The organism is Microlunatus sp. GCM10028923, from assembly GCF_042666975.1.
Classification (GTDB): Bacteria; Actinomycetota; Actinomycetes; order Propionibacteriales; family Propionibacteriaceae; genus Microlunatus.
In genome coordinates this window covers 113,030-226,097 of the sequence record NZ_JBHTFF010000003.1, presented here as the reverse complement: position 1 = coordinate 226,097, position 113,068 = coordinate 113,030, and the positions used below count along the sequence as shown (strand labels likewise).

Here is a 113,068-nt window from a genome sequence, read left to right as displayed (position 1 = left end):
CTTCACCGAGGCGACTGCGGCGACCATCACATCGAAGCCGGTTCCGACTGAGCGAAAGGAAGTCGATCATGCCCCTCATGACGAAGTCGACCATGCGTTCTGAACGGCCGCTCCCGTTGCGGCAGCGCACCTTCGTCCCGCACTGGTCGAACGTCTTCGGCATCCTCGCCTTCGCCTGCGTGGTGGTGCTACTGGTGACCGGAGTGATCTTGATGGTCTTCTACGACCCGTCCAGCGATTCGACGGTCTACCACGGCAGCTACGGTCCGCTGAACGGCGCCGAGGTGTCGAAGGCGTACGCCTCGACGCTGCGGATCTCGGTCGACCTGCCCGGCGGCCTGCTGGTCCGGCAGGCGCACCACTGGGCGGCGCTGCTGCTGCCGGCCGCGATCATGATGCAGCTGCTGGTGACGTTCTTCACCGGGGCGTTCCGGAAGCCGCACCGGTTCCGCTGGCTGCTGCTGTTCGGCCTGTTCGTCACCGCGCTGCTGGGCGGCTGGAGCGGGTACGCACTCCCGGACGACTCGCTGTCCGGCACCGGGTTGCGGATCTTCGAGGGGATCATGCTCGGCCTGCCGGTGATCGGCACCTGGGCCTCCGCGCTGGTCTTCGGCGACGCGTTCCCGGGCCGGGTGCTCGAGTTCCTGTACCCGGTCCACGTCTGGGTGACCGGTGCGCTGCTGGTCGGCCTGATCGCCCTGTGGCTGCGGTCCGCGATCAAGGAACGGCCGCTGCGCCGGCGCGGCAAGCCGGTCGGCGAAGTGGCTCTGCTGCCCACCGCGGCAGTACGGGCGGCCGGCCTGTTCGCGCTGTCGGTCGGCGTGATCATGGTGATGGCCGGCACGATGACGATCAGCCCGATCTGGCTCTACGGCCCGGCCTCCACCGGTGACGCCTCGGCCGGCAGCCAGCCGGACTGGTACACCGGGTTCCTGGACGGCGCGCTCCGGCTGGTGCCGCCCGGCTGGGAGATCACCTGGCTCGGCCGCACCTGGACCCTGGCCGTGATCGCGCCGCTGGCCGTGATCAGCACGTTCATGCTGATCGTCGCGCTGTACCCGTTCCTGGAGCAGCGGTTCACGAAGGACCGGCTCGATCATGATCTGCTCGACCGGCCGCGCGACGTGCCGGTCCGGACCGGCATCGGCGTCGCCGGAATGATCTTCTACGGAGTGCTCTGGGCCGCGGCCAGCGCCGACATCATGGCCACCGAGTTCGGTCTCGGACTGAACCAGATCCTCACCGTCCTCCAGGTGATCTTGATCACCGGCCCGGTGCTCGGCTTCGGCGTAACCTGGAGTCTGTGCCGCTGGCTGCAACGCCAGGACGCCGAGCTGGCCGAACACGGCCGGCCCACCGGCGTGATCGTCCGGCTGCCCAGCGGCGGCTACGTCGAAGATCATTTCCCGCCACCGCCGGCGATCGAGTCAGCCCGGCCGAAGCTGGCGCTCGGCCACCATCCGAAGGGAGTTTGATGAACAACTCGGAGCGAAGGATCTCCACCACGGTGCTGGTGATCGGCAGCGGCGGGTCGGGACTGCGGGCGGCGATCGAGCTCGCCGAGCAGCGGGTCGACGTGATCGTGCTCGGCAAGCGGGCCCGGCTCGATGCGCACACCGCGCTCGCCGCCGGCGGGATCAACGCCCCGCTGGCCACCATGGATCCCGAGGACTCGTGGCAGCAGCACGCGGCCGACACGATCAAGGAGAGCTACTACCTGGCCGACCCGCGGACCGTCGAGATCGTCACCCGCGGCGCCGAGCAGGGCATTCGTGATCTTGAACGCTACGGGATGGCGTTCGCCCGGGAGAACGACGGCCGGATCTCGCAGCGGTTCTTCGGCGCGCACACCTTCCGGCGGACCGCCTTCGCCGGCGACTACACCGGACTGGAGATCCAGCGCAGCCTGCTCGCCCGCGCCGAACAGCTGGAAATCCCGATCCTGGACAGCCTGTACGTGACCCGCATCCTGGTCGACGACAACACCGTCTTCGGCGCGTACGGCTTCGACCTGGCCGACGGCAGCCCGGCCCTGATCCACGCCGACGCGGTGATCCTGGCCGCCGGCGGGCACACCCGGATCTGGCGGCGCACCTCGTCCCGCCGGGACGAGAACACCGGCGATGCGTTCCGGCTGGCCGTCGAGGCCGGCGCCCGGCTGCGCGACGCGGAGCTGGTGCAGTTCCACCCGTCCGGGATCCTGGAGCCGGAGAGCGCGGCCGGAACGCTCGTCTCCGAGGCGGCGCGCGGCGAGGGTGGCATCCTGCGCAACGGTCTCGGGGAACGGTTCATGGAGCGCTACGACCCGGAGCGGATGGAGCTGTCGACGCGGGACCGGGTCGCCCTGGCCGCGTACACGGAGATCAAGGCGGGCCGCGGCACCGAGAAGGGCGGCGTCTGGCTGGACGTGTCGCACCTGCCGCGCGAAACGATCATGAACCGGCTGCCCCGGGTCTACCAGACTCTGCTCGACCTGCAGCTGCTCGACATCACCCAGCATCCGATCGAGGTCGCGCCGACCGCGCACTACTCGATGGGCGGCGTCCGGACCCGGCCCGATGATCATGGAACCGACGTGGCCGGCCTGTACGCGATCGGCGAGGCGGCCAGCGGCCTGCACGGCGCCAACCGGCTGGGCGGCAACTCCTTGATCGAACTCCTGGTCTACGGCAGGATCACCGGCCGCGCCGCCGCCGACTTCGCCGCCGCCCGTTCCGTGCAACGCCGCTCCCCCGGTGCGGTCGCAGCGGCCCGGAGCGAGCTCGAGGGGCTGCTCGGCGCCGACGGTCCGGAGAACGTCCGGGCCCTACAGCGGGCCTTGCGCACGACGATGACCGAGTACGCCGGGGTGGTCCGCGACGAGGACGGCCTGACCACCGGTCTCGCCGAGCTGGCCGAGATCGAGGAGCGCGCCACCAAGATCGGCGTCCATCCCGACCTCGCCGGCTACGCCGACCTGGCCCACGCCTACGACCTGAAGGCCTCGATCCTCGCCGCCCGGGCCACCCTCGAGTCCGCCCTGGAACGGCGGGAGACCCGCGGCTGCCACAACCGCGCCGACTTCCCCGACCTCGACCCGTCCCTCCAGGTCAACCTGGTCTGGTCCCCGGCGACCGGAGTGACCCGGGAACCGATCGCCGACGTACCCGAGGAGATCGGGAACTTGATCAAGGACGTCTCGGCCGCCGGCAAGCTGGTCGAGTAGCCCGGCTCTCCGCCCGCCAGTCGCGACGCCACCGGATCCGCACGGCCCGGCTGCCCGACCGCCCGACCGCCCGACCGCCCGACCGACCGCTGCGCACCAACCCATCGACCGGTCACCTCCGCAGCGACACGCCGGCAGAACGGCTGCTTTTGTGCCCGGTCGGCGGATTTTGGTGGGGGCGGGTCAGGCGAGGAGTTCCCATTGGTGGAGGTCGGCGGGGCCGTGGGCTTCGGAGATCCGGAGCCGGAATTGCCGGTACGCCGCGGGGTGGGCCGGCAGGAACGGGCGGGTCTGGCGGCGCCAGCGGAAGTCCTCCGCGGTGCGCTCGTCGATCGGCTGCCAGTCGGTGCCGTCGTCGGAACCCTCCAGCACCCAGGAGGTCAGGCCGCCGGGTGAGGCGGTGATCGTGTAGAGCTCGAAGGCCTGTGGCTCGTCGAACTCGTACCCGATCCAGCCGCCGGCCGGCAGCACCAGGGCGGTGGCGGAGGTGTCGTCGACGGCGGCCCGGCCGTCGCCGAAGCTGGCGCTGTACCGGCCGTCCGGGCGGGTCAGGTCGGCCAGCGGGCGCGGGCGTTCGCCGGCCGGTGTCAGCGACGCCGGCGCAGTGTCGGCGCCCCAGCCGGACGGCTCCGGACCGAGGAAGAACTCGATCGTCGCGCCGTCGGCCACCTTCCGGTACGGGACCGCGACCGAGGTCCACGGCTCGCCGTCGATCAGCACCGACTGGATGTAGTGGTGGTCGGGATGTTGATCATGGGCGATGATCAACAGTTCCCGATCATCGTCGAGCGCGATCCGGACCTCGGCGAAGGTCGGCGCGGTCAGCACCAGCTCGCCGCTGGCCAGGGACAGCGGATAGAGGCCGAAGGCGGAGAAGAGGTACCAGGCCGACATCTCGCCGTTGTCCTCGTCGCCCGGGTAGCCCTGACCGATCTCGGAGCCGAGGAACAGTCGCCGGACGCACTCCCGGACCAGCTGCTGGGTCCGCTCCGGGGCGCCCGCGTGCAGATAGAAGTACGGGATGTGGTGGGCCGGCTGGTTGGACAGGCCGAGCATGCCGAGCCGGATGTTGCGGGCCTCGGTCATCTCGTGGATCACGTGCCGGTAGTCGCCCTTGACGTCCTCGGCGGCGGTCTCGTCGGTGCCGAAGAACGCGTCCAGCTTCGCCCGGAGTTGATCTTGGCCGCCGTGCAGCGCGGCCAGCCCGGCGCCGTCCTGCGGCACCGTGAACGCCATCCCCCAGCCGTTGGTCTCGGTGTAGTCGCCGCCCCACTGCCGCGGGTCGTAGGCGTCCGGCTCGACGCGGAACGCGCCATGATCATCGCGGCCGATGAAGAAGCCGGTCCGCTCGTCGAACAGGTTCACGTACCAGGCGGCGCGGGAGGCGAAGTAGCGCGCGTTGGCCCGGTACTCCTCCCGTCGCGGGTCGTCGTCCGTGACGCGCTCGGCCAGGGCCGCCGACCAGACCGCGAGCCCGTAGTCGTTGATCGCGCCCTCCAGGGTCCAGGACAGCCCCTCGTCGACCGCAGTCGAGGTGTAGCCGACGAAGATCGACTTCTCCAGCCCGTACCGCCCGACTACCGGCTCGTCGGCCGGCACGGTCGCGTTGCGCAGCGCGGAATCGTAGCCGTCGGTGACGTCGAACCCGGGCACGCCGTTGACGTACGCGTCGGCCAGCACGATGTCCGAGCTGGTGCCGACCATGCAGTCGGCGTAGCCCGGCGCCGACCAGCGGGCGGTCCAGCCGCCGTCGCGGTAGTGCTGGACGAATCCGTCCAGCAGCCGGCCGCAGCGCTCCGGCTCGAACAGCCCGAGCGCCGTCCAGCAGGTCCGGTACGTGTCCCAGAAGCCGTTGTTCGCCGAGCCTTCGCCGTCCACCACGGCACGGCCGGTGTGCTCCTCGGTGTCCGGCTGGTCGACCTGGAACGGGCTGGCGTACGCGCGCTTCGGCGGATCGGTCGCCAGGTCCTCGCTCATCGTGTTCGGGTAGAGGAACAGCCGGTAGAGGTTCGAGTAGACGGTGATCAACTGGTCCTCGGTCGCACCGTCGACGGTGATCTTGCCGAGCAGCGCGTTCCAGGCCTGCTCGGCCCGCTCCGCCACCGACTCCACCGTCTGATCCGGGCCGAGCTCGGCCGCGAGATTCTGCTTGGCCTGGTCCAGCCCGATGAAGGAGCTGGCCAGCCGCAGCACCACGGTGCCGTCAGCGCCCGGCCGGATCTTGAGGTAGCCGCCGACGCCGGTGTGCTCCGGTTGGTCCAGCGGACCATGATCGACGACGGGTGCGTCCAGCTCGCCGTAGACGAACATCCGCGGCGTCGCCCCGGCCCGCTGCGAACCGCCGTCGGCGTGGCCGGTGACGATGCCCCGGCCGGTCTCCGGATCGGCCGAGAGGCGCAGCCCGCCGTGATCGTCGGACTGGTCGAAGATCAGCGCCGCATCCGGCCCGGGGAAGGTGAACCGCATGATCACGGCGTGGTCGGTCGGCGCGGCCTCGGCCCGGATCCCGGACCGGGTGGTCACGGCGTAGTAGTGCGCCCGGTCGGTCTCGTCGTCATGATCGAATTCCAGGCCGCGGGCAGCCGGGTCGAGCTCCGGCTTGCCGGCACTCCCCCAGGGACAGACCTGGAACGTGGTCCGGTCACCGATCCACGGGCTGGGGATGTGCGACAGGGCGAGCCCCTGCAGCACCGGCCGGTTGTCGGCGTTGTTGTGCTGGTGCCAGGAGTAGATCCAGCGGAACGTCCGGGCGTCGGTGATCGGGGTGACGAAGTGGAAGCCGTGCGGCACCGCAGCCAGCGGCGCGTTGTTGCCACGGGAGTAGCCGCCACTCGCGTGGCTGCCCCGGGTGGTCCGGACGAAGTCGGTCGGCCGCCGGTCGCCGGCGGTCGGCGCCGCGGGCCCGATCCCGATCAGTTCGAACCAGCCCCGGACGGTCCGGGTGCCAGCGGTCGGCAGCCCGGAAACGTCGACCAGCAAGGCGATCCCGGTCACCCGGCGGCCGGCCAGCGCGGTCAGATCGACGCTTTTGTGGTTCCACTGGTCCGGCAGCGAGGTGCGGGCCGCGTACTGCGCCAGCGGCTCGATCGGCACGCCGTGATCATCGGCCAGCTGTTCGCCGCCGATCACCGTACCGTCGTCCATGATCAACTCCAGGCCGACCGCGGTCGCCGCGCAGCCGTCCTCGACGGTGCCGGCGTCCGGATCGTACGGACTGAAGATCGCGTAGCGGAGCCGGTCGCCCGCCGCGATCACACGGTCCGGTTCGGCGACGACCGCACGGGCCCGCCCGTCGGTGCTGGCCTCGAACCCGGTGGCCGACGGGGCAAGGAGCCCGGCGCCCGGCTTCGAGCTGGGCGGTGCGGTCGGTCCGGTGCCCGGAGTGAGCGTCAGGAGAGCGGTGGTCGGTGACGTTGCCGGCATGAGCGTCACACTACGTCGGGGCCCTTCCGCAGCCGGAACTGGGCGACGATGTCCCGGCCGAACGAATACACCACGGCCGCGGTGCCGGCGACGACCACGCCGATACCGAACGCCGGCGGGCCGAACCCGGTCGTCGCGATGATCAACGTGACGGTGCCGAGCAGGCCGATGACCTTGCGGGACAGGCGGGTCGGCAGCGGCAGGTTGAGCCAGGGCCAGATCCGGGCACCGGCCAGATAGAGGTAGCGGGCCAACCCGAGCACCAGGGCCAGCGGGGTCAGCTCGCGAGCCAGTCCGATCGCGAGTGCCAGGGCCAGCACGGAGTCGATCTCGATGTCGAACCTGGCGCCGAAGGCCGAACTGGTCCGGGTCCGCCGGGCCACCCGGCCGTCGACGCCGTCCAAGATCACCGCAACGACCGAGAGGCCGACCGCCAGGGCCCGCTGACCGTCCGGCCAGCCGCCGGAGAAGCCGCTGACGATCAGGGCGATCACGGCGCCGACCAGCAGCGACCGGGCCAGCGTGATCAGGTTCGCCGGTCCGATCGACGGGTCCGCCGTACGGGCCGGCACCCGGCGCCATGGTCCGGCCGCGACGGCCAGGCTGAGCGCGACCAGGTAGCCGACCGCGGCCACCCAACCGGCCACGGTCAGCCCGACCAACTGCTGCACCGCCAGGAGTACGGACAGCTGGAGCCCGACCGCCCCGTACACCTCGAGCCGCCAGCCGCCACCCCGCGCGGCCGGTTCGGGCACCGCGAGTTCAGGCACCGGTGAGGTCATGACTCAAGTGTCGCGCGCGGACCCGGCCCCGGTGAGCCAGGACAACAGCTGGTCGATCGCGCGCCGCAGCTCGTCGGCTCGGGTGGTCAGCAGCGTCGGTATGCAGCAGCCCTTGAGCATGGCGACGCAGGTGGCCGCGAAGGCGTCCGGATCGACCTCGATCGCCCAGCTGCCCTGTTCGGTGCCGGTCGCGACGAGGTCCCGGAGGCTGGTCAGCCAGGCGTCTTCGGCCGCCGCGATGTCGCCGGCCAGCCGCGGGTCGCGGTTCGCCCGCAGCGCGAGTTCGGCCAGCACCCGGCGCAGCTCGGCGTCGTCGATCAGCAGCTCGAGGACACCGGTGAGGTGGTGAGTCAGCCGCTCGGCCGGAGTCCCGGTCTCCGGCAGATAGGCGCCGAATCGCTGCTGGAGCCGTTGGTACGCGGCCGCGATCAGGTCTTCCTTGGTGGCGAAGTAGTAGTGCACCGTCGCGATGTTGACGCCGGCCCGGGCAGCGACGTCCCTGGTCCGCAGCCCTTCCAGGCCGCGCTCGGCGATGCCGGCGAACACGGCCGCGGAGATCTGTTCACGGCGGTCGATCCTCGGCATGACGCACCTCTCACCCACGATTCCAATCAACTGCTTGATCCTAGCCAGGGCCTTCCCTACGCTGGTTTCAATCAAATGATTGAATCAGAATCGAGGAGGCAGTCGTGCCCCGAACCCGTACCGTCCAGCCTGCGACCCCGATCCGGGACAACAGCGTCGGCCGGCAGCGCGTGATCAACCGGATGATGCGCGGCATCCTCAACTCGCCGTTGCACGGGCTGATGAGCCGCCGGCTCACGCTGCTCTACGTGACCGGACGCAAGAGTGGCGCCCGCTACGCCGTGCCGTTGGCCTACACCGATCACGAAGGTCAGATCCTGCTCGTCTCGCCCGGCAGTTGGGTACGCAATCTGCGCGGCGGTGCCACGCTCGAGGTGCAGCACCACGGTCGCCGGTTCACCGCGACGGCGGAGGTCGCCGAGGATCCGGACCGGGCCTGGGAGATCGCGGTCGCCCTGCTGCCGCCCAACCCGGTACTGCGCAGGTTCCAGCAGATCGAGCTCGACGAGACCGGGCTGCCGCGACGTGATCAGGTCGAGGCCGCGCAGGAACGCGGGGCGAGGTTCATCGCCCTCCAACCCGCCGACTGACGGCCCCTCCGTGGTCTCGGTCCTGGCGGTCCAGCCAGGCCGGCCAGAGCCGCCGCGCGACGGCCCGCGGCAGCCGGCCGCCCAGGTGCATCGACCGCCAGGCGCCGCGGTAGCCCGGCAGCACGCCGGACGCGATCAGCACGTGCCCGATGATCATGGCGGTGACCGGGAAGGTGATCAGCAGATGCACCCAGTGCAGTACGACGAACACCGGACCGCCGCGCACCATGATCAAACCGAGTCCGGTCAGCACCAAGATCAAAAGGCCGCCGACCAGGACCAGGTTGGCCAGCCGCTGGCCCGGATCGAAATCCCCTTCGTGGCGACGGAACCGGCCGGTGAGCACCGCCACCGGCCAGCGCGCCCGCCAGTGCAGGTCGCCGCGGTCCCAGCGGAAGGTCTCGCGGACGAAGGCTCCGATCCGGCGTAGCCAGTAGCCGGTGCCGACCAGGCCGATCGCGGTCAGCACCAGCCCGATGATCTTGTGCAGCTCGATGTCGGGCAGCCCGGTGATCACGGCCAGGAGGGTCGGATCGCCTTCCCGGCCGAGCCAGAGCCAGCCTCCCGTCGCCAGCAGGAGCAGCGTTCCGACGTAGATCCCGCCGTGCAGCCACCGGGTGCCGCGCCGGTTCCGTTCGACCGTCGGGACCCGGATCCGGCGGACCCGGTGATCAGTAGTCATAGCCGTCCGTGCCGGAGCTCTGATCCTGCTCCGTCGTCGGCGCGGCCCCGTCGGCCACGGTGACGGTGATCTCGTCCTCGGCGCCGGCCGAGGAGTGGTCGGCGTGCTGCAGGGTGACCTTGATCGTGTGCCGGCCGGGACTCAGCCGGTCGATGATCATCTCGCCGTCCGGCTCGACGGTGTAGTCGTCGGCGTTCCCGTCGAAGGACAGGTGGACGTGGTGCCGGCCCGAGTCGGTCGGGCCCAGTTCCGCGCTCGACTCCACCTTGAGCGTGAACGGCTGGGTCACCGTGGCATTGTCGCCCGGTTCGGTGATCGACAGCGTGGCGCCCGAGTCCGTACCGGCTCCGGGCGGGGCGTACAGCGGGCCGCAGCCGGCCAGCGCGACGCCGGCCAGGAGCGCACCGACGCGGAGGACCAACTGGCGGGTGAGGGAGGTTTCGGTGGACATCGTCACTCCTCTGCCGGCGGCGGCCCAGTGCCACCGCCCGTCCTTCCCTGTCACGGATCCCGGGCCGGAACGGTTCACCGCCGCAGCCGCAGCAACGGTTCCCGATCAAGCTCGTTGATCAACAGCGACTCCAGCTCGGACAGCGAATAGCTGGTGGCGACGGTGACGTCGGCCGTCCCGGAGTAGTCGGCCCGCCAGGCGCCGAGGGCCTGGCGGCGGCCGTCGACGGTGATCGCGACCAGACCGCACTCGGTGCCCGCCGGCAGCCCGGCGACCGCCACCGTGATCGACGTACCCCAGGGTCTGGCGGTGAGCCTCGCCTCGCCGTACACCTGCGAGCCGGGGTCGGCGCCGGTCAGGACGACCACCTGGTCCGGCGGCGCCGGCCGGGTCAGGGTCAAGATCATCGAGCCGCCGCCGAGCACGGTCACCAGCAGCACGGCGGCGACGGCGACCGAGAGCATCACCCGGCGCCACCGGTGCCGCCGGACCGCCGAGGCGAGCAGCCGGTCCAGCAGTTCCGGCGCGGGCCGCAGGTCCGTCACGGTCGGTGCGGGCGCGTCCTCGTCCGCGAACCCGTGCTCCAGCCGAGCGATGTCGGCCGGTGTCAGCCGGTCGAGCAGCGGCGGGAGCTCGGCCAGGTCGTCCAGCTCCGCCCGGCAGGACGGGCAGTCCCGGACGTGCTGCTCGACCTCGGCACCCTCCGCCGGATCGATCGCACCGAACAGGTGGGCGGCGAGGCTCAGCCTGGCCTGATCGCAGTTCACGGCAGCAGCCCTCGTTCCTCACAGAGGAGCCGGAAGGCCCGCAGCGCGTAGTAGGTGCGGGACTTGACCGTGCCCGGCGGGATCTTCAGGATCGCAGCCGCCTCGGCCACCGTGTGCGCCCGGAAGTAGGTTTCGACCAGCACCTGCCGGTGCTCCGGGCGGAGGGCGGCGAGTACGTCGGCGATGGCCCAGCCCAGCACCGTCCGGTCCAGGTCCGCGGTCGGGTCCGGCATCGTCGCCAGGGCCGCGTCGGAGACCTCGTGCGGCCGCGACGCGCGGGCCCGGTGGGCGTCGACGGCGAGGTTCCGCGCCACCGTGTAGAGCCAGGGCCGGATCGGGCCGTGCCGGGCCAGCACCTCGGGATGCCGCCAGGCGCGCAGCAGGGTCTCCTGGACCAGGTCCTCGGCGCGGCCCCGGTCACCGTCGGTGAGCGGCAGCAGATACCGCAGCAGGGCCGCCGCGTGCCGATCGAACAGATCACGCAGCAGTGCCTCGTCCGCGCGTGGAAGGTCCACCCTTCCCAACACGGAACCGACGGCGGCCAGGTTCAACGGCCGCCCTCATGGGATCAGGCGCTGTAGCCCTTCGGCGGGATCAGGGTGGCCAGCTGGTTGAAGCTCAGCCAGTACGTCGCGGTCGGGGCGAAGCCGGCCGAGTCGGCGATCAGCACGTCCTGGTTGTCCGGGTTGTAGCCGATCACCGTGAAGTAGTGCCAGATCGTGTAGTTCGGGTAGCCCGGCGGGTGGTTGCTGGCCGGCGCGACGATGTTCGTCACCAGCGCGTAGCCCTTGTCCAGGTCGAGCTTGACGTCGTTCCAGAGCAGGTCCCGCTGGGCCTGGGTGGGCGGATCGTTCGGCATCTCCTTGGTCTCGTACCAGCCGACGTAGTTCGTCAGCACCTTGGTGACCTGGCCGATCCAGTCGGTGCCGTTGGTGCTGGTCGGCAGCTCGTTGGCCATCTGCTGCTGGGACACGTTCACGCCGCGTGCCGAGAGGGCGTGCCGGGTCGCGGCCGGTCCGCACCAGTAGCCGGTCTCCTGGTACTGGAAGTCGATCTCGACGGTCACGTTGCCGGCGGCGGCCGCCGTCTCCAGCTGGGCCGCGACGGCCCGCTTCAGTTGAGCCGGATCATGGCGAGCCGGGGCCGGAATCACCTGCCGGGCCTCGGCCACCTCCCGGGCCGTGGCCGGACGATAGCTGCCGCGCTCGGCCGGGGTCGATCTGAGCGGCTCGGTGCGTGGCGACGCGATGGCGATGGCCGGCGCTCCGAACACGGCGACCGGGGCGAGACCGGCAGCCAGGCCGAGCAACTGCCGGCGACGCAGGGGGTGGGTTTTCCGCAGTGACATGGGTCCTCCTCGACGAGCGGTATCGGACGTGTTCGAGATTAACCCGATCCGAGGAAGTCGCGGAAGATGTTCACGGACTCAAAAGCGTCAGCGGTCGCGCAGCTCGAAGTGCGGTCGCGGGGTGAGCACGGGGACGATCTGGATCCGTTGCCGCCGGGCCAGGATCAGCGCCGAGGCCAGCACCCCGAGCACGGTCAGCCCGCCGCCGGCGAGCAGGGTCCAGCGCGGCCCGAACAGTTCACCAAGCCAGCCCAGGATCGGCGCACCGATCGGCGTACCGCCCATCATCACCATCGCATAGAGGGCCATCACCCGGCCGCGTAGCTGCGGCGCGACGTTGAGCTGGATCGCCGCGTTCGAGGCCGTCATGGTCAGCAGCGCGACGAAGCCGGTGATCGGCAGGATCATCGCGTACGTGAGGTAGCTCGGCATCAGCCCGGTGATGATCAGGATGAACCCGTACAGGACGGCCATCTTGATGATGAACCGGCCGCGCGGCGCCTCCCGCCGACGGGCCGCGAGCAGGGCCCCGGTCAGCGAGCCGACCGCCATGATCGTGCCGAGGATGCCGTACTCCTGCGCTCCCTTGTGGAACTCCTGCTGAGCCATCAGGGCCGAGGTCATCTGGAAGTTCATCCCGAACGTGCCGACGAAGAACGCGACGCACATGACCAGCAGGATCTCGGGATTGCCGAAGACGTAGCTGACCCCTTCGCGGATCTGCCGCTTCGCCCGCGGCGGCCGCTGGCTGACCTGCAGCAGCTTCCCGTCGATCAGCGCCAGGGCGGCAATGAAGGCGCCGTAGGTGACCGCGTTGGACAGGATCGCCCAGCCGCTGCCGAACGCGGCGATCACCAGGCCGGCCAGCGCCGGGCCGATGATCCGGCTGGCGTGGAAGGTGGCCGAGTTGAGCCCGATCGCGTTGGCCAGGTGCTTCGAACCGACCACCTCGTTGACGAACGACTGCCGGGACGGGTTGTCGATCGCGGTGCCGAGGCCGAACAGGAAGGCGATCAGGTAGACGTGCCAGGTGACGGCGGCGCCGGTGATCGCCAGCAGGCCGAGGGCGCCGGCGGCGAGGGCCATCCAGGCCTGGGTGATCCGCAGAATGGTCCGCTTGTCGAAGCGGTCGGCGAGCAGTCCGCCGTACGGGGAGAGCAGCAGCATCGGCAGGAACTGCAGGGCGGTGGTGATGCCGACCGCGAGCCCGGAGCCGCCGGAAAGCTCGAGCACCAGCCAGTCCTGGGCGACCCGCTGCATCCAGGTGCCGATGTTGGAGATGAAGGAACCGCCGAGGAAGATCCGGTAGTTCGGCAGCTGCAGCGCGGCGAACATGCCCGTGCGATCGGGCTTCGCCTTCCCGGTTGCGGCTTGTTCGGCGGATTCGGTGGATACGGGTACGGGAGCGGTGGCCTCGAGATCGGTGTCGGCCGAGAGGCCCGTTCGCTTCGGTTCCGTATCCAGACTCAAACCCCAGCCACCCTGTCCATGATCAACTTCGCAGATCCCCCGCGCCTTCTCAAGAATATTCGTTAGCAACACTAATTACAACTGCGAACTATCGTCATTGAGATCGCCGATAAGTCCGATGGGTCTGATCATCCGACAGAAGTTGATCTTGAAGGCCTGGGCTGAGCGAGCGTGGCGCACGTTGGCCGTCAGCGTTCGTGCGCGTCCACCCGCTCCGATTCCCCGGCGAAGCGGCGCGCTACCGAAGATGTCGTGCTCGCCTTCGGGCCAGAGCTGAGGGAACCGCCGTCGGACCCGGGTGGCACCGGGTCGCGGCCGTGTCCGGGTGGGATCGCGCCGGCTGAGGGTCGCGCCGGTGAGGGTCGGCGCCGAGTAGGTCGCGCCGGGCGGGGCGGGTGCCAGGCGGTCGGGCGCCAGCGGGGTCGGCCGCGGGTCGCCGCCAGGAAGTCGGCGCCAGGGGGTCGCCTCCGACGCGCCGCAGAGGCGGGTCCGTTTCGTGCGGGAAAGTCGCGCCGTGTGAGGCCTTGTGAGGGTCGCGCCGAGTGAGGTCGACGCCAGGCGTTCGGGCGCCAGCGGAGTCGCCGCCAGCCGGGTGGGAAAGTCGACAACCCCACGACCCTCACCGCATCCGAGGTGGGAAAGTCGACAACCCCACGACCCTCACCGGAACCGAGGTGGGAAAGTCGACAACCCCACGACCCCTGTTCGGTGGTGCGTTGAGTGGTGGCTTGGAGGCGGGTCGATCCTCCTCCGCTCTCCAGGATCGCCCTCCATCGCCCTGAGGGTGTCCAAGCACCAAGCGGGATCGCGGCGACCGGTCCGTACCGCGGCGGCCGGATCCCACCCGATCCAGGCCCCCACCCCGTGAGTCGGGCCGGCGTCGAGTGTGACGTTGCGACCGCCGGAGATCGATTTCATGGGTACGGAACGTCACACTCGACGCGCTGAGAGTGGACTGGGTGGGCGCGGCGCCGGATCGGCGGTCGCATTGTGCGGGGAGGAGGCGCGCCGGGCACGGATGGTGGCTGGGCGGAGTTGCGTCTGCGGGTCGCGTCCGCGCGAAGCCACCCGGGCGAAATCACGTCCGGGCGCAGCCACCCCCGGACGAAGCCACCCCCGGACGAAATCACGTCCGGGCGCAGCCTTCTCCGGGCGCAGCCAGCACGGCGAGCCAAGGCCAGCAGCATGGCGATGCGCCGACGGACCGCGTACCGACCGAGCCGGTACAGCAAGGACGACATAGCCACGTCCGGGCGAAGTCAGTTCTGGGCGCGGGCACGCGGGTCGCCGGGTCCCGGTTGTCGTGGCTCCGTCGCGTCAACCGCAGGTCAGGCCGACCCAGACCGTGGGGCGCGCCGGGGAGTGGCAGCCGTGGCGCGATAGTGCACCTGGCAGGGACGGCGCCATCACCAAGGGGACCCGCGGGATGTCGGTATTCCTCCACGCGCGGCGGTTCAGCGGCTGATGCCACGCGGCAATGCTCGAACTTGTGGAGGAATCCCGACAGCGCTCGACCTTGCCGGCCGCGGCCACGTCCGGACCGGCGGACTGACTAGAGCGATCAGTGCACTCCTGCCTCGGAAGGGCGCGCCGGCGCCCGGATCAGCCGACGGCCTGGACCAGCAGGCCCTGAATGAAGTAGACGACGAAGGCGCCCGCGACCACGTACATCACCGGATGGACCTTGCGCCACTTGCCGCGGACCACCTTCAGCACGGTGTACATGATGAAGCCGGCGCCGATCCCGATGGTGATCGAGAACGTGAACGGCATCAGCACCATGGTCAGGAACGCGGGCAGGCCCTCCTCGATGTCGGTCCAGTCGACCTTGACCACCTGGCTGATCATGAGGAAGCCGACGAAGACCAGGGCCGGCGTGGCCGCCTCCGACGGGACCAGGTTGATCAACGGGGCGAAGAACATCGCGAGCAGGAAGCCGGCGCCGGTGATCACCGAGGCCAGGCCGGTCCGGGCGCCCTCGCCGACGCCGGCCGCGGACTCGATGTAGGAGGTGTTGGAGGACACCGAGCCGACGCCGCCGGCCGCGGCGGCGACCGAGTCGACGAACAGGATCCGGGACAGGAACGGCGGGTTGCCCCGGTGGTCCAGCAGGTTGCCCTCGGCGCCGACCGCGACGACGGTGCCCATGGTGTCGAAGAAGTCCGCTAGCAGCAGGGCGAACACCAGCAGCAACAGCGGTACGAAGATGTTGATCTTGAAGCCCTCGGCGAAGGCGGCCCCGAACGCGCCGAACGGGTCGACCTGCCCGATCAACCCGAGATTGGGTACGGACAGCGCACCGGTGAACTCCGGCTTGTTGAGCACCCAGCCGACCGGGTTGTCGTCGGTCTTGCCGCCGATCTTGCCGATCAGCTCGATCACCAGCGCGATCACGGTGGCGCCCAGGATGGAGATCAGCATGGCGCCCTTGACCCGCTTCGCGTACAGGATCGCGACGCCGAACAGGCCGATCACGAAGACCAGCATCGGCCAGCCGATCAGCGAACCGCCGATGCCCAGCTCGACGGGCGGGCCGCCCTCCGGCTTGCGGACGATGCCGCCGTCGACCAGGCCGACGAAGCAGACGAACAGGCCGATGCCGACCGAGATGCCGGTCCGCAGCGATCGCGGCACCGCCCGGAACACCGCCGTCCGGAAGCCGGTCAGGACGAAGATCGCGATCAGGATGCCCTCGATCAGGATCAGCCCCATCGCCTGCGGCCAGGTCATCTGCGGCGCGATCACCACGGCCAGCAGGGCGTTCAGCCCGAGGCCGGTCGCGATGCCGATCGGGAACCGGCCGAAGATGCCCATCGCGATCGTCATCAGGCCCGCGATCAGCGCGGTCGCGGCGGCCACCATCGTGGTCGCCGTGTTGACGTTCGCGTCGATCACGACGCCCGCCTGATCCAGGTACGGCAGCCCGCCGAGCAGGTTGCCCGAGCCGTCCGGCTTGGTCCCGATGATCAACGGGTTCAGCGCCAGGATGTACGACATCGTGAAGAAGGTGACGATGCCACCGCGGATCTCCCGGCCCACGGTCGAGCCGCGGGCGCTGATCTGGAAGTAGTTGTCCAGCGCGCCGATCGGTCGATCGTCCGGTCCGGTGGGCGGAGCAGCCTTGGGCGACTTCGTAACCATGGAGGGCATTCTTACCGACAACCACGGAGCCCCGCCCGGCGTACGGACGATTTCGAGCCGGCTATTTCAGGCTGTCCAGGTTGGCCAGAAGGCGTTCCAGCAGTCCGGACAGATCCCGAAGCTGGGCCGGGGTGAGCGCGGACAGCACGTCGGACTCGACCACATTGGCCTGTTGGATCGACGTCGTGAACAGGCTCCAGCCGGGGTCGGCCAGCCGGACCAGGACCCGGGTCCGGTTGCCCGGATCGCCTTCCCGCGTGACCAGGCCGCGCTGCACCATGCCGTCCAGCCGGTGGGTCATCGAGGACGGGGCCACGCCCGCGGCCTCGGCCAGCCGGCTCGGGGTGAGCGCCTCGCCGTTCGCCCGGGCCAGCTCGGCCAGCACGGCCCACTCCCCCGTCGACACGTCGAGATCGGCCAGCTGTCGGTCGTAGGACTGGTTCAGCCGCCGGGACAGCCGGTGCACCGCGGTGATCACCTGCTGAACCTGCTCGTCACCGCCGGCCGCGACGTAGGACTGCACCACCTGCTGGTAGTTGTCGGTCTCGGTGAGACCGCGGCGGCGCGACATAGCGGTCCATCCTGCCACCGCGGTTGGACCGTTTCGGTCGGGGGCCTCCCGGGTACCGGACTGGCCAGGGAGTTCATCTTTTCGTCGGCCGCCGTAGGACGGTTGTTCATCGCCGAGGGAGAGGCTCGCGCTGTCCAGACCCCGACCGGCCTCACACCGGTCAGACATACTCGGGAGTCAGCATGAACCTGCCCATGTTGGGCCACACCCATGGCAACCGAAGCGCGGTCACCTGCCACCTGAAGTGTGACAGCGCCTGTGCCTCGCCGCCGCCGAACACCAGCTCCGAGCCGACCTTCGCCGAGATCGCGCGCGGACAGGTGAGTCGCCGGGCCCTGCTGATCGGCGGCGGCGCACTGGCCGCCGGCGCGGCGGCTCCCGCCCTGGCCCCGCAGCTCGCCGCCGCCACCGAGGGCAAGCGGGCGCCGGGCGAATCCGCCATCCGCGGCTCGCTCCCGTTCCAGCCGATCGCTCCGGTCGACGCGGCCGAGGACGCGATGACCGTACCGCCGGGTTACGAGTGGACGCCGATCCTGCGCTGGGGCGACCCGCTGTTCCACAACTCCCCCGCCTTCGACCCGGAGAATCCGAACGCCGAGGCCCAGGAGCTGCAGTTCGGCTACAACAACGACTACCTGGACATCATCGTGACCGATCGGGCGGGCCGGGAGGCGCTGCTGGTCTGCAACCACGAGTACACCAACCGGGCGATCATGTTCCCGCCGTCGGACAACGAGGCGCAGGAGGCCGAGGTGCTGCGGACGCTGATGGCCGCGCACGGCTTCAGCGTCGTCGAGCTGAAGCGCCGCGGCAAGGGCAGGCCGTGGACGTACGTCCGCGGCGGCGAGAAGAACAACCGGATCACCGCCTCCTCGCTGTTCAGCCTGACCGGCCCGGCCGCCGGGTCCGACCTGGTGAAGACCGCGGCCGACCCGTCCGGCAAGCGCGTCTACGGCACCCTCGGCAACTGCGCCGGCGGCACCACCCCGTGGGGCACCGTGCTCTCCGGCGAGGAGAACTTCAACGGCTACTTCGTCGCCGACCCGACCGCACAGGGCAACGCCCGCTACGGCCTGACCAACAAGCCGAGCTCGTACAGCTTCGAGAAGGTCGATCCCCGCTTCGACGCCACCAAGCCGGACTACAAGAACGAGCCCAACCGGTTCGGCTACATCGTCGAGATCGACCCGACCGATCCGACCGCCACCCCGCGCAAGCACACCGCGATGGGCCGGATGAAGCACGAGGGTGCCAACATCCGGGTGGACGAGGACGGCACGGTCGCCGCCTACATGGGTGACGACGAGCGGTTCGACTACCTGTACAAGTTCGTCGCCAAGAAGAAGTACCGCGCGGGCGACTCGGCCGCAGCGCGCCGGCACAACCTGTCCCTGCTCACCGAGGGCGACCTCTACGTCGCCAAGTTCAGCGGCGTGCAGAATCCGGGCAACGACAACCTCGGCCGCGGCACCTGGGTCCCGCTGACCCAGAACGGCGAGTCGGTCGTCCCGGGGATGAGCACCGCGGAGGTGCTGGTGTTCACCCGGCTGGCCGCCGACAAGATGAAGGCGACCCCGATGGACCGGCCCGAGGACGTCGAGCCGAATCCGCGGACCGGCAAGGTGTACGTGGCCTGCACGAACAACAGCCAGCGCGGCGCCGACGGCAAGCCGGCGATCGACCCGGCGAACCCGCGGCCGGCGAACAAGGACGGCCACATCATCGAGCTGACCGAGCACAAGAACAAGGCCGGCGCGACCACCTTCGAGTGGAACCTGTTCCTGGTCTGCGGCAACCCGGAGGACGCCGGCACCTACTTCGGCGGCTGGGACGGCCCGGTGGCCCCGATCTCCTGCCCGGACAACGTCGCGTTCGACTCCACCGGGAACCTGTGGATCTCGACCGACGGCGCACCGAGCGGCATCGGCAAGGCCGACGGCCTGTACCGGGTTCCGGTGCTGGGCAAGGAACGCGGCCACGTGGTCCAGTTCCTCGCCGTACCGAACCAGGCCGAGACCAGCGGCCCGGTGATCCATGATCAGGACGGTTCCGTGTTCGTCGCCGTCCAGCATCCCGGCGAGGACGGGTCCTGGGACGAGCAGCAGTCCTACTTCCCGGACTACGTGCCGGCGGGGTCCCGGCCGGACCGGGGCGACTGGCGGGGCCCGCGCCCCTCGGTCGTCCAGGTCACCCGCGCCTGACCGTTCGGCCCGACCGTAAGCTCGGGCCGTGGCTGACCGTCCGGTACGACGACTCCGGTTCGTCGTACCGGCGGTCCTGCTGGCCCTGATCGTCATCGGAGCGACCGTCGTGGTCGTCCGCTGGCCGTCCGTCGCGGCGCTCGCCTGCCCCGAGTGTTACGGGCTGCAGGCCCTCCAACCCGAGGTGTACGGCGAGCGCGACCTGCCGCCCGAACCACGGGACAAGATCATCCGGGTCACGGCGGAGGCCCGGACCAAGATCACCGACTTCTACGGCACCCCGGTCAGCCGGCCGCGGATCCTGGCCTGCACCTCCGCCGACTGCTACCGCCGGATCGGCGGCGGACCGGAGGCCGGGGTCGCGATCATGAACCGCGGCCTGATGCTGTCGCCGCGCGGCGTCGATGCGGTGATCGCCGCGCACGAGTTGTCGCACGTCGAGTTCCGGCAGCGGGCCGGCGGCGCTGCCGTACCGCAGTGGTTCGACGAGGGCCTGGCGGTGCTGGTCTCCGGCGACGAGCGCTATCTGAAACCGGCCGACGCCGCGGACCGCTGCCGGGTCGCGCCGGACGGCCCGCTGCCGGAGACCCTCGGCGACTGGCTCGCCGCCGCCTCCGCCGACGAACAGACCTATGCCCGGGCGGCCTGTGCGGTCGACCGCTGGGCTCGGTCCCGCGGTGGTCCGGCCGCGATCAACGCACTGGCCGACCGGCTGGCCGCCGGCGCGTCGTTCCGGGACGCGACCCGGTGATCATCGGGAGCTGATCAAGGGCCTTTGATGATCATGCCGGCCGATCGCCCGGGCGGAGCGCGGCGAACGGATCGGTGATCGCCAGAGTGCGTTCGGTGAAGCGGAAGAGTGCGGCCGGGCGTCCCCCACCACCTCGGGACGGCGCGGTCCGCCCGGTCGGCTCGAGCTGCCCGCGCCGGGTCAGGACCCGCTGCAGGTTGGTCGCCGACACCTCGCGCCCCAGCGCCGCGGCGTAGATGTCGCGCAGCTGAGCGATGGTGAACTCGTCCGGCGCCAACCCGAAGCCGAGATTGCTGTAGGAGAGCTTGCGCTGTAGGCGTTCGATCGCCGAGGCCACCACCGAGGCGTGGTCGAACGCCATCACCGGCAGCTTGTCGGCCCGGTGCCAGGCGGCGTTCTGCGGAAGTTGCGGGTCGGCCGTGCTCTGCACCAGGCCCAGGTACGCCGTGGCGATGGTCCGCTGGTACGGGTCGCGACCGGCCGCGCTGCGGGTCTCCAGTTGTTCCAGATGGGCGATCTCGTCCAGGTCGGCCTTCGCCGCCAGATGCCTGGCCACGCAGGCCCCCAACGTCTCGTCCATCTCCAGCGGGCCGCTGGGCAGCGCCCAGGCGCCGTTGTACGGATCACGGGCCCGCTGCCAGAGCAACACCGTCAGCTCGCCGTCCGTGATCTTGAACACAACGGCCACCGCCTCGTGCCGAAACGTGGGCACCGCGCTCGATCTGGCCACGATCGAATGCTACCGTCGAGCTTAGTTTTCGACTCTGAGGCGAAAACCTGACACGGGGAGAAGCTGTGACCTTGATCGATTCGGTCAACACCGACTACGCCGGCTACGGGGAGGTCCCGCCGGGCTTTGCGGACTGGACCAGTTGGCAGCGTGAGGTGCATGAGCTCGCCCGCCGCAAGGACGCCGTCGTGCTGGCGCACAACTACCAGTTGCCGCAGATCCAGGACGTCGCCGATCATGTCGGCGACTCGCTCGCGCTGTCCCGGCTGGCCGCATCGGTCGACGCTTCGATGATCGTCTTCGCCGGTGTGCACTTCATGGCCGAGACCGCAAAGATCCTCTCCCCCGACAAGAAGGTGATCATTCCCGACGCCCGGGCCGGCTGCTCGCTGGCCGACACGATCACCGCCGATCAGCTCCGGGCCTGGAAGGCCGAACACCCGGGCGCAGCGGTCGTCGCCTACGTCAACACGACGGCCGAGGTGAAGGCGGAGTCCGATATCTGCTGCACCTCCTCCAACGCCGTCGAGGTGGTCGAGTCCCTTCCGGCCGACCAGGAGGTGCTGTTCCTGCCCGACATGTTCCTGGCCGCGCACGTGAAGCGGAAGACCGGCCGGACGAACCTGCACAGCTGGATGGGTGAATGCCACGTCCACGCGGGGATCTCGCCGCAGGATCTGGAGGCGGCCGTCCACGCCGACCCCGAGGCGGAGCTCTACGTGCACCCCGAGTGCGGCTGCTCCACGTCGGCCCTGTGGATGACCAGCGTCGGCGACATCCCGGCCGACCGGACCCACATCCTGTCCACCGGCGCGATGCTGGACGAGGCGCGACGCAGCTCGGCCGGCAAGGTGCTGGTGGCGACCGAGATCGGCATGCTGCACCAGCTGCGGCACGCCAACCCGGCGGTCGACTTCCAGCCGGTCAATCCGAAGGCGTCCTGCCGCTTCATGAAGATGATCACGCCGGAGAAGTTGATCAACTCGCTGCGCAACGAGACCGATGAGGTGCACGTGCCGGCCGAGATCGCCGCCGCCGCCCGGCAGGCGGTCGAGCGGATGGTGGCGATCGGTCGTCCCGGAGGCGGAGAATGATCATGGCCGATCTGCGACTACCCACCCGGCTGAGCGTCGGTCCGGTCGCGAACCGTTCGGAGTCCGACGTGATCATCGTCGGTAGCGGGGCGGCCGGGATGGCGGCCGCGATCAGGCTGCTGGACGCCGGCCGGCGGGTGACCATGATCACCAAGGGAACCCTCGGCGACGGTTCGACCGCCTGGGCGCAGGGTGGTCTGGCCGCCGTCACGGACCCGGCCGACAGCCTGACCGATCACCTGGCCGACACGCTGGCCGCCGGTGCCGGGCTCTGCGAACCGGACCAGGTCGCCGCACTCGTCGCCGCCGCGCCGGCCGCGATCGAGCGGATGACCGAGCTGGGCGCCCGCTTCGACCGGGCCGTGGACGGAGCGCTGGCGCTGGGCCTGGAAGGTGGCCATCACCACCGCCGGATCATCCACGCCGGCGGCGACGCCAGCGGAGCCGAGGTGGCCCGAAGCCTGGCGGCATCGCTCACCGGATCCAGGCCGGCCGGCCAGGACCAACCCGGCTCGGGCGGACGGTTCACCCTGCTCGAGCACTGCACCGCCGTCGATGCGATCGGCACCGCCGACGGAGTGGTCCGTGGCCTTCGGGTGATCGACCGCGACGGTGTGGTCGGCGAGTTGTCCGCCGACGCCGTCGTCCTCGCGGCCGGTGGCGTCGGACAGGCCTGGAGCACCACCACCAATCCGGCGACCGCGACCGGCGACGGCCTCGGGATCGCCCTGCGGGCCGGGGCGATCATCCGCGATCCGGAGTTCGTCCAGTTCCATCCGACCGTGCTGGTCGTACCGCCGGCCCATCGCCGGCCGGGCGATCGTGGCGTCCTGATCTCGGAAGCGGTCCGCGGTGAGGGCGCCCGGCTGGTCAACGGCCGCGGTACGTTGATCATGGACGGTCGGCATCCGATGGGTGATCTTGCTCCGCGGGACATCGTCGCGGCGGCGATGCACGCCGACCTGCTGGCCTCCGGTGATGATCACCTGTTCCTGGACGGCACCGCGCTCGGCGCGACGACCTGGCGGCAGCACTTCCCGACGATCTTGCAGTTGTGCCGGGAACGTGGCGTCGATCCGATCACCGAACCGATCCCGGTCCGGCCGGCCGAGCACTACTTCTGTGGTGGCGTTCTGGCCACGCTGGACGGCGTCACGACCGTACCCGGCCTGTATGCGGTCGGCGAGGTCGCGTCGACCGGGGTGCAGGGTGCCAACCGGCTGGCGTCCAACAGCCTCACCGAGGCGTTCGTCGCCGGTGATCGACTCGGCCGGCTGCTCTCGGATCGCGACGTCGAGACCGAAGCCAGGATCGCGGTGATCTCCGCGGCGCTGCGCTACGGCGCCGACCTGGACGAGTCCGATCATCCCTTCCCGCTCGATGATCAAGCACCGGCCGTGGTCAGCTCTGCCCAGCGTCCCCGGTTGGTCGAGGCGATCACCCGCGGTGCCGGCGTGCTGCGCGAGGAGTCCAGGCTGACCGAGCTGCTCGCGGAGCTGGCCGCGGTGCCGCCCTTGACGCAGGAGGGCTCGGTGGCCGACGTGGAGACGACCAACCTGCAGCTGGTGGGCGCCCTGGTCGGCACGGCCGCCCTGCTGCGTACCGAGAGCCGGGGCAGTCATCGGCGTTCCGATCATGATCGTCCGGTGCCCTCCTGGCAGCGGCACTCCTATCTCGCCCTCCGGCCGGACGGCCGGCTGCTTGCCGCGACCGAGGCCGCGGCGGTGGCGGCATGACCACCGGGGTGGCGCCCGGGAGAAGCCAGTTGGGTACGGAGCTGTCCGCGATCGTGGCCACCGCGTTGGCCGAGGACCAGGCCCAGGACGACGTCACGACGCGCTGGAGCGTCCCGAACGATCTGTGGTCACGCGCCGAGATCATCGCGAAACAGCCCGGGACCGTCGCCGGGATCGCGGTCGCGGCCGAGGTGATCACCCAGGTCGATCCTCGGATCCAGTTCGAGCCGCTGATCACCGACGGAGACCAGGCCGGTGCCGGAACGGTGATCCTTCGCCTCGAAGGGCCGACCCGGTCGCTGTTGAGCGCTGAACGTACCGCGCTCAATTTCCTGCAACGGATGTCGGGCATCGCGACGCTGACCCGTTCCTACGTCCGGGCGGTCGGTGACCGACCGGTGCGGATTCTGGACACCCGCAAGACCGCGCCGGGCCTCCGCGCGCTCGACAAGTACGCCGTCACGGCCGGCGGCGGCCACAATCATCGACTCGATCTCGGTGCCATGGTGCTGCTCAAGGAGAACCACCTCGCAGCGGCCGGCGGCGTGACCGCCGCGATCGACGCCGTGCGCCGCGGGATGGCCGCCGAGAACGAGCAACTCGAGATCGAGGTCGAGGTGCAGGACCTGGCTGAGCTGGAGGAGGCGCTGCGGGCAGGCGCCGCGCGGATCATGCTCGACAACTTCTCCCGCGACGACATCCGGGCGGCGGTCCAGCTCCGGCGGCAAGCTGCAGCGGAGGCCGTCCTCGAGGTCTCGGGGAACGTCACGCTGGCCGAGGTCCGGGAGCTCGCCGCCACCGGCGTTGACCTGATCTCCGTCGGCGCCCTGACCCACAGCGCGCCGGCGCTGGATCTGAGCATGGTCCTGATGATCAATTCCGAGCAGAGGAGAAACCGTGGCCAAGGGCTACTGGGTCAGCGTCTACCCCAAGATCACCGACCCTGAAAGTCTTGAGGTCTACAACCAGCGGGCCGGTCTGGCCGTCAAGGCCGCCGGCGGGCGGGTGCTCGCCAGCATCGGCAGCCGGATCGTCGCGCACGAAGCCGGCCTCGCCGAGCGCGTCGTCCTGATCGAGTTCGACAGCTTCGACCAGGCCGTCGCCGCGTACGAGAGCGCGGCCTACCGGGAGGCGCTGGCCGAACTCCCCGACGGCTTCGAGCGCGACTTCCGCATCACCGAAGGCCTCGGCTGACGGTCGAGGTGCGCCGGCGGGACCGGTGGAGGGTTCAGGCCGGGTGGGTGTACCGGTTCCGGCCGGCCAGGTAGCCGGCGGTTGCGTGACCCGCGGCCAGCACCGCGACCAAGATCAGCACGGCCGGCCAGTCGCCGGTCGTCGTGTGCAGCCAGCCGGCGGTGACCGGGCCGCAGGCGGCGAGCAGGTAGCCGACCGACTGGGCCATCCCGGACAGCCGGGTGGTCTGCCCGGCGGTACGGGTGCGCAGCCCGATCAGGGACAGGGCCAGCATGATCGACGTACCGGAAGACATCCCGGCGATGATCACCCAGAGCAACGCCAGCGCCGGGACCAGCAGCAGACCGAGCGAGGCGATGATCATGCCGACACCGAGCAGCACGCCGATCGCCCGCTGGTCCCGCCAGCGGGACAGCGTGCTGCCGATGGTGAAGCTGGCCACCATGCCGGCCACCTGCAAGATCAACAGGTGCAGCCCGGCCGCCGTGGGTGACAGCCCGCGGTCGGCCAGGATCGACGGCAGCCAGGTGGCCAGGATGTAGAAGATCGTGGACTGCAGGCCCATCGCCAGGGTCACCTGCCAGGCCAGCGCGGACCGCCACATGAGCCCGCCCGCCGGGGGCTCGGCCGCGACGGCGACGGCGGTCCCGTCGTTGCGGACCCGGGTCAGCCGGAGCCGGATCAGCCAGGCGATCGCGGCGATCAGGGCCGGCCCCGCCCAGATGAGCAAGGCGGTACGCCAGCCCGCCGGAAGCAGGTCGGCCAGCGGCACGCTGAGTCCGGACGCGATCGCCGCCATCCCGTTCATCACCGCGGAATAGCTCGCCGTCATCCGGGACACGTGGCCCGGGAAGTCCCGCTTCACGACGGCCGGCAGCAGCACGTTGATCACCGCGATCGCCGTACCGATGATCATGGTGCCGCCCCACAGCCAGACCGGACCGGCGACCGAACGCAGCCCGATCCCGGCGGTGAGCAAGATCAACGCCGCCAGCAGCGTCGTGTCGATCCCGCACCGGACGCTGACCCGGTGCACCAGCGGCGACACCGCGGCGAAGCCGAGCAACGGAACGGCGGCGAGCAGGCCGAGGCCGGCGCCGCTCAGCCCGGTGTCCAGGCCGATCCGGTCCAGCACCGGCCCGACCGAGGTGAGCGCCGGCCGCATCCCGGTCGCGACGAGGATGACGCCGAGCACGATGATCACCCGGGCCAGCCGGGACTCGGCCCGGGTGAGGGTCGAGGCCGTCAACGGAACATCAGTCGAACAGGCTGGTCTGCTCGTCCCAGGCGATGGTGTCCCAGACCGGCGGCGGCAGTTCCGCGGCCCGGTCGTCCGAGGCCACATTCGAGTGGGCGCCGCAGCCGTGGTCGATGGCGACCACCTGGCCGTCGTTGGCCGAGTAGGCGTTCCCGCAGACCCCGAAGGACGTCCCGAGCCGGCCGCTGAGCCGGACGAAGAACCCGCAGCCCACGCACTGTCCCGGCGCCAGCCGGGTGGTCTCGTTGTCCGGGCCGCCGGGGCCGGCCAGCCACCGTTCGGCGGCCTCGTCCCGGCCCTGCGGCGTCAGCACCCGTTCCCGGCCCAGGCCGAGTTCGGCGACGATCGCCCGGGTCTGGCTCGCCTCGGCCGGATCGGTGTCCGCGGCCTGCTCGCCGCCGGTGAAGCCCGGCTCCAGCCGCGGATCGTTGTCCGGGGTCGGCAGCACCAGGCCCGCGGTCACGTCGCCCGGCTGGATCCGCTCCGCCCACGGCACCCAGTGGGCCGCGAGCAACGCCTCCTCACCGGGCAGCAGGACGACCTCGTTCACGGTCGCCGTCTTGGCCCGGGACGCCCGGACCACGGTGACCGACCAGCGCCAGCCCTGGTACCCGGGATGCGGGCAGGCGAAGAAGTGGCTGACCAGCCGCTCCGCCTCCGCCTCGTACCCGAGATGCTCTCCGACGCCCAGCTGGCCGGCGCTCTCGAGGGCCGCCTCGCGGGCCAGCTCGACCGCGTCGACGCAGATCTGGTCGGCCTTCACCGTGCGCTTCACCGTGCGGGGCATCGAGGTCACAGCTCCAGTTCGTCGGCGACGGCACGCAGCACGGTGGCCACCTTGCCGCCGGTCTTGCCGTCCGGGCGCTTGCCGCGGCGGTAGGTGTTGCCGATGCCGTCCAGCATCTTGATCAGGTCCTCGACGATGATCGCCATCTGCTCGGGCGACTTGCGATGGGCCTTGGCCAGGCTCGGCGGTGCCTCCATCAGCCGGAGCGACCAGGCCTGCTCGCCGCGGCGGCCCTCGATCACGTCGAACTCGACCTTCTGACCGGGCTTCAGCGAGGTCACACCGGCCGGCAGCGCATTGGACCGTACGTAGACGTCGCCACCGCCGTCCTTGGTCAAGAAGCCGAAACCCTTCTCGGCATCGAAGAACCGAACCTTGCCTACCGGCACGTCTACTTCCCTCCGGGCATGCATGAACCGCCTGGTTTTCAGGCTCGCCAAGACTAACCACCCGGACAACACACGGCCAACCGATATCGCTGTAGGCGGACCCCTCGGGATCGCTTCACTAGCATCGGGCCATGACCACCGATACGGAGCAGGGCAGCGACGGCGGGCCGCTGCGCAGGCTTCTGGACGGCCGCTGGTCCGAGATCCGGGACCGCGCCCGCTCCCTCGAACTGGAGCGATTCGATCCGCCCTCGTACGACCTGAGCACCGAGCAGCACCGGGCCCGGATCCTGCATCGGCTGGAGGAGTTCGCCGCCTCCGGCCTGCCCCGGGTGGGCTTCGACGCCGCGTACGGCGGCTCGGGCGATGTCGGCGGCGGCATGGTGGCGATGGAGATGCTCGGCTTCCGGGACCTGTCGCTGATGGTCAAGGCCGGCGTCCAGTGGGGCCTGTTCGCGGGCGCCATCGCCGCGCTCGGTACCGAACGGCATCACCGGGCCTACCTGGCCGACGCGATCGACGGCCGGCTGCTCGGCTGCTTCGCGATGACCGAGTCCGGGCACGGCTCCGACGTGCAGTCGCTGGAGACCACCGCGACGTACGACCCGGAGACCGAGGAGTTCGTCGTCGACTCGCCGACCCCGACCGCCCGGAAGGACTACATCGGCAACGCGGCCCGGGACGGCCGGCTCGCGGTCGTCTTCGCGCAGTTGATCACCGGCGGCACCGAGCACGGGGTGCACGCGTTGCTGGTGCCGATCCGCGACGAGACCGGCAATCCGCGGCCCGGCGTGACGATCACCGACTGCGGCCGGAAGGCCGGGCTGAACGGGGTCGACAACGGCCGGCTCGTCTTCGACCAGGTCCGGGTGCCGCGGGACGCGCTGCTGGACCGGTACGGCCAGGTCGCCGCCGACGGTACGTACACGAGCTCGATCGAGAGCGCCGGCCGACGCTTCTTCACCATGATCGGGACCCTGGTCCGGGGCCGGATCAGCGTGGCCGGCTCGGCGCAGAACGCGGCCAAGCTGGCTCTCACCATCGCCTGCCGGCACGGCCTGGCCCGGCGCCAGTTCCCGCGGCCCGGCGGTACGGACGAGGTGCTGCTGCTCGACTACCGGGCGCACCAGCGGCGGCTGCTGCCCGCCCTGGCGAGGACGTACGCGCTGTCGCTGGCCCAGAACGACCTGCTGGCCGACCTGCACGAGCACCTCACCGCGCCGGCCGCCGAGGAGCAGGTACGGGAGCGCACCCAGCGCGAGATCGAGTCCCGGGCAGCCGGGCTGAAGGCGCTGTCCACCTGGCACGCGACCCGGACCATCCAGACCTGCCGGGAGGCCTGCGGCGGCGCCGGCTACCTGGCCGAGAACGTACTGCCCCAGCTGCGCGCCGACACCGACGTGTTCACCACCTTCGAGGGCGACAACACGGTGCTGCTGCAGTTGGTCGGCAAGGGCCTGCTGACCGACTACTCGTCGCAGTTCGAGGACCTCGACGTGCTCGGCGTCGCCCGCGCGGTGGCCGACCAGTTCGTCGGCTTCGCGATCGAACGGACCGTGAACCGCGGCGTGCTGGAACGGCTCCGGCGGCGGCGCGGCGTACAGCCCGAGATCCGCGACCGGGACTGGCAGCTGGCCCTGCTGGAGGGCCGGGAGAAGCACCTCGTCGAGACGCTGGCGCTGCGGATGCGCGGCCGGCTGGCCCGGGACAAGGACCCGTTCGCCGCCTTCAACGCCGTCCAGCCGCATCTGCTGGCCGCCGCGAGTGCGCACGCCGAGCGGCAGGTCGCCGAGGCCTTCCTGGCCGCGACCGACGACTGCCCGGAGCGGGCCGACCTGCTCGACCTGCTCTTCGACCTGCACCTGCTGTCCGGGATCGAGGCCGACCGGGCCTGGTACCTGGAGCACAACCGGATCAGCGACGCCCGGTCCAAGGAGATCATCGGAGCGGTGGACGACCTGTGCGAGCAACTGCGGCCGCACGTCCCGGAGCTGATCGAGGCGTTCGGCATCCCGGAGGCCTGGATCGACGCCCCCATCGCCCAACTCCCCGCCAGTCCTGGACGAGAGCCGATCCGAAGTGGTGCAATGCACGGGTAGCGGTGCAGCGAAGCACGCTCGAACTCGGGAGGTCTCCATGAAGACGATCCTCATGAAATCGGTCACCGTCATCGGCCTGGTGCTCGGCCTGATCACGGCGGCGGTTTTGCCCGCATCGGCCATCACTGGCGGCCAGCCCGACGGCGAGGCCCACCCCAACGTCGGCCTGATCCTCTTCTACGCGCCCGACGGCCGGTTCCGTTGCACGGGCGCACTCGTCAGCCCGACCGTGATCTTGACCGCAGCACACTGCACCGCCGACACCGTAGGCAAGACGCTGGTGACGTTCGAGTCCGTCATTGCCGAGGAGCCGCCGGCCCCGTTCCCGATTGCCGCGAATCCGGCCGAGGGCTACACCGCGGACGAGTTGGCGGCGGCCGGCTACCTCTCCGGTACGGCTCACGCACATCCCGACTACTCCGACTTCACCGACCTGGCCAACTGGAACGACGTCGGTGTCGTCGTCCTCGATCGCCCGGCCAAGGGCATCCGGCCGGCCGAGATCGCCCCGCAGGATTACCTGGACCGGTTTGCCCAGCCGAAGCTGAACAGCACGATCTTCCGCTCCGTCGGCTACGGCACGGAGGTCCGCAAGGCCGACTCCGGTCCGCAGCAGCCGACGCCGATGAGTTACCCCTTGATCCGTCGGTACGCCGACGAGCCCGGCCAGAAGCTGACCCCGCAGATCCTGCAGGTCAACGGGAACGAACACGACACCCGCGGCACGGGCGGCACCTGCTTCGGAGACTCCGGCGGCCCGACCTTCCACGGCGGCTACGTGGTGACGGTCACCAGTTACGGCTACACGCAGAACTGCCGCTACCTCGACGGACTCCAGCGGGTCGACATCGAGGTCGTCCAGAATTGGCTGGTCACGTTCGGGGTCAGCGTCGGCTGATCTCCGCAGGTTCCGGAGCCTCAGAACACGAACGAGTTGAACGGCTCCGGATCCGTACGGAACAGCCGGGACAGCCGGCCGACCGCCGCGGCGCCGCCCTTGATCCGGCCCGCGTAGGCGAGGTCGGCGGCGGACCGGCCGCCCAGGTAGAGCGAGCCGAGCGCCGAGAGCTCCAGCACCACGTCCGGCGTTGCCGCGACCCTGGTGCAGCTGGCGCCGTCCGGGTCCGCGCTGAGCTGCCAACGGCCGACGTTGTCCGGGCGCATCGGGTCGGCCTCGATCCCGATCACGATCCGGTCCGGAACGTCGTAGGTACGGGCCTCGAGCGCGGCCGGCACGTCGAGCAACCGGAGCCACAGGCTGTCCGACTGCCGGGTGACCCGCAGCGCCCGCGGGTTCTCCAGCATCCAGCGCAGCGGCTCGTCGCCCGGCCGCGGCGCGGCGACGATCGTCCGGGTCAGGTCGAAGTCGAGCAGCAGCCGCCACAACGCACGGTAGGCGGCCGGAGTCGCGGCCTGGATCCCTTCCACGACAAGGGTTCCGGCGTTCTGGACGGTCGTCGACCAGGGAATCCGGAAGACCGCGACGCCGTCGATGCCGCCGGCCGCGGCGTGGTGGACCAGGTGCCGCTGCGGGCCGCGGGTGTCGCTCGCCGAGTCGCTCAGATCCTCCCAGTGGCCGGGGCGGGCCGACAGCTCGCCGACCCGGGTCCGCCGAACGTGATCATGGACCGTGCGCCAGGCTGCGCGGGCCGTCGCGGCGTCGGTGAGCTCGAGTCGACCGGAATCCGGTTCGGCATCCCGGAAGACAGCCTGGGTGCGGTCGACTTCCCAGCGGGTGCGCAGGGTGGCCGGGCCGTAGCCGTACCGGCCGTAGATCGTCCCCTCGCTGGCGCTCAGCCCGGCGATCGGCTCGCCCCGCTCGACGGCCTCGTCGAACATGGCCTGCATCATCCGCCGGAGCAGCCCGCGCCGGCGGTGCGTCGCGATCACCGCGGTGGAGGTGACGCCGCCCATCGGGACCTGCCGGCCGCCCGGGACCGTGAGCTCGAAGCTGATCATCGCCGAGGCGCCGACGATCCGGTCGCCGTCGAACGCGGCCTGCGGATGGCAGCGCTCGGCCAGCACCTGGCCGGCCCACGCCTCGAGCTGCTCCGGGGTGGCCGGCCGGTTCGGCGTCGGCCACGGCTCGGGTCCGCCGTACCAGGCGGCCGGCACCGGCTCCCAGTGCGGCAGGCCGTTGGCGTACGGCAGCACCTTCAGGTAGTCGACGGCCTCGCCGGGCTCGATCGGACGGACCTCGATCGCCATGATCAACTCTCCCTCGGGCCTTGGGCCGGTAAAGCGGTTGCGACCCCGTTCAGCTGGGCTGAAGGGTGTTCGCCATGGATCAGACCCTGCAGATTCTGCACCGGGCCCGGGCGTGGGTGGCCGAGGACCTGCGGGTTCGCGCCGCCCTCATCCTCGGTTCGGTGGTCAAGGGCACCGTCACGCCGCTGTCCGACCTCGATCTCCTCGTCGTCGCCGAGCCCGGCGAGCGGGACGCACTCTGGGCCGACCGCGAGATGGTGTCCCGGCGGCTGCTCGGAGCGCCGGTCGTGGCCGCGGCGGCACCGTACGGGCTGCCGAACCGATGGCAGGCCCGGACCGCCGACCTCGACCTGCTCGACCTCACGATCGACGAGGGAGCGGTCCGGGTCTGGTACGGCTTCGAGGGACCGGTCGAGTTCCTGATCGACCGGGCCGGGGTGCGGGCGGAGTTCGAGCAGGCGATGGCGGATCAGCAGGCCGTGCCGGCGCCGCCGTACGACGCGGCCGGCGCCTGCGACGCGACCTGGTCCGAGATCGCCAAGCTGGCCGCCCTGCTCCTGCACCACCGGACGCTGACGGTACGGACCGGGCTGAACGCGTTGATCACCTCTCGGCTGCTCCCGCTGCTGGACCGGGCCCCGTACCGGATCGGCACGGTCCATGATCAACACGACCAGGAGTTGATCACCCGGCTCGATCGGCTCTTCCCGTCGAGCGGCCACCGGTCCGAACTGGGCCGGGCCCTGCGCGCCGTGGCCGGCGAGTATGCCCGGCTGCTCTCGGACTGGGCGGACCGGACCGGCCGGCCGCGACCGGCCTCGGGCCTCGAACCCGGTGTCTTCCGCGCCCTGGAGCGACTGATCACCCGGTCGGCCTGAGCGAGCCCCATGATCAGAAGTCCCGCACCGGCGGCGCGTCGAGCGACTTCACCAGGTGGTTCAGGTTGCCCAGGGCCAGGTGGGTGGCGGCGCCGTCCTCGTCGGTGAGCCACTGGATCTCGCCCAGCTGGCCCATCCGGACGAAGGGCAGCAGCAGTTCCTCGTCGCGTGGGTCGAGCGGCCCGCCGGCGTCGAGATAGTCGCGCCAGACCCGGCGCGGATCGACGTCCGCGTCCGTGTACGCCATGCCGGCCACCTCCCAGGCCAACGGCTCGACCCGCAGGTCGTCGGTGTCGATCAGGCCGACCAGCCGGTCGTCGCGGTAGAGCTGGTTGCGCGGATTGAGATCGCCGTGGACCGGAGCCCGGACGTCCAGCCGGCCGCTGCGCAGCCAGGTGTCGAGCTGCCGGTCCTGCTCCTCGACGGCGCGGTCGACGGCCCCGATCGGCGTCAGCACCTCCGGGCCGTGCCCGAACCGGTCCATGATCGCGATCCGTACCTGCTGCCAGCCGAACCAGCGCGGATGATCATCGATCGAGCCGAAGCCCGGCCGCTGCCCGAGACCGAGACCGACGGAGGCTCGGTGCATTGCGGCCAGCACCGGAATGATCTCCCGGCTGCGCACCGGACTGGCCACCGAGACACCGGAAACGCCTTGGACGAAAGGGAACACGGCCAGAGTATGGCCGTCGAGGACCGGGACCTCGTCTTGCTCGGGCGCGACCAGGACCGGGGTGACCTCGGCCCAGGCCCGGGCCACGACGTACTCGTACCTGACCTGTTCGGCGGTCCGTTCCGACCGGCCGACCCGGAGCACGCGATCATGATCGGCACAGTCCAGCTTCCAGGTCTGGTTGAGCATGCCCTCGGCCAGCAGGCTGGCTCGCCGCACCGGCAGTCCCCAGGCGTCACGGCAGAAGTCGACCAGCCGGTCGGACGTCAGCCAGAGCGGCTGCCAGCCCCAGCCGGCACCGTCGTAGTAATGGGTGCCGTCCGGTGACAGCGCGCCACGTTCGGGCTCCGGATCGCTCACGCTGCGAAGGATGCCAGCGGGGACCGGAGTCCGTCGACGGAATTTGGTTCCACCGAAGGAAATGGTTAAGCGATCCCTTGACTTTCAAGGGTCCATCGACAATGGTTAAGCACATGCCTAATCATTCGGCGTCGGATCGGCTGGGACGCATCTTCCACGCGATCGCGGATCCGACCCGGCGCGCGATCGTCGAGCGGCTGGTCCGCGGACCGGCGGCGGTCAAGGCACTGGCCGAGCCGCTGGAGATGTCGCTGCCCGGTGTGATGCAGCACCTGCAGGTGCTGGAGGACGCCGGGGTGATCGTGACGGAGAAGGTCGGCCGCGTCCGCAGCTGCCGGATCGAACCGGCGGCACTGCGCGAGGCCGAGGGCTGGCTCGGCCGCCAGCGCACCGAACGAGAACGGCAGCTTGATCAACTCGACGACTACCTGAAGGAATCTTGATCATGGACGTCACCCATTCGACCTTCACCCTGGAGCGCCGCTACGCGGTCCCGGTCGAACGCGTGTTCGCGGCCTTTGCGACACCGGCAGCCCGGAAGCGCTGGATGGCCCAGGGCGCGGAGCACTCGCAGGACTTCACGGTCGGCGGGTTCGAGATCACAAAGGGTTTCGACGGCGAGGGGCATGCCTTGACGCACGAGGCCCGCTACGTCGAGATCGTGCCCAACGAACGGATTCTCACCACGTCGACCCTGCGCGCCGATGATCAACTCTCGACCGCCTCGGTGACCAGCGTCGAGTTCCAGGCCGACGGACCGGACACGCTGCTGGTGCTGACCGAGCACGGCATGTATCTGCCCGGCCAGGAGCGCCCCGAGTGGCGCGAGCAGGGCACGGCGCAACAACTCGACACCCTGGCCGCGGAGTTCGCCGTGGTCGCCGATGCGAAGGAGAACTGATCATGACCAAGGTTGATCATGTGCTCGCCGTGGTCGCGGTGAAGGACCTCACGGAAGGCCGGGCCTGGTACACGAAGCTGTTCGGGCGCGAACCGGACAACAACCCGATGGAGAGCCTGATCGAGTGGCAGGTCAGGGACGGCGGCTGGGTCCAGGTCACCGAGGATGCCGAGCGGGCCGGCCACGGGATGCTCAACCTGGCCCTGTCCGATCTCGACGAGGGCGTACGGGAGGTCCGCGGGCGGGGCCTCGAGCCGGGCGAGATCATCGAGGCCAACAAGGGCGTCCGGCTGTGTCCGCTCGCCGACCCCGACGACAACCGGATCCAGCTCGTCGGCAGCTTCCGCGTGGAATACTGACCCATCCGCTCCGCCCTCCAATCCGAATGACTGGTGCTGGGGGACAACCCGTCGGAGGGGCCCGAAGGACATGCCGGAGGAGGCGACCGATGTCGCGACCTGTGGGAGCCCGGTTCCGCCCGGTGGCGTGTTGATCATGCCCGCCGTCCCGGAGCAGTACTGATGGGACGGCAACCGGACGATGATCATGAGGCGCCGCGGGTCGTCGCCGTACCGGATCCGGCCGAGACCCTGGAACAGTTGATCGCGCAGGCGGCGCGCGGCCACGAGGACGCGTTCGCGGAACTGTACGACCGCACCGTGGCGCGGGTGTACGGCCTCGTCCTGCGGGTCCTGCGTTCCCCGGACCTCGCCGCCGAGGTGACCCAGGAGGCCTATGTCGAGATCTGGCGCAGCTCGGCCGGATACCGGCCGGAGTCCGGCTCCGCGCTGAGCTGGCTGCTGGCCATCGCCCATCACCGCGCCGTCGACCAGGTCCGGTCGACGGCCCGGCGGACCGACCGCGAAGATCGTTACGGCCGGCCGGACGGGGCCGAGGACGACGTGGTGTGGGACGACATCTCCAGCCGGGTCGACACCGAGCTGGTCCGGCGGGCGCTGCGGTCGCTGACCGAGGTGCAGCGGGAGGCGCTCACGCTGGCGTACTTCGGCGGCTACACCCACCGTCAGGTGGCCCGCATGCTGGAGTTGCCGCTGGGGACGGCGAAGACGCGGATCAGGGACGGCCTGATCGGACTTCGAGACGCGCTGGGGGTGGAATCATGAACGACATCCACAGTCAGGTCGGGGCGTACGTGACGCACGCCCTCGACGAGGAGCTCCGGGTCGCCTTCGCCGAACACCTGCCGGACTGCGAGTCGTGCAGCCGCGAGGTGCGCGAGTTCAACGAGACGCTGAGCCGGTTGAGCGAGCTGTCCGCCGCTCCGCCGCCGGCCAGCCTGCGCGACGACGTCCTCGGCGCGATCAAGCGGGTCCGCGTCGAGCCGCCGGACGAGCCCGCCGTCGAGACTCCCGCGACACCCGCCACCGCGGCTCCCGCGCCGATGCCCGCCGATGATCGCCGGCGCTCCCGGCGACCCCGGCCCTGGCTGTATCTCGCCGTCGCCGCCAGCCTGGTGCTCGCCGTGATGTTCGGCGGCTGGGCGGTGCTCCAGCAACGACGGATCGACGAGATCGAGCGGGCCCAGGCCTCGGAGCAGCCCGTCACCGAACTGCTCCGGGCCGCCGATCTCCGTACCTATCCCCTCACCTGGCGCGACGGCAGCAGGGGCGCCTTGCTGGTCTCCCGGCAGCTGGGCCGCGTGTTGATCACCGGCTCGGTGCCGGCCGCCGATCCCGGCCGCACCTTCCAGCTGTGGTCGATCCGAGGCAAGGAAGCCACCCCCGGCCCGACCTTCCGAGCGGCCGCCGCCGGCGTGTGGACCGTCGACCTGGACGGTGTCCAGGCGATCGCCATCACCGCCGAACCCGAGGGCGGCTCCGAGGCCCCGAGCCGGGATCTGCTCGCCAGCACCCGGATCTGAGCGAGGGCCTGTCGCCGATGTCCCCCGCTGTAAGGATTACGGGCCGAAATCGGCGGTCATGGTCCACAGCGAGGGACATTCGCGACACGGCCCCAGCGCAGTCCCCACCCTCTCCCGCTCACCACTCCCCTGCCACCGACTGGGCACCTCCGCAGCGACACGCCGCCAGAACACCTGCTTTTGTGCCCAGTCGGCGGTCCTTTTTTGGGGGTTAGGGGCGGAGGGGGGTGAGGGGGAGGTTGGTGACGGCTTTGGCCAGGGCTTCGACGGGGCCGCGGGCGGAGCGGGGGTTGGCGACGAGGGCCATCTCGACGTCGGGCAGGGCGGGCAGGTCGAACCGGCCGGACAGGTTGCGCAGGTCGGGCGGGACCCGGCTCTGGGCCAGGATTGAGATGCCGAGGCCGGCCCGGGTGGCGGCGAGGATGCCGTTGATCTCGCGGGTGTTGCAGGTGATCCGCCAGGTCCGGTGCGCACCCTCCAGCGCGGAGATCGCGGCGTCCCGGCTCCAGCTCGGGGCCGGATAGGTGACCAGCGGTACGGGGAGCGCGGGCTCGATCTGGGTCCGGTCCAGGCCGACCCAGACCAGCCGGTCGCGGCGGACCAGCTGGCCCCGGTGCGAGTCCGCCTCCTGGTTGATGAAGACCAGGTCGAGGTGGTTGGAGGCGAGCCGGCGCAGCAGGGTGCCGCTCTGGGTGACGGTGAGCTCCAGGTTGATCCGCGGATAGAGCTGCCGGAACTCGCGCAGGATGGTCGGCAGTTCGCTGACCGCCAGCTCGTCGGCGGCGCCGAACCGCAGCCGGCCGCTCATCGCCGACCCGGTGAAGTACGACACGGCCTCGTCGATCGCGGCCAGGATGGTCCGGGCGAAGCCGGCCATCGCCTCCCCGTTGTCGGTCAGCGCGACCGACCGGGTGTCCCGCTGGACGAGCTGCCGGCCGGCCGCGTCCTCGAGCCGGCGCACGTGCTGGGAAACGGTCGGCTGGCTCAGCCCGAGCTGCTCGGCGGCCCGGGTGAAGGAGAGCCCGTTGGCCACCGCGAGGAACGTACGCAACAGCGTCGGATCGAACGTCTTGTCATCGGCCACGACAACCACCCTCCGCGGGCTTATAAGTACAGCCAATACAATATATTGGCGTTATGGCTTTGCCGAATAGGAAGGCGGGCCTTTAGGGTTGGTGTCGGGCGACCTCAGCGTAGAGCCATCCGCTTGCCGGCAGATCCCGGCGGTCCAGTCCAGCACAACCCATGAATCAGGTGAGTTCGCCTTGTCCACGGCGCCCGCCGAGCGGTCCCGTTCGGCCTCATACGCCCTGTCCGAAAACCTCGATCGACTGAGTCGGCCGATCCGCCGCCGCCAGTGGCCGCGCACGCTGGCCGCCCTCCAGGTCCGCAACTACCGGCTCTTCCTGTCCTCCCAGGTGGTCGCCACGACCGGGCTGTGGATGCAGCGGATCGCCCAGGACTGGCTGGTGCTGGAGCTGACCGGGAGCGTCGCCGCGGTGGGCATCGCGGTCGCCCTGCAGTTCACCCCGGTGCTGCTGTTCGGACTGTTCGGCGGGGTGATCGCCGACCGCTACTCGAAGCGGGCCGTGCTGATCATCACCCAGTCGGTGGCGACCCTGATGGCTCTCACTCTCGGTGTCCTCGCGCTGACCGGAACGGTCGCCGTCTGGCACGTGTACCTGGTCGCCGCGATCCTCGGTTTCGTCACAGTGGTGGACAACCCGACCCGCCAGGTGTTCGTCTCCGAACTCGTCGGTGATCAACATCTGCGCAACGCGGTCAGCCTGAACTCGTCGGTGTTCCAGTTCGGCGCACTGCTCGGGCCGGCGCTGTCCGGCGTGCTGATCCACGCGGTCGGCCAGGGCTGGTCGTTCTTGATCAACGCGGCCTCCTGCCTGGTCGTCGTCGGGATGTTGATCATCATCCGGGTGCCCACCGGTCGCTCGACCGTGGTGGCGAAGGCGAAGGGCCAGCTGCGCGAGGGCCTGCGCTACATCCAGCAGACCTCCGAGGTGGCCTGGACCATCGTGCTGGTGGCGACGATCGGGCTGTTCGGCCTCAACATGCCGGTGATCCTGGCGGCGTTTGCCGACCACGAGTTCGGCACCGGGGTGAGCGGCTACTCGCTGTTCAACTCGCTCAGCGCGATCGGCGCTCTGGCCGGCGCGCTGATCTCGGCCCGCCGCCGCGGCCAGGTCCGGCTCCGGGTGCTGGTCAGCCTGCTCACCCTGCTCGGGATCACCATCGGCATCGCCGCGATCGCGCCGAGCATCTGGACCTTTGGCATGGTGTTGATCTTGATCGGGCTGCTCACGCTGCAGTTCCTCACCGGCGCCAACTCGCTGGTCCAGTTGACCACCGCGCCGGCGGTGCGCGGCCAGGTGATGAGCGTCTACCTGCTGGTGCTGCTCGGCGGCCAGGCGATCGGCAGCCCGGTCGTCGGCTGGCTGATCGACCACTTCGGGGCCCGGCCGAGCATGCTGCTCTGCGGCAGCCTGGTCGTCTTCGTCGCGCTCCTGTCCGGCCTGGCGATGGCCCACACGTCGAACCTGCGGCTCGGCATGGACCGGACCACGTACCGACGCTGGGTGCACATCCGCGCCCGCTGAGGCAGCACGGAAGTCCAAGCAGGAAAGAGATCACCGGTCGGCCACGCCGACCGGTGATCTGCTTGTAACAGGACAACCCTTGACGGCCGACCGCGCCAGCCGTCATGCTCCAATCAACTGGGAACTTTCCAGACGATTGAACGCCAGGGGGGTGTCGTGCGTATCGGTGGTCCGCGAGCCCTGCGTGCGATGAACGATCGCGCCGCCCTGCAGGCACTGGTGCTGCACGGTCCGCTGTCGCGTACCGAACTCGAGCACGAGATCGGGCTCTCCAAGCCGGCCGCCGCGGAACTGCTGCGCCGGCTCGAGGAGGTCGACCTGGTCCGCCAGGACGGCCATCGGGCCAGCACCGGTCCCGGTCCGAACGCCCGGCTCTGGTCGATCAACGAGCGGGCCGGGCACGCGGTCGGGATCGACGTCGTCTCGGCCAGCTTCGACCTCGGCGTGGTCGATCTGACCGGCACCTTGATCGCCGAGCGCAAGGTGAATCTCCGCGGCACCGGACCGGATCCGGTGCCGACACTGCGCCGGGTGGTCCAGGAGACGATCCGCGAACAGGGCCTGCGGGGAGACCTGCCGTGCCGGGCCGTGGTCGGCATCTCCGGCTCGATCGACCCGGTCACCGGCTTCCTCGGCTATGCCCCGCACCTGCCGCGCTGGTACGGATTCGACGTGCCCGACCGGCTCACCGAGGCACTCGGCATGCCGGTGACGGTGGAGAACGACGTCAACCTGGTCGCCACCGACGAGTACCGGCACGGCTGCGCCCGCGGCTACCGGGACGTGGTGCTGCTCTGGATGAGCCGTGGCGTCGCCGCCGCCGTGCTGGTCGACGGCCGGCTGCACCGGGGCTCGCACGGGGCTGCCGGCGAGGTCGACTTCGCGCCGGTCTCGCTGGACGGCCGGCGGATGTCGGAGCTGATCGACGCGGGCGCGGTGCTGGCCCTCGCCGAGACGTACGGCCTCGGGGCCAGCCGCGCGGTCACCGCGGTGCGCCGGGCGGTCGCGGCCCTGAACGGAGGGAAGCCGACGACCGGCGACCCGGACGGGTTCCTGTCCGAGCTGGCCGGCCGGATCGCCCATGCCGCGGTGATCGCGGTGACCTTGATCGATCCACAACTGGTGGTGCTTTCCGGCGACCTCGGCGTGGCCGGCGGCGACCGACTGGCCGACCGGGTCGCCGACCGGCTGCACCGGCTGGTCGCGCACCGGCCGGAGGTCAGGCCGGGCACCGGCCGGGACCACGCCGTCCGGCACGGCGCCCTGGCGGCCGCCATTCAACAGGTCCGGGACGAGATGTTCGGCTGACCGGACGCCCGGTCGCCGAGGGAGGAAATGATCATGAAGCGAAACCTGGTCGTCGCGCTGATCGCGACGCTCGGCCTGCTCGCCGGCTGTGCGGGCGGGAGTCCCGGCGGGTCCGGCTCCGGACCCGCGAAGTCCGACGCGGCGCTGACCATCGCCAACGTGGCCGGGACCACCTGGACCTGCGGCTTCAACCCGTTCAACCCGTCGGTCAACCAGCAGTCGATCGGCTTCGTGTACGAGACACTGATGCACGTCAACCCGCTGCAGAACGCCAAGCAGACGCCCATGATCGCGGAGCAGGCGGAGTGGAGCGCGGACAAGAAGACGCTCACCTTCACCATCCGGGACGGCATCACCTGGAACGACGGCAAGCCGCTGTCCGCAGCCGACGTCGCGTACACCTTCAACCTGATGAAGACCAACAAGGGCTTGGATCTGAACGCCCTCTGGTCGTCCGGGCTGAAGTCGGTCAAGGCCGACGACAAGTCGGTGATCATGACCTTCGCCGAGCCGGCGGAGCCGTACTTCTACTACATCGCGGGCCAGACGCCGATCGTCCCGGAACACATCTGGAGCACCGGCGAGCCGGCCGACGACCCGGTCCAGTTCGCCGACGCCAAGCCGGTCGGCAGCGGTCCGTACACGGTGGCCGACTGCAAGCCGCAGAACATCCGGTACCAGGCCAATCCGGGCTTCTGGCAGCCGGGCAAGCCGGCGGTCAAAACGGTCAACTACCCGGCCTACACCGACAACAGCCCGGCCAATCTTGATCTTGCGACCGGCAAGGCACAGTGGGGCGGGCAGTACATCCCGAGCATCGACCGCTACTACGTCGCCAAGGACAAGGAGAACCACAAGTACTGGTTCCCGCCGACGGCCAACGTGTCGATCTACTTCAACCTCAAGCACGAGGTGACCAAGGAGAAAGCGGTCCGGCAGGCCATCGCCTACGCGATCGACAAGGAGAAGGTGTCCAAGATCGGCGTCGGCGGCTACCTGCCCGCGTCCAACCAGGGCGCGATCGTGCTGCCCACCTTCCAGGACTGGTACAACCAGGAGGCGGCCGACAAGTACAACTACGCGCCGAACCCGAAGAAGGTGAAGACGCTGCTGGCGCAGGCCGGCTACTCGACCGAGAAGCCGCTGAAGCTGAGCATCATCACGGTCAGCGGCTACACCGACTGGGAGGCCGAGCTGCAGGAGATCAAGAACCAGCTGGGACCGCTCGGCATCGAGCTGACCGTGCAGTCGATCGCCGGGCAGACCTACAACACCAAGCTCTACAAGGGCGATTTCGATCTTGCCTACGGCTCCCAGTCCGGCGGCCCGCTGCCCTACTACGAGCTGCGGCAGATGCTCTACAGCGGCAACACCGCGCCGCTCGGCGAGAACGCGTCCAGCAACTACGGCCGGTTCTCGGACCCGAAGGTGGACGCGCTGCTCGGTGAGTACGCCGGCGCCGACGACGCCCGCAAGCACGAGATCGTCAACGCCCTCCAGGAGGTCATGCTGGAGGAGGTTCCGGTGGTCCCGGTGCTGGAGTCGGTGAGCTGGTTCCAGTACAACACCAAGGACTTCACCGGCTGGCCGACCGCCGACGACCCGTACGCGCTGCCGGCGCCGTACGCCGTGCCGGACAACGAGCAGGTGCTGCTCCGCCTGCAGCCGAAATGATCATGACCGGCGGTAACCGACAGGAGGTCTGATGCGCTTCATCCTGCGCCGGATCGGGTTCTTCCTGATCACCTTGTGGGTCGCGCTGACGGTGAACTTCTTCGTGCCGCGGCTGATGCCGGGCAATCCGGCCGAGGCGATGATGGCCCGGTTCCGCGGCCGGATCAACCCGGAGGCCCTGAAGGCGCTCGAGGTGGCGTTCGGGATCGACACCCAGCAGCCGTTGCCGGTGCAGTACGTGGAGTATCTCGGCAACACCCTGACCGGCCGGTTCGGCACCTCGTTGACCTTCTTCCCGCAACCGGTCGGCGAGGTGCTGGCCCAGGCGCTGCCCTGGACGCTCGGCCTGGTCGGGGTCACGACGGTGATCGCGTTCGTGCTGGGCACCGGGATCGGCATGATCGGCGGCTGGCGCCGCGGTGGCGTGCTGGACAGCGTGCTGCCGCCGGTGTTCGTGATCACCGCCGCGCTGCCGTACTTCTGGGTCGGGCTGTTGCTGATCATGGTGTTCTCGGTCGGCACCAACGGCCTGCTGCCCAACGACGGCGGGTACGACCCGATCCTGACCCCGGGCTGGAACTCCGAGTTCATCCTCGACGTCGGCAAGCACGCGCTGCTGCCGGCGCTGACCATCCTGATCATCTCGATCGGCGGCTGGATCCTGACCATGCGCAACAACGTGGTCACCACGCTGGCCGAGGACTACATCAGGATGGCCCGGGCCAAGGGCATCCCGAACCGGCGGATCATGATCAACTACGCCGCCCGGAACGCGATCCTGCCCAACCTGTCCGGGTTCGCCATGTCGCTCGGCTTCGTGGTCAGCGGCTCGATCCTGGTCGAGTTCACCTTCAACTACCCGGGCGTCGGCTACATGCTGCTCAGTGCGGTGAACAACCAGGACTATCCGCTGATGCAGGCGCTGTTCGTCATGATCACGGTCACCGTCCTGGTCGCCGTCCTGATCAGTGACTTCCTGACCGCCTGGCTGGATCCGAGAGCGAGGACCGCTTCGTGAGCGCCGTCGCAGCCGGCTCCGGCACCGCGGCCGCGAGGCCCCGGACCGGGTCCGGGATCGTCCGGGCCGTGCTGGGCAACAAGAAGGCGCTGGTCGGGGCGATCATGCTGGCGATCTTCCTGGTCGCGGCCGTCGTGCCGCAGTTGTTCACCCCGGTCAGCGATCCCAACAACGGCACCTTCGAGCTGATGCTGCCGCCGTCGCCGGAGCACCTGCTCGGCACCACGGCGTTCGGCCAGGACATCTGGGCCCAGCTGGTCTACGGCACCCGGCAGTCGCTGCTGATCGCGGTGATCGCCGGCGCCCTGGCCAGCGTGTTGTCGATCATCGTCGGCGTCTCCGCCGCCTACCTCGGCGGCGTCGGCGACGATCTGCTGTCGCTGCTCACCGACGTGTTCCTGGTGATCCCGGCGTTCCCGTTGATCATCGTCATCGCGGCCTACGCCGGCGGCGGCAACCTGCTCGTGGTGATCGGCGTGCTGGTGATCACCGGCTGGTCGTACGGGGCCCGGCAGCTGCGGGCCCAGGCCCTGTCGCTGCGGAACCGGGACTTCCTGCAGGCGGCCCGGGTGCGCGGCGAGCGGAGATCGTACGTGATCGTCTTCGAGATCCTGCCGACCATGATCAGCCTGATCGCGGCCAACTTCCTCGGCGCCGCGCTCTATGCCCTGCTCACCTCGGCCGGGCTGCAGTTCATCGGGCTCGGCGACCCGTCGTCGCTCAGCTGGGGCACGATGCTGCACTGGGCCCAGTCCAACGAGGCGCTGCAGACCGACCAGCAGTGGTGGGTGATCGCACCGGGCCTCTGCATCGCCCTGCTCGGCGCGGCGTTCGCCCTGCTCAACTACGCGTTCGACGAGATCAGCAACCCGGCGTTACGCCCGGTCCGCAGAAGGAGGCGCGCTCGATGATCACCGAGTCCCCCAGGTTCGGCGACAGCTCCGTGATCACCGACGAGGAGCCGAACCTCGAGGTGAGCGGCCTCTCGGTGGCCTACGACACCGATGCCGGCCCGCTCACCGCGGTCGACGGGGTGGACCTCGACGTCCGGCCCGGCGAGTTCGTGGCCGTGGTCGGCGAGTCCGGCTGCGGCAAGTCGACGATGGCGTTCGCGATCGCCCAGCTGCTCAGCCCACCGGCCCGGATCACCGCCGGCGAGGTCAGGTTCCGCGGTCAGAACCTGGTCACGATGACCGAGGCCGCACTGGCCCCGGTCCGCTGGCGGAACCTCTCCGTGGTGATGCAGAGCGCCATGAACGCCCTCAACCCGGTGCTCAGGATCAGCGCCCAGTTCGCCGACGCGATGCAGGCCCACGGAGTCAGGGACAAGGCCGAGATCCGGGAACGATCGGAACAGGTGATGGACCTGGTCGGGATCGACCGGGCACACCTGGCCAGCTATCCGCACCAGCTGTCAGGCGGGATGCGGCAGCGGGCCATGATCGCGATGGCGCAGCTGTTCACGCCCGAGTTGGTGATCATGGACGAGCCGACCTCGGCGCTGGACGTGGTGGCCCAGCGCTCACTGATGCTGCAGATCAAGGAACTCCAACGACAGTTGGGTTTCGCGGTGATCTTCGTGACCCACGACATGAGCCTGGTCAGCCACTTCTCGGACCGGCTGATGGTGATGTACGCCGGCCAGGCGATGGAGTTCGGGCCGACCCGGCAGGTGTTCGACGCGCCGGCGCACCCGTACAGCCGGGGGTTGCTGGACGCCTTCCCGTCGATCACCGGTCCGCGGGAGCGACTGCAGGGGATCCCGGGCAGCCCGCCCGCCCTGCAGGCGATGCCGGCCGGCTGCCGGTTCCAGCCGCGCTGCCCGGTCGCCTTCGCCGACTGCGAGACTGTCGCACCGCCGCTCTACCCGGTGGACGACGTCCAGGCGCGGTGCCTGCTGCACGCGCCGGAACGGAGCGGCCGATGACCGCGCCCCTGCTGGAGGCCCGCGACCTGTCCCGGACGTTCCGGGTCGGCGGACTGCGCCGCCGCGGCACCCTGCACGCCGTCGACGACGCCAGCTTCGCGATCGGGCCGGGCGAGATCGTCGCGCTGGTCGGCGAGAGCGGCAGCGGGAAGAGCACCATCGCCCGGCTGCTGGCCCAGGTGTACCGGCCGAGCGGCGGCGAGATCCGGTTCGAGGGGACCTCGCTGGCCGCGCTGCGGACCCGGCGCGACGTGCTGCGCTACCGGGCGGCGGTGCCGATGGTGTTCCAGGACCCGTTCAGCTCGCTCAACCCGGCCTACCCGGTCTCGCACGGCATCCTGCGCGGGCTGAAGCTGCACCGGCCCGACATCGCGCCGGGCGACCGGATGGCCGAGGCGCTCCGGGTGCTGACGGCGGTCGGGCTCTCCCCCGCCGACCAGGTCGTGCACCGTTATCCGTACGAGTTGTCGGGCGGGCAGCGGCAGCGGATCGGGTTCGCCCAGGCGCTGGCGTACCGGCCGAAGGTGATCTTGGCCGACGAGCCGGTGTCGATGCTGGACGTGTCGATCCGGATCGGGCTGCTCAACGTGATGACCTCGCTGCGCGACGACCAGGGCGTCTCCCTGCTCTACATCACGCACGACATCGCCAGCGCCCGCTACGCGGCGGACCGGATGATGGTCATGTACGCGGGCCGGATCGTCGAGTCCGGACCGGTGGACCAGGTGCTCGGCGACCCGCTGCACCCGTACACGCAACTGCTGGTGGCCGCCGTCCCCGACCCGCGCGCCGAGCTCGCCGTCACCGCCGAGATGGCGCGGGGCGAACCGCCGAAGGTGATCGACCCGGCGCCCGGCTGCCGGTTCGCCGACCGTTGCCCGCTGGTCCGCGACGTCTGCCGCACCACGACGCCCCCGCTGCAGGAGCTCCGGCCGGGCATCGAGGTGGCCTGCCACGTCGCCGCGGAGAAAGCCGCTACTTGACGATGCGATAGGTCAGGTGGGTGACGCCCTGGTTGACGGCGACCGAGGTGCATTCGAGTTCGACGGCTTCGGGCAGCTCGCGGAAGAAGGCGTGCCCGCCGCCGAGCAGGACCGGGACCTGGCTGATCAGGATCTCGTCGAGCAGCCCCAACCGGATGGCCTCGGTCGCGGTCGCACCGGCCGCGATCTTGACATCCTTGCCGGCCTTCTCGGCCACCTCCCGGGCCTGCCGGATGGCCGACTCCAGCCCGTCGGTGACGATCGTCTGCCCCTCCGCGGCGTCCGGGATCGGGTCCCGGCTGACCACGAACAGCTGGGTGCCGGCATCCATGCTGTTGCCGCCCCACCGGGCCGCGTGTTCGTACGTGTTGCGCCCCGCGACAACAGCAGCGGCCCGGCTGCCGCCGTACTCGATGACGGCCCGGTTCGCCGAGCCGTGGTCGGACAGCCAGTCGAAGATCCGGAAGCCGTCGCCGAGCCCGAGGCCGGCGCGAGCGCCGCGGCCGGAGACGTAGCCGTCGACCGAGGCGGAGAGGTGGGTGTACACGAGAGTCATGGCGAGCTCCTTCTTGAACGTCAGGGCCCGGCGGGCCTGATCATTCACTCGTACGGAGCCGCGGCGCCGGATCCGACAATCCGTCGGAGACTTCCTCCGGGGCGTCAGCCGAACGGGATCCGATGTTCAGGTGGTGAGTTGGGCGCGTCCTTGAGCCCGCCAGGTCCTCGTACGAGGACGTCACGGCCTTGTCCTCGTTCGAGGACCGAGCTACGGTGTCCTTGTTCGAGGACAAGGGGATCGGGATGCCGGGCGAGTTCATCGTCACCGACTGGAGAAAGCTGGGCGGGCTGCTCCGGGACACCCGGCTGACGCACGGACTGACTCAGACGGCACTGGCGACGAAGGCAGGCGTCGCGCGGTCCTGGTTGGCTCGCGTCGAAGCCGGCCATCGTGGCGCCGAATTGGAGCCCCTGCTGCGACTGCTCACTGCGCTGGACCTTTCACTCACGCTGAGTCCCATCGACCAGGAACGTCAGCCGACCGAGGCGACCGACCGACTACGCGCGGCTGCCCGAACGCGGCGCTCCGCCTGGGGCTTGCCGGGCGACGGTGATCGCCCATGAACGAGCGCCTTGCCGTCCTGCTGTCGGGCGAGGTGATCGGGCACCTGAACCGTACGTCCGTCGATCAGGATCCCACTTTCACCTACACCCGCGACTACGTCCGTTCCGGCGAGGTGGCGCTGTCGGTCCAACTACCGATCCAGCCGGGAGTCCATCCAGCGAAGAAGGTGCAGCCGTATCTGTTCGGCCTGCTGCCCGAGAACGATCCTGCACGTGCCGCCTGGTCGGACCAGCTCGGAGTCGACGCGGACGACGCCTTCGGGATCCTTGCAGTGATGGGCCGGGACTGCCCCGGGGCAGTCCAGTTCAGCCGGGAGGAGGATCTCGACGACCTTCGATCCCGAGGACACGAGTTCGAACCTGTCAGCGACCTCCAGATCGCGAGCCGGATCCGGGACCTCGCGACCAGCGAATCGTCCTGGACGATGCCGGGTGAGCACTGGTCCCTGGGCGGGCAGCAGGAGAAGTTCGCACTCGCCCAGGTCGATGGAGCTTGGCATACGGCGCATGGCAGCGCCCCCACCACGCACATCGTCAAGCCCGGCATCAGGCAGTTCCGCTACCAGGCGCTCGTCGAGCACGTCACCATGTCCGCCGCGTCGGCCCTCGGCGTCAACGTCGCCGAGTCCGACTTCGTGAGGTTCGACGACCAGTGGGCCATCGTCGTCGAACGCTTCGACCGGGCTTGGTCGGGCGGCCAGGTGATCCGGATCCATCAGGAGGACTTCGCGCAGGCGTGCGGACGCATGCCGGCTCGGAAGTACGAGTCCCGAGGCGGGCCGCGCCTGGCCGACCTGATAAGAGTCCTCACCCGTGAGTCGACCGACCTGAGCGACGACCGCCTGGCGCTGGCCGATTTCTTGATCATCAACCTGGTGGCCGGCGCTCCGGACGGACACGCGAAGAACATCTCCCTGCTCCGCGGCCGCGGCTTCACCGGCGTGGCACCGTTGTACGACCTGGCAACGGGATTGGCGTACGACGCCCGGAAGGTCGAGCGCACCGTCGCGCTGTCGATCGGTGGCGAACGCACGGCGTCGCAGATCGGACGCCGCCAGTGGGAGAAGGCCGCGGTCACGCTCGGCCTGGACGCGAACCTTCTGATCGGACGGGTCGCAGCACTGGCCGCGGATTTCCCGCCGACGTTCGAGGAGGTCGTGCTGAAGCTGGCCGGTTCCGTCCCGGGTGCCGACGAGATCGCCGAGCGCGCCGTACCCGCTCTGGTTCACCACAACCAACGGATCCTGGATCGCCTCTGACCGGCAGCAGACCGGCAGCAGACCGGGCGAGACTACGATGGCCGCCATGGCGACGTGGGAGGACGGACCGGAGTACGCCCCGATCCAGCGACCGAATCAGTTCACGGTCCCCGAGGTCCCGCCGCTGAGCATGGCGCCGCCAGTCGCCCACCCGGCGGCCGGTGCCCCGGCCGAGCGGCCACGGTTCGACGTCCCGTCCGCTCCGACCGTCGCCCTCGAGGCGCTGCGGCCGGAGGAGCAGGATCCGCGCGATCCGTCCGTCCCGTTCGAGGTGGTGTCGAGCGCCGCGACCACGGCCGACTCGGCCTGGGGCGCCGCACACTGGAGCCGGCCGGACGGCGACTGGGGCCCGCCCGCCGGTGCCCCCGAGGCGCTGCCGTACGACCCGACCACGCCGATGGCCCAGCACGCACCGCCACCGACCAGCGGGCATGGTGCCGTCGACGGCGGACCGACGGCCTGGGCCGCCCCCAATCCGTACGGCGGGCCGGCCCAGTCCGGCTATCCGGCGCCCGGCACGACCGAGTGGTTCGCGCCGCCGCCGTCCGCCGGACCACCGGCCAACCCGGCGGATGCCGGCTCGGTGCTGAAGGCGGCGACGCCGGGCGTGTTGATCACCCTCGGGATCGGCGGCTTCATCTACCTGGTCGCGCCACTGACCCTCGGGATCGCGTTCGCGCTGGCCAACCGGATCACCGTCGCCAAGGAGGCCGTCCGCCGGGTGTTCCTGGTCGGGCTCGGCGTGCTGGCGTTCTTCGCCCTGGTCGGCGCGCTGACCAACGGCGACTCGTTCGTCGACTGGTGGTCCTTCGTCGGCTGGTGGGCCGTGCTGATCTCCTGGTGCGTCGGCATCGCCCTGTTGATCGTGATCTACCGCGCGCTGCGGAACCCGGGCCCGGGCGGCGGCTACCAGCGACCGTGGTCCTGACCACGCCGGCCGACCGGCCGCGAACCCTCGCCGAGGCCCTGCGTGCCGGGGGCCGGGACTTCCTGGTCCGGCTGATCGAACTCCGCCCCGACCTCGGCTATCCGCTGCCGGCCGACCTGGCCGAACTGGCCGGGCGCGCCGCCACCACCACGTCGACGGTACGGATCCTGGACCGCCTGGACGCCTGGACCCGGCTGGTGGCCGAGATCCTGGCCGCCCTGCCCGATCCGACCACCCCGGACCGGGCCGCCGAACTGGCCGCGGGCAGCGTCGCCGACCTCACCGACCCCAGCGAGGTGGCGGCGGCCGTCGACCGGGCGATCGCGACCCTGCGCGACCGCGCGCTGCTCTGGGCCACCGGCCCGCCCCAGGTCGAACTGCGGCTGACCCGCGCCGTCCGGGAGTACTTCGGGCCCTATCCGGGTGGGCTGGCGCCACCGTCGCCGCAGCCGCTGGACCCCGGCCAGGTGACCGACCGGCTGGCCGCCGCGGGCCCGGACGAGCACGACGTGCTGGCCAAGCTGGCGCACTCCCCCGCCGGCGCGGTCCGCAACGCCGACCGCCCGGTCAGCCTCGAACAGGCCGCGACGCCGATCGACCGACTACTCGCCCGGGGACTGATCCGGCCGCTGTCCCCGGAGACGGTGATCCTGCCCCGCGAGATCGCCTGGCGGCTCCGCGAGGGCCGGTTCGCGGCAACCCCGGTGGCGGCGACGGCCCCGCCGGTCGGCGGCCGGCACCGGGACGCCTCGGTGGTCGACCGGGCCGCCGCGGGCGCCGCGTACGGGCTGCTGGAGGACGTGGTCGGCGTCGCCGCGGTGCTCGAGGAGGCGCCGCACCGGCTGGTCCGCGACGGCGGCGTGGCCAGCCGCGACCTGACCCAGCTCGCCCGGGCGCTCGGCACCGATCTGGCCCAGACCGCCTTTGTGGTGGAACTCGGCGCCGCGGCCGACCTGTACGGCACCGGTGGTGGCAACCGCTTGCTGCCCACCACGGGCTACGACCGGTGGGTCGGCGAGCCGCTGCCGGACCGCTGGCTGCGGCTGGTCCGGGCCTGGCTGATCATGGAACGCTACCCGGGCCGCGAGCTCGCCGCCGGCCAGCATGCGCTGGGTCCGGAACTGGCCGCGCCGGCCGCTCCGGCGGCCCGCTCGTTGATCATGGAACTGATGCGGGCGGCCGACACCGGCACCGTTCTTGATCATGATCAGCTGGCCGCCGCGGTCGGCTGGCACCGGCCCCGGCTGGGCGCCGCCGGGCAGCCGCCGATCGCCGACCTGACCGGCTGGATCTGGCGCGAGGCAGGCTATCTGGGGCTGACCGGGCTCGGCGCCGTTTCCGGTTTCGGCGCCGCCCTGGAGAGCCCGGACGCGGCCCTGCCGGAGCCGCTGGCCGGGCTGTTCCCGGCCCTGGTCGATTCGATCATCGTGCAGGCCGACCTGACCGCGGTGGCCGCCGGCCCGCTGCCGGTCCGGCTGGCCGAGGAGCTCCGGCTGCTCGCCGTCCAGGAGTCCCGGGGCGGCGCCGGGGTTTACCGGTTCAGTGCCGATTCGCTGCGCCGCGCCTTCGACGCGGGCTGGACCGCCGAGCGGATCCACGACTGGTTGTCTCACCATTCGGCCACCGCAATTCCGCAGCCTCTGGGCTATCTGGTGGACGACGTCGCCCGCCAGTACGGCAGCATCCGGATCGGTCCGGCGACCAGTTACCTGCGGGTCGACGACGAGGCCCGGGCCCGGACGATCTTGAGCCATCCGGGTGCCGCGCAGCTCGGCCTGCGCCGGCTCGGCCCCGGCGTGCTGATCGCCGCCGCGGAGCCGTACCAGCTGGTCGAGTTCGTCCGCGAGCTCGGTTTCGCACCGGCCGCCGAGGACGAGTACGGACGCAACCTGGCACCCCCGGATCGGTTGCGTGCAACGGTTTTCGAGCGCGTACGCCCGCCCGGCACGGCCCGCCCGACGGAGCTGGCGGACGCGATCCTGGCCGGCGACCGCGGTCGCGACCCGGACCGGGTGGAGACCGCCGAGCTGCTCACCCGGCTGAACCGCGCGGCGCGGAACTCGAGCCCGGTGCTGCTCGGCTACGTCGGCCCGGACGGCGACCCGGTGGAGCGCCGGCTGACCCCTGTTGATCTTGGTGAAGGTGTGCTCCGGGCGGTCCTCGAGGATGATTCGGCGGTGCTGCGAATTCCACTGTCGCGCGTATCGTCGGTGATCCCCCTACAATGAGCCAATGCGGCCCCAGACAATCCGGAGATTCCTGGTTGTCTTGGTGTGCTCGTCCGGGATCGGAACCCTCTACTGGGTGCCCGCGGTCACCGGATCCCCGTTGCTGCTGGACACCTCCCCGCGCCGGGTGGTGTCCGCCGACCAGACCTCCAACGACCGCGACCCGTCGAAGGCCGAGGAGGCCGGCGACGAGGGCGACAGCGCCGCCGACTCGCTGCCCGAGGCGGAGCGCGAGCCGATCGCCTCGGCGCAGTCCCGCCCGGTCCCGGGTGCCCCGAGCACGGTGACCGGTCTCCGGGCCGGCCTGATCACCGACGACTGGGCGCAGATCTCCTGGGACGCGACCTCCGGCGGCGACGTCACGTACCAGGTGCGGCTGAACGGCTTCGAGGTGCTGGAGACCGGCAACGTCGTCGCCTCGGTGCGCTGGTTCAACGACGACATGACCGTCCAGGTGATCCAGGTCCGGGCCACCCGCAGCGGCAAGTCCGGGCCCTGGTCGAACGCGCTGATGGTGGATCCCGAGCGGCCGGAGAAGTCGAAGCCGAACGGACCGGGGAAGTCCGAGGACCCGACCGGCCAGCCGACGTCCAGCCGGAAGCCACGGCCGAGCGAATCGTCCACGCCGCCGCCCGTGCCGCCGTCCGGTCCGGCCCAGCCGCCGACCGGCTCGCCGAGCCCGTCCACCCCGACCACGTCGGACGACCCGACTGATCCGCCGCCCTCCGGACCGGCATCGCCGGGTCCGAGCGAGCACAACCCGCCGCCGTCCAGCAGCGCGCCGCCGGTCAGCCCGTCGCCGGACGACGACAGCGACCCGCTGCCCTGGCCGCCGTGGGATCCGTCGCCGACCCCGCCGCCGCCGACCGTCCCGCCGCCTCCGCCGCCGGGTCAGGACACCGACGAGCCGGACGGCCTGTTCCCGCGGTTGGGCAAGCTGTTCGAGCAACTGTTCCCGCCGCCGGGCCCGACGCCGTCGCCGAGCCCGTCACCGACCCCGTCCGACGAGTCGACGCCGCCCGCCGGCGAGCAGCCGGAGTCCGGCGACCCGGAGTCGAAGGACCCGTCGCCGTCGGAGCCGCCGGCCAAGGATTCGGAGTCGCCGACCCCGCCGCCGTCCAGCCAGCCGCCGTCGACCCCGCCCGGTTCCAGCGAGCCGCCCGCGTCGAGCACCCCGCCGCGCACCAGCGAGCCGCCGTCGAGTGAACCGCCGTCGAGCCCGCCGCCGTCCAGCCGGCCGCCCTCGTCGGAGCCGCCCTCGTCGGAGCCGCCGGCGTCCGATTCCGGGTCTCCGCTGCCGCCGGACTCCTCGTCCGCGCCGCCGTCGTCGACTCCTCCGGAGCCGTCCGCTCCGACCACCCCAACCGGCTCGACACCACCCCAGTCGACGCCGCCGTCGTCGCCTCCGGCATCCTCGGAGTCGACACCTCCACCGTCCTCGGGCTCACCATCCCCGGGACCGACTCGTTAGAGCAGTTCGTCCATGACACATTCCTCGGGGCTGGGACCCCTGGTCGTTCAATCCGACCGCACCCTGTTGCTGGAAGTCGATCACCCCGACGCCGAAGCGTGCCGGATCGCGATCGCTCCGTTCGCCGAACTCGAGCGGGCACCGGAGCACATCCACACCTACCGGCTGACGCCGCTCGGCCTGTGGAACGCCCGCGCGGCCGGTCACGACGCCGAACAGATCGTCGACGTCCTGCTCAACTACAGCCGCTACCCGGTGCCGTCCGGGCTGCTGGTCGACGTGGCCGACACGATGGACCGGTACGGCCGGCTCCGGATCGAGAAGCATCCGACCCACGGACTGGTCCTGATCACCACCGACCGGCCGGTGCTCACCGAGGTGCTGCGCAGCCCGCGGATCAAGGGGCTGATCGGCACCCGGATCGATGACGACTCCGTCGCCGTACACCCGTCGGAGCGGGGCCGGCTGAAGCAGGTGCTGCTGAAGCTCGGCTGGCCGGCCGAGGACCTCGCCGGGTACGTCGACGGCGAGGCGCACCCGATCGAGCTGGAGCAGAACGGCTGGCGGCTCCGGCCGTACCAGGCGCTGGCCACGAAGTCCTTCTGGTACGGCGGCTCCGGCGTGGTCGTGCTGCCCTGCGGCGCCGGCAAGACGATCGTCGGCGCGGCCGCGATGGCCAAGGCGAAGGCGACCACGTTGATCTTGGTCACCAACACCGTCTCGGCCCGCCAGTGGCGCGACGAGTTGATCAAGCGCACCTCGCTGACCGCCGACGAGATCGGTGAGTATTCCGGTGCCCGCAAGGAGATCCGGCCGGTCACCATCGCCACGTACCAGGTGATCACGACCAAGCGGCACGGTCTGCACCCGCACCTGGAACTGTTCAACGCGCGGGACTGGGGCCTGGTGATCTACGACGAGGTGCACTTGCTGCCGGCCCCCGTCTTCCGGATGACCGCCGACCTGCAGGCGCGGCGGCGGCTCGGCCTGACCGCGACGCTGATCCGCGAGGACGGCCGGGAGGGCGACGTGTTCTCCCTGATCGGGCCGAAGCGGTACGACGCGCCCTGGAAGGACATCGAGAACCAGGGCTACATCGCGCCGGCCGACTGCGTCGAGGTGCGGGTCACCCTGAGCGAGGCCGAGCGGATGACGTACGCGGTCGCCGAGCCGGACGTGAAATACCGGCTCGCCTCGACCGCCGAGTCGAAGTCCGACGTCGCGATCGACCTGGTCGCCAAGCACCGCGGCCAGCCGACCCTGGTGATCGGTCAGTACGTCGAGCAACTGGAGGAACTGTCCGAGCGGCTCGGCGCCCCGCTGATCAAGGGCGACACGACGGTCCGGCAGCGGGAGAAGCTCTACGAGCAGTTCCGCTCCGGCGAACTCGACCTGCTCGTCGTGAGCAAGGTGGCGAACTTCTCCGTCGACCTGCCGACCGCCCAGGTGGCGATCCAGGTGTCCGGCGCCTTCGGGTCCCGGCAGGAGGAGGCGCAGCGGCTCGGTCGGCTGCTCCGGCCGAAGAACTCCGGGATCACCGCCCGCTTCTACGCCGTCGTCGCCCGCGACACCGTCGACTCCGAGTTCGCCCAGCACCGGCAGCGGTTCCTGGCCGAGCAGGGCTACGCGTACCGGATCATGGACGCCTCCGAGGCCATCTCCGCCGACTGACCCGCCCGGTAATCCCGGTGCGCCGCCGGGGCTTGCGTCCTAGAGTGCGCGGGTGGATCTGACGGAGTTCGGTACGCCGACCGGACCGATGACCCGGGTCGGCGGCGGTGCCGCCAATCGGCTGTACCGGCTCGACACCGACCGGGGCTCGTTCGCGGTGAAGGAGCTGAACCTGGTCGACCGGCGCTGGCCGTACCACCTCGAGGACGTCTTCCGGTTCGAGCAGGCCGCCTTCGCCGCCGGCATCCCGATGCCGGAATCCATGGCGGCCGGCCCGGACCTGCTCGTCCACCGGTGGGTCGACGGAGCGAAACTGCCCGAGGCACCCGCGCCGCCGGCGTACGCGTTCGAGCTCGGCCAGATCCTCGCCCGGCTGCACGCCCTCGACTTCGACTGGCCGCACGAGCCGAGCCGGGAGCCGACGCCCCGGGACTGGCCCGAGCTCGCCGAGCGGGCCGCCGCGACCGGCCAGCCCTGGGCCGACGAACTCGCCGCCAAGGTCGACACCTTCCTCGCGATCGCCGACTTCGTCGACACCTGCGAACGACCCGGCCCCGTCGTGCTGACCCACCAGGACCTCCAGCCGTGGAACCTGCTCGTCCGCGACGGCCGCCCGGTGCTGCTCGACTGGGAACTCTCCGGCCGCCTCGACCTGTCCGGCGAACTCGGCTCGACCGCCCTGGGCCTCTGCAAGGGCCCCGGCCTCGACCACCTCGAGCCGGCCAGCTTCCGCGCGGTCCTGGACGGCTACGTCGCGGGCGGCGGCACGCTGCCGCCGCCGGGACCGAGCTGGTTCGTGTTCACGGTCAGCGGCCGGCTCGGCCACATCCGGGCGAACCTTGTCCGGTGCCTGGCCGGCGTCGAGGCGGGCACCGGCCCCGACCTCGCGCAGTCGCAGCAGATCGTGCGGGCCGGCCTCCACGGCCTCCCCGACCTGTTCCGCCGCCTCCCCGACCTCGAGGCCCTGCTCCTTGAGGCACTCTCCGCGTAAGCGATGGAAGGCGGTTCAGTGGCCGATTCCGAGCTCCTTCCGCTGCTGGCCAGGCCCTGGCCGACCCTGAATCATCGTGCTGTGCAGGCACAGCTGAGGGAACTGGGCTGGGTGAGATTCGCTCAAGGCGACCAGGCCTACGCCTACCGTTCGCCCGCGGGACGACTCGTCGCGCGGGTCAGTCCGTTCGAGCTGGGCTATGACGACTTCGTCGAACTGTGCCAACGGTGTGCGGGGCACCGGCACCTGCCCCGGGTCGAGCTGGCGAGCCCACTCGAGGGCGGCGGGCACCTGACCATCCTGGAGCACCTCAGCGAGCCGGACCCCGGTGCAGTGCGCCGATTCCTGTGGCAGTGCCAGCATCCCGAGGAAGCCGACCCGGACCTGCGCTCGCTCCGGCGCGAGGTCGACGTGATCGACGACCGCGGCCGGCGTCAGGTTCGCGGCTGGGTCGGCATCGACCTCGGCGAACGGCACGTGCTCCGCTCGTCGGACGGGAACCTGAAGGTCCTGGACCTCTTCGGCGTCGACGTCCTCCAGCAGTTGATCAAGGACCCGCACGGCTTTGCCCGATCCATGCCCGCAGACCGCTGCCGGTACCTCCTCGATCTGCCCGACCTGCAGTTGGACGACCACCCCGCCGGCTACCTGGACCGGGTACGGGACGCGTACGAACTCGCCTTTCCACCTCGCTGAGTCAGTGGATGAACCCCCATCGAGTGGACGCTTTGACCCCGTTTCGGCGCCGGAGGCCGGTCAAGGCGTCCACTCGGCGATGCCGACGGCTGCGGCGAGAGGTTCCGGGTGGCCGGCGCGGCGGGCGGAGCGGTGGGCGAGTTCGAGGATCTCGGTGACGACGGCGGCGTCGGCGGGATCGACGGGTGGCGGGCCGCCGTCGGTGACCGCGGTCCAGAGTTGCCGGTAGAACTCGTCGGCGGCCCGGACGGCCGGGAGATCGGTGATCACCCGGCGGTCGTGGCCGGCGAGGTCGATCACGACGGTGTCGAAGTCGGGGCAGATCACCGAGCCGCGGCTGCCCAGGACGGTCCACTTCGGCAGCTCGACGACGTCCTCGCGGAAGATCTCCACCCGGGACAGCGGCCCGTCGGGATAGTTCAGCCGCAGGTCGAGGTAGTGCTCGACCTCATCGCCGGGAAAGGTGTCGGTCACCGCCGAGACTGAGCTGGGGCGGCCGAGCAGTTGGACCTGGTGATCAACAAGGTGCGGCGCGATCAGGTAGCCGACCCCGCCGCCGCCCGCCACGGTGTGTGCCCAGGCGGCCAGGTCGGTGCCGGCGTGCGGTCGGTCGTGGCCGGCGACGACGTACTTGCCTCGGTGCATCCGGCGCTCCTCCACCCGCCACAGCTCGCCGAGTTCGCCGCCGCGGATCAGCTCGCCGATGATCAGGTACGACGGCTCCCAGCGCCGGTTCTGGTGCACGGTCAGGATCCGGTGGTTCCGCCGCGCCGCGTCGAGCATCCGGTCGGTCTCGGCCCGGGTGACCGCCATCGGCTTCTCGACCACGACATGGTGTCCGGCGTCGAGCGCGGCGACGGCCAGCTCGGCATGGAGGTGGTGCGGTGTGGCGATCACGATCAGGTCCAGGGCGTCGTCGCCGATCAGGTCCTGCCAGTTCCGGTACGGGCGCGCGCCGAACCGGCGGGCCGCGGCCTCGGCCCGGTCGGGCCGGGCCGAGGCGACCGCCTGCAGCCGGTACTGCTCCGACCGCTCCAGGGCGCCCTCGGCGTGGTAGTACCAACCGCTGTTGCCGAGCCCGATCAGGCCGACCGCCACCTGGTCCGCGGTCACGCCGGCGGCTCCGTCGGTGCGGGGTCGAACCACTCGATCACGGCCGCCTGGGTCCAGGCCGGGTCGCCGTTCTCGTACACGCCGCGGAACACCTCGTGCACCCGTTCGGCGAACGGCATGATCGCGCCGAGTTGCTCGCCCATGGCCAGCACGTAGCCGAGGTCCTTGACGTGCATGCCGAGGGTCCGGCTGCTGCCGTACTCGCGGTCGAGCATCCGGCGGGAGCCGGCCAAGGGCCCCGAGTAGGCGCCGGTCCAGCGCAGCGCCTCGATCATCCGGTCGACGTCCACCCCGGCGCGCTGCCCGAAGGCGACCGCCTCGGCCGCGGCGCCGATGGCGATCCCGGACAGCAGGTTCTGGACCAGCTTCACGTAGTGGCCCTGACCATGATCACCGACGTGATAGTGCCGGAAGGCGACGATGTCGAAGATCGGCGCCGCCTCGCCGTAGTCGGTGGCGTCGCCGCCGGCGAAGACCACCATGCCGCGGCCGCCGAAGCTGATCGGGGCGTCGAGCATCCGGATGCCCCGCTCGGCCGCCTGCGCGACCAGCGCCAGCGTCCGGTCCGGCCGGTTCGTGCTCATGTCGACGAGGATCGTGCCGTCCGCCATCGTGTCCAGCAGCCCGCCGGCACCGAGCACGACCTCGTCGACGACATCGGCGTTCGGCAACGACAGCAGCAGGACCGGGACGGCCCGGGCCAGTTCCGCCGGTTCGTCGTGGACGATCGCGCCGAGCTCGCCCACCGCGGCGCACGCGTCATGATCAAGATCGTGGACGTGCAGTTCGACTCCGGCCTCGAGCAGGGAACGGGCCATCCGGCCGCCGACGTTGCCCAGCCCGATCAGGCCTACGGGACTTCTCATCGCTGTACCTCCAGGTTGTCGGTGATCATCGGCTGGCGTTGCCGCCGCCGTCGACGGCGAGCGTCGTGCCGGTGACGAAGCTCGCGTCCGTGCTGGCCAGGAAGGTGATCGCGGAGGCGATCTCGGCCGGCTCGGCGAACCGGCCGAGCAGGTTCGGGATCCGCTTGGCCCGCAGTTCCTCGCGGGCCGCCTCCGGATCGGCGAAGTCGTTCAGGTGCATCTCGGTGATCGTTCCGCCCGGGGCGACGCAGTTCACCCGGACCCCGTGCGGCGCCAGCGACGCGGCCAGGGATCGGTTGAACGAGACCATGCCCGCCTTGGTCGCGTCGTAGATCCACTTGTTCGGACGGGTCCGGTACGCCGCCTCGGAAGCGACGTTGACCACGGCCCCGCCGCCGGTGATCAACGCCGGCAGCAGCCCGTGCGTGAGCAGCGCGGCCCCCTTCAGGTTGACGCCGAACAGTTCGTTCCAGCCGGCCAGCCCACCCTCGATGAACGTGCTGTCCTGCCGGCCGTTGATGTGCACCACCCCGGCACAGTGCACCAGCACCTGGATCGCCGGATGCGCCTCGACCAGCCGGCCGGCCAGCTCGCTGACGGCCGGCTCGTCCAGCAGATCGACCGGGTGACCGGTGGCGGCACCGCCGTCGGCGACCAGCCGGTCGGCCAGCTCGGTCAATTGGTCGGCCAGCCGGTCCACCAGGACGACCTCGGCGCCCTCGGCACTGAGCCGCTCGGCGGTGGCCCGGCCGATCCCGTGGGCGGCCCCGGTGATCACTGCGACCTGGCCGGCGAAGCGTTGTGGGTTCATCGTGCGTACTCCTTGATCATTTGAGTCCGGTGGTGGAGATGCCCTCGATGAGCAGCTTCTGGAAGGCCAGGAAGAAGCCGATCACCGGCAGCAGCGACAAGATCGACATCGCGAACAGGCCGCCGTAGTTGGAGGTGCCGGAGGCGTCGACGAACAGCGAGAGCCCGATCGGCACCGTGTAGTTCTCCGGGCTGGTCAGGTAGATCAGCGGGTTCAGGAAGTCGTTCCAGGCCCAGATGAAGGAGAACGCCGCGGTGGTCGCCAGCGCCGGTACGGCCAGCGGCATGACGATCCGCAGGAAGGTGCCGAGATAGCCGCAGCCGTCCAGCCGCGCCGCTTCCAGCAGCTCGTGCGGGATCAGCCGGAAGAACTGCACCAGCAGGAACACGAAGAACGCCTCGGTGGCCAGGAACCGTGGCACCACCAGCGGCAGGAAGCTGTCCAGCCAACCCAGCTGGTCGAACAGCAGGTACTGCGGGATCAGCAGGACGTGGTACGGCAGCATGATCGTTCCGATCATCAGCGCGAACCAGATCCGCCGGCCGCGGAACGTGATCCGCGCGAACGCGTACGCGGCCAGCGAACAGGAGACGATGTTGCCGATCACCGCGAGCACGGCGATGATCACCGAGTTGCGGAAGAAGGTGCCGAAGCCGGTACTGCCGACGCTGTTCCAGCTGTTGGCGTAGTTGTCCAGCGTGAACCCGTCGCCGATCCACAGCCCGGACTCGAGCAGGGCCCGCTCGGACGGCCGGAACGAGGAGGCGCCCATCCACAACAGCGGATAGATCATCACGAAGGCGGCGCTGACCAGTCCGACGTGGATCAGCGTGCGCCGTGCGGTCCGGGTGATCATGATTCGTCTCCGTAGTTCACCCAGAGTCTTCCGCTGGCGAAGATCGCGGCCGTGGCCGCGGCGATCACCAGCAGCAGGACCCAGGCCATCGCCGATGCGTAGCCGAACCGGAGTTCGGTGAAGGCCCGTTGGTAGAGCAGCAGGGTGTAGAAGAGGGTCGAGCCGGCCGGGCCGCCGGACCCGCCGCTGACCACATAGACCTGGGTGAACGCCTGGAAGCCGCCGATCACCGCGAGCACGCCGTTGAACAACACCACCGGCGAGATCGACGGCAGGGTGATCGAGGCGAACCTGGCCCACCGTCCGGCGCCGTCGATCGCGGCGGCCTCGTACAGTTCGGCCGGCACCTGGCGCAGCCCGGCCAGGAAGATGATCATCGGCGAGCCGAAGGTCCAGACGTTCAGCACCATGATCGTGATCAGGGCCGTGTCGGGATTCCCGATCCAGCTGCCCGGGTGCAGCCCGAACCAGCCGAGGACGGAGTTGATCAGTCCGGTCTCGCCCCAGACGAAGCGCCACAGTACGGCGATCGCGACGCTGCCGCCGAGCAGGGACGGGACGTAGAAGATCGTCCGGTACAGCCCGAGGGCGTGGATGCCGCGATTGAGCAGGCTGGCGATCAGGAGGGCGAAGGCGAGCATCACCGGTACCGAGATGCCCACGTAGAGGAGCGTCACCCGGACCGAGCCCCAGTAGGCGGGGTCGTCGAGGAACATCCGCCGGTAGTTCTCCAGCCCGACCCAGCGCACCGTACGGAATGAGCCGGAGTAGTTGGTGAAGGACAGCAGCAGCGAACCGAGCATCGGCAGCAGCGTGACGCCGAAGAAGCCGATCAGCCACGGGGTCAGGAACGCGTAGCCGGCCAGGTCCTCCCGGACCGCCGGCCGGAGTCGGCGGCGGGGCCGACCCGCCGGCCGGGGCTCGGCCGGCGGCGCTTCGGTGAGCAGAACGGACATGTCGGACACCTCGTCGTGCGCAGCGGTCGGTGATCAGAAGCCGGACAGGGCCGTGTTGGCCTGAGTGATGAACTCGTCGACACCCTGGTCGACGGTGAGCTGGCCGAACGAGACCTTCTCGTAGGTCTGGGTGAACTGGGTGACCAGTTGCTGGGTGGCGTCGGGCCAGACATCGACCAGGGCCCCGGCCTGGGAAACCTTTTCGTACAAGGCGATCCGGTCCTTGATCGCCTGGTCCACCTCCGGGCTGGCCGCCTGCGCGTTGCGGACGGAGGTCACCGGCGGCAGGCCGGTCTGGGCCTTCAGCGTCATCGCCCCGTCCTCGGACTTGATGAAGTAGTCGATGAAGGCGACCGACTGCTTCACGTTGGTGCAGTTCGCGGAGATCGACCAGCTGTTGGTCCCGACCACCTGTGGCTTGCCTGCGGTCGGCGACGGGGCGAGGACCAGCTTCCCCTGGTCGCCGAGACCGGCCTGGCTGTCGGAGACGTTGTTGTCGCCGGTGCTGGACACGACGAGCTTGCCCTTGGCCAGCAGGTTGGCGTTGCCCGGGACGCCGTTCTCCTCGGCCGTCACCCGGGCCGGCGGCGCCACGCCGTCGGCGCTGGCGTCGGTCCACAGCGAGAACCACTCGTGCAGCGTCTCCCGGGAGAAGCCGACCTCCTTCTCGCCGAACAGCGTCTCGCCCTTGCCGAGGGCGAAGGACTGGAACTGGGTGATCTGGCCACCGCGGTCGGCGATCGCGTAGCTGCCCTCGGGCAGCTTCGGCTGCAGCTGCTTCGCCCAGGCGACGTAGTCGGTCCAGCTTCCTTGATCATCCGGCGGCTCGACGCCGGCGTCGGCGATCGCGGTCTCGTTGAGCACGGCGCCTTCGAACCAGATGCCGTACGGGATCGCGTACAGCTTGCCGTCGGCGGCGCGCTGGCTGTCCAGCAGCTTGGGGTCGATGCCGGAGACGTCGATCGTGCCGTTCTGCACCAGGGTGTCCAGCGCGAGCAGTGAACCCCGGTCCTCGAACTTGGCCTCGTAGCGGGACTGCATCGCCACCACACAAGGCAGGTTGTCGCTCGCGGCCTGCACCGAGAGTCGGTCCCAGTAACTGTCGAAGGCGGTGGGCTGGGTGGTGATCTCGATCCCCTGCTGCTGCTCGCCGAACGCGTCGACGACCTCCTGAACGGACTTGTTGCGGGCATCGGAGCCGTACCAGGTGATGGTCAGCGGCCCGTCGGCCGACAGCTCGGCGCCATCGGCTCCGGGTTCGGTCGGGGCCGAGCAGGCGGCCAGGGCGAACAGCGTCAGGATGGCGAGCCCGTGGCGGAGCCCCGGGCGGCGGGGTCGAATCCGATCATGATCGGACATGGTGCTTCTCCTTTGAAACTGAGGCATTACGGATGGCCGGCGGACCCGGCGGTGAGGTACGGCCTCGCCACGGCCAGCCCGGCGCGAAGATCATCGATCACGGTCGACCGGTCGATCAGCGGCAGTTCGATGATCAACTGGCCGGCGTAGCCGCGGTCCCGGGCGTGGCCGAGGACTGCGGCGAAGTCCACGACGCCTTCCCCGAACCGGACGAACCGGTCGGTGCCGGGCGCACCGGCATCCTTCAGATCGACGTGGATGATCCGGTCGTGGAAGTCGTCGATGAACCTGATCATGTCGACGCCCGAGGCGGCGAAGTGACCGGTGTCCAGGCAGGCGCCGATCGCCGGCTCCGGCACCGCGGCGAAGATCTGCCGGTAGTCCTCGGGAAACTCGACGACGTTGCGGAAGTGGTTCTCGATCGCGATCCGGATCCCGGCCGCCGCGGCGTGCGGCGCGATCTCCTGCAGGACGGCGATCAGTCCGGCCAGGCCGCCGCGCTCGCCGCGCCGCGAGCCGGTGGCCTTGATCATGGTCACGCCCACCCGGCGGGCGGCCTCGAGCAACCAGAGCCAGCGGGTGGTCTCCCGGGTCAGGTCGCCGAAGCCGTCGCCGGCCGCGAACGGGGAGACCTGCAGGGTCACCGGGGTGAGCCCGGCATCGGCGCACCGGGCGGCGATCCGGTCCAACCCGGCCGGGGTGAGATTGCGCGGGTACCAGGTGTTGAACTCGACGTTGCGGACCCCGAGTTCGCCGATCCGGGCGAAGGTCGGGCCGAAGTCTTCGTCACCGAAGCCGTCGAAGCAGAGGGTCGCCACCGCGACGTCGATGATCATGATGCGTCCAGGACCGGCAGGTCGACCCGGACCCCGCCCGCCATCGCGGACTGGTGGGCGCAGATGCCGACCGAGGTCCAGTTCGCCGCGGTGAGCTCGTCGACCAGCGGTGGCCGGCCCTCGACGATGCTCCGGATGAATTCGTGCGCCAGGTGCGGGTGCGAGCCGCCGTGGCCGCTGCCCTGGGTGAAGGACAGGTGTTCGTGCTGCTCGTCGTAGACGCCGCGGGTGGTGAACCGGCCGATCTCGGGCGGCAGCCGGTGGACGAAGTCCGGCACCTCGACCCGGCGCGGCTGCTCCCCGACGTGGAGCACATGCCCGGAGCCCTGGGTCTGTTCCCACTCGAACGTTGCGTGATCACCGAACACGGTGAAGCTCTCCACGTACTCGCGGGCGGTCTCGAACAGCGACCGGGACACCTCGGCCGCGATCGGCGAGTCCCGCAACGTGATCAACGCCGTCTCGACCGCGAAGGGCGAGCCGTACCGTGCGGCCAGCTCCGGGGCGATTCGGCCGGATCCCTTGCAGACAACGCTTTCGGCGGGCGCACCGGCCAGCGCGAGGAGGGGCCCGACCGCGTGGGTCGCGTAGTGCATCGGCGGCAACCCGGACCAGTAGCCGGGCCAGCCGGTCATCTCCTGGTGGTGCGCGCCGCGGAGGAACTGGATCCGCCCGATCGTGCCGTCGTCGACCAGGTCGCGGACGTACAGGAATTCGCGCGAGAAGACGACCGTCTCCATCATCATGTAGGTCCGGCCGGACTCCCGGACGGCCTCGACGATGGCCCGGCACTCCGCCAGCGTGGTCGCCATCGGTACGGTGCAGGCGACATGCTTCCCGGCCCGCAACGCGGTGATCGTGTGCCCGGCATGATCAGGAATGGGCGTGTTGATGTGGACCGCGTCGATCTCCGGATCGGTGATCAACTCGGCGAAGTCGTCGTAACGGCGCGGAATGTCGAACTCGTCGGCGATCTTGTTCAGGGTGCTGGTGGTGCGCTGACAGACCGCGATCAGCTCCGCATCGGGATGGGCTTGGTAGATCGGGATGAACTCCGCCCCGAACCCGAGACCGGCGAGGGCGACTCGGACCTGGTGTGACATCTGGCCTCCTTGATGATCAAGCTTGGGTCACGGCCGCGGGACGCTCCATGCGCGATCCAGCAAGATCCCTTAGATTTCTTACATGTCGGTATCGCTGCCGACGCGGCACGTCGCCCTTCTGGTCGAGACCTCGAACGCCTACGCACGTGGCCTGCTGTCCGGCATTCGCAGATTCGTCGTGGAACGCCCGCGATGGTCGCTCTATCTGGCCGAGCACAGCCGGCACGAGACCGACTTCTCCTGGCTCGAGGGCTGGCGCGGCCACGGGGTGCTGGCCCGGATCGAGAACGAGGAGACCGCGCGGTTCGTCCGCCGGCTCGGCCTGCCGACGGTCGACCTGAGCGCCAAACGCCTGGTCCCTGAACTGCCCTGCGTGGAGACCGACGACCGGGCGATCGCCGGTCACGCCGTTGATCACTTCGCCGAACGGGGACTGCGGCAGTTCGCCTACTGCGGCGACGCCCAGTACGGCTGGTCGACGGCCCGCGCCGCGGCGTTCGCCGAGCTGGTCCGGGGCCGCGGTGCGGAACCGTACGAGTTCGCGATGGAGCCGTCCGGCCTGCGGTCCCAGGACCGTGATCGACTGGCGGACTGGTTGCGCCGGCTGCCGCACCCGGTCGGGGTGCTGGCCTGTTTCGACATCGCCGGGCAGGAGGTGCTCGAGGCGTGCAAGATCGCCGGGCTGCAGGTGCCCGACGAGGTCGCGGTGATCGGCGTCGACAACGACGAGCTGTACTGCAACCTCACCTCGCCGCCGCTGTCCAGCATCCAGCCGGACGCCGTACGGACCGGGTTCATCGCGGCCGGGATCCTCGACGAGATGATGGCGGGCCACCCGCAACCGGCCGGCGTACGGCCGATCCCCCCGCTGCGGATCGCGACCCGCCAGTCCTCCGACCTGTTCGCGATCAGCGATCCGCTGGTCGCCGCGGCCCTGCGCTACATCCGCGACCACTCCGAGCGAGCGGTCACGGTGAGCGCCGTCCTGCAGCACGTCGGACTGTCCCGGCGGGCGCTCGACTACCGCTTCACCGAGTTGCTCGGCCGGACCGTCCACGCCGAGATCGTCCGGGTCCGGATGGCCCGGGTCACCGAGCTGCTCACCTCGACCGACTGGACCCTGCCCCGGATCGCCGAACGGCTCGACTTCCGGCACGCCGAGTACATGGGGGTCCTCTTCAAGCGCCACACCGGGCGGTCCCCCGGCGCCTACCGGCGGATCATGTCGCCGGCCTGACCCCGCCGGCTGGCAGGAAGGTCGACCGGAATGAATGTCGGCCGGGCGTGGTTGGCTGTGGCCGTGGAGCGACGATGACTGCGGGACCTGCGGAGCAGTTGCGGCTGTCCTCGGCGACCGGGCGCTGGGTGATGCTGGCGACGGTGCTCGGGTCCAGCGTGGCGATGCTGGACAGCACGGTCGTCAACATCGCGCTGCCCGCGCTCGCGGAGGATCTCGGCGCCGAGATGTCCGGGCTGCAGTGGACGGTGAACGCGTACACGCTGACCCTGGCCGGGCTGATCCTGCTCGGCGGTGCGCTCGGCGACCGGTTCGGCCGGCGGCGGGTCTTCGTCATCGGGGTGGTCTGGTTCGCCCTGGCCTCGGCGCTCTGTGCGGCGGCGCCGACGGTGGAGGTGCTGATCGCGGCGCGGGCGTTGCAGGGCATCGGCGGGGCGCTGCTGACGCCCGGTTCGCTGGCGATCATCCAGGCCTCGTTCGTGCCGTACGACCGGCCGCGGGCGGTCGGCGCCTGGGCCGGGCTGGGCGGTGTCGCCGGCGCGATCGGACCGTTCCTCGGCGGCTGGCTGGTCGACGTCGCGGGCTGGCGGTCGGTGTTCCTGATCAACCTGCCGCTGGCCGCGGTGACCGTGGCCGTCGCGGTACGGCACGTGCCGGAGAGCAGCGGGGCCCGGACCGAACGGCGGTTCGACGTGCTCGGCGCCGTGCTGGCCGCGGCCTCACTGACCGGGATCACGTACGCGCTGACGGAGCTGCCGGCCGGCCGGATCGACCCGTTGATCATCACCGCGGCGGTGGTCGGCGTCGGCGCGGCGCTCTGGTTCGTGCTGGTCGAACGGAGCCGGACCCGGGGCCGCGGACCGACCCCGATGCTGCCGCTGGACGTGTTCGGCTCGGCCCAGTTCACCGCGATCAACCTGATCACCCTCGTCGTGTACGGCGGACTGTCGCTGCTCACCTTCCTGCTGGTGGTGCACCTGCAGCAGGTCGCGGGCTTCACCCCGATCGCCGCGGGCGCCGCGCTGCTCCCGGTCACCGTCCTGATGCTGCTGCTGTCGGCCCGGGCCGGTTCGCTGGCCCAGCGGATCGGGCCGCGCTGGATGATGGCGATCGGGATCACGATCGGCGCCGCCGGGATGCTGCTGCTGACCCGGATCGGGCCCGGCGCGAACTACGTCCTGGACGTGCTGCTGCCGGTCACCCTGTTCGGCATCGGCCTGACCGCCACCGTGGCACCGCTGACCGCGACCGTGCTGGCCACGGCCGACGTCCGGCACGCCGGTGTCGCCAGCGGCGTGAACAATGCCGTCGCCCGGGCCGCCGGGCTGCTCGCCGTCGCCGCCGTACCGCCAGCGGTCGGGCTGACCGGCAACGCGCTGAACGACCCGGCCGTCTTCGCCGCCGGCTTCCGCTCGGCCATGGTGGTCAGCGCCGGCCTGCTGCTGATCGGCGCGCTGCTCTGCGTGATCGCGATCCGCGGCAACGTGCTGCGCCCCGAATTCGATCAGGAACCGATCGGGACCGTCGACTCCTCCTGAACGCCGAGGTCGAGCGGTGCGCCGTTCGGGCTGGCCGCGAGGGCGACGAGCTCGGCCAGCTCGGCCGGCCAGAGCCAGCCGTCCGGCTCGGTGAGGTCGGCGGCAGGCCACCAGCGGTGGCCGGCGATGGTGAGTTGTTCGTCCTCGGTGTGGCCGGAGATGTCGATCTCGAACGGCCGGACCTTGATCGCGTAGAACGTCTCGTCCTGGACCAGGATCTGGTCCGAGTAGCCGTGCACGGCCCGGCGTACGGCGAGCGGACCGATCAGGTCCTCGGCGCGGGACCGGTAGCCGGTCTCCTCGGCCAGCTCGCGTACGGCGGCGTCGGTCTCCGTCTCGCCCGGGTCGATCCCGCCACCCGGCGTGACCCACCAGCTGACGCCGGGACAGCCGGGATCGGTGTCCTGGAACAGCAGCACCCGTTCATGATCATCGATCATGATCACGCGGACGGCCTGCCGTTCCTTGTGTGGTCGCTGCCCTGGATCGACCGCCTCGAACCGGTCCCCGTCGCCGTCGCTGCTCATCGGTCTCCGATCAGTTGTCCGTCGCGGCTTCTTCGGCGCGGATCCACCATTCCGTCTCCAGGATGCCCATGATCACCTCGTCGCCGTACTGTCCGTTATGGAAGGTGACGTCGCGCCGTCGGCCCTCCTCGACGAACCCGGCCCGCTGGTACGCGGTGATCGCCCGGGTGTTGTAGCCCCAGACCCTGAGCTCGATCCGGTGCAGGCCCAGCTCGGCGAACCCGAACCGCAGCATCAGCCGGCAGGTCTCGGTGCCGTAGCCGCTGCCGGTGTGCTCCGGGCCGAGGATGATCACGAACTCGGCCGTGCGGCCGTGCGGCGCGGCGATCAGGCCGACCTGGCCGATCAGCTCGTCGTCCTCGATCCGGGCCACTGCGAAGCTCGGGTCGTTCGGCGTGCTGTTCGCCGTCCACTGCCGGAACCGTTCGGTGATCGTGGCCTCCGGCACCGGCCGGGCGGTGGCCTGCTGCAGCACCGTCGTCGCCGGGTCGTTCCACCACCGGGACAGCGATGCGAAGTCCGCTTCCCGTACTTCCCGCAGATAGACCCGCTCCCCGCGCAGCAGATTCTTGCCGTACGCGATCGCAGCATCCGTGTCGGTGAGCCGCCGCATGGGCCTCATCCTGCCATGGCCCCGCGCGCCTCCTGGACGGCCGGTGCCTTATTGGTTAGCAGCCGCGGCGCGGCGCGGGTACAGTGGCCCTCCCCCACGAGAAGCATCGGAGATTTCTGCATGCCCGAATCCCATGAGGCACTGGAGCAGGAACGACGACATCTCGGCGAATCCCGCGCGGCGCTGCGCCGGATGCGTGATCATGCGGCGTCCCTCGAGGGCCACGGCGCCGGCGCGGATCGCGTGTCGACCGAGCACCTGAAGCAGGTCCTGCACCGGCGGATGAAGTCCCTCGAGGACGATCCGACGGTCCCGTTGTTCTTCGGCCGGCTGGACTACGACGCGCGGCTCGGCGCGGACAACGACGAACGGCTCTACGTCGGCCGCCGGCACGTCACCGGCGAGTCCGGCGGCGACCCGCTGGTGATCGACTGGCGGGCCCCGATGTCGCTGCCGTTCTACCGGGCCAAGCCCGGCGACCCGATGCGGGTACGGCTGCGGCGGCGGTTCGGCTTCCAGTCCGGCGAGCTGACCGCGTTCGAGGACGAGGAACTGGCCGAGCAGCAGACGGCCCGGCACTCGGAGATCCTCGAGGCCGAGATCGAACGGCCGCGAACCGGCCCGATGCGCGACATCGTCGCCACCATCCAGCCCGACCAGGACGTGATCGTCCGGGCCGACCTGTCCCACTCGCTCTGCATCCAGGGCGCGCCGGGCACCGGGAAGACCGCGGTCGGGCTGCACCGCGCGGCCTACCTGCTCTACGCGCACCGCGACCAGCTGTCCCGCTCCGGTGTGCAGGTGATCGGCCCGAACGACAACTTCCTGTCCTACATCGGCGACGTGCTGCCGGCGCTCGGCGAGATCGACGCGACCCAGGCCACCGTGTCGTCGCTGGTCAGCACGGCGACCGGGTTCACGATCACCGGCACCGACCCGGTGCCGGCCGCGTTGATCAAGGGCGACGCGCGGATGGCCGAGGTGATCAAGCGGGCCGTCTGGGGACACCTGGTCGAGGCGACCGGCCCGCTGGTGGTGCCGCGCGGCGCGCACCAGTGGCGGGTCGCGGCCTACCTGGCCAACGAGATGGTCGACGAGTTGCGCCGGCGCGGCGTGCGCTACGCGGCCGGGCGGACCATGCTGCCGCAGCGGTTGGCCCACCAGGTGCTGATCCGGATGGAGGCGGCCGGCGACTCCCCGGACGACCGGGTGCAGAACACGGTGGCCCGGAGCAAGCCGGTGAAGACGTACGCGGACGAGCTGTGGCCGGCCGTCGACCCGGCGAAGTTGATCTTGCGGTTGCTGACCGATGCCGAGTTCCTGGCCGGCGCCGCGGACGGCCTGCTGGACGCCGCCGAACAACAGTTGATCTTGATGGCCAAGCCGGCCCGGACCCCGAAGAGCGCGAAGTGGACGCTGGCCGACCTGGCGCTGATCGACGAGGCCGCCGATCAGCTGAACCGGACCCCGAGCCTCGGCCACGTGATCATCGACGAGGCGCAGGACCTGTCCGCGATGCAGTTGCGGGCGATCGGCCGCCGGGCCACGACCGGCTCCGTGACCGTACTCGGTGATCTTGCTCAGGCGACCACGCCGTGGGCGACCCGGTCCTGGCAGGAGTCACTGACCCACCTGGGCCATCCGGAGGCCGAGATCTCCGAACTGGTGGAGGGGTTCCGGGTGCCCGGCTCGGTGATCGAGTTCGCGGCCCGGCTGCTGCCGCAGATCGCACCGGCTCTCACTCCGCCCCGCTCGGTGCGCCGCAGCCGCGGCGACCTGGAACTGTTGCAGACCGACGATCCGGACGGCACGGTGATCAAGTCCGTGGTCGCCGCGGCCGCCCGCGAGGGCACCGTCGGCGTGATCGTCCCGGACGCCACGATCCCCCGGCTGCGCGACCTGCTGGAGCAGGCCGGGATCCGCTACGACCTGCTCGGCGACGTGCCGCCCGATTTCGAGACCCGGGTCGACCTGGTCCCGGCGACCGTCGCGAAGGGCCTGGAGTTCGACCACGTGGTGGTCTTCGAGCCGGAGGGGATCGTCGCCGCCGAGCCGGACCGGGTGACCGGCCTGCGCCGGCTCTACGTCTGCCTGACCCGCGCCGTGACCTCGCTGGCCGTCGTGCACGCCGAACCGCTGCCCGCCGAGTTGACCGACTGAGGCAACGACTGACAGACCTCAGGGAGCCGACCCCCACAGCGCCTCGATCGGCAGCGCACGGATTCGCGGACCGAACGGCAGGGTCTGCTGCCCCGTGTACAGGATGTATCCGGCGACAAATCGCTCACCGGCGAGATGCTCGAGGGTGCGCAGCCCCGACAGGTCCTCGGACCGCACAGCCGTACCGGCCTTCACCTCGATCCCGATCACCCGACCGTCCGGGGTTTCGAGCACGACGTCCACCTCTGCCTTGTCCTTGGTACGGAAGTGGTACTGCCGTGCCCGCACGTCGTTCCAGGTGAGCTGTCGGGCGATCTCCATCGCCACGAAGTTCTCAAGGACGGGCCCGGCAGCGCCACCGGGCTCGCCCAGCCGTCCGGAATCCTGGCCGATCAGGCTGCTTGCGACACCCGAGTCGACGAAGGCGAGCTTCGGCGTTCCGATGGCCCGGCCCGTGGATCCGGGCGACCAGGCCGGCATGAGTTTGATCAAGAACACCGCGGCCAACAGCTCGACGTACCTGATCAAGGTCGTGCGAGGCAGCCCTGACTGCTTGGCGATCGAGGCAGGGACATAGAGACCGCTGATCCGTCCGGCCAGCAGGTTCAGCAGCTTGATCAACTCGCCATGGCGCTCGATCGTCGCGAGTTGCAGCACGTCACGTTCGATCAGCGTGGCCAGGTAGCTGTCGAAGAATGCCGACCGGCGTCGCGCTGTTCGCCGGATGGCCTCTGGGAAACCGCCGGCGGCCGCACGGTCCAGGTAATCGCGGCGGCGAAGTGTCGAACTGAACTCGAGCGCCGGCCCGTGCTGGAATGCAGTGTCGATGAACCGGTCAGGTCCGCCGTCGATCTCCCCTTGGGAGAACGGCCAGAGTTCCACGGTTTCCATCCGGCCCGGCAGCGCGTCCGGAAGATTGCGGAGCGCCAGCAGCCGCGACGAACCGGTCAGCAGATACCGTCCCGGGCGCGGATCGTGGTCCACGTCCAGCTTGATCGAACTCAGCAGCTCCGGCACTAACTGAATCTCGTCAATAACCAGCAGACCTTCGTGTTCTACGAAGCTGCCGGGATCGGTCCGGGCCGACTGGAGCACGACCGGGTCGTCCAACAGCCGCAGCACCGGCACAGGATCGCGGCCGGCGACGACGAGTCTGGTCAGAGTGCTCTTTCCGACCTGACGTGCACCGTTGATCAGGACGACTCTGGTGTCCTCCAGCGACTCTTCCACGACAGCTTGCGCATGTCGCGGACGAGGTCCCCGCTCCGGCTCTGCCATGGGCCCAGTATGCCGCCGTGGTCATTGGGTCGCTAGCTTGGTGGTCATTTGGTCGTTGGTTCTGTGGTCATTCAGTCGCCAACTCGGTCGTCATTCAGTCGCTGATTGCGTGGTCATCTGGCCGCAACCGGTCGCAGCAATCCGGCCCTGCTGCACGCGGGCAACCGGAAGCTGCATCAACCGTGTTGCAGACCATCGATCCCGTGCTCCATCACCGGGGGACACGACCGGCACTCGTTGGCCGCGCCGAGCCTCCTTGGCGGTCAGACCGCCTGCAGGGTGGCCCGGTGGTGGGCCCGGACGGCGTCCGCGATCCGCTCCGGATACTCGGCGCCGACCCGCTCGGCCGCGGCCCGGCCGGCCGTCGCCATCGCCTCGCAGACCGCCAGATCGGCCCTGATCAACAGATCCCGCTCCGGCGCCACGGCGGGCAGGCCGAGCAGCACGGCCGACTGCTCCGGCTGCAACCGGGCGGCAAACTGCTTGATGCCCATCGGCGGCAGCGGCTGATTGGTCTCGACGAAGAGGTCGTACAGCATCGTGCCGGAGGCCTGCACGCCGGACAGAGCGCAGAGCAGATCCTTCCGGTCGTTGATCATGGCCGGGAAGATCGACTGGATCCGCCAGAACTCCTCGATCAGCAGATTGATCTTGGTGAGGTCGGGCCCCGGACCCGGCTCGGCCGCCGGCAGCGTCGCGGTCAGCCCGTCCCGGTCGATCACCGGGACCCGGGTCCGGTGCCAGGAGGTCGAGACCTGGCTGACCGGCTCGATCACCGCGTCGATCCGGCAGATGTCCTCGGCCAGCGCGTAGAAGATCAACCGCGAGTTCGGGATCGCCTTGGCGACCAGCGTCGGCGTGATCCGGGCCAGCCAGTCCCGCCAGGCGTCGATGAACTCGTCGAACCGGTCGTCGTCGATCGCCAGCACCAGGTCGAGATCGGAGCCGGCATCGGCGGTGCCGCGGGCCAGCGACCCGGAGAGCCACAGCCCGCGGATCCGCTCGTCCGGCTCGGCGAGTTCGAGGATCCTGGCGAAGTGCCGGTGGTACGGCTCCGGCAGCGGGCGCAGCGCTTCCTCGGGGTTCATGATCAACTCCACCTTCCGCGTGAGCGTACGTCTTCGGTCGACCGCGGTGCCTGCCGAGCCGCCGTTGCGATCCGGTGGGCGTTCTCGACAGGACTGATCGTCACACGGCCCGGACACCGACAGCCAGCATTTGTGATCACATTCACAAAGTTCGGATTCGATCAAGGTCCGCCGACCGCAGGAGGCGCTCCGGCCGGATCCCCCGTGGACCGGCCGGAGCGCCAGTCCTCCACCGCATGGGCGATCGGGAGCTCTCCGGGGGCCATCCCAGGCGTCGCGATCGGTGCGCGGAGTCCTGGTGCCCCGGACAACGTACGGAGTACCGGCGCGTTTCGAGAACGTACGATCGGGTCAGGCTCACCGATCGTCCGGGTAATGCTCAGATCTTCCGATTCAGACGCCACTCCCGCGGCGAACTGCCGACCCGGGCCTTGAAGACCCGGGAGAAGTACCACGGGTCCTCGAAGCCGCACTGCCGAGCGACCGTCGCGATCGTGTCGTTGCCCTCGGCGAGCAGCCGCTGGGCGTGCCCCATCCGCTGCGCCGTCACCCACTCGAGCGGCGAGCAGCCGAGGTAGCGGCGGAACAGCCGGGTCACCGTGGACGGCGAGCACTCCAGCACCTCGGCGAAGTCGTCCAGGGTGAACGGCCGGGTCAGGTCGCGCACGATCCAGACCAGCAGCCCGCGCAGGGCGACCGGAACCGCGGGGTCCTCCTCGGGCCGCGGCGGCGTGATCGTGGTCAGCTCGACCATCATCAACATCCCCAGCGCCCGGCTCTCCGCCGCCGTCGGATAGCCACGCCGGTACCGCTCGACGGTGAACCGGGCCAGCGCGGTCAGCGCCGGCCGCTCACCCTCGCTGGTCGGCGTCACCACCCGGACCGGCGGCGGCTGACCGGCGGCCCAGGACCGGCGCCACTCGACGTCGTGCAGCGGCTCCCCCACGTCGTGCGCGGCGACGTACTGCAGCGGCTCGGTGGCGCGTTGCCAGGGGATGACGTGCACGCCGTAGACGAAGAACGGGTCGCGCGGATCGGCGCGGTAGACGATCGCGTGGTTCCACGGCAGCAGGTAGAGCAGGCCGGGCCGGAGCGGGTGTTCGACACCGTTCAGCTCGACCAGGCCGCGGCCCGAATGGCAGCCGATGACCGCGACGCTCTGCACGCAGCCGAAGCCGAGCCGGCCGCCGGGCTTGAACTGTGTGTGCCCGGCCTGGACGACGAACGGGAAGCCGCGCTCGCGGTCGGTCTCGGCTGACTCGAGACTCGGCAGAGCCGGCGGCGACGCTTCGGTCATGGTGGCACCCATTGTCGCCCGGCCGGCCGGGCGCCCGGGAGAACTGCGGAGATTTACCCGCCGTCGGCGGCGGTGCCCGAGCCCGGGCCCGGCGAGCGGAGCCAGTCGGTCAGGACCCGGCAGGCGAGGTCAAGGTTTCCCAGCTGACAGTGCTGATCAGCGTGTTCGGCCCCGGTGAAGACCCGGACCGTGACCGACCGGGCCGAGACCAGGGCCTCGGCCTGGGCCCGGGTCAGCACCGGCGGCTGGAAGGTGTCGTGCTCACCGCACAGCAACAAGACGTCCTGGGTGATCCGATCACTGCCGAGGTGCTCGGCGTTCATGCCGAGGAACCAGTCCACGGCGTCCATCGGATCGTCGCGATCGAGGTTGTACAGGGCCTGGCCCACCACGAACCCCAGGGCCGGAAAGAGTCGCGCCCGGAGCCGTACGCTCTGCCGCATGAAGCCGCGCCGGGCCAGCATGACCCGGAGGGCCGGCCGCACCGGCCCCGGCACCTGCTGCAGCCAGTCGTACACGGGCGGCCAGGCGACGGCCCGGCTGATCCGTGGTTCCTTCGCCGCGGCGCGCAAGGCCCAGTAGCCGCCCATCGAGAGTCCGACGATGCCCGCCGAGGCCAGCCCGAAATGATCAAGGATCGCCGCCACCGGCTTCTCCCAGTCATGATCAAAACCGAGCCCGGACAGCCGCCGCGCCCCGCCCTGGCCGGGTCCCTCGAACGCGACGACCTCGAACCCGGCCGCGGCGATCCGCTGCCAGATCACGAAGAACTCCTCGATCAGCGAGTCGAAGCCGCCGTGCACCAGCACGGTGCCGCGGCTCGGCCCGGTCGTCGGCCAGCGGTACGCCGGCAGTGCGCCATCGGCGTACGGCACCTCGTGGCGGGCGAAGCCGAGCCCGGCGAAGGCCGCGTCGAAGAGCCGCCGGTAGCGTCGGTAGCGGCCGATCCGCTCGACCGAATCAGGCGGCGTGAAGAACTCCGCCAGGCGCAGGTAGCTGGTGGCGTTGCGGAGCCGCTCCTCGGCCTCGGCCTGCGCGGACAACGCGTCGAACACCCGGGGCGCCTCGGCCGTCCGGCTGATCCTCGCGGCCGCAAGCCTGAGGTCCGCCGGGCGAGCGAAGCCCAGGCCATGCGCCCGGTTGAGCTGATAGTTCAGGAACGGCTGCCGGTGGAACCGCTCGAAGCCGACCGGCAACGCTGCCACGTCCTCCATGATCGAAGGCTAAGGCCGTCCGCGTCCGGGCACAGCCGAACGCTCGGGTTGGCTAGGCCAGCGCCAGCGACGCCCGGCCCGGTTCGGCGGTCAGCGTGACGTCGGCGCCCAGCGGCAGGGTCAGGTTCCGGGCGGCGTGGCCGGCCTCGACGCCGGTGATCACCGGGACACCGAGCCCGCCGAGCCGGTCGGCGAACACCCGCAGCAGTTGATCTTCGTTGTCCGTGTCGGTGAACTGGCCGATCACGACGCCGGTGACCTCGGCCAGCCAGCCGGAGCGGGCCAGGTGGGTGAGCATCCGGTCCACCCGGTAGCCCTCCTCGTCGACGTCCTCGAGGAAGAGGATGCTCGGCCGGTCGGGCGCCGGGTCGACGCCGATCCCGCTGGCGACCAGGGACAGGTTGCCGCCGATCAGCCGGCCGTGTCCGGTGCCGGGCACCAGGGTCGTGCCGGTGCCGAGCTCGGCGCCGGGCGCCGGGCGTTCGAAGATCATCCGGCGCAGCTGGTCCACCGACGGCCGGTCGTCCAGTTGGGCCACGGCGGCGGCGACGGCCGGCGAGTGCAGCGTGACCTGGTCGAGTTCGCGGCCGATCCGGGCGTGCAGGGCGGTGATGTCGGAGAAGCCCAGGAAGTGCTTCGGTCCGGCGGCCCGGAGCGCGTCGAAGTCGATCAGGTCGATCATCCGCTGCGCCCCGTACCCGCCGCGGCCGGCCCAGACCGCGGCCACTTCCGGGTCGGCCCAGGCCGCGGTCAGTTCCTCGGCCCGCTCCTTATCGCCCGCCGACAGGTAGCTGAGTTGATCATGGACGGTCGACGTGTTCGGACCGAGCCGCGGCTCCAGGTCCCAGTCCCGCAACAGGTCCACGCCGCGCTGCAGCCGCTCGGCCCGCAGCGGCCCGGCCGGAGCGATCACCGCGACCACCGAGCCCGGCCGCAGCGGCTCGGGCCAACGGCGCTGGGGTACCAACACCTGGTTCATTCCGTTCCCTTCCTTCGGCGCAGCCCGGATCGCTGGAGCAGTTCGACGATCCGCCGGGTGCTCACCGGCTCGGCGCCGGCCTCGATCACCGCCGGGTACCGCTCGGCGATCACGTCGTAGTGATCACGCTCGAAGGCCTGCCGCGGGATGCCGACCCGTTCCGCGAACGCGTGCAGCTCTTCGTACGACTCGTCGCTGATCAGGTGCGACCAGAGCCGGCCGTGGCCGGGCCATTCGGGCGGATCGATGTAGATCATGATCGCTGCGGTGACCGGTTGGTCGCGTCGTCGACCAGCCGCCGCCAGGTGGCGACCAGTTCGGCGTCGATGTAGGCCTTCCAGGACCCGGTCGGCCGCACCGAGGAGCCGACGTGGAACGCCCTCACCCCGGCCCGGGCCAGCCACGGTACGTGCTCGGCCTGCAGCCCGCCGCCGGCCATGATCATCTTCCGGGCGAAGGGGTCCTGGCCGGCCCGCGCGACCAGTTCGTCCAGTCCTTCGGCCACCGTGCGCGCCGAGCCGGCGGTGAGCACCTGGTCCAGCCGGGGCAGCTCGCGCAGGGCCCGCCAGGCCCGGTCGGTCCAGATGCAGGAGTCGATCGCGCGGTGGAAGGTCCAGCCGAAGTCGATCTCGCCGAGCACCTCCCGCATCACCGGCAGGTCGACGTCGGTGTCGGGGTTCAGGAAGCCGACCACGACCCCGTCCGCGCCGAGGTCGCGATAGGTGCGGAGCAACTCCTTGAGCCGTACGATCTCGGCGGCGTCGGTGGCGAACCCGCCGCGCAGCCGCAGCATCACCCGGACCGGCAGCGTGGTCGCCCGGAGCACCTGGCCGACCAGCGTCGGCTCCGGCGACAGGCCGTCGTCGGCCATCGTGCCGACCAGTTCGATCCGGTCGGCACCGCCCTCGGTGGCCCGCTTCGCGTCCGCGACGTGCAGCGCGATGACCTCGAGCAGACCGCTCACTCGGGCGTCCCGTCCGTGCTGCTCGGCCCGTCCAGGTCGGCGATCCGGGCCAGCGACGGCCCGGACTTCTGCTGCAGTTCGGCGGCCACGGCCTCGGCCCCGGCGAAGCTGCGGACCACGTTGCGGTGACCGAGCTTGGCCAGGTCGTCGCTGGTCCAGCCCCGCTCGGCGAGCGCCGCCAGCAGGGCCGGGTAGCAGGACACGTCCTCCAGCCCGGTCGGCACCGTGGTGATCCCGTCGAAGTCGCCGCCGAGCCCGACGTGGTCGATCCCGGCCACCTCGCGTACGTGCTCGCAGTGGGCCACCACGTCGGCCAGGTCCGCGGCCGGCACCGGGCCGATCTCCTTGCTCAACTCGGCCCTGGCCTCCCGGTCGTCGTCGGCGATCCCGGCGGCCGCGACGCGCTCGTCGAGCGCGAGGGTCCAGGCCCGGACCTCCGGGCTGACGAACGGGGGCACGAACGTGATCATGCAGGTGCCGTCGTTCTCGGCCAGCCGGACCAGCACGTCGTCCGGCACGTTCCGCGGGTGGTCGCAGACGGCGCGGGAGGAGGAGTGCGAGAAGATCACCGGCGCCGCCGTCACGTCCAGGGCCGCGTGCATCGTCGCCGGCGCCACGTGGGACAGGTCGACCAACATCCCGAGCCGGTTCATCTCCCGGACCACCTCGCGGCCGAACTCGGTCAGCCCGCCCGCCTTCGGCTCGTCGGTGGCCGAGTCGGCCCAGTCGGTGTTGTCGTTGTGGGTCAGCGTCAGGTACCGCACGCCGAGCCGGTAGAGGCAGCGCAGCACGCCGAGCGAGTTGTCGATCGAGTGGCCGCCCTCGGCGCCGAGCAGGCTGGCGATCCGGGTCCCGTCGGTCAGCGCCGCATCCAGCTCGGCCGCGCTGGTGACCAGGACGAGATCATCCGGATAGCGCTCGATCATGGCGTGCGCCCCGTCGATCTGCTCCAGCGTCGCGGGCACCGCCTCGCCGACGCCCAAGGTGCTCGGCACGTAGACCGACCAGAACTGGCCGCCGACCGCTCCGCGCCGCAGCCGCGGCAGGTCGGTCTGCAGCTCCGGCTGGTCGATCGCGACGTCGACCCGGTCGAAGTCGTACGCCCGCTTCCGCATTTCCCAGACCAGATCGTTGTGCCCGTCCACCACCAAGGTCGACGGAGTCCCCGCTGTGTTCACGCCTGCCTCACCCTTCCGTCACGTCGCTTCACTGTAACGGGCTGAGCCCGGTCCACCGATCTCACCGGTACTCATGTCGGAGCAGGCCGTAGATCGCCCCGTCGTGAAAGGTCCCGTCGTCCTCGAGCGAGTACGAACGGCGCAGCCCGTCGCGGCGGAACCCGAGCCGCTCCAGCAGCCGTACCGACTCGTGGTTGTCCGCGATGGTCTGGGCCTCGACCCGGTTGAGGTCCATCCGGTCGAAGCCGAACCGCAGCAGCAGGCCGAGCGCCTCGGTGGCGATCCCGCGGCCCCAGTGGTCCCGGCGCAGGTCGTAGCCGACGTCCGCGCGCCGGTGCCACCGTTCCCAGCCGCCGAACCCGAACAGCCCGACCGGACGGTCCTCGCCGCGGAGCGTGACCAGCCAGTGGATCGCCCGCCGGTCCGCGTACTCGCGGCGCAGGTCGGCGATCAGGGCCGCGGCCTCGGCCACCTCCTGCATCGGCGCGGAGTTGTAGCGCTGGACCACCGGATCACTGCGCCAGACCAACAGGTCAGCTGCATCGTCCGGCTCCGGCGCCCGCAGCACCAGCCGGTCGCTGGTCAGCGTCGGGAAGGTCGTGAAGTCGAAGACCTCGGGCACGGCCTTCAGCCTAGAGATCGCCGTCAGGTCGTGCTCCAAGTAACCGGAAGTGCGTCCAGCTTCAGGAAGGAATATTCGCTGACCCGCAGATCCTCCGGCGCCACCGCGAGCCGGAGTCCGGGCAGTCGGCTGATCAACTGTTCCAGCACCACGACCAGTTCCAGCCGGGCCAGCGACTGGCCCAGGCAGTGGTGGATCCCGTGGCCGAACGCGACGTGATGCCGGGTGCCGCGGCGGAGGTCGAACCGGTCCGGGTCCTCGAACGCGTCCGGGTCCCGATTGGCGCCCGCGCTGACCGGGATCAGGCCGTCGCCGGCCTCGATCAAGGTGTCGCCGAGCTGGAACGACTCGACGGCCAGCCGGGTCGGCGAGATGTGGAAGATGCTGACGTACCGGAGCAGTTCCTCGACCGCCGTCGGCACCAGCGCCGGCTCCATGATCAACTCCTGCCACTGGTCGAGGTGCCGGAGCAGGGTGACCAGGCCGAGGCTGATCATGTTCGACGTCGTCTCGTGCCCCGCGGTGATCACCAGCCGGAGCGCGTGCAGCAGCTCCTCCGGCGTCAGCACGTCGGCGGCCTCACCGTGCACCAGTTCGGACACCAGGTCGTCGCCCGGGTCGCTGCGCTTGCTCTCGATCAAGCGGTTGGTCAGGTCCAGCATCAGTCCGGTGGCGTTCCGGACGTCGCCGGGCGCCGTGGCCAGCAGGTTGCGCCGGGCGTCCAGTTCCTGGAAGATCCCCCGCTCCTCCAGCGGCAGGCCGAGGAAGTGACAGATGGTACGGGCCGGTACCTCGGCCGCGAAGTCCCGGACGAAGTCGGCCGGCGGGCCGGCCGCCTGCAGGTCGTCGATCAGGTCGTCCACGATGCCGCGGACGACCGGGCGCATCGCCTGGATCCGGCGGACCGCGAAGTAGCGGGTGAACACGCGCCGGATCCGGGCATGATCGGGACCGTCGAAGGTGACGAAGGACGGGTCGGCCCGTTCCAGCGCCTCCCGGCTCGCACTGGAGAACGGGAACGCCTCCCGCCGCCGGTCCGCGCTCACGGCCGGGTGCGACAGCACCTCGCGCACCTCGTCGTAGCCGACCACCAGCCAGGCCGTCCGGCCGTCGTAGAGCCGGACCTTGCGCACCTTCTGCTCGGCGCTGTACTCGGCCGGCGGGTCGAAGGCAGACCGCCGGGCCAGCGGGAACAACGGCAGCGTCTCGTCCATGATCAACTCTCCTTGGCCGTCGCGGCGGCGACCGCGAGCCGGGCCATGTCGTGGCGCGAGGCATCGGAATACCAGGCGACGTGCGGGGTGACGATCACCGCCGGGTGATCGAGCAGCGCCCGCGGCGGTTCCGGTTCGCCGTCGGTGACGTCCAGGCCGGCCCCGGTGATCGTGCCGTCGGCCAGCGCGGCGAGCAGCGCCGCCGAGTCGATCAGTCCGCCGCGGGCGGTGTTGATGATCACCGGCCGGCGGCCCAGCCGCGCGAACGCGGCCGGGTCGAGCAGCCGCCGGGTCTCCGCGGTCAGCGGTGCGTGCAAGGTGATCACGTCGCTGGTCGCCAGCAACTCCGGCAGTTCGACCCGGATCCGTTGCGGCGAAGGGGATTCGACGTACGGGTCGGTGTAGACGATCCGCATCCCGAAGGCCTCGGCCCGGTCCGCGACGGCGCCGCCGATGGCACCGAGACCGATCACCCCGAGAGTCGAGCCGCGCAGTCGGCGTACCCCCGAGCAGTCGGTGCCGCGCCAGTCGGCGGCGGCCTGCCCGACGAAGTACGGCAGCCGCCGGACCGTGGCCAGCAGCAGCAACAGGGTGTGGTCGGCGACCTCCTCGGTGCCGTAGCCGGGCGTGTTGACGACCCGGACACCGCGCCCGGTCGCATGATCGAGATCGATCAGGTCGAGCCCGATGCCGGCCCGGACCAGCAGCCTCAGGTCGGGGCAACGGTCCAGCCGGTCGGCGCCGAACCGGTGCCCGCCGATGATCATCACGTCCACCGGGTGCGGGCCGGGGTCGTCGATCTCGACGGCGGCCCAGGACTGCCCGGACCGCTCCAGCTCACCGGCGAGCGAGGGCAGCGCGTCGAGCAGATCGGCCAGCACTCCGAGCCGCCCCATGGTCACCCCTCCGCGTGGAACACAGTTCCACGCCGAATATCCCAACCAAGACATTCCATGTCAACGAACCCGTCCGCCGTTCCTCCCGGGCCCAGCCGCGGGTTTGTCGACTTTCCGACGTCAGATCCCTCCCACGGCGTGGGTTTGTCGACAACCGCACCCTGTGGTCGGCGGACGCGGGGAGGGTCAGTCCGCGGAGAGTTCGGCGTCCTCCGGGGGCAGCAGGCGCTCGACGAGGTCGACGACGTCGGCGATCGAGTCGACCACCCTGGTCGGCCGGTACGGGAAGCGGTCCACCTGCTCCGACCGGGTCGAACCGGTCAGCACCAGCACCGTGCGCAGCCCCGCCTCGATCCCGGCGATCACGTCGGTGTCCATCCGGTCGCCGATCATCACCGTCGACTCGGAGTGGGCCTCGATCCGGTTCAGCGCGGACCGCATCATCAGCGGGTTCGGCTTCCCGACGTAGTACGGCTCGACCCCGGTGGCCCGCGTGATCAGGGCGGCGACCGAGCCGGTGGCCGGCAGTGAGCCCTCCCGGGATGGACCGGTCGCGTCCGGGTTGGTAGCGATGAACCGGGCGCCCCGCTCGATCAGCCGGATCGCCTTGGTGATCGCCTCGAAGGAGTACGTCCGCGTCTCGCCGAGCACCACGTAGTCGGGATCCTGCTCGGTCTGGACGAAGCCGGCGTTGTGCAGCGCCGTGGTCAGGCCGGCCTCGCCGATCACGTACGCGGAGCCGCCCGGGCTCTGCTCGGCCAGGAACTGGGCTGTGGCCAGCGCGGAGGTCCAGATGTTGTCCTCCGGCAGGTCGATCCCGCCGGCCAGCAGCCGGGCCCGCAGGTCGCGCGGGGTGAAGATCGAATTGTTGGTCAGCACCAGGAAGCGGCGCTCGAGGTGCCGCAGCGCGGCGATGAACTCGCTCGCTCCCGGGATGGCGCGCTGTTCGTGGACCAGCACTCCGTCCATGTCGGTGAGCCAGCAGGCGACCGGGGCGGCGTCTTCCATGCCGCCCACCGTAACGTCACGGCCCGGCGAGCGGCGGGGTCGTGTCCCGGACCTGCACCTCCGGTTCGATCGCCGTCTCCTCGGCCAGCGCCTCGTCGTCCGGCCAGGGCTCGGTGGCCAGCCGTACGCTCGCCTCCCCCATCTCCTCCAGCGGCGACCGGACCGAGGTCAGGCCGCGGCCCTCCTGGTCGAGATGGTCCAGCGCCCGGCCGCCGTACCCGGCGACGGCGATGTCGGCCGGCACCCGCAGCCCGGCCCGCTCGAGGCCGATGATCGTCCCGATCCCGATCACGTCCTCGCCGGCGAAGATCAACTCGGCCCGATCTCCGGAGTCCAGATAGGCCTTGGCCGCGGCCACCCCGGCCGCGACGGTCGTCGCGGGGGCCGGGTGCACCCGGCTGTCCGGCAGCGCGATCCCGGCCGCGGACAGCCCGGCCCGGAAGCCGTCCAGCCTGTCCCGGGTGGACCGGATCCGCGGCTCCAGCACGATCGCCGCGAAGGAGCGATAGCCCAGCTCGACCAGCCGGACCGCGAGCGCCCGGGCGCCGTCGAAGTCGGGCGGCCGGACCGCCGTGAGCGGGTGCGGCGACTCGCCGACCACCACCACCCGGCCACCCTCGGCCTCGAAGCTGCGCAACTCCTGCATCAGGCTGGAGCCGGCCCGGGCCGTGTCGTCGGTCTTGCGGACCAGGATCAGCGCCTGCGGGCGCTGCCGGCGCAGGTCGTGCACCAGCCGCCGCTCCCGCTCGTCGTCGCCGTGGGTGGACAGCAGGTTCACCACCAGGCCGCGCCGGCCGGCCTCGGCGACCACGCCCGACGTGACCCGGGCGAAGAACTGGTCCCGGATGTCGCCGACCACCAGCCCGATCGCCGGGTAGTGCCCGCGGGCGGTCGCCTGCGCGGCCAGGTTGGTCGTGTAGCCGACCCGCTCGGCGGCGTCGAGCACCCGGACCCGGAACTCCTCGGCGACCTTGCGCGGGCTGCCGTTCAACACCCGCGACGCGGTCGACGCCGAGACGCCGGCCGCCCTGGCCACGTCCTCCAGCCGGGGCCGGCCCGGGTGATCAACCGCCATGTCCGCCCCGTTCCGAGGTCCGTTTCGTCTGCCGTGCTGCCCAACCTTGACACGAATCTGGGCGTCAGCATAGCCTCTCGGCAAGCGCGTTCCCATCGGATCCAGGACGGATCTGGGCAGAGAATCCCGGCTCATTGGCCGAGTTGGGCAAGCGCCGTCCCATTCGAGGAGATGTCGATCATGACCCGCTCACTGTCGCGCCGGACCCTGCTCCGCACCGGACTCTCGGCGGCGGCGGTCGCCACGGCCGGTGTCGGACTGGCCGGGTGCACCACCGCTCCCCGTACCGCGGAGCAGGCGAACGACCCGGTCGCCAAGGCCGCCGCCCTGCCCGACTACCTGCCGTTCCAGGGCAGCGCCAAGCCGGACCTGCCCGGGACCGACCAGGGCGTGCTCGACGCGTACCTGCACTATCCGGCCGAGGTGAAGCCGGCCACCGACGGTGCCCCGGGCGACGGGCAGCCGATCACCGGCTTGGCCCAGCTGAACGCCGCGCTGCCGCCGGCGGTCGGCCAGAACCCGTACTGGCAGGAGCTGAACCGGCGGCTCGGCTCCGAGCTGAAGATGCAGCTGGTCAACGCCGGCAACGACTTCAATTCCAAGATCGCCACCATGGCGGCCGGGAACGACTTCCCGGACCTGATGCAGGTGAACAACTCGATCCCGTCGCTGGCCCGGTTCCTCGAGGCCAAGATGATCGACCTCACGCCGCACCTGGCCGGCGACAAGATCGCCGCCTACCCCGCGCTGGCCAACCTGCCGACCAAGTTCTGGGAGGCGGCGGTGTTCAACGGGAAGCTGCTGGCGCTGCCGATCAGCCGCGGCATCATCTCCTCGATGGTGCTCTACTACCGCGCCGACCTGCTCGAGGCGGCCGGGCTGGACGCCGAGATCGGCAGCTTCGAGGACCTCTACCAGCGGGCCAAGTCGGTCACCGACCCGAAGCAGGGCCGCTGGGGCTTCGGCTCCAATCCGCTGGGGTTCGTCCGGCAGATGCTGGGCATCCCGAACGGCTGGCAGCAGGCCGACGGCGGACTCACCCACCAGCTCGAGGACGAGCGGCAGACCGAGGCGCTGGAGGCGGTCCGCCGGCTGCAGGCCGAGGGGCTGCTCAACCCCGACCTCGCCGGTGCCCCGCCCTCGCAGCAACAGCAGTGGTTCGGCGCCGGCCGGAGCGTCTTCTACCTGGGCACCTACAGCGCCTGGCCGTCACTGGTGCAGAACTTCGGGGTGCCGGCCGAGGCGATCGACGTGCTGCCGATGACCGGCTTCGACGGCGGAACGCCGACCACCTGGATGGGCCCGCCGAACAACAACCTGACCGTCATCCCGAAGTCCGCCGAGCCGCGGATCGAGACGATCCTCAAGATCGCCAACTACCTCGCCTCGCCGTTCGGCTCCGAGGAGAACCTCTTCGTCTCGCGCGGCATCCGGGACCGCCACTACCGGCTTGAGGGCCGAGACCCGATCGCGCTGCCCGACCACGCCGGCGAGCTCGGCCTCGGTGCCGGCTACCTGTCCGCACCGCCGCCGGTGCTGTTCGGCCCGAGCGTCGCCGGGTACGCGGAGAAGGCGCACGCCAGCCAGCAGAAGTTCGTCGAGTACGCCAGCTCCGACCTGGCCCAGACCTACTACACCGAGACCGGCTCCCGGAGCGGGCCGACGCTGGCGACCATGATCGAGGGCATCGAGTCCGATATCGTCTACGGCCGCAAGCCCGTCTCGGACTGGGCCGGCACGGTCGACCGCTGGCGGTCCGGCGGCGGCGACAAGATCAGAGAGGAACTGCAGGCGGCGATCGACGCCGCCGGTTGATCATGCACCAGCCGAAACCGACGACCACCGACTTCGACCGCCGGCTGATCACGCTGGCCCGGCAGTCCGGCGACGCCGCCTGGGACCCGGCAGCCGGCCTGATCGCCGAGCCGAGCGCCTACAACCCGATCCACACCAGGATCTGGACCGGCACCCGGCATCCGCACCGGGAGAGCGTGCTGTACGCGCTGACCCTGCTGGAGACCGGCGAACCGGCCCGGGCCGAGGTCGTGCTGGACCGGGTCCTCGCCGCGCAGGACACCGAGGACGCGTCGCCGACGTACGGCATCTGGAGCTACTACGCCGAGGAGTCGCTGGCGGAGATGGCGCCGCCGGACTGGAACTGGGCCGACTTCCTCGGTCGTGATCTTGCGTTCATCCTGTTCCGGCATGCTGCCGCGCTGAGTCCCGAGTGCCGGGGCCGGGTGGAGACGGCGCTGCGACACGCCGCCCGGTCGATCGTCCGGCGCAACGTGACGATGGGCTACACCAACATCGCCGCCAAGGGCACCTTCGTCACGCTGGCCGCCGGGCAGCTGCTCCATGATCAACAACTCACCGGGTACGCGCTCGAACGGGTCGGCCGGCTGCGTGATCAGATCCGCGATGCCGGCAGCTTCGCCGAGTACAACAGCCCCGGCTACTGGGCGATCACGCTGGAGGCGATCATCGCGATCCGCCAGCACGTCGAGGCACCGGCCGCGGTCGAGGGCGCCGACTGGATCGCCGAACGGCTCTGGCGGCACTTCATCCAGCGCTGGCACCGTCCGACCGGCCAGCTGAGCGGACCGATGGCGCGCAGCTACGGCGATGATCTTGCCGACGTCGGCTCCGTCCTGGCGCTGCTCGCCAAGGCGGCCGGCCGGGAGGCGCCGTTCGACGACGTACCGCTGCGGAAGCCGTCGCTGTCGCTGGTGGTGCCGGCGATCCTCGACGTCGCCGCGCCCGAGTACGTGATCGACGCGCTGGTCGACTCGCCCACCGGGCAGCTCCGGGAACGGTTCAGCCACACCACCGCGGCCGGCCGCCGGCACCCGGTCCAGGGCACCACCTGGCGCACGCCGCGGGCCACCCTCGGCACCGCGAACACCTCGGAGTTCTGGCTGCAGCGCAGGCCGCTGCTCGGCTACTGGGCCGGCACCGACGACCGGCTCTGGCAGCAGAACCGGCACGTCCGGCTGCGGTTCTGCAAGGACGATCACGACTTCTCCTCGGCCGTGTTCAGTTCGGTCCAGGTCGCCGGGCACGTGCTCTGGGCGGTCGGCTTCATCTCCCCCGGCGGCGACGAGCACATCGGCCTGCACAAGATCGAAGCCGGCCAGCCGTTCACCGCGCGATCACTGAAGTTGATCTTCGAGGTCCGGGACCCGGACGCCGCGGTGCGCGGGCCGCGGACCTTGCTCCCGGGCCCGGTCGAGCTCGACGCCGGTCCGGTCCGGCTCCGGATCGCCGTCGCCGCGGCCCGGTTCGGCGACCTCCGCCCGCAGGCCCGGATCGAACCGGCGGAAGATCGGATCGACGCGTCCGTCGAGCTGCTGCCCGGCCCGGCCGAGCGCGAGTTGATCATGAACCAGGTCGACGGCGGCTACCTGGTCGGCTCGTTCAGCATGATCGAGTCGGACGCCCCGGCCGGGTCCACCGGGCCGGTCGAGGTCGCCGTCGACGGAGCCGTCCTGACCGCCCGCTGGACCACCCCCGACGGCAACCGGCTGGAGCTGTCCGCACCGGCCCGGATCGGGACCGCGGAGCAGCACCTCGCCGCCTACCGCGGCCTGGTCGACGACGTCGAGGTCGAGGCGCCGCCGCTCGCCCGCTGATCTTCGCTGTTCTCCGGACAGTCCGGGCGCGCGTTCCTACACTGAAGCCGGAGGCGCGCCATGTCCGAGCAAGCCGAGATCGCCACGCCCGCCGGGCCGAGCCGCCCGGTGGCGCGGATCGCCTGGGTCGTGCTGGTGGTGCTCACCGCCGGGTACGCGGTCAACCACGTGGCCGGCATCGCGACCTTCTCCGACAACGACACCGACCGGCTGATGTTCGCGGTGTTCGCGGGCCTCAACGTCGAGACCTTGATCATTCTGCTGCTGCCGTACCGGAGCCGGCGGTTCTGGGCCTGGGCCGTGACCTGGGTCAGCGTGGCTGTGTTCGCCGTCTGCCCGATCTGGGTCGAACCGCCGATCGGACTGTTCTACCTCGGCACCGCCGTGGTGCTCGCCGCCGCCCAGCTCGCCGCGCTGCCCGACTTCATCCGGGCAGGGAAAAGGGGCGGCGCCCCGGACCGCTGAGAAGTCCGGGCCACCGCCCCTTTCCTTGTCCTACAGGCGGGGACTCAGAAGTCCATGCCGCCCATGCCACCCATGCCGCCGTCGCCACCAGCCGGGGCCGGAGCGGCCTTCTCCGGCTTGTCGGCGATGACCGCTTCGGTGGTCAGGAACAGGGCCGCGATCGACGCCGCGTTCTGCAGCGCGGACCGGGTCACCTTGGCCGGGTCGGGGACACCAGCGGCGAGCAGATCCTCGTACACGCCGGTGGCCGCGTTCAGGCCGTGACCGGCGGGGAGACCGCCGACCTTCTCCGCCACGACGCCGCCCTCGAGGCCGGCGTTGATGGCGATCTGCTTCAGCGGAGCCGAAGCGGCGGCGAAGACGCTGGCCGCGCCGATCGCCTCGTCACCCTCGAGGTCCACCGACGCGGACTTGGCGGCCTGCAGCAGGGCGACGCCGCCACCGGCGACGATGCCCTCCTCGACGGCAGCCTTCGCGTTGCGAACGGCGTCCTCGATCCGGTGCTTGCGCTCCTTGAGCTCGACCTCGGTGGCCGCGCCGACCTTGATCACCGCAACGCCACCGGCCAGCTTGGCCAGCCGCTCCTGCAGCTTCTCGCGGTCGTAGTCGGAGTCCGAGTTCTCGATCTCGGCACGGATCTGGGCGACCCGGCCGGCGATCTGCTCGCTCTCGCCGGCACCCTCGATGATCGTGGTCTCGTCCTTGGTGATGACGACCTGGCGAGCCCGGCCGAGCAGGTCGAGATCCACCGCGTCGAGCTTGAGGCCGACCTCTTCGCTGACGACCTGGCCACCGGTGAGGATGGCGATGTCGGTCAGCATGGCCTTGCGACGGTCGCCGAAGCCCGGAGCCTTGACGGCAGCGGACTTGAAGACGCCACGGATCTTGTTGACGATCAGGGCGGCCAGGGCCTCACCCTCGACGTCCTCCGCGATCACCAGGAGCGGCTTGCCGGACTGCATGACCTTCTCCAGCAGCGGCAGCAGGTCCTTCAGGTTGGAGATCTTCGAGTTGACGATCAGAACGTACGGATCGTCGAGGACGGTCTCCATCCGCTCCGTGTCGGTCACGAAGTAGCCGGAGATGTAGCCCTTGTCGAACCGCATGCCCTCGGTCAGCTCGAGCTCCAGGCCGAAGGTGTTGGACTCGTCGACAGTGATGACACCTTCCTTGCCGACCTTGTCCATCGCCTCGGCGATGATCTCGCCCACGGAGGGGTCGCCGGCCGACACGGAGGCGGTGGCGGCGATCTGCTCCTTGGTCTCGACCGGCTTGGCGACCTTGGCCAGTTCGGCGATGATCGCCTCGACGGCCGCCTCGATGCCGCGCTTCAGCGCGATCGGGTTGGCGCCGGCGGCCACGTTGCGCAGGCCCTCACGGACCAGGGCCTGGGCCAGGACGGTGGCGGTGGTGGTGCCGTCACCCGCGACGTCGTCGGTCTTCTTGGCGACCTCTTTGACGAGCTCGGCACCGATCTTCTCGTACGGGTCCTCGAGCTCGATCTCCTTGGCGATGCTCACACCATCGTTGGTGATGGTGGGGGCGCCCCACTTCTTCTCGAGTACGACGTTGCGTCCCTTGGGACCAAGCGTCACCTTGACGGCGTCGGCGAGGATGTTCATCCCTCGCTCGAGGCCCCGTCGCGCCTCGGTGTTGAATTGAATGAGTTTGGGCATAGTTCTCCGCGAGTCCTCCCGCGTTGCTGGCGGTGGATCCCACCGCCGACGGTTGACGAAAATGGCCTACCCACCCAGCGATGCCCGCGACGGACGACCTCGGCTGAGATCTCACCGATGGTTGAGTAGCACTCTCGGTCCGAGAGTGCCAGTTCAATGTTTAGCACTCCCCCGGTGAGAGTGCAAACAATCCGGCCCGGTTCCGAGCACGACCGACCCTTACGGTCCGGTGACCACCGGGCGAGCCCGTCGCCGTTGTCAGTCACGGTGGATAGGGTCGTGTGAAGACCAAGCGAGGCAGGGCAGCACTCGGCAACCAGACCCCTGGAAACGGAGCCCGATGATCGAGTTCGAGTCCGTCACCAAGACCTACCCCGACGGCACCACGGCGGTCTCCGACCTCAGCCTGGTCGTCCCGTCCGACCGGATCACGGTGATCGTCGGCCCGTCCGGCTGCGGCAAGACGACCACGCTCCGGATGGTCAACCGGATGCTCGAGCCGACGGAGGGCCGGATCACCTGGGACGGCGAGCCGCTGTCGGCCCGCCCGGTGACGACCCTCCGCCGCCAGATGGGGTACGTGATCCAGAGCGGCGGCCTGTTCCCGCACCGGACCGTCCTGGACAACATCGGCACCGTGCCGGGGCTGCTCGGCTGGCCCAAGACGAAGGCCCGGCAGCGTTCGATGGAACTGCTGGAGGCGGTCGGGCTCGACCCGGCCCTGGCCCGGCGGTTCCCCGGCCAACTGTCCGGCGGCCAGCAGCAGCGGGTCGGCGTCGCCCGGGCCCTGGCGGCGGACCCGCTGGTGATGCTGATGGACGAGCCGTTCTCCGCCGTCGACCCGGTGGTCCGGGCCGAACTGCACGAACTGTTCCTCGGCCTGCAGCGCCGGCTGAGCAAGACCATCATCATGATCACCCACGACATCGACGAGGCGATCGCGCTGGGCGACCAGGTCGCGATCCTCCGGGTCGGCGGCGTGCTGGCCCAGGCCGGCACGCCCCAGGAACTGCTGGAACAGCCGGCCGACGCGTTCGTCGAGGGCTTCGTCGGCAAGGACCGCGGCTACCGGTCGCTGTCCTTCCTGCCGGCCGACCGGCTGCCGCTGACCGACGCGCGCGAAGCGGGCCCGGGCCGGCTGGTGTTCGAGGACGACCGGCCGACCGGCTGGGTGGGCTTCCGCGAGGACGACGGGGTGGTGCCGCTCGGCGGGACGTTCGACCCGGCGACGGACACCATGCGAGTGGCGCTGGACGCCGCGCTGGCCTCGCCGGCTTCGGTCGCGGTGGCCGTCTCCGAGGGCCGGTTCGCCGGCGTCGTCGCGCCGTCGGCGATCCTCGCCCAGGTCGCCGACCACCGTGCCACCGAGGCCGTACGGGAGCCGCCGGAGCCGGCCGGGGCGGTCCCGGAATGATCGACGTCTCGTTCGACTGGGGCTGGGTCGGCCGCAACTGGACCGACGGCATGGAGATCGGGTCCCTGCTGCTGGAGCACATCGCGCTGTCGATCATCCCGGTCCTGATCGCGGTGATCATCTCGGTCCCGCTGGGCTATCTGATCTTCCTCACCGGCCGGGCCGCCAACGGGTTGCTGGCGGTGCTCGGGGTGGTCTACTCGGTGCCCTCGCTGGCCCTGTTCGTCGCGCTGCCGGCCATGATCGGGACCTCGATCCTGAGCCCGGTCAACGTCGCCGTCGCGCTGGCCATCTATTCGATCGCGCTGCTGGTCCGCAACGTCGTCGACGGGCTGCGCTCGGTGCCCGGCACCGTGAAGCAGGCCGCCTCGGCGATCGGGTACGGCTGGTTCCGCCGGCTGCTGGTGATCGAACTCCCGCTGGCGCTGCCGGTGATCTTCGCCGGACTGCGCGTGGTCACGGTGTCCAACATCGCAATGGTCAGCGTCGCCGCCGTGGTCGGCGGCGGTGCGCTGGGCCAGCTCTTCGACCGCGGCCTGAACTCGTCCTTCCTGACCCCGATCGTCGTCGGCCTGGCGCTCAGCCTGATCCTGGCCCTGATCGCGGACGCGCTGATCCTGTTGATCAAGCGCCAGACGCTGCCCTGGGCGCGCGGCAGGAGGCTCGCATGAACCTGTTCTCCTACCTCCTCGATCCGGCCAACTGGCCCGGCGCCGGCAAGATCGTCGACCTGCTGCTGCAGCACCTGTGGTACACGGCGGCCGCCGTCCTGCTCGGCGCGGTGATCGCGATCCCGCTCGGCATCCTGATCGGCCACACCGGCCGCGGCTCGTTCCTGGTGATCGGGACCAGCAACGCGGCCCGGGCCGTCCCTACCCTCGGCCTGCTGGTGCTGGTCGTCGTCCTGCTCGGCACCGGAACGGAGAAGATCGTCCCGGTGCTGGCCGTGCTGGCGCTGCCGGCGATCCTGACCGCGACCGCGGCCGGCATCGGCGGCGCCGACCGGGAGGCGGTGCACGCGGCCCGGGCGATCGGGATGACCGAGGGCCAGATCGTCGCCCAGGTGGAATGGCCGCTGGCGCTGCCGCTGGTCGTCTCCGGCCTGCGCAGCGCCACCCTGCAGGTGGTCGCGACCGCCACCGTCGCCGCGTTCGCGGCCGGCGGCGGCCTGGGCCAGCTGCTGATCAGCGGGCAGCGCAACAACGACTATCCGCAGATGTTCGCCGGCGCCGTGCTGATCGCGGGAATGGCGATCGTCCTCGACCTGTTGCTGGGTGGGGTGGGCTGGCTGATCGGCCGCAACTCCCGTGCTCGACGTGCGGCTGACCGTGTCGTACGGAATGAAGAAACTGTTTCACCATCGAATCGATCCGAGGCTGTGACATGAAGATCAAACACCTGACCGCAACCATCGCCGCGGCGCTCCTGTTGGCCGTCGCGGGCTGTGCCGGCGGCAGCGATCCCCTGGGCAACCAGTCCGCGGCGCCGTCGGCGTCGGGGAGTCAGGACCAGACGCCGATCGTGGTCGGCTCGGCGAACTTCACCGGGTCGCAGGTGCTCGGTGAGCTGTACGCCCAGGCGCTGAAGGCGAAGGGACTGAACGCGTCGGCCAAGCTCAACATCGGCAGCCGCGAGGTGTACCTCAAGGCGCTGGAGGAGGGGACGATCTCGGTCGTGCCCGAATACACCGGCAACCTGTTGATCAACTACGACAAGGACACCAAGGCGAAGACGGCGGAGGAGGTCGAGCAGGCGCTGACCGAGGCCCTGCCCGAAGGGTTCAAGCTGTTCACCCCGTCGGCCGCCGCCGATCAGGACGTCTACGTGGTGACCAAGGCGTACGCCGACGAGAACGGCCTGGCCTCGCTGGCCGACCTGAAGAAGATCTCCGCTGGCGCCGTGCTGGGCGGCCCGTCGGAGCTGGCCACCCGGGCGTACGGGCCGGAGGGCCTGGAGAAGATCTACGGGGCGAAGTTCAAGGAGTTCAAGCCGTACGACGCCCCGGCCGTGAAGGCCCGTGACCTGAACGACAACAAGATCCAGGTCGCCACGTTCTTCACCACCGAGTCCGTGATCACCGAGAACGGGTACGTCCAGCTGGCCGACCCCGAGTCGATGATCCTGCCGCAGAACGTCGTCCCGCTGGTCACCGACGCCGTGGCCGGCAACGCCGAGGCCAAGGCGGCCCTGGACGCCGTCCAGGCCGCGCTGACCACCGAGGACCTGACCGCGATGATCAAGCGGGTCGACACCGACCACGACGATCCGGGCCAGGCCGCCGGCGACTGGCTGAAGGAGAAGGGCCTCGCCTGATCGACCGCGTCAGTCGGCGAGCTCCAGCTGCAGGTAGTCCAGGCCCGCCATGTAGCTGGTCGAGTCCGGGTTCTTGCCGGTCACGTGGAGCACCAGGGTGTGCTTCCCGGCGGCGAGTTCCCGGCTGCCGTACGCGATCGGGTCGCTGATCTTGACCTCCGGTGAGTTGTAGGCGTCGAACGGTTCGCCGAGCCGCTCGCCGTCCAAGATCAACTCGTTGATGCCGTAGTCGCCGGCCAACGTCTGGGCGCCGGTCAGGGTGTAGCTCCCGGCGGTGGCCAGCTCGAAGGTCAGGGTCACGGTCTGGTCGGCCGAGGTCGGGGTGAACCAGAGTTGCGCGCCGCCGGACCAGGCGACACCGCAGCAGTTGCCCTGCACCTGCAGCGGCGCGGTCGCGGTGGCGTCGGCGAACAGTGACTCGGCCTCGATCCGGAGCGTGTCGCCGGTCGTCGCGCTCACCTCGTCCGAGTACGGGCCGGCGTGCCCGGCGGCGTCGACGGCCCGGACCCGGTAGTGCCAGGTCTGCCGGACGTCGAGCTCGGCGTGCACGTAGCCCGGTCCCCGGGAAACGCCGACCAGCGTGTCGTCGGACGGGGTGAAGCCGGCCGTGGTCGAGGCGTGCACCTCGTACCGCGGCGCGTAGTCGTCATCGGTCGCCGCCGTCCAGGACAGCGTGATCGCCGTCGACTCGCCGGCGTCGGCGGCCAGCCCGGCCACCGCACCCGGGTCCTCGGTGTCCGGCGCGGCCGGCCGCCGGGACAGGGCCTGATAGGCGGCGGCGTGCCACTTCCCGCCGTCGGCCGGGTCCAGCGTCACCGTGATCGCCTTCTTGCCGGCGGTCAGGGCGGCCGGCAGCGGGTAGCCGTCGTCGAGCCAGCGCCGGGTCTCGTTGCCCAGCGGCTGCCGCCAGACCCCGGCGTCCTTCCCGTCGACGGTCACCTTCGCCGCCTGGTACGGCACCGCCTGGTCGGACAGCCGGCGCAGCAGCACCCCGCGGTTGTCCTCGGCCACGGCCAGCGTGAAGCTGACCTGGTCCGCCGCGGCCCGGCCGTCCAGTGTGATCGGCTCGGCGGGCCCGTCGATCCCCTCGTACCGGCTGGTCGCGGTGATCACCTCGCCGGGCGCGGGCGCGGAGTAGCCGTGCTCGGACTCGCTGGTGCTGTCGCCGATGTCCAGGCTGTCCGTCCACTCCAGGGTCCGGTCCGGGCTTCCGTACCAGAAGGTCGTGGAGCCCTCGATCGCGTCGGCGTCGTTGCCCGGCCCGTGCTCGATGCCGAACCTGATCTTGCTCTCGAAGTCGATCCCGTCGGCCAGCAGCAGCCGGTACAGCCCGGTGCAGTCGAACTCGCAGCCGCCGCCGGCCAGCTCGTGCGACGGGTTGCCGGTCAGCGGCGCGCTGAAGGTGCCGCGGTTGAAGTACCAGCCGCCCTCGTAGAAGTCCTCGGTGCCGGTGCCGTGCTGGTCCGGGCTCGCCGAACCGTCGACGAAGAGCCGCTCGTCGCCCTCCAGGTAGTTGCGCTGGTTGCCGGTCGGGATCAGCCCCTCGACGGTCTGCGCGACGCCGACCACGCGACCGGTCCCGGACGTCTCCAGGAAGAGATGATCAAGGCCGAAGGCGGTGTGCTCCCGGTTCGCGGTGGCCCGGAAGTGCCCCACCGTCCCGTCGGCCAGTTGCTCGGCCCAGGACGGGTTGTCCGAGATCGCGACCGACGAGGTGGCGCCGCGGAGCTCGGTGCCGGTGCCGTTGTAGAGCTCGACCCGCGCGCTGCCGGCGTACGGCATCAGCCACCAGGCCGTCAGCGTCCGGGTCTTGACGTCCATGCCGAACATCAGCGACTTCACCGGGTAGAGCCCGAGCCCGCTGCCGAAGAACTCGCCGAGCGGCACGTCCACGGTCTCGTCGCCGTCGAACGTGATCTTGAGCCGGGTCTTGGCCAGGATCTCGTCGGACAGCCGGGTCTCCTCGGTGGCGGCCGCGGTCCGCAGGTCGGGCCGGATCCACCGCGCCTTCCGCGGGTCGAGCCCGGACGGCGACGGCTTCTTCGGCGCGGTCCGGGTGCGGTCGACCGGGGTCACGGCGAGCTGCGGGAGTTTGATCTTGATCCCGGTCAGCGCTCCCGCGGTGCCGGACTCGGCCAGCACCGCCGACGCGCCCGGCGCGATCTTGGTGATCTGGTCGACGGTCCGCGGATTCGGTTGCTCCGGCTTGGGATCCGCGGTGCCGGCGGCGCGCAGTGTCTCGATCACGTCGAGCGCCTGGTCGGCCGGGTCGAACGTCGCGATGCCCTCCGGATCAGCGAAGGTGCGGTAGTTCACGTGGTGGAAGTACGGGTTGTGCTGGGTGGTGATCTTCATCCGGCTGCGGTACGGCATCGGCACCTTGACGTAGACGCCGCCGGAGCTCTGATCGGCGTTGGCGACCAGCGGGTACGTGAACGGCGCGCCCAGCTTCCCGTCGACCAGATCCTGCAGCGGTGCGTCGACGACCGTCTTGCCGTCCAGCTCGATCGTGATCTTGCCCGTCTTGCTGACATCGCCGCCGTCCCGGGTGAACCAGATCGAGGTGATCTCCCCGGCGCCGGTGTGGTCGGCGATCACGCAGCCGGCGTCGGACTCGGCCAGGCACGAGTAGGTGCCCTCGAAGCCGTCGTTGTTGCCGTCGCCGCGGTCGAAGCTGGAGAACTGCAGCGCCTTCGCGTCCCGGCCGATCTCGGCCAGCCGGTCCAGCCGGCGGAAGGTGTCCCAGCCGACCGTGCCGTGCCGGGTGGCTTCGGCGGCCTTGGTCGTGGTCGGTGGGGTCGCCGCCGCAGGCGTTGCCGTACCGATGACGAGCATCAGAACGAGGACGTACGTGAGCCGGCGGAGCCCGCGAGTGGAGTTCGGCATCGAACTGCCTCCTGGCCGTGTAATCGATTTCGAGCGATGCAACCGCATGGCCGGGCCCCCTGTCAAGGACCGGCCGCCCCGCCCGGTCCCGGCCCGGCTCGCGGACCGGGACCTCGAACTCCGGACAAAGAATCGAATTCTAACCGCCAGGAATTCCGGTGCGCATTCAATTCCCTTAGACCACTTCGCTTTCCACACTCTCCGGACACCAGATATTCACTTGGCCGGAATTGCCCTTTCTCCACGGGCCGGCCAACAATGGATCTCGATCATTCATTCACTGCGGAAAGGCGGGAATTCATGAAGCGAACTGTCAGGCCCTCGACGAGGAAGATCATCGCGCACGGAGTCGTCGCATCCCTTGCCGTACTGGCTTTCAGCGCCGGAACAGCGACCAGTGCGAGTGCCGGCGTCACGGCCGTGTACGGCCCCTATCAGGACTCCACGCAATGCTGGATCGATGTCGAGGCCGCCCACGAGAACGGGCAGACCGTGACCCAGGGCTGCCAATGGCGCTCGTACAACGGACAGTGGGGCTATTATTTCACCGCCTACTGATCTTTCGGGAAATCACCGCGGAGCAGAGTCCCGGTAACTGGTCTGCAACAACTCCTTGTAGCGGGGCAGGCCCATTCCCTCGAAGCCCGCGACGTAGGAGTCCCAGTCGGTGTCCAGGTTCTTCGACCCGGTCATGAACTCGACCGAGCTCTGGGCGATGTAGCTCTCGATGTTCGTCTGCAGGGTGGCCAGCTCGCTGGCGTTCTCCGGTGCGACCCACACGCTGTGGAAGGGGAAGATCAGCGAGCGGTCCTCGGATCCCTCGTACAGCTTGGTGGCCTCCTGCAGCCGGCGTTCGTACCCGGCCGTCGAGTAGATGTCGTCCGGCACCACCTGTCCGCCGCGGTACTCACGGGTGTTGCGGTACTGCGCCAGCGGCTGCCAGGCCGTGTTCTCCGGCGTCTGCAGCACCTTGTAGAGGGCCGGAACGCCTTCCACCAAAGGCTTGTCACCGGAACCGGGCTTCTCCCAGTCCTTGCCCTCGACGCCGAACACGCCCTCGGTCTCGCCCTGATCGGTGAAGAGGTAGTCGAGCATCTTGATCGCGGCGATCTTGTCGCGCTCGCTCGCCTTGTTGGTCAGCACGAAGGTGGCGCCCGGCGTCGAGCTGACGGCGTACGAGGCGTAGGCCAGGCCCTGCGGACCCTTCAGCGGCGGGATCGGGTTGTAGCCGGCATCGCGCTTGTCCTTCTGCTCCAGGGTGACGAAGAACCGGGGATGCAGGGTGGGCACGCCGCCCAGGATCACGTCGCCCGGATTGTCGGCCAGCTTCTGCAGGGCCTCCTGGTTCTGGCTCAGCGCACCCTTGTCGATCAGGCCCTCCTCCATCAGCTGATGCAGATAGCGCAGCCCCTCACGCCAGCCTTCCTTGTCCGCCTGGATGTCGACCTGGCCGTCCTTCAGCACGACGGTGCTCTTGTTGTTGACGCCGGCGATGAAGGAACCCATGAAGTAGGGCAGGATGTCCGAACCGACCGCGGAGGAGAGCGGAACCTCGTCGGCCTTCCCGTTCCCGTTGGGATCCTTGGTCTTGAAGGCCTGCAGGACGGTACGAAGCTCCTCGGTGGAGGTCGGGCGCTCCAGGTTCAGCTTCTCCAGCCAGTCGGTGTTCAGCCAGAGCTTGCCGGGATAGCTGCAGTGGTAGCAGTCGATCCACTGACCCAGCCCGTAGATGTTGCCGTCCGGCGCGGTCGACATCGCCCGGTAGTCCGGATTGGCGTCGAGCTCGGCCTGGATGTTCGGCGCATGTTCCTTGATCAAATCGTTGAGCGGCATCGCGACGCCCTGCTGGCCGAGCTTCATCAGCTCGGTCGGCTTGAACTGGTCCACCCACGGGATCAACAGGAACAAGTCGGGATAGTCGCCACTGGCCAGCGAGATCTGCCGCTTCTCGGCGGCGGCGCCGGCGTCCCAGGTGGTGGTCTCCCAGCTGAACTCGATCCCGAACTTCTCCGCCATCTGCTTGCTGAAGGCGTTCTCGGCCAGATTGGTGGTGGCCCCCTGGGGAGCGAAGACCGACAGTTGGACCGGGCCGCCGGGATTCTCGTCCTCCGGCGGTGCGGCCTCGGTGCAGGCCGCCAGGGAGAGGCTCGCGGCCAGCAGCAGACCGATGGCGCCGGCGACACGATTGCGTGACATGAGTGCTCCTTTGCAGATTCTGTGGGTCAGCCCTTGATCGCGCCGATCAGCACGCCCTTGGTGAAGTAGCGGGCCACGAACGGATAGATCACCAGGACCGGCACGCTGGCGACCACGATGAGCGAGTACTTCAGCAGGTCCGACAGTTGCTTCCGGTCGGCCTGCATCGCGACATCGGTGGTGGCGGCCGGGTTGTTGAGGATGAGGATGTTGCGCAACACCAGCTGCAACGGCTGCAGGCTGCTGTCCTTGAGATAGATCAACGCGTCGAAGTACGCGTTCCACTGACCGATCGCGTACATCAGGGCGATCACCGCGATCATGGGTTTCGACAGCGGCAGCACCACCGACCAGAGGAAGCGGAGGTCGCTGCAGCCGTCGAGCTCGGCGGCCTCGGCCAGCTCGTCGGGGATGGCGGAACGGAAGTAGGTCCGGGCGATGATCACCTGCCAGACGGCGATCGCGTTCGGCAGCAGCAGCGCCCAGCGGGTGTCCAGCAGGCCCAGTTGCTGGACCACCAGGTAGGTCGGGATCAGACCTCCGCTGAACAGCATGGTGATCAACACCAGGGTCATGATCACGTGGCGGCCGCGGAAGCCCGCCCGGGAGAGCGGATAGGCGATGGCGATCGTCAACGCGGTGCTGATCAGGGTGCCGGCCACGGTGTAGAACAACGAGTTTCCATAGCCGGTGAGGATCTGCGGGTTGCTCAGCACCGCCTCGTACCCGCGCAGCGAGAAGTCGACCGGCCAGAGCAGCACGTGCCCGGACGAGACCGCGGCCGGACTGGAGAAGGAACTGGCGACAATGTGGACCAACGGCACCAGGACCACGATCACGCCGACGGTCAGCAGCAGGTAGACCGCCGCCATGAACCAGCGGTCGACCCGGGTGTCCTTGATCCGGGTCGGACGCAGCGGGCGATGCGCCCCGGCCCGGCCGGTGGTCGCGGGAGCGGGCGGTGCGGCCCGTTGCGTGGCCGTCACCACAGGCCGCTTCCGCTGAGCCGCCGCGCCGCGACGTTGACCGCGAGCAGCAGGACCAGATTGACCACGGAGTTGAGCAGACCCACCGCCGTCGCGATGCCGAAGTCGGCGTTGAGCAGACCGGTCTTGTAGACGTAGGTCGCGATCACCTCGGAGTTCATCAGGTTGATCGGGTTCTGCAGCAGGAACACCTTCTCGAAGCCGACCGCCATGATGTTGCCGACGCTCAGGATCAGGATGATCATGGCCGTGGGCAGGATGCCGGGGATGTCGACGTGCCAGATCCGGCGCAGTCGCGAGGCGCCGTCCACCTTGGCCGCCTCGTAGAGCGCCGGGTCCACCGCCGACAGCGCCGCGAGATAGATCACCGCGGCGTAGCCGGTGGTCTGCCAGACGTCGGACCAGACGTAGACGTGCCGGAAATAGGTCGGATCGCCCAGCAACTCGGGCGCCTCCACCCCGAAGAAGCCGAAGGCCCGTGACACCAGGCCGAGCCGCGGCGCCAGGATCAGGATGATCATCGACACCACGACGACGGTGGAGATGAAGTACGGAGCGTAGGTGACCAACTGGACGGTCCGCCGGAACCAGCGGGTCCGCACCTCGTTCAGCATCACTGCGAGCATGATCGGCAACGGGAAGCTGGCCAGCACGGCGTAGCCGGACAGGATCAGCGTGTTCTTGATCAACGTCCAGAAGACCGGGTTCCGGAAGAAGGCCTCGAAGTGCCGGGTGCCGACCCAGGGACTGCCCCAGATGCCCTTGACCACGCTGTAGTTCTTGAACGCGATCACGTTGTTGGCCATCGGGACGTACTTGAAGATCAGGAAGTACAGCAGCGGAATGATCACCAACAGGTAGAGCTGCCAGTGCCGGCGCAGCGCCTTCCGCCACCGGGAGGTCCCGGTGCTCGAGCTCGATCGCCGTGCCGATGGGGTCTCCGGCCGGGCTGCCGGGTGGCGCGCCGCTGCCACGTTTCGCATGTGCCTCCCTGCCTCCTGCGAACTGGCGGGCTATGAACAAACGTTTGTTCAACCGCTGAAGGGAACGATAGCATAGATAGGCGAGTGAGCGACTCTATGCATTCCGGCCGCGGACGGGATCGCGCAGTTTTTCACGTCCCGTGAAAAACTGTCGCTTCCCGTCAGATATAACGCGCGGGTAGTGCCAGGAAAGTTGGTGAGGTGGTACGCGTGGGGTCGGCCGGGTGGCTCAGCCGAGGTCGGCGACCGACTCCCGTTCGATCACTTCCGGCGCCACGTCGTCGACGAGTTGGTCCTGCCCTGGCCGGCCCTCGAGCCGCTGGTGCAGGGCCTCGACCGCCTGCTCGCCGAGGCGGTCCAGCGGCAGTTTCACCGTGGTCAGCGGCGGCCAGGTGTGATCGGCCGTCCAGGCGTCGTGGATCGCGATCACCGAAAGGTCGCCCGGGACGGACAGGCCGAGCCGGCGAGCCTCGGTGAGCACGCCCATCGCGGCGTTCACGTTGCCCACCACGACGGCGGCCGGCGGATTCGGCGTGTTCATGATCGACTCCAGCGCCGGCGTGGCATCCGGCACCGTGTAGCCGTACCAGGTGATCAACTTCGGAATCACGGGCAGGTCGGCGGCACGCAGCGCGGCCCGGAAGCCGTCGGCCCGGAGCCGGGCGGTGAGCAGCGACCGCGGCCCGTTCAGCAGGCCGATCCGGCGATGCCCGCGCCCGATCAGGTACTCGGTGGCGATGCGGCCGGCGGCTTGATCATCGAGCATCACGCTCCCCCGGCGTCGCCGCATCCGGGAGTTGATCACGACCACCGGGGCGGTGCCGGCGATCGCGGCCAGCGACTCGGTGGTGTCGGCATCGCGGCCCTGCAGCAGGAACCCGTCGACCCGGCCGTCGTCGAGCAGCCGGGAGATCCGGGCCTGATCGGTCAACGCCTCGGACCGGCCGAGCAGCACCGTGTAGCCGAGCCGGGCCGACGCCTGCTCCACGCCCCGCATCAGCTCGGCGAACAGGGCGTTGGTCAGGTCCGGCACCACCAGCCCGATCGTGTACGTCCGCGCCGACCGGAGCGCCCTGGCCGCGTGGTTGGGCCGGTAGCCGAGTCGGTCGGCCGCGCGCTGGATCCGCTGCCGGGTCTCCTCGGTCGCCCGGGTCGCCGGGTCGTCGTTGAGCACCCGCGAGACCAGCCCGACCGACACTCCGGCGGCCGCGGCGACATCGACCAGACGTGCCATGGCGCGATGCTACCGAACGGCGTCCCGCTGCTCCGCCAGTCGCCAGACCTGCCCGAGCAGCTGACCCTCCGGCCCGTCGCCGGTGCTGACGAAGCGCTCGACGTACGGTCCGATGAAGGCCTGCCAGCGCAGGTTCGCCGGGTCGTCAGCCAGGGCCGCCATGGCGGCCGGATAATCGTCACACTCGACCAGGTGGAACAGGTCGGTGCCACTCCGCCAGATCGTCCAGTCCCGGATCCCGACCCGGTCGAACGAGGCCGCCAGGTCGTCCGGGATGGTCAGATGGTCCCGTTCGTACGCCGCCTCGGCGCCGGGCTTCAAGATCGAATGCAGGGCCACGCGCATCGACAACTCCTCTGTGAGCAAACGTTTGTTCATGCTACCGTTCTGTTCCGTCCAGGGTAATGGCAGCAACGGAGGTCGCGCGTGGACAGCACGGAGCCGCCCCTGCAGGGCGTTCGGGTGCTCGACTTCAGCCAGTTCCTGGCCGGCCCGGTGGCCGCGCTGCGGCTGGCCGATCTCGGCGCGACCGTGATCAAGGTCGAGCGGCCGCAGGGTGGCGACATCGGGCGCAAGCTGGCCTTCGCCGGGCGGTTCGCCGACGGCGACACGGTCTCCTTCCATGCCATGAACCGGAACAAGTACGGGATCACGGCCGACCTCAAGGACCCGGCCGACCTGGACCGGATCCGGTCCCTGATCACGACCAGCGACGTGATCATCCAGAACTTCCGGCCCGGCGTGATGGAGCGGATCGGCCTGGACTACCCATCGGTCCGGGCGCTGAACCCGGCGATCGTGTACGCGAGCGCCAGCGGCTACGGCGACACCGGGCCCTGGCGCGACCGACCCGGCCAGGACCTGCTGGCCCAGTCGCTGGCCGGGCTGCCCTGGCTGAGCGGCTCCGCCGAGGCCGGCCCGGTCCCAATCGGGCTCTCGATCGCCGACCACCTGACCAGCTGCCACCTGGCCCAGGGCGTGACCGCGCTGCTGGTGCGGCGGTTCCGGACCGGTGTCGGCGGCCTGGTCGAGACCAGCCTGCTGGAGGCCCTGCTCGATCTTCAGTTCGAGCTGTTGAGCACCCGGCTGAACGACCCGACCGTCGCGGTCCGTCGTGGCGGGCGGTATGCGGCGCACGCCTTCCTGCCCGCACCGTACGGCACCTACCCGACCCAGGACGGCCATCTCGCGCTGGCCATGAACCCGGTGCCGGAGCTGGGCCGGCTGCTCGACCTCGAGTGGCTGACCACCCTGACCGACGAGACGGAATGGTGGGACCAGCAGGAGGCCATCGAGGAGGCGCTCGCCGCCCGGCTGCGCACCGAGACGACCGATCACTGGCTGAAGATCCTCGACGCCGCGGACGTGTGGTGCGCTCCCGTGCTGACGCTGGAGCAGCTGATCGATCATCCCGGCTTCGCCGCCGCCCGGATGACCCAGCAGGTCGCCCGGGACGGGCTCCGGCTGACCACGACCCGCAGTCCGATCCGGGTCGACGGCGAACCGCTGACCAGTGATCGCGCCGCGCCGCGGCTGGGCGAACACAACGACCTGATCGACGAGGGGCGGCTCGGATGATCACCGTCCGCGGGATCACCTGGGAGCACCCGCGCGGCCACGGCTGCCAGGTCGCCACCGCGGCGGCCTACCGCGAGCTCACCGGAGTGGCCGTCGACTGGCAGTTCCGGTCCCTGCAGGCCTTCGCCGACCAGCCGCTCGACGAGTTGACCGCCGAGTACGACCTGCTGGTGATCGACCATCCGCACATCCCGGCGGCGGCCACCGAGGGCCTGCTCGCCCCGCTGGACGGGCACGGCTTCGATGATCAACTTCGGGAGCTGGCGGCGCACACCGTCGGCCGTTCGCACCAGAGCTACACCCACGATGATCACCAGTACGGCCTGGCCACCGACGTGGCCGCGCAGGTGGCGGCCTTCCGGCCCGATCTGCTGCCGGAGCCCCCACGGGACTGGCCCGCCGTGCTGGAGCTGGCGCGCGCGGGCCGGGTGCTCTGGCCGGCCAAGCCGATCGACGCGTACTCCAGTCTGATCACCGTCGCCGCCGGATCGGGCCACCCGCCCGCGGCGGAGCCCGGCCGATTCCTTGATCACGATGCCGGCCTGGCGGCGCTCGACCTGCTGCACCGGCTGGCCGAACTGGTCCCGCCGGACTGCCTGGCCCAGAACCCGATCCAGGTCGCCGAAGCGCTGGCCACCGGTGATCGGTGGTGCTACGCGCCGCTGCTGTTCGGCTACACCAACTACAGCCGGGCCGGCTTCCGTACCCACCGGCTCCGGTACACCGACATCCCCATGATCAACGGTGCGCCGGCCGGTTCGCTGCTCGGCGGGGCCGGGATCGCCGTCTCCGCGCAGTCGACCATGATCGACGAGGCACGCCGGTTCGCCTTCTGGGTCGCCTCCGCCGACGTCCAGCGCGGCGTCTACTTCGACGGCGGCGGCCAGCCCGGACACGGGGCGGCCTGGGACGACGACCGGCTCAACGCCGAGACCCTGGACTTCTTCCGCGGCACCCGGGCGACCCTGGAGGGCGCCTACCTGCGGCCCCGATTCCTGGGGTACATGGAGTTTCAGGACACCGCATCGCCGTGGGTCACCGCTACGCTGCGCGGCGAACTGACCGACGAGGAATTGCTGCGCCGGCTGGACGGGGCGGCGGACCAACTGTTGAGGGACGCATGAACACCGTTGATCGATTCTTCGAGGACTACGCCGTCGGGGAGCGCCGGACCACCCAGGGCCGCACCGTGACCGAGGCCGACGTCGTGCTGCACGCCGGCCAGACCGGCGATTTCTTCCCGCACCACCTGGACGCCGCGTGGTGTGCCACCCAGCCGTTCGGCCGGCGGATGGCGCACGGGACCTTGATCATCTCGATGGCGGTCGGGATGACCGCCGGCGACATCAATCCGCAGGCGATGAGCTACGGCTACGACAAGATCAGGTTCGTCAAGCCGGTGTTCATCGGCGACACGATCACCGTGACCGCCGAGATCACCGACAAGGCCGACCACCGCAAGGACCCGGACCGGCTCGGCTACCTGCACGAACTGGTGACGGTGATCAACCAGGACGGCGAGACGGTCACCGTGCTCACCCACCTGTATCTGGTGAACAAGCGGGGTGGATCCTCATGATCGACATCTTCGCCGACGTCGGCGACGCCGTCCGGATCACGCTGCCCGAGCGGGCCCGGCTGCGGATCGGCATCATCGGCGCCGGCGCGATCGTCGACGTCGCCCACCTCCCGGCCTACCGTGCCCTCGGCCTCGAGGTCGCCGCGATCGCCGATCTCGACCAGGCGAAGGCGGCCGACGTCGCGGCCCGGCACGGCATCGGCTCCGTCTACGGCGACGCCGAGCAGTTGCTGGCCGATCCCCGGGTCGAGGTGATCGACATCGCCGTCACGGCGGACGCGCAGCCGGCCCTGGCCGGCGCCGCGATCGAGTCGGGCCGGCCGGTGCTGGCGCAGAAGCCGTTCGCCCCCGATGTCGCCACCGGGCAACGGATCGTCGAGCTCGCCGCCGAGCGGAACGTCGCGCTGGCGGTGAATCAGCAGCTCCGGTTCGACGAGGGGGTCGCCGCCGCCCACCGCATGATCGAACTCGGCTGGATCGGAGAGGTCACCGCGATGTCGATCATGGTCGACATCCGGACCGCGTTCTTCGACGACTGGCCCTGGATGCGCGAGTTGGACCGGGTGGAGATCACGTACCACTCGATCCACTATCACGACGTGATCCGCTGGTTCCTCGGCGAACCGGACGCCGTCTTCTGCGCCGCCGGGCGGCTGCCGGGCCAGCCCGGCCGGGGCGAGACCAGGACCATCTCCAGCTATCTCTATCGCTCCGGGGTCCGTGCTCTGGTCCACGCCAACCACGACAATCTTCATGGCGACAGCAGCGCCACCTTCCGGATCGAGGGCACCGCCGGAGCGATCCGCGGCACCCTCGGCCTGCTCTACGACTACCCGCACGGCCGCCCGGACACGCTGGAGCTGCACAGTACCGTGCTGCCGACCGACGGCTGGCTGCCGTACCCGGTGACGACGCGGTGGATCCCGGACGCCTTCGGCGGCCCGATCAGTTCGCTACTGAACCACCTCGCCGACGGCACCTCGTTGCGCTCCTCCGGCGCCGACAACCTCGGCACCCTGCGGCTGGTCGAGGCCCTCTACACCTCGATCGACGAGGCCAGGGTCGTCGAACTGACCGGCCGCGGCTGAGCCTCCGGACACCACGCCGTCGGCGATCTCCAGCGATCCGGTTTGCCCGATCGTCCCGGTACGGGGTCGAATCGAGCCATGACCGGGCACGTGACGATCCGTGAGGTCGCCGATCACTTCAAGGTTCCGCTGTCGACCCTGCACTACTGGGAGCGCCGCGGGCTGATCACGCCGGAGCGCCGCTCCCGGCAACGGGTCTACGACGCCGACCAGGTGTATCGGATCGCGTTGATCGACATCTGGCGACGGACCGGGCGGTTGAGCATCGAGGAGATCGCCGAGCTGCTCGCCGCCGATGATCATTGGCGGAGCCGGGTGGACCGCCAGGTCGCAGCGGTCGACGCCCAGCTGGCCGACCTGGAACGGGCCCGCGCCTACCTGGTCCACCTGCGCACCTGTGCGCACGGGCCGGCCTTGGAGCGCTGCCCGGAGTTCCGGGCCGGCATCAGTGTCCCGGCGAGCCTGTTCTCGACCTGATCAACTTCTCGGCATGATCAACGCGGCCAGGACGGCGGCCGCTGCCAGACAGATTCCGGACACGGCGAACGCCGGACCTTCGCTCCCAGCCGCGACACTGAGCCTGGCCAGCACCGCCAGCCCGATCGCGCCGCTCGCCTGCCGGACCGTGTTCAGCAGCCCGGCGGCCAGCCCGCCGGAGCCGGCTGGGACGCCGCTGGTGGCGGCGACCGTGATCGGCGTGAACGCCGCCGCGCTGCCCAGGCCGAGCAGCACTCCGGGCAGCACCACCGAGATCAGGTACGGAAAGCGCCCGGTGATCATCACCGCGGCGAGGCCGAAGCCCACTGCGCCGACCAGGCAGCTGATCACCGTCGCCGACCGCGGCCCGAGCCGAACCGTCAGCGGCCCGGCCAGCCGGGCGCCGGCAAACATCGCGGCACCGATCGGCAGGAATCCCAGGCCCGCCTCGAGCACGGTGAATCCGAGCACCTGCTGCAGGTAGAGCGACAGCAACACCGGGCTGGCCAGGAAGCCGAGTCCCAGCAGCAGCATGATCAGGTTCCCGCTGCTCACCTGGCGCAGCCGGAGGATCGACCAGCCGGCCGACCGGCCCGGCCCGGTCGGCACCGGCTGCGCCGTGGGCAGCGCCCGGGCGGCCACGATCATGGCGGCGAGGCCGACCGGCACGGTGATCAGGAAGACCGCCGGCCAGTCCAGCCACTGGGTCAGCGGCCCGCCGATCACCGGGCCGAGCGAGGCTCCGACCGCACCCACGGCGCTCCAGCCGGCCAGCATCCGGGCCCGCCGGGCCGGATCGCCGATCAGGGTGGTCAGCAGCGCCAGGGTCGCCGGCATCAACAGCGCCGCGCCCAGACCCTGCACCGCCCGAGCCGCCAGCAACGACGTCGGAGACCAGGCCAGCCCGGCGGCACCGCGGGCCAGGGTGAACAGGCCGAGCCCGACCAGGTAGCCGCGGCGCAGTCCGATCCGGTCGCTCAGTCGCCCGCCGGGCAGCAGGAACGCGGCGAAAGCCAGCGTGTAGGCGTTCACCACCCAGGGCAGTGACTCGGCGGTGAACCCGAGCGACGCCCCGATCCGTGGCAGCGCCACCGAGACCATCGTCGCGTCCAGCACCACCAGGAACGCCCCGGCGCAGGCGCTCACCATGATCAACCGTTCCGCCTTGACCGGACCCGGATCCTGTCGTCGCACGCGTCGCCTCCTCCGTCGTCGTTAGGGACGACGATGGCGACTCAACCTCGGTTGAGTGCAAGTCCGAACCGGGACCCGCGGAATACCGGCCGAGGTCCGTGTGTTCAGGTTGGTTCGTGGTTCAGCCCGAAATCACCCGCGCCTCTGTGGGTCTGCGGTCCGAGCGCGGACCGGTTCTGTTGTCGGTGATGCTGTCGGCCGGGCTGGTGGCGATCGACTCGACGATCCTCGCTACCGCCGTGCCGGCCATCGTGGACGACCTCGGCGGTTTCTCCCAGTTCCCCTGGCTGTTCTCCGTCTACCTGCTCGCCCAGGCGGTGGCGGTGCCGATCTACGGCAAGCTGGCCGACATCATCGGCCGCAAGGCGATCATGCTGTTCGGCATCGGCGCCTTCGTGCTCGGCTCGGTGCTCTGCGGCCTGGCCTGGAGCATGCCGGCGCTGATCGCGTTCCGGGCGGTTCAGGGGCTCGGCGCCGGGGCCGTACAGCCGATGGGGATGACGATCATCGGCGACATCTACACGCTGGCCGAGCGGGCCAAGGTGCAGGGTTATCTGGCCAGTGTCTGGGCGATCTCGGCGGTGGTCGGGCCGACCCTGGGCGGCCTGTTCGTCGACTTCCTCAACTGGCGCTGGATCTTCTTCGTCAACGTACCGCTCGGCGCGGTCGCGGTCTGGATGCTGGTCCGCAAGTTCACCGAGCAGCTGACCCGGACCAAACACAAGATCGACTTCGCGGGCGCGATCCTGCTCACGGTCGGCGGGTCCTTGCTGATCTTCGGTCTGCTCGAGGGCGGTGTGCTCTGGCCGTGGATCTCCTGGCCCAGCGCGGCCGTGCTCGGCGGCGCCGTCCTGCTCTTGATCAGCTTCGGGCTGGTCGAGCGGAAGGCCGCGGAGCCGATCCTGCCCGGCTGGATCTTCACCCGGCGGATCCTCAACGGCGCCAACCTGGTCAGCCTGACCGTCGGGGTGATCCTGATCGGACTCACCTCCTACGTGCCCCTGTTCGCCCAGGGCGTGCTCGACACGTCGGCCCTGGTGGCCGGCTTCGCGCTGGCCGCGATGACGATCGGCTGGCCGCTGGCCGCCTCCAACTCGGGCCGGCTGTACCTCCGGATCGGCTTCCGCAACACGGGCCTGATCGGCTCCGTGCTGGTCCTGGCCGGCGCCGGGCTGCTGCTCACCCTGGCGGCCGGCGGCTCGATCTGGGTGGTCGCGCTGACCTGTTTCCTGATCGGCCTCGGGATGGGCCTGATCGCCAGCCCGTCCCTGATCGCGGCCCAGTCGACCGTCGGCTGGCAGCACCGCGGCGTGGTCACCGGCGCCAACATGTTCGCCCGGTCGATGGGCAGTGCGATCGGCATCGCCGTCTTCGGCGCGATCGCGAACGCCTCGCTGGCCGGCAAGGGCGCGATCGGTTCCCACGGCAGCACCAGCAGCGACGTCCCGCCCGAGGTGCTGGCCCCGGCGATCCACCAGGTCTTCTTCGGCTCGGCCGTCTTCGCGGTGCTGCTGGTGATCGCGGTGTTGATCATTCCGCGCAAGATCGAGACCGACGCGTCGGCTCAGTAGGTGGTCGAGAGCCCGCCGTCGACGGCGATGGTCTGCCCGGTCAGGTAGGACGCGCCGTCGCCGGCCAGGAAGGCGACGATGCCGCCGATCTCCTCCGGCCGGCCCCAGCGGCCGAGCGCCGTCCGCGAGGTGACGAACGCGGTGATCTTGGGATCGGCCACGATCGGTGCGTTCGTCTCGGTGGCGAACGGACCCGGCGCGATCGAGTTGACCCGGATCCGATGCGGACCCAGCTCAGCTGCCAGGGTCCGGGTGAGGCCGTCCAGACCCGCCTTCGCCACCGTGTACGCGACGTCGGCCCGGGCGCCGAGCAGCCCGCCGACCACCGACGAGACGTTGATGATCGCCCCGGGCCGGCCGAGTCCGACCAGCCGGCGGGCGACCACCCGACTCATCGCGTACGCACTCGTCAGGTCGACCCGGACCAGCCGCTCGAAATCGGCCTGGTCCATCTCCAGCACGCCGCGCCGGTCCCGCTGACCGACGTTGTTGATCAAGATGTCGATCGGCCCGTGATCATCGGCGAGCCGGTCCACCACCTCCGCCGCGCCGGGGTCCGTCACGTCGAACGCGGCCGGGTGGGCGTCCAGTCCGGCCGCCCGCAGCGATGCGCAGACGGCGGCCAGTGCCTCGGGCTCCCGGCCGTTGATCAACAACCGCGCGCCGGCCGCGCCGAGCGCCCGGGCCATCTCCAGGCCGAGACCGCGCCGGCCGCCGGTGATCAGGGCCAGCCGCCCGTACAGGTCCGTCATCGGGTCAGAGCCGCCACTCGAGCTCGGCACCACCTTGGCGCCCCGATTCGGCGACCAGCAAGGAGATCCGGGTGCTCAGCAGCTGCTCGGCGACCGTACTCGGCGCCGGCCGCCGGACCAGGTCGGTGAGCACCCACTGCGGTTCGTCGGCCGGCAGCCCGCAGGCGATCACGGGCGACGGCCGGTCGCCGGTGATGGACCGGAACCCGCCGTTGCGGACCTCCCAGGCCGCCGCGCCCTCGTCGCCGATCAGCTGGACCACGAGCGCCGTGCCGGCCGTGCCCGGATGCCGCACCACCTCGCACCCGGAGTCCCCGTCCGGGCCGGTCCCCCGCACGGTCATGATCACCTGCTCCTCCGGCTCGCCGACCGTCTGCACCGACCCGTCCGCAGCCTGCACGAACCCGTTCACCGACGGGGCGGCACCGCCCACCGGCTGCGCAGGTTCGGCCACCGATCGGCCAGGCTCGCCGGCCGCGGCGCCGCCCGTCACGGTGCCCTCGCTCGCCCCGGTGAACCATCGGTACAACTCCAGGGTCTCCCGGCTCGCGCCGGCCAGGTCCGCGTCCGAGACCTCGCCGGCCACCTCCAGGACGACCTCCCGGACCCGGCCCAGCCGGCCCTGGTCGACCAGTTCCCGGGCCAGCCGTACGGCGGGATGGTTGCGGTAGGTGTGCACGACGGCGAGCCGAAGGCCGGCCGAGGTGGCGGCGTCGGCCAGCTGGTCCAGCTCGGCCAGCGATCCGGTCAGCGGCGGCGCGACGATCACGTCGACCCCGGCCGCCAGCGCGTCCCGGACCACCTCGAAGGTCGCCGCCGCCGGGCTGGCGACGGCGATCATGGACGGTCGTGCCTGCTCGAGCAGTTCCCGGTGGTCGGCGAACGCCGGCGTCTCGTGCAGCACGGCGAACTCGGCCCTGGCCGTCTCGTCCGGTTCGCTGTAGCCGACCACGTGGACGCCGGCCCGGCGCCGTTCCACCGGATGGATGAACAGCCGGTGCCGTTGGTCGGCGACGCCGACCAGTGCGAAGTCGATCATGGTTTCCTCCCCGTGGCGATGATCATGGTCACCGTCGGTCCCCTCGGCGCAGGTACGCCAGCACGGCGAGCACCCGGCGGTTCCCATCCGACTCCGGCGGCAGGTCCAGCTTCGCGAACAGGCTGCCGATGTGCTTGCCGACCGCGGCCTCGCTGACCACCAGGTTGGCCGCGATGGTGGCGTTCGACTGCCCCTGGGCCATCAGGCCGAGCACCTCCAGCTCGCGCGGGGTCAGCCGTTGCAACGGGTCGCGCCGGCTGCCGAGCAGGGCCCGGACCACGTCCGGATCGACGACCGTACCGCCGCCGGCCACGTCGGTGATCGACTCGGCGAACTGGGTCACCTCGGCCACCCGGTCCTTGAGCAGGTAGCCGACCCCGGCACCGGACGATTCGAGCAGCTCGTCGACGTACGCCTGCTGCACGTACTGACTGAGCACGATCACGGCCAGGCCGGGCCGGTCCCGGCGCAGTTGGACGGCCGCGCGCAGGCCCTCGTCGGTGAAGTCCGGCGGCATCCGTACATCAGTGATCACCAGATCCGGATCATGATCACGGACCGCCTCCAGCAGCGCGGTCGCATCGCCGACCGAGCCGACGACCCGGTACCCGAACCGGGACACCAGGCTCTCCAGTCCCGATCGCAGCAGGACCGAATCCTCGGCGATCACGATCCTCAGGTCAGTGGCTGGCATGGCACCTCGAACCGTACAACGGTGGGACCTCCTGGAGGACTCGACACATACATCCGGCCGTCGACGACGGCCAGCCGATCGGCCAGTCCGAGCATGCCCGACCCGCCGGACGGATCGGCGCCGCCCCGGCCGTCGTCGGTGACCTCGGCGATCAGCCGACCGGTCCGCCAGTCCAGCGACACCGTCGCCAGCCCGGCCATCGCGTGCTTGGCCACGTTGGTCAGGGCCTCCGCGACCGCGAAGTAGATCGCCGTCTCGACCGGCGACGGATAGCGTTCCTCGGCCGCCAGCCGGGTGTCGACGGCGAGCGGCGACCGCGAGGCCAGGTCGGACAGCGCAGTCGCCAACCCGCGTTCCACCAGCACCTGCGGGTAGACGCCGCGGACCAGTTCGCGCAGCTCGACCAGCGCCAGCCGGGCCTGCTCCTGGGCCTGGGCCAGCCGGTCCCCGACCTCCGAACCCTCGGGTACGTCCATCCGGGCCAGCCCGAGTTCGACGCTCAGCGCGACCAGCCGTTGCTGGGTGCCGTCGTGCAGGTCCCGTTCGATCCGGCGCCGCTCGGACTCGAACGCGTCCACCAGCCGGGCCCGCGACGTGGTCACCTCGGTCAGCCGGCGGCCGAGTTCGGTCTCCTTGGGCGCCAGCACGGCCCGGCTGATCGCCGCCCGCGCGCCCGCCCAGGCGGTCACCAGGTAGGCGAAGAAGGGCACCAGGACCAGGCAGATCACGCCCACCGCCAGCGATTCCAGGACATTGCTGCCGGCGATGATGTCGATCACCGACACCACCGCCATCACGAACGGCGCGACGAACACGGCCAGCACGACTCCGTCCAGCATGCAGAGGATGGTGCAGACGACCGCGTACCCGATCTCCTGCCAGGTCAGCGGATCCCGGATCCGGGTGCTCACCCAGACCCGCAGGTCGGCCTGCTCGCCCCGGTTCCGCGGCCGGTCGATCGGCTCGGCGTCGACCATCCTGATCCGGAACCGCTCGACGCGGGCCAGGCCGATCCCGCAGAGGACGAAGACGCAGAGCAGCACGATCACGCCGAGCAGCGCCAGCACCGACTGCGGACTGAACCGGGTCATCGCGATCATCCGGACCAGCACGGTCAGCGCGATCACGATCAGCGCGAAGCAGGCGCCGATCACCGCGCCGACGCCAACACCACTGAGCAGGTACGCCAGCGAGAGCCATGGCCACCGCGACAGCAGGAAGCGCCGCGGTGTCTGAACCATGGCCTGCCAGGGCGCACGAGCGGACACGTTGGCGACCCTACTGACGCGGGCCCGTCGGCACAGTAGGTCCAGGCCTACTCCGTGGGTCGGGCAGGCCTGCCCAGCCAGCGGGCCAGCCGCTCGGTCGGGCCGGCGCCCGGGGCGGCGGCGACCGGCGGGCCGAACGGGATCGGACCACCCCGGGGCTGCTCCGGTACGGCCTTCCGCGCCGCCACCAACCCGCGCTCGGCCAGCTCGGGGTCGGCCTCGGCGGGCTGGCCGGTGGCGGTCGCCAGGTCCCAGCCATGGGTCAGCGCCTCGGTCAGGTAGCCGCCGAGCGCGAGGGCGCCGGGCACCTCGCCCCACGGCACCCGAACCGTCCGGGTCAGCGTGGCGTCGTCGGTCCAGGCCGCCCGCGCCGCCCGGATCCGGTCCCGGTAGCCGGCCGCCAGATCGTCCGGCAGGTCCGTGACGACGTGCGGTTCGACCATCGGGTCACTGCCCTCGCCGATCCGGCGGACCCGGCCGGCGCCGGTGTAGAGGTGGCCGATCAGCGCCCGGACGTCGAACTCGGGGCACGGCGTCGGCCGCTCGAGCTGATCCGGCCGGACGCGGTCGATCAGCCCGGCGACCCAGTCCTGGGCCTGGGCGAGGGCGGGGCGGAGGTCGGAGTGCTGCATGGCGGAACCTTTCGTCGAAGTGGCTTGCCGGACCAGCGTCTCCCGCAATAGGTGACACGAAGTGTCGTGTATGACATCGTGGCCGGATGCGCGCCGATCGCCTGATGATCTTGGTCGGGCTGCTCCGGCAGTACGGCAAGCTCAGCGCGACCGACCTGGCCCGGCGGCTGGAGGTGGACCGACGGACGGTGCTGCGCGACATCGAGGCGCTGTCGACGGCCGGGGTCCCGGTGTACGCGCAGCGCGGCCGCAACGGCGGCTTCGCCCTGTTGCCGGGCTATCAACCGGATCCGGCCGAGCTGACCGAGGACGAGACGGCCGCACTGTTCGTCGCCGGCGGCCGGACCGCACTCGGCCGGCTCGGTGTCGAGACCGCGCTCGCCTCGGCCCTGAACAAGCTCGCCTCCGGCCTGCCGGCCCGGCTGCGCGACAGCGTCGAGCGGCAGTCCGAGCGGATCGTCGTCGACCCGGCCGGCTGGATCCTGGACCCCGAGCCGGTGCCCGAACTGCCGACCGTCCAGGCCGCGGCCTTCGCCGACCGGCGGCTGCGGTTCCGTTACACGCCGCGCCAGGTCGAGC

106 protein-coding genes (2 of these 106 cut by a window edge) are annotated in these 113,068 nt (G+C 70.4%); 51 read left to right on the top strand and 55 right to left on the bottom strand.

Features of this window, described 5'->3' with window-relative positions; genetic code table 11:
- The 3 genes in view from ACFQU4_RS08270 to ACFQU4_RS08260 are tightly spaced (each overlapping or abutting the next) and all read left to right on the top strand, a layout consistent with a single transcriptional unit that may run on beyond the window.
- Nucleotides 1–103, top strand: the end of a protein-coding gene (locus ACFQU4_RS08270) for an NAD(P)/FAD-dependent oxidoreductase (protein WP_377489433.1). 1,283 nt of this gene lie to the left of the window's left edge; only the last 103 of its 1,386 coding nucleotides appear in the window; its start codon lies beyond the left edge, outside the window; it ends in the stop codon at nt 101–103.
- Nucleotides 93–1,475: a cytochrome bc complex cytochrome b subunit gene (locus ACFQU4_RS08265; RefSeq protein WP_377489430.1), complete on the top strand. Its 1,383-nt coding sequence runs from the start codon at nt 93–95 to the stop codon at nt 1,473–1,475. Before ACFQU4_RS08270 ends, ACFQU4_RS08265 begins: the two co-directional genes overlap by 11 nt.
- The gene (locus ACFQU4_RS08260; RefSeq protein ID WP_377489427.1) at nt 1,475–3,205 is read left to right on the top strand and encodes an L-aspartate oxidase; all 1,731 of its coding nucleotides are present in this window, start codon (nt 1,475–1,477) and stop codon (nt 3,203–3,205) included. The genes ACFQU4_RS08265 and ACFQU4_RS08260 overlap by 1 nt, the downstream gene beginning before the upstream one ends.
- A 183-nt stretch (nt 3,206–3,388) precedes the next feature.
- On the opposite strand, the gene ACFQU4_RS08255 is transcribed toward ACFQU4_RS08260, so the two are convergent.
- Genes ACFQU4_RS08255 through ACFQU4_RS08245 form a run of 3 tightly spaced genes read right to left on the bottom strand, consistent with a single transcriptional unit; the run spans nt 3,389 to nt 7,995 of the window.
- Nucleotides 3,389–6,628 (bottom strand): GH92 family glycosyl hydrolase, encoded by a 3,240-nt coding sequence (locus tag ACFQU4_RS08255; protein WP_377489424.1) that lies wholly within the window; start codon nt 6,626–6,628, stop codon nt 3,389–3,391.
- A 5-nt stretch (nt 6,629–6,633) separates the two neighbouring features.
- Nucleotides 6,634–7,410 carry a CDP-alcohol phosphatidyltransferase family protein gene (locus ACFQU4_RS08250; protein ID WP_377489421.1) on the bottom strand — a complete coding sequence of 259 codons (777 nt, stop codon included), beginning with the start codon at nt 7,408–7,410 and terminating at the stop codon, nt 6,634–6,636.
- 3 nt (nt 7,411–7,413) lie between these two features.
- Nucleotides 7,414–7,995: a TetR/AcrR family transcriptional regulator gene (locus tag ACFQU4_RS08245; RefSeq protein WP_377489418.1), complete on the bottom strand. Its 582-nt coding sequence runs from the start codon at nt 7,993–7,995 to the stop codon at nt 7,414–7,416.
- 104 nt (nt 7,996–8,099) lie between these two features.
- On the opposite strand from ACFQU4_RS08245, the gene ACFQU4_RS08240 reads away from it, so the two are divergent.
- Nucleotides 8,100–8,585, top strand: a complete 486-nt coding sequence (locus ACFQU4_RS08240) for a nitroreductase/quinone reductase family protein (RefSeq protein ID WP_377489415.1) — start codon at nt 8,100–8,102, stop codon at nt 8,583–8,585.
- Here the strand turns inward: ACFQU4_RS08240 and ACFQU4_RS08235 are convergent.
- The 8 genes from ACFQU4_RS08235 to ACFQU4_RS08200 form a co-directional block, all read right to left on the bottom strand.
- The gene (locus ACFQU4_RS08235; protein ID WP_377489412.1) at nt 8,560–9,267 is read right to left on the bottom strand and encodes a cytochrome b/b6 domain-containing protein; all 708 of its coding nucleotides are present in this window, start codon (nt 9,265–9,267) and stop codon (nt 8,560–8,562) included. The two genes, ACFQU4_RS08240 and ACFQU4_RS08235, sit on opposite strands and share 26 nt — an antisense overlap.
- On the bottom strand, nt 9,257–9,718 hold the full coding sequence (locus ACFQU4_RS08230; RefSeq protein WP_377489409.1) for a hypothetical protein: 462 nt from the start codon (nt 9,716–9,718) through the stop codon (nt 9,257–9,259). The genes ACFQU4_RS08235 and ACFQU4_RS08230 overlap by 11 nt, the downstream gene beginning before the upstream one ends.
- Nucleotides 9,719–9,792: 74 nt before the next feature.
- Entirely contained in the window at nt 9,793–10,485 is a 693-nt protein-coding gene (locus ACFQU4_RS08225; RefSeq protein WP_377489406.1) for an anti-sigma factor family protein, read from the bottom strand.
- Nucleotides 10,482–11,000, bottom strand: a complete 519-nt coding sequence (locus ACFQU4_RS08220) for a sigma-70 family RNA polymerase sigma factor (RefSeq protein ID WP_377489403.1) — start codon at nt 10,998–11,000, stop codon at nt 10,482–10,484. The genes ACFQU4_RS08225 and ACFQU4_RS08220 overlap by 4 nt, the downstream gene beginning before the upstream one ends.
- Nucleotides 11,001–11,053: 53 nt before the next feature.
- The gene (locus ACFQU4_RS08215; protein ID WP_377489400.1) at nt 11,054–11,833 is read right to left on the bottom strand and encodes a C39 family peptidase; all 780 of its coding nucleotides are present in this window, start codon (nt 11,831–11,833) and stop codon (nt 11,054–11,056) included.
- Between the two features lie 87 nt (nt 11,834–11,920).
- Entirely contained in the window at nt 11,921–13,168 is a 1,248-nt protein-coding gene (locus ACFQU4_RS08210) for an MFS transporter (RefSeq protein ID WP_377489397.1), read from the bottom strand.
- Between the two features lie 1,737 nt (nt 13,169–14,905).
- The gene (locus ACFQU4_RS08205) at nt 14,906–16,444 is read right to left on the bottom strand and encodes an NCS2 family permease (protein ID WP_377489394.1); all 1,539 of its coding nucleotides are present in this window, start codon (nt 16,442–16,444) and stop codon (nt 14,906–14,908) included.
- Between the two features lie 61 nt (nt 16,445–16,505).
- Entirely contained in the window at nt 16,506–17,015 is a 510-nt protein-coding gene (locus tag ACFQU4_RS08200; protein ID WP_377489391.1) for a MarR family winged helix-turn-helix transcriptional regulator, read from the bottom strand.
- Nucleotides 17,016–17,197: 182 nt separating this feature from the next.
- Between ACFQU4_RS08200 and ACFQU4_RS08195 the strand changes: the two genes are divergently transcribed.
- Entirely contained in the window at nt 17,198–19,216 is a 2,019-nt protein-coding gene (locus ACFQU4_RS08195; protein ID WP_377489388.1) for a PhoX family protein, read from the top strand.
- Between the two features lie 28 nt (nt 19,217–19,244).
- Nucleotides 19,245–19,967, top strand: a complete 723-nt coding sequence (locus tag ACFQU4_RS08190; RefSeq protein ID WP_377489385.1) for a hypothetical protein — start codon at nt 19,245–19,247, stop codon at nt 19,965–19,967.
- Between the two features lie 31 nt (nt 19,968–19,998).
- On the opposite strand, the gene ACFQU4_RS08185 is transcribed toward ACFQU4_RS08190, so the two are convergent.
- The gene (locus ACFQU4_RS08185) at nt 19,999–20,697 is read right to left on the bottom strand and encodes an NUDIX domain-containing protein (protein ID WP_377489382.1); all 699 of its coding nucleotides are present in this window, start codon (nt 20,695–20,697) and stop codon (nt 19,999–20,001) included.
- Nucleotides 20,698–20,852: 155 nt separating this feature from the next.
- On the opposite strand from ACFQU4_RS08185, the gene nadA reads away from it, so the two are divergent.
- From nadA to ACFQU4_RS08165, 4 genes are read left to right on the top strand one after another with little or no spacing between them, the layout of a single operon-like run.
- Nucleotides 20,853–21,791, top strand: coding sequence for a quinolinate synthase NadA (gene nadA, locus ACFQU4_RS08180; protein WP_377490519.1), 939 nt, complete (start codon nt 20,853–20,855; stop codon nt 21,789–21,791).
- Complete coding sequence (gene nadB / locus ACFQU4_RS08175; protein ID WP_377489379.1) at nt 21,788–23,527, top strand: L-aspartate oxidase; 1,740 nt, start codon at nt 21,788–21,790, stop codon at nt 23,525–23,527. The genes nadA and nadB overlap by 4 nt, the downstream gene beginning before the upstream one ends.
- Complete coding sequence (nadC, locus tag ACFQU4_RS08170; protein WP_377489376.1) at nt 23,524–24,474, top strand: carboxylating nicotinate-nucleotide diphosphorylase; 951 nt, start codon at nt 23,524–23,526, stop codon at nt 24,472–24,474. Before nadB ends, nadC begins: the two co-directional genes overlap by 4 nt.
- The gene (locus tag ACFQU4_RS08165; RefSeq protein WP_377489373.1) at nt 24,425–24,721 is read left to right on the top strand and encodes a DUF1330 domain-containing protein; all 297 of its coding nucleotides are present in this window, start codon (nt 24,425–24,427) and stop codon (nt 24,719–24,721) included. The genes nadC and ACFQU4_RS08165 overlap by 50 nt, the downstream gene beginning before the upstream one ends.
- 34 nt (nt 24,722–24,755) lie before the next feature.
- Here the strand turns inward: ACFQU4_RS08165 and ACFQU4_RS08160 are convergent, their stop codons facing one another.
- From ACFQU4_RS08160 to ACFQU4_RS08150, 3 genes are read right to left on the bottom strand one after another with little or no spacing between them, the layout of a single operon-like run.
- Nucleotides 24,756–25,970, bottom strand: a complete 1,215-nt coding sequence (locus ACFQU4_RS08160) for an MFS transporter (protein WP_377489370.1) — start codon at nt 25,968–25,970, stop codon at nt 24,756–24,758.
- A gap of 7 nt (nt 25,971–25,977) precedes the next feature.
- A complete protein-coding gene (locus tag ACFQU4_RS08155; protein ID WP_377489367.1) occupies nt 25,978–26,766 on the bottom strand; it encodes a DUF3027 domain-containing protein in 789 nt (262 codons plus the stop codon).
- A 5-nt stretch (nt 26,767–26,771) separates the two neighbouring features.
- Nucleotides 26,772–27,155, bottom strand: a complete 384-nt coding sequence (locus tag ACFQU4_RS08150) for a cold-shock protein (protein ID WP_377489364.1) — start codon at nt 27,153–27,155, stop codon at nt 26,772–26,774.
- Between the two features lie 131 nt (nt 27,156–27,286).
- Here ACFQU4_RS08150 and ACFQU4_RS08145 point away from each other — a divergent pair, with 131 nt between their 5' ends.
- Nucleotides 27,287–29,254, top strand: a complete 1,968-nt coding sequence (locus ACFQU4_RS08145) for an acyl-CoA dehydrogenase (protein ID WP_377489361.1) — start codon at nt 27,287–27,289, stop codon at nt 29,252–29,254.
- Nucleotides 29,255–29,291: 37 nt separating this feature from the next.
- Nucleotides 29,292–30,152, top strand: coding sequence for a trypsin-like serine protease (locus tag ACFQU4_RS08140; protein ID WP_377489358.1), 861 nt, complete (start codon nt 29,292–29,294; stop codon nt 30,150–30,152).
- A 20-nt stretch (nt 30,153–30,172) separates the two neighbouring features.
- On the opposite strand, the gene ACFQU4_RS08135 is transcribed toward ACFQU4_RS08140, so the two are convergent.
- On the bottom strand, nt 30,173–31,462 hold the full coding sequence (locus tag ACFQU4_RS08135; RefSeq protein ID WP_377489355.1) for a GNAT family N-acetyltransferase: 1,290 nt from the start codon (nt 31,460–31,462) through the stop codon (nt 30,173–30,175).
- 74 nt (nt 31,463–31,536) lie between these two features.
- On the opposite strand from ACFQU4_RS08135, the gene ACFQU4_RS08130 reads away from it, so the two are divergent.
- Nucleotides 31,537–32,340: a nucleotidyltransferase family protein gene (locus ACFQU4_RS08130; RefSeq protein ID WP_377489352.1), complete on the top strand. Its 804-nt coding sequence runs from the start codon at nt 31,537–31,539 to the stop codon at nt 32,338–32,340.
- 13 nt (nt 32,341–32,353) lie between these two features.
- Here ACFQU4_RS08130 and ACFQU4_RS08125 read toward each other — a convergent pair whose 3' ends face one another.
- Nucleotides 32,354–33,373, bottom strand: coding sequence for a phosphotransferase enzyme family protein (locus ACFQU4_RS08125; protein WP_377489350.1), 1,020 nt, complete (start codon nt 33,371–33,373; stop codon nt 32,354–32,356).
- Nucleotides 33,374–33,486: 113 nt separating this feature from the next.
- On the opposite strand from ACFQU4_RS08125, the gene ACFQU4_RS08120 reads away from it, so the two are divergent.
- The 5 genes from ACFQU4_RS08120 to ACFQU4_RS08100 all read left to right on the top strand — a co-directional run bounded on the left by ACFQU4_RS08120 (nt 33,487) and on the right by ACFQU4_RS08100 (nt 36,156).
- Nucleotides 33,487–33,816 carry an ArsR/SmtB family transcription factor gene (locus tag ACFQU4_RS08120; protein WP_377489347.1) on the top strand — a complete coding sequence of 110 codons (330 nt, stop codon included), beginning with the start codon at nt 33,487–33,489 and terminating at the stop codon, nt 33,814–33,816.
- 2 nt (nt 33,817–33,818) lie between these two features.
- The gene (locus ACFQU4_RS08115; protein ID WP_377489344.1) at nt 33,819–34,274 is read left to right on the top strand and encodes an SRPBCC family protein; all 456 of its coding nucleotides are present in this window, start codon (nt 33,819–33,821) and stop codon (nt 34,272–34,274) included.
- A 2-nt stretch (nt 34,275–34,276) separates the two neighbouring features.
- Nucleotides 34,277–34,633 (top strand): VOC family protein, encoded by a 357-nt coding sequence (locus ACFQU4_RS08110; RefSeq protein WP_377489341.1) that lies wholly within the window; start codon nt 34,277–34,279, stop codon nt 34,631–34,633.
- Nucleotides 34,634–34,795: 162 nt separating this feature from the next.
- Nucleotides 34,796–35,398, top strand: coding sequence for an ECF RNA polymerase sigma factor SigK (gene sigK / locus ACFQU4_RS08105; RefSeq protein WP_377489338.1), 603 nt, complete (start codon nt 34,796–34,798; stop codon nt 35,396–35,398).
- Nucleotides 35,395–36,156: an anti-sigma factor domain-containing protein gene (locus ACFQU4_RS08100; RefSeq protein WP_377489335.1), complete on the top strand. Its 762-nt coding sequence runs from the start codon at nt 35,395–35,397 to the stop codon at nt 36,154–36,156. The genes sigK and ACFQU4_RS08100 overlap by 4 nt, the downstream gene beginning before the upstream one ends.
- 211 nt (nt 36,157–36,367) lie before the next feature.
- On the opposite strand, the gene ACFQU4_RS08095 is transcribed toward ACFQU4_RS08100, so the two are convergent.
- Nucleotides 36,368–37,240 carry a LysR substrate-binding domain-containing protein gene (locus tag ACFQU4_RS08095; RefSeq protein WP_377489332.1) on the bottom strand — a complete coding sequence of 291 codons (873 nt, stop codon included), beginning with the start codon at nt 37,238–37,240 and terminating at the stop codon, nt 36,368–36,370.
- Nucleotides 37,241–37,421: 181 nt separating this feature from the next.
- Here ACFQU4_RS08095 and ACFQU4_RS08090 point away from each other — a divergent pair, with 181 nt between their 5' ends.
- The 7 genes from ACFQU4_RS08090 to ACFQU4_RS08060 all read left to right on the top strand — a co-directional run bounded on the left by ACFQU4_RS08090 (nt 37,422) and on the right by ACFQU4_RS08060 (nt 45,678).
- On the top strand, nt 37,422–38,768 hold the full coding sequence (locus ACFQU4_RS08090) for an MFS transporter (RefSeq protein WP_377489329.1): 1,347 nt from the start codon (nt 37,422–37,424) through the stop codon (nt 38,766–38,768).
- A 189-nt stretch (nt 38,769–38,957) separates the two neighbouring features.
- Complete coding sequence (locus ACFQU4_RS08085) at nt 38,958–40,076, top strand: ROK family transcriptional regulator (protein ID WP_377489326.1); 1,119 nt, start codon at nt 38,958–38,960, stop codon at nt 40,074–40,076.
- Between the two features lie 27 nt (nt 40,077–40,103).
- Nucleotides 40,104–41,750, top strand: a complete 1,647-nt coding sequence (locus ACFQU4_RS08080; protein WP_377489323.1) for an ABC transporter substrate-binding protein — start codon at nt 40,104–40,106, stop codon at nt 41,748–41,750.
- A gap of 31 nt (nt 41,751–41,781) precedes the next feature.
- Entirely contained in the window at nt 41,782–42,768 is a 987-nt protein-coding gene (locus ACFQU4_RS08075; RefSeq protein ID WP_377489320.1) for an ABC transporter permease, read from the top strand.
- A complete protein-coding gene (locus tag ACFQU4_RS08070; RefSeq protein WP_377489317.1) occupies nt 42,765–43,679 on the top strand; it encodes an ABC transporter permease in 915 nt (304 codons plus the stop codon). The genes ACFQU4_RS08075 and ACFQU4_RS08070 overlap by 4 nt, the downstream gene beginning before the upstream one ends.
- Nucleotides 43,676–44,695 carry an ABC transporter ATP-binding protein gene (locus ACFQU4_RS08065; RefSeq protein WP_377489314.1) on the top strand — a complete coding sequence of 340 codons (1,020 nt, stop codon included), beginning with the start codon at nt 43,676–43,678 and terminating at the stop codon, nt 44,693–44,695. Before ACFQU4_RS08070 ends, ACFQU4_RS08065 begins: the two co-directional genes overlap by 4 nt.
- Complete coding sequence (locus ACFQU4_RS08060) at nt 44,692–45,678, top strand: ABC transporter ATP-binding protein (RefSeq protein ID WP_377489311.1); 987 nt, start codon at nt 44,692–44,694, stop codon at nt 45,676–45,678. The genes ACFQU4_RS08065 and ACFQU4_RS08060 overlap by 4 nt, the downstream gene beginning before the upstream one ends.
- Here ACFQU4_RS08060 and ACFQU4_RS08055 read toward each other — a convergent pair.
- Nucleotides 45,671–46,234, bottom strand: coding sequence for a dihydrofolate reductase family protein (locus ACFQU4_RS08055; RefSeq protein WP_377489308.1), 564 nt, complete (start codon nt 46,232–46,234; stop codon nt 45,671–45,673). The two genes, ACFQU4_RS08060 and ACFQU4_RS08055, sit on opposite strands and share 8 nt — an antisense overlap.
- A gap of 215 nt (nt 46,235–46,449) precedes the next feature.
- On the opposite strand from ACFQU4_RS08055, the gene ACFQU4_RS08050 reads away from it, so the two are divergent.
- The 8 genes from ACFQU4_RS08050 (at nt 46,450) to ACFQU4_RS08015 (ending at nt 56,044) form a co-directional block, all read left to right on the top strand.
- On the top strand, nt 46,450–46,800 hold the full coding sequence (locus ACFQU4_RS08050; RefSeq protein ID WP_377489305.1) for a helix-turn-helix domain-containing protein: 351 nt from the start codon (nt 46,450–46,452) through the stop codon (nt 46,798–46,800).
- Entirely contained in the window at nt 46,797–48,059 is a 1,263-nt protein-coding gene (locus ACFQU4_RS08045; RefSeq protein ID WP_377489302.1) for a type II toxin-antitoxin system HipA family toxin, read from the top strand. Before ACFQU4_RS08050 ends, ACFQU4_RS08045 begins: the two co-directional genes overlap by 4 nt.
- Nucleotides 48,060–48,105: 46 nt before the next feature.
- Nucleotides 48,106–48,987: a hypothetical protein gene (locus tag ACFQU4_RS08040; protein WP_377489299.1), complete on the top strand. Its 882-nt coding sequence runs from the start codon at nt 48,106–48,108 to the stop codon at nt 48,985–48,987.
- Nucleotides 48,978–51,215: a helicase-associated domain-containing protein gene (locus tag ACFQU4_RS08035; protein WP_377489296.1), complete on the top strand. Its 2,238-nt coding sequence runs from the start codon at nt 48,978–48,980 to the stop codon at nt 51,213–51,215. The genes ACFQU4_RS08040 and ACFQU4_RS08035 overlap by 10 nt, the downstream gene beginning before the upstream one ends.
- Before the next feature lie 4 nt (nt 51,216–51,219).
- Nucleotides 51,220–52,686, top strand: coding sequence for a hypothetical protein (locus ACFQU4_RS08030; RefSeq protein WP_377489293.1), 1,467 nt, complete (start codon nt 51,220–51,222; stop codon nt 52,684–52,686).
- A gap of 12 nt (nt 52,687–52,698) precedes the next feature.
- A complete protein-coding gene (locus ACFQU4_RS08025) occupies nt 52,699–54,357 on the top strand; it encodes a DNA repair helicase XPB (RefSeq protein ID WP_377489290.1) in 1,659 nt (552 codons plus the stop codon).
- Between the two features lie 52 nt (nt 54,358–54,409).
- Nucleotides 54,410–55,348 (top strand): phosphotransferase family protein, encoded by a 939-nt coding sequence (locus ACFQU4_RS08020; protein ID WP_377489287.1) that lies wholly within the window; start codon nt 54,410–54,412, stop codon nt 55,346–55,348.
- Nucleotides 55,349–55,429: 81 nt separating this feature from the next.
- Entirely contained in the window at nt 55,430–56,044 is a 615-nt protein-coding gene (locus ACFQU4_RS08015) for a hypothetical protein (protein ID WP_377489284.1), read from the top strand.
- 60 nt (nt 56,045–56,104) lie between these two features.
- Here the strand turns inward: ACFQU4_RS08015 and ACFQU4_RS08010 are convergent, their stop codons facing one another.
- The 8 genes from ACFQU4_RS08010 to ACFQU4_RS07975 are packed head-to-tail and all read right to left on the bottom strand — an operon-like array spanning nt 56,105 to nt 63,944.
- Complete coding sequence (locus ACFQU4_RS08010; RefSeq protein ID WP_377489281.1) at nt 56,105–57,157, bottom strand: Gfo/Idh/MocA family protein; 1,053 nt, start codon at nt 57,155–57,157, stop codon at nt 56,105–56,107.
- Nucleotides 57,154–58,023 (bottom strand): NAD(P)-dependent oxidoreductase, encoded by an 870-nt coding sequence (locus ACFQU4_RS08005; RefSeq protein WP_377489278.1) that lies wholly within the window; start codon nt 58,021–58,023, stop codon nt 57,154–57,156. Before ACFQU4_RS08005 ends, ACFQU4_RS08010 begins: the two co-directional genes overlap by 4 nt.
- A 25-nt stretch (nt 58,024–58,048) precedes the next feature.
- On the bottom strand, nt 58,049–58,834 hold the full coding sequence (locus tag ACFQU4_RS08000) for an SDR family NAD(P)-dependent oxidoreductase (protein ID WP_377489275.1): 786 nt from the start codon (nt 58,832–58,834) through the stop codon (nt 58,049–58,051).
- 16 nt (nt 58,835–58,850) lie between these two features.
- Nucleotides 58,851–59,690: a carbohydrate ABC transporter permease gene (locus tag ACFQU4_RS07995; RefSeq protein ID WP_377489272.1), complete on the bottom strand. Its 840-nt coding sequence runs from the start codon at nt 59,688–59,690 to the stop codon at nt 58,851–58,853.
- Nucleotides 59,687–60,646 (bottom strand): carbohydrate ABC transporter permease, encoded by a 960-nt coding sequence (locus ACFQU4_RS07990; RefSeq protein WP_377489269.1) that lies wholly within the window; start codon nt 60,644–60,646, stop codon nt 59,687–59,689. The genes ACFQU4_RS07995 and ACFQU4_RS07990 overlap by 4 nt, the downstream gene beginning before the upstream one ends.
- Before the next feature lie 33 nt (nt 60,647–60,679).
- On the bottom strand, nt 60,680–62,005 hold the full coding sequence (locus tag ACFQU4_RS07985; protein WP_377489266.1) for an ABC transporter substrate-binding protein: 1,326 nt from the start codon (nt 62,003–62,005) through the stop codon (nt 60,680–60,682).
- A 26-nt stretch (nt 62,006–62,031) separates the two neighbouring features.
- Complete coding sequence (locus tag ACFQU4_RS07980) at nt 62,032–62,841, bottom strand: sugar phosphate isomerase/epimerase family protein (RefSeq protein ID WP_377489263.1); 810 nt, start codon at nt 62,839–62,841, stop codon at nt 62,032–62,034.
- Nucleotides 62,838–63,944, bottom strand: a complete 1,107-nt coding sequence (locus ACFQU4_RS07975; RefSeq protein WP_377489260.1) for a Gfo/Idh/MocA family protein — start codon at nt 63,942–63,944, stop codon at nt 62,838–62,840. The genes ACFQU4_RS07980 and ACFQU4_RS07975 overlap by 4 nt, the downstream gene beginning before the upstream one ends.
- A gap of 82 nt (nt 63,945–64,026) precedes the next feature.
- Between ACFQU4_RS07975 and ACFQU4_RS07970 the strand changes: the two genes are divergently transcribed.
- Together ACFQU4_RS07970 and ACFQU4_RS07965 are read left to right on the top strand one after the other, a co-directional pair.
- Nucleotides 64,027–65,181, top strand: coding sequence for a substrate-binding domain-containing protein (locus ACFQU4_RS07970; protein WP_377489257.1), 1,155 nt, complete (start codon nt 64,027–64,029; stop codon nt 65,179–65,181).
- 74 nt (nt 65,182–65,255) lie between these two features.
- Nucleotides 65,256–66,719 carry an MFS transporter gene (locus tag ACFQU4_RS07965; protein ID WP_377489254.1) on the top strand — a complete coding sequence of 488 codons (1,464 nt, stop codon included), beginning with the start codon at nt 65,256–65,258 and terminating at the stop codon, nt 66,717–66,719.
- On the opposite strand, the gene ACFQU4_RS07960 is transcribed toward ACFQU4_RS07965, so the two are convergent.
- Entirely contained in the window at nt 66,686–67,246 is a 561-nt protein-coding gene (locus ACFQU4_RS07960) for an NUDIX hydrolase (RefSeq protein WP_377489251.1), read from the bottom strand. The two genes, ACFQU4_RS07965 and ACFQU4_RS07960, sit on opposite strands and share 34 nt — an antisense overlap.
- Before the next feature lie 10 nt (nt 67,247–67,256).
- Complete coding sequence (locus ACFQU4_RS07955) at nt 67,257–67,859, bottom strand: GNAT family N-acetyltransferase (protein WP_377489248.1); 603 nt, start codon at nt 67,857–67,859, stop codon at nt 67,257–67,259.
- Nucleotides 67,860–67,979: 120 nt separating this feature from the next.
- Between ACFQU4_RS07955 and ACFQU4_RS07950 the strand changes: the two genes are divergently transcribed.
- Nucleotides 67,980–70,019, top strand: coding sequence for a HelD family protein (locus ACFQU4_RS07950; protein WP_377489245.1), 2,040 nt, complete (start codon nt 67,980–67,982; stop codon nt 70,017–70,019).
- 18 nt (nt 70,020–70,037) lie between these two features.
- Here ACFQU4_RS07950 and ACFQU4_RS07945 read toward each other — a convergent pair whose 3' ends face one another.
- From ACFQU4_RS07945 to ACFQU4_RS07885, 13 genes are all read right to left on the bottom strand, one after another.
- Nucleotides 70,038–71,297, bottom strand: coding sequence for an ATP-binding protein (locus ACFQU4_RS07945; protein ID WP_377489242.1), 1,260 nt, complete (start codon nt 71,295–71,297; stop codon nt 70,038–70,040).
- A 263-nt stretch (nt 71,298–71,560) separates the two neighbouring features.
- Complete coding sequence (locus ACFQU4_RS07940; protein WP_377489239.1) at nt 71,561–72,385, bottom strand: aminoglycoside 6-adenylyltransferase; 825 nt, start codon at nt 72,383–72,385, stop codon at nt 71,561–71,563.
- A gap of 379 nt (nt 72,386–72,764) precedes the next feature.
- Complete coding sequence (locus ACFQU4_RS07935) at nt 72,765–73,682, bottom strand: AraC family transcriptional regulator (protein ID WP_377489236.1); 918 nt, start codon at nt 73,680–73,682, stop codon at nt 72,765–72,767.
- A 53-nt stretch (nt 73,683–73,735) separates the two neighbouring features.
- Entirely contained in the window at nt 73,736–74,896 is a 1,161-nt protein-coding gene (locus tag ACFQU4_RS07930; RefSeq protein ID WP_377489233.1) for an alpha/beta hydrolase family protein, read from the bottom strand.
- A gap of 52 nt (nt 74,897–74,948) precedes the next feature.
- Nucleotides 74,949–75,875 carry an LD-carboxypeptidase gene (locus ACFQU4_RS07925; RefSeq protein ID WP_377489230.1) on the bottom strand — a complete coding sequence of 309 codons (927 nt, stop codon included), beginning with the start codon at nt 75,873–75,875 and terminating at the stop codon, nt 74,949–74,951.
- On the bottom strand, nt 75,872–76,132 hold the full coding sequence (locus tag ACFQU4_RS07920) for a DUF4031 domain-containing protein (RefSeq protein WP_377489227.1): 261 nt from the start codon (nt 76,130–76,132) through the stop codon (nt 75,872–75,874). The genes ACFQU4_RS07925 and ACFQU4_RS07920 overlap by 4 nt, the downstream gene beginning before the upstream one ends.
- Entirely contained in the window at nt 76,129–76,839 is a 711-nt protein-coding gene (locus tag ACFQU4_RS07915; protein WP_377489224.1) for a copper homeostasis protein CutC, read from the bottom strand. Before ACFQU4_RS07915 ends, ACFQU4_RS07920 begins: the two co-directional genes overlap by 4 nt.
- On the bottom strand, nt 76,836–78,017 hold the full coding sequence (locus ACFQU4_RS07910) for a dipeptidase (protein WP_377489221.1): 1,182 nt from the start codon (nt 78,015–78,017) through the stop codon (nt 76,836–76,838). The genes ACFQU4_RS07915 and ACFQU4_RS07910 overlap by 4 nt, the downstream gene beginning before the upstream one ends.
- 61 nt (nt 78,018–78,078) lie before the next feature.
- Nucleotides 78,079–78,639 (bottom strand): GNAT family N-acetyltransferase, encoded by a 561-nt coding sequence (locus tag ACFQU4_RS07905; protein ID WP_377489218.1) that lies wholly within the window; start codon nt 78,637–78,639, stop codon nt 78,079–78,081.
- 23 nt (nt 78,640–78,662) lie between these two features.
- The gene (locus tag ACFQU4_RS07900) at nt 78,663–79,853 is read right to left on the bottom strand and encodes a cytochrome P450 (RefSeq protein ID WP_377489215.1); all 1,191 of its coding nucleotides are present in this window, start codon (nt 79,851–79,853) and stop codon (nt 78,663–78,665) included.
- A gap of 2 nt (nt 79,854–79,855) precedes the next feature.
- Complete coding sequence (locus ACFQU4_RS07895) at nt 79,856–80,749, bottom strand: NAD(P)-dependent oxidoreductase (protein WP_377489212.1); 894 nt, start codon at nt 80,747–80,749, stop codon at nt 79,856–79,858.
- A gap of 186 nt (nt 80,750–80,935) precedes the next feature.
- A complete protein-coding gene (locus ACFQU4_RS07890; RefSeq protein WP_377489209.1) occupies nt 80,936–81,757 on the bottom strand; it encodes an HAD-IIA family hydrolase in 822 nt (273 codons plus the stop codon).
- Between the two features lie 16 nt (nt 81,758–81,773).
- Nucleotides 81,774–82,832, bottom strand: coding sequence for a LacI family DNA-binding transcriptional regulator (locus tag ACFQU4_RS07885; RefSeq protein ID WP_377489206.1), 1,059 nt, complete (start codon nt 82,830–82,832; stop codon nt 81,774–81,776).
- A gap of 180 nt (nt 82,833–83,012) precedes the next feature.
- On the opposite strand from ACFQU4_RS07885, the gene ACFQU4_RS07880 reads away from it, so the two are divergent.
- The 3 genes from ACFQU4_RS07880 to ACFQU4_RS07870 are packed head-to-tail and all read left to right on the top strand — an operon-like array spanning nt 83,013 to nt 86,929.
- On the top strand, nt 83,013–84,647 hold the full coding sequence (locus ACFQU4_RS07880; RefSeq protein ID WP_377489203.1) for an extracellular solute-binding protein: 1,635 nt from the start codon (nt 83,013–83,015) through the stop codon (nt 84,645–84,647).
- A 2-nt stretch (nt 84,648–84,649) separates the two neighbouring features.
- Nucleotides 84,650–86,464 carry a hypothetical protein gene (locus tag ACFQU4_RS07875; RefSeq protein ID WP_377489200.1) on the top strand — a complete coding sequence of 605 codons (1,815 nt, stop codon included), beginning with the start codon at nt 84,650–84,652 and terminating at the stop codon, nt 86,462–86,464.
- A gap of 60 nt (nt 86,465–86,524) precedes the next feature.
- Entirely contained in the window at nt 86,525–86,929 is a 405-nt protein-coding gene (locus ACFQU4_RS07870) for a hypothetical protein (protein WP_377489197.1), read from the top strand.
- Nucleotides 86,930–86,973: 44 nt separating this feature from the next.
- On the opposite strand, the gene groL is transcribed toward ACFQU4_RS07870, so the two are convergent.
- Nucleotides 86,974–88,605, bottom strand: coding sequence for a chaperonin GroEL (gene groL, locus ACFQU4_RS07865; protein ID WP_377489194.1), 1,632 nt, complete (start codon nt 88,603–88,605; stop codon nt 86,974–86,976).
- A 340-nt stretch (nt 88,606–88,945) separates the two neighbouring features.
- Here groL and ACFQU4_RS07860 point away from each other — a divergent pair, with 340 nt between their 5' ends.
- Genes ACFQU4_RS07860 through ACFQU4_RS07845 form a run of 4 tightly spaced genes read left to right on the top strand, consistent with a single transcriptional unit; the run spans nt 88,946 to nt 92,332 of the window.
- A complete protein-coding gene (locus ACFQU4_RS07860; RefSeq protein WP_377489191.1) occupies nt 88,946–90,019 on the top strand; it encodes an ABC transporter ATP-binding protein in 1,074 nt (357 codons plus the stop codon).
- On the top strand, nt 90,016–90,690 hold the full coding sequence (locus ACFQU4_RS07855) for an ABC transporter permease (protein ID WP_377489187.1): 675 nt from the start codon (nt 90,016–90,018) through the stop codon (nt 90,688–90,690). Before ACFQU4_RS07860 ends, ACFQU4_RS07855 begins: the two co-directional genes overlap by 4 nt.
- Nucleotides 90,687–91,406 carry an ABC transporter permease gene (locus ACFQU4_RS07850; protein WP_377489184.1) on the top strand — a complete coding sequence of 240 codons (720 nt, stop codon included), beginning with the start codon at nt 90,687–90,689 and terminating at the stop codon, nt 91,404–91,406. The genes ACFQU4_RS07855 and ACFQU4_RS07850 overlap by 4 nt, the downstream gene beginning before the upstream one ends.
- Complete coding sequence (locus tag ACFQU4_RS07845) at nt 91,403–92,332, top strand: ABC transporter substrate-binding protein (protein WP_377489181.1); 930 nt, start codon at nt 91,403–91,405, stop codon at nt 92,330–92,332. The genes ACFQU4_RS07850 and ACFQU4_RS07845 overlap by 4 nt, the downstream gene beginning before the upstream one ends.
- A 9-nt stretch (nt 92,333–92,341) precedes the next feature.
- Here the strand turns inward: ACFQU4_RS07845 and ACFQU4_RS07840 are convergent, their stop codons facing one another.
- Nucleotides 92,342–95,218 carry a DUF2961 domain-containing protein gene (locus tag ACFQU4_RS07840; RefSeq protein ID WP_377489178.1) on the bottom strand — a complete coding sequence of 959 codons (2,877 nt, stop codon included), beginning with the start codon at nt 95,216–95,218 and terminating at the stop codon, nt 92,342–92,344.
- Nucleotides 95,219–95,518: 300 nt separating this feature from the next.
- Between ACFQU4_RS07840 and ACFQU4_RS07835 the strand changes: the two genes are divergently transcribed.
- The gene (locus tag ACFQU4_RS07835) at nt 95,519–95,776 is read left to right on the top strand and encodes a hypothetical protein (RefSeq protein ID WP_377489175.1); all 258 of its coding nucleotides are present in this window, start codon (nt 95,519–95,521) and stop codon (nt 95,774–95,776) included.
- Between the two features lie 12 nt (nt 95,777–95,788).
- On the opposite strand, the gene ACFQU4_RS07830 is transcribed toward ACFQU4_RS07835, so the two are convergent.
- From ACFQU4_RS07830 to ACFQU4_RS07810, 5 genes are all read right to left on the bottom strand, one after another.
- Nucleotides 95,789–97,414 (bottom strand): ABC transporter substrate-binding protein, encoded by a 1,626-nt coding sequence (locus ACFQU4_RS07830; protein WP_377489172.1) that lies wholly within the window; start codon nt 97,412–97,414, stop codon nt 95,789–95,791.
- Between the two features lie 26 nt (nt 97,415–97,440).
- Nucleotides 97,441–98,400 carry a carbohydrate ABC transporter permease gene (locus ACFQU4_RS07825; RefSeq protein ID WP_377489169.1) on the bottom strand — a complete coding sequence of 320 codons (960 nt, stop codon included), beginning with the start codon at nt 98,398–98,400 and terminating at the stop codon, nt 97,441–97,443.
- On the bottom strand, nt 98,397–99,383 hold the full coding sequence (locus ACFQU4_RS07820; RefSeq protein ID WP_377489166.1) for an ABC transporter permease: 987 nt from the start codon (nt 99,381–99,383) through the stop codon (nt 98,397–98,399). The genes ACFQU4_RS07825 and ACFQU4_RS07820 overlap by 4 nt, the downstream gene beginning before the upstream one ends.
- Before the next feature lie 229 nt (nt 99,384–99,612).
- On the bottom strand, nt 99,613–100,617 hold the full coding sequence (locus ACFQU4_RS07815) for a LacI family DNA-binding transcriptional regulator (RefSeq protein WP_377489162.1): 1,005 nt from the start codon (nt 100,615–100,617) through the stop codon (nt 99,613–99,615).
- A 9-nt stretch (nt 100,618–100,626) separates the two neighbouring features.
- Nucleotides 100,627–100,962: an L-rhamnose mutarotase gene (locus tag ACFQU4_RS07810; protein ID WP_377489159.1), complete on the bottom strand. Its 336-nt coding sequence runs from the start codon at nt 100,960–100,962 to the stop codon at nt 100,627–100,629.
- An 81-nt stretch (nt 100,963–101,043) separates the two neighbouring features.
- Here ACFQU4_RS07810 and ACFQU4_RS07805 point away from each other — a divergent pair, with 81 nt between their 5' ends.
- From ACFQU4_RS07805 to ACFQU4_RS07785, 5 genes are all read left to right on the top strand, one after another.
- Nucleotides 101,044–102,195, top strand: a complete 1,152-nt coding sequence (locus ACFQU4_RS07805) for a CaiB/BaiF CoA transferase family protein (RefSeq protein WP_377489156.1) — start codon at nt 101,044–101,046, stop codon at nt 102,193–102,195.
- Nucleotides 102,192–103,319, top strand: a complete 1,128-nt coding sequence (locus ACFQU4_RS07800; RefSeq protein WP_377489153.1) for an extracellular solute-binding protein — start codon at nt 102,192–102,194, stop codon at nt 103,317–103,319. Before ACFQU4_RS07805 ends, ACFQU4_RS07800 begins: the two co-directional genes overlap by 4 nt.
- Nucleotides 103,316–103,774: a MaoC family dehydratase gene (locus tag ACFQU4_RS07795; protein WP_377489150.1), complete on the top strand. Its 459-nt coding sequence runs from the start codon at nt 103,316–103,318 to the stop codon at nt 103,772–103,774. The genes ACFQU4_RS07800 and ACFQU4_RS07795 overlap by 4 nt, the downstream gene beginning before the upstream one ends.
- Nucleotides 103,771–104,862 (top strand): Gfo/Idh/MocA family protein, encoded by a 1,092-nt coding sequence (locus ACFQU4_RS07790; protein WP_377489147.1) that lies wholly within the window; start codon nt 103,771–103,773, stop codon nt 104,860–104,862. The genes ACFQU4_RS07795 and ACFQU4_RS07790 overlap by 4 nt, the downstream gene beginning before the upstream one ends.
- Nucleotides 104,863–104,940: 78 nt before the next feature.
- Nucleotides 104,941–105,339, top strand: coding sequence for a MerR family transcriptional regulator (locus ACFQU4_RS07785; RefSeq protein ID WP_377489144.1), 399 nt, complete (start codon nt 104,941–104,943; stop codon nt 105,337–105,339).
- Here ACFQU4_RS07785 and ACFQU4_RS07780 read toward each other — a convergent pair whose 3' ends face one another.
- Nucleotides 105,340–106,533: an MFS transporter gene (locus ACFQU4_RS07780; RefSeq protein ID WP_377489141.1), complete on the bottom strand. Its 1,194-nt coding sequence runs from the start codon at nt 106,531–106,533 to the stop codon at nt 105,340–105,342.
- Between the two features lie 116 nt (nt 106,534–106,649).
- On the opposite strand from ACFQU4_RS07780, the gene ACFQU4_RS07775 reads away from it, so the two are divergent.
- The gene (locus tag ACFQU4_RS07775; RefSeq protein ID WP_377489138.1) at nt 106,650–108,104 is read left to right on the top strand and encodes an MDR family MFS transporter; all 1,455 of its coding nucleotides are present in this window, start codon (nt 106,650–106,652) and stop codon (nt 108,102–108,104) included.
- On the opposite strand, the gene ACFQU4_RS07770 is transcribed toward ACFQU4_RS07775, so the two are convergent.
- From ACFQU4_RS07770 to ACFQU4_RS07750, 5 genes are read right to left on the bottom strand one after another with little or no spacing between them, the layout of a single operon-like run.
- Entirely contained in the window at nt 108,098–108,856 is a 759-nt protein-coding gene (locus ACFQU4_RS07770; protein ID WP_377489135.1) for an SDR family oxidoreductase, read from the bottom strand. The genes ACFQU4_RS07775 and ACFQU4_RS07770 overlap by 7 nt on opposite strands.
- A gap of 4 nt (nt 108,857–108,860) precedes the next feature.
- The gene (locus ACFQU4_RS07765) at nt 108,861–109,895 is read right to left on the bottom strand and encodes a Gfo/Idh/MocA family protein (protein WP_377489132.1); all 1,035 of its coding nucleotides are present in this window, start codon (nt 109,893–109,895) and stop codon (nt 108,861–108,863) included.
- Between the two features lie 28 nt (nt 109,896–109,923).
- Complete coding sequence (locus tag ACFQU4_RS07760) at nt 109,924–110,589, bottom strand: response regulator (RefSeq protein ID WP_377489130.1); 666 nt, start codon at nt 110,587–110,589, stop codon at nt 109,924–109,926.
- Nucleotides 110,571–111,857 carry a sensor domain-containing protein gene (locus tag ACFQU4_RS07755; RefSeq protein WP_377489127.1) on the bottom strand — a complete coding sequence of 429 codons (1,287 nt, stop codon included), beginning with the start codon at nt 111,855–111,857 and terminating at the stop codon, nt 110,571–110,573. Before ACFQU4_RS07755 ends, ACFQU4_RS07760 begins: the two co-directional genes overlap by 19 nt.
- Nucleotides 111,858–111,904: 47 nt before the next feature.
- Nucleotides 111,905–112,489: a TIGR03086 family metal-binding protein gene (locus tag ACFQU4_RS07750; RefSeq protein WP_377489125.1), complete on the bottom strand. Its 585-nt coding sequence runs from the start codon at nt 112,487–112,489 to the stop codon at nt 111,905–111,907.
- An 86-nt stretch (nt 112,490–112,575) separates the two neighbouring features.
- Between ACFQU4_RS07750 and ACFQU4_RS07745 the strand changes: the two genes are divergently transcribed.
- Nucleotides 112,576–113,068, top strand: partial view of a helix-turn-helix transcriptional regulator gene (locus ACFQU4_RS07745; protein WP_377489122.1) — the 5' portion only. It continues 473 nt past the right edge of the window; only the first 493 of its 966 coding nucleotides appear in the window; it begins with the start codon at nt 112,576–112,578; its stop codon lies off the right edge, out of view.

Coding starts and splice junctions, on each gene's coding strand:
- ACFQU4_RS08265 (WP_377489430.1), top strand. CDS start 93: ATGCGTTCTGAACGGCCGCTCCCGTTGCGGCAGCGCACCTTCGTCCCG.
- ACFQU4_RS08260 (WP_377489427.1), top strand. CDS start 1,475: ATGAACAACTCGGAGCGAAGGATCTCCACCACGGTGCTGGTGATCGGC.
- ACFQU4_RS08255 (WP_377489424.1), bottom strand. CDS start 6,628: ATGCCGGCAACGTCACCGACCACCGCTCTCCTGACGCTCACTCCGGGC.
- ACFQU4_RS08250 (WP_377489421.1), bottom strand. CDS start 7,410: ATGACCTCACCGGTGCCTGAACTCGCGGTGCCCGAACCGGCCGCGCGG.
- ACFQU4_RS08245 (WP_377489418.1), bottom strand. CDS start 7,995: ATGCCGAGGATCGACCGCCGTGAACAGATCTCCGCGGCCGTGTTCGCC.
- ACFQU4_RS08235 (WP_377489412.1), bottom strand. CDS start 9,267: ATGACTACTGATCACCGGGTCCGCCGGATCCGGGTCCCGACGGTCGAA.
- ACFQU4_RS08230 (WP_377489409.1), bottom strand. CDS start 9,718: ATGTCCACCGAAACCTCCCTCACCCGCCAGTTGGTCCTCCGCGTCGGT.
- ACFQU4_RS08215 (WP_377489400.1), bottom strand. CDS start 11,833: ATGTCACTGCGGAAAACCCACCCCCTGCGTCGCCGGCAGTTGCTCGGC.
- ACFQU4_RS08210 (WP_377489397.1), bottom strand. CDS start 13,168: ATGTTCGCCGCGCTGCAGCTGCCGAACTACCGGATCTTCCTCGGCGGT.
- ACFQU4_RS08205 (WP_377489394.1), bottom strand. CDS start 16,444: ATGGTTACGAAGTCGCCCAAGGCTGCTCCGCCCACCGGACCGGACGAT.
- ACFQU4_RS08200 (WP_377489391.1), bottom strand. CDS start 17,015: ATGTCGCGCCGCCGCGGTCTCACCGAGACCGACAACTACCAGCAGGTG.
- ACFQU4_RS08195 (WP_377489388.1), top strand. CDS start 17,198: ATGAACCTGCCCATGTTGGGCCACACCCATGGCAACCGAAGCGCGGTC.
- nadB (WP_377489379.1), top strand. CDS start 21,788: ATGATCATGGCCGATCTGCGACTACCCACCCGGCTGAGCGTCGGTCCG.
- nadC (WP_377489376.1), top strand. CDS start 23,524: ATGACCACCGGGGTGGCGCCCGGGAGAAGCCAGTTGGGTACGGAGCTG.
- ACFQU4_RS08155 (WP_377489367.1), bottom strand. CDS start 26,766: ATGCCCCGCACGGTGAAGCGCACGGTGAAGGCCGACCAGATCTGCGTC.
- ACFQU4_RS08145 (WP_377489361.1), top strand. CDS start 27,287: ATGACCACCGATACGGAGCAGGGCAGCGACGGCGGGCCGCTGCGCAGG.
- ACFQU4_RS08140 (WP_377489358.1), top strand. CDS start 29,292: ATGAAGACGATCCTCATGAAATCGGTCACCGTCATCGGCCTGGTGCTC.
- ACFQU4_RS08135 (WP_377489355.1), bottom strand. CDS start 31,462: ATGGCGATCGAGGTCCGTCCGATCGAGCCCGGCGAGGCCGTCGACTAC.
- ACFQU4_RS08130 (WP_377489352.1), top strand. CDS start 31,537: ATGGATCAGACCCTGCAGATTCTGCACCGGGCCCGGGCGTGGGTGGCC.
- ACFQU4_RS08120 (WP_377489347.1), top strand. CDS start 33,487: ATGCCTAATCATTCGGCGTCGGATCGGCTGGGACGCATCTTCCACGCG.
- ACFQU4_RS08115 (WP_377489344.1), top strand. CDS start 33,819: ATGGACGTCACCCATTCGACCTTCACCCTGGAGCGCCGCTACGCGGTC.
- ACFQU4_RS08110 (WP_377489341.1), top strand. CDS start 34,277: ATGACCAAGGTTGATCATGTGCTCGCCGTGGTCGCGGTGAAGGACCTC.
- sigK (WP_377489338.1), top strand. CDS start 34,796: ATGGGACGGCAACCGGACGATGATCATGAGGCGCCGCGGGTCGTCGCC.
- ACFQU4_RS08100 (WP_377489335.1), top strand. CDS start 35,395: ATGAACGACATCCACAGTCAGGTCGGGGCGTACGTGACGCACGCCCTC.
- ACFQU4_RS08085 (WP_377489326.1), top strand. CDS start 38,958: ATGAACGATCGCGCCGCCCTGCAGGCACTGGTGCTGCACGGTCCGCTG.
- ACFQU4_RS08080 (WP_377489323.1), top strand. CDS start 40,104: ATGATCATGAAGCGAAACCTGGTCGTCGCGCTGATCGCGACGCTCGGC.
- ACFQU4_RS08075 (WP_377489320.1), top strand. CDS start 41,782: ATGCGCTTCATCCTGCGCCGGATCGGGTTCTTCCTGATCACCTTGTGG.
- ACFQU4_RS08065 (WP_377489314.1), top strand. CDS start 43,676: ATGATCACCGAGTCCCCCAGGTTCGGCGACAGCTCCGTGATCACCGAC.
- ACFQU4_RS08060 (WP_377489311.1), top strand. CDS start 44,692: ATGACCGCGCCCCTGCTGGAGGCCCGCGACCTGTCCCGGACGTTCCGG.
- ACFQU4_RS08055 (WP_377489308.1), bottom strand. CDS start 46,234: ATGACTCTCGTGTACACCCACCTCTCCGCCTCGGTCGACGGCTACGTC.
- ACFQU4_RS08045 (WP_377489302.1), top strand. CDS start 46,797: ATGAACGAGCGCCTTGCCGTCCTGCTGTCGGGCGAGGTGATCGGGCAC.
- ACFQU4_RS08040 (WP_377489299.1), top strand. CDS start 48,106: ATGGCGACGTGGGAGGACGGACCGGAGTACGCCCCGATCCAGCGACCG.
- ACFQU4_RS08030 (WP_377489293.1), top strand. CDS start 51,220: ATGCGGCCCCAGACAATCCGGAGATTCCTGGTTGTCTTGGTGTGCTCG.
- ACFQU4_RS08025 (WP_377489290.1), top strand. CDS start 52,699: ATGACACATTCCTCGGGGCTGGGACCCCTGGTCGTTCAATCCGACCGC.
- ACFQU4_RS08005 (WP_377489278.1), bottom strand. CDS start 58,023: ATGAGAAGTCCCGTAGGCCTGATCGGGCTGGGCAACGTCGGCGGCCGG.
- ACFQU4_RS08000 (WP_377489275.1), bottom strand. CDS start 58,834: ATGAACCCACAACGCTTCGCCGGCCAGGTCGCAGTGATCACCGGGGCC.
- ACFQU4_RS07995 (WP_377489272.1), bottom strand. CDS start 59,690: ATGATCACCCGGACCGCACGGCGCACGCTGATCCACGTCGGACTGGTC.
- ACFQU4_RS07990 (WP_377489269.1), bottom strand. CDS start 60,646: ATGTCCGTTCTGCTCACCGAAGCGCCGCCGGCCGAGCCCCGGCCGGCG.
- ACFQU4_RS07985 (WP_377489266.1), bottom strand. CDS start 62,005: ATGTCCGATCATGATCGGATTCGACCCCGCCGCCCGGGGCTCCGCCAC.
- ACFQU4_RS07980 (WP_377489263.1), bottom strand. CDS start 62,841: ATGATCATCGACGTCGCGGTGGCGACCCTCTGCTTCGACGGCTTCGGT.
- ACFQU4_RS07975 (WP_377489260.1), bottom strand. CDS start 63,944: ATGTCACACCAGGTCCGAGTCGCCCTCGCCGGTCTCGGGTTCGGGGCG.
- ACFQU4_RS07970 (WP_377489257.1), top strand. CDS start 64,027: ATGTCGGTATCGCTGCCGACGCGGCACGTCGCCCTTCTGGTCGAGACC.
- ACFQU4_RS07965 (WP_377489254.1), top strand. CDS start 65,256: ATGACTGCGGGACCTGCGGAGCAGTTGCGGCTGTCCTCGGCGACCGGG.
- ACFQU4_RS07960 (WP_377489251.1), bottom strand. CDS start 67,246: ATGAGCAGCGACGGCGACGGGGACCGGTTCGAGGCGGTCGATCCAGGG.
- ACFQU4_RS07955 (WP_377489248.1), bottom strand. CDS start 67,859: ATGCGGCGGCTCACCGACACGGATGCTGCGATCGCGTACGGCAAGAAT.
- ACFQU4_RS07950 (WP_377489245.1), top strand. CDS start 67,980: ATGCCCGAATCCCATGAGGCACTGGAGCAGGAACGACGACATCTCGGC.
- ACFQU4_RS07945 (WP_377489242.1), bottom strand. CDS start 71,297: ATGGCAGAGCCGGAGCGGGGACCTCGTCCGCGACATGCGCAAGCTGTC.
- ACFQU4_RS07940 (WP_377489239.1), bottom strand. CDS start 72,385: ATGAACCCCGAGGAAGCGCTGCGCCCGCTGCCGGAGCCGTACCACCGG.
- ACFQU4_RS07935 (WP_377489236.1), bottom strand. CDS start 73,682: ATGACCGAAGCGTCGCCGCCGGCTCTGCCGAGTCTCGAGTCAGCCGAG.
- ACFQU4_RS07930 (WP_377489233.1), bottom strand. CDS start 74,896: ATGGAGGACGTGGCAGCGTTGCCGGTCGGCTTCGAGCGGTTCCACCGG.
- ACFQU4_RS07925 (WP_377489230.1), bottom strand. CDS start 75,875: ATGAACCAGGTGTTGGTACCCCAGCGCCGTTGGCCCGAGCCGCTGCGG.
- ACFQU4_RS07920 (WP_377489227.1), bottom strand. CDS start 76,132: ATGATCTACATCGATCCGCCCGAATGGCCCGGCCACGGCCGGCTCTGG.
- ACFQU4_RS07900 (WP_377489215.1), bottom strand. CDS start 79,853: ATGGACGAGACGCTGCCGTTGTTCCCGCTGGCCCGGCGGTCTGCCTTC.
- ACFQU4_RS07895 (WP_377489212.1), bottom strand. CDS start 80,749: ATGGGGCGGCTCGGAGTGCTGGCCGATCTGCTCGACGCGCTGCCCTCG.
- ACFQU4_RS07890 (WP_377489209.1), bottom strand. CDS start 81,757: ATGGAAGACGCCGCCCCGGTCGCCTGCTGGCTCACCGACATGGACGGA.
- ACFQU4_RS07885 (WP_377489206.1), bottom strand. CDS start 82,832: ATGGCGGTTGATCACCCGGGCCGGCCCCGGCTGGAGGACGTGGCCAGG.
- ACFQU4_RS07880 (WP_377489203.1), top strand. CDS start 83,013: ATGACCCGCTCACTGTCGCGCCGGACCCTGCTCCGCACCGGACTCTCG.
- ACFQU4_RS07875 (WP_377489200.1), top strand. CDS start 84,650: ATGCACCAGCCGAAACCGACGACCACCGACTTCGACCGCCGGCTGATC.
- ACFQU4_RS07870 (WP_377489197.1), top strand. CDS start 86,525: ATGTCCGAGCAAGCCGAGATCGCCACGCCCGCCGGGCCGAGCCGCCCG.
- groL (WP_377489194.1), bottom strand. CDS start 88,605: ATGCCCAAACTCATTCAATTCAACACCGAGGCGCGACGGGGCCTCGAG.
- ACFQU4_RS07860 (WP_377489191.1), top strand. CDS start 88,946: ATGATCGAGTTCGAGTCCGTCACCAAGACCTACCCCGACGGCACCACG.
- ACFQU4_RS07855 (WP_377489187.1), top strand. CDS start 90,016: ATGATCGACGTCTCGTTCGACTGGGGCTGGGTCGGCCGCAACTGGACC.
- ACFQU4_RS07850 (WP_377489184.1), top strand. CDS start 90,687: ATGAACCTGTTCTCCTACCTCCTCGATCCGGCCAACTGGCCCGGCGCC.
- ACFQU4_RS07845 (WP_377489181.1), top strand. CDS start 91,403: ATGAAGATCAAACACCTGACCGCAACCATCGCCGCGGCGCTCCTGTTG.
- ACFQU4_RS07840 (WP_377489178.1), bottom strand. CDS start 95,218: ATGCCGAACTCCACTCGCGGGCTCCGCCGGCTCACGTACGTCCTCGTT.
- ACFQU4_RS07835 (WP_377489175.1), top strand. CDS start 95,519: ATGAAGCGAACTGTCAGGCCCTCGACGAGGAAGATCATCGCGCACGGA.
- ACFQU4_RS07830 (WP_377489172.1), bottom strand. CDS start 97,414: ATGTCACGCAATCGTGTCGCCGGCGCCATCGGTCTGCTGCTGGCCGCG.
- ACFQU4_RS07820 (WP_377489166.1), bottom strand. CDS start 99,383: ATGCGAAACGTGGCAGCGGCGCGCCACCCGGCAGCCCGGCCGGAGACC.
- ACFQU4_RS07815 (WP_377489162.1), bottom strand. CDS start 100,617: ATGGCACGTCTGGTCGATGTCGCCGCGGCCGCCGGAGTGTCGGTCGGG.
- ACFQU4_RS07810 (WP_377489159.1), bottom strand. CDS start 100,962: ATGCGCGTGGCCCTGCATTCGATCTTGAAGCCCGGCGCCGAGGCGGCG.
- ACFQU4_RS07800 (WP_377489153.1), top strand. CDS start 102,192: ATGATCACCGTCCGCGGGATCACCTGGGAGCACCCGCGCGGCCACGGC.
- ACFQU4_RS07795 (WP_377489150.1), top strand. CDS start 103,316: ATGAACACCGTTGATCGATTCTTCGAGGACTACGCCGTCGGGGAGCGC.
- ACFQU4_RS07790 (WP_377489147.1), top strand. CDS start 103,771: ATGATCGACATCTTCGCCGACGTCGGCGACGCCGTCCGGATCACGCTG.
- ACFQU4_RS07785 (WP_377489144.1), top strand. CDS start 104,941: ATGACCGGGCACGTGACGATCCGTGAGGTCGCCGATCACTTCAAGGTT.
- ACFQU4_RS07770 (WP_377489135.1), bottom strand. CDS start 108,856: ATGACGGACCTGTACGGGCGGCTGGCCCTGATCACCGGCGGCCGGCGC.
- ACFQU4_RS07765 (WP_377489132.1), bottom strand. CDS start 109,895: ATGATCGACTTCGCACTGGTCGGCGTCGCCGACCAACGGCACCGGCTG.
- ACFQU4_RS07760 (WP_377489130.1), bottom strand. CDS start 110,589: ATGCCAGCCACTGACCTGAGGATCGTGATCGCCGAGGATTCGGTCCTG.
- ACFQU4_RS07750 (WP_377489125.1), bottom strand. CDS start 112,489: ATGCAGCACTCCGACCTCCGCCCCGCCCTCGCCCAGGCCCAGGACTGG.